General features: G+C 62.7%; 106 protein-coding genes and 1 pseudogene. 56 read left to right on the top strand and 51 right to left on the bottom strand.

Translation table 11 applies throughout. The features are described 5' to 3' along the window. Nucleotides 1-134 precede the first annotated feature (134 nt). Nucleotides 135-1,187 (bottom strand): SDR family NAD(P)-dependent oxidoreductase, encoded by a 1,053-nt coding sequence (locus FHS84_RS05965; protein ID WP_208393716.1) that lies wholly within the window; start codon nt 1,185-1,187, stop codon nt 135-137. Between the two features lie 11 nt (nt 1,188-1,198). Beyond that, the gene (locus FHS84_RS05960) at nt 1,199-2,305 is read right to left on the bottom strand and encodes an NAD-dependent epimerase/dehydratase family protein (RefSeq protein ID WP_166931758.1); all 1,107 of its coding nucleotides are present in this window, start codon (nt 2,303-2,305) and stop codon (nt 1,199-1,201) included. 169 nt (nt 2,306-2,474) lie between these two features. Between FHS84_RS05960 and FHS84_RS05955 the strand changes: the two genes are divergently transcribed. Then, entirely contained in the window at nt 2,475-3,251 is a 777-nt protein-coding gene (locus tag FHS84_RS05955; RefSeq protein ID WP_166931755.1) for a Crp/Fnr family transcriptional regulator, read from the top strand. 45 nt (nt 3,252-3,296) lie between these two features. Here the strand turns inward: FHS84_RS05955 and FHS84_RS05950 are convergent, their stop codons facing one another. Further along, nucleotides 3,297-3,806: a DUF4142 domain-containing protein gene (locus FHS84_RS05950; protein ID WP_166931751.1), complete on the bottom strand. Its 510-nt coding sequence runs from the start codon at nt 3,804-3,806 to the stop codon at nt 3,297-3,299. A gap of 144 nt (nt 3,807-3,950) precedes the next feature. Here FHS84_RS05950 and egtB point away from each other — a divergent pair, with 144 nt between their 5' ends. Next, entirely contained in the window at nt 3,951-5,183 is a 1,233-nt protein-coding gene (gene egtB, locus FHS84_RS05945) for an ergothioneine biosynthesis protein EgtB (RefSeq protein WP_425061556.1), read from the top strand. After that, on the top strand, nt 5,180-6,115 hold the full coding sequence (gene egtD / locus FHS84_RS05940; RefSeq protein ID WP_166931879.1) for an L-histidine N(alpha)-methyltransferase: 936 nt from the start codon (nt 5,180-5,182) through the stop codon (nt 6,113-6,115). Before egtB ends, egtD begins: the two co-directional genes overlap by 4 nt. Before the next feature lie 15 nt (nt 6,116-6,130). Here the strand turns inward: egtD and FHS84_RS05935 are convergent, their stop codons facing one another. Beyond that, a complete protein-coding gene (locus FHS84_RS05935) occupies nt 6,131-6,514 on the bottom strand; it encodes a PRC-barrel domain-containing protein (protein WP_208393713.1) in 384 nt (127 codons plus the stop codon). 152 nt (nt 6,515-6,666) lie between these two features. Here FHS84_RS05935 and FHS84_RS05930 point away from each other — a divergent pair, with 152 nt between their 5' ends. Further along, the gene (locus tag FHS84_RS05930) at nt 6,667-6,819 is read left to right on the top strand and encodes a hypothetical protein (RefSeq protein WP_166931746.1); all 153 of its coding nucleotides are present in this window, start codon (nt 6,667-6,669) and stop codon (nt 6,817-6,819) included. A 12-nt stretch (nt 6,820-6,831) separates the two neighbouring features. Here the strand turns inward: FHS84_RS05930 and ku are convergent, their stop codons facing one another. Together ku and FHS84_RS22350 are read right to left on the bottom strand one after the other, a co-directional pair. Then, nucleotides 6,832-7,719, bottom strand: coding sequence for a non-homologous end joining protein Ku (gene ku / locus FHS84_RS05925; protein ID WP_166931741.1), 888 nt, complete (start codon nt 7,717-7,719; stop codon nt 6,832-6,834). Between the two features lie 122 nt (nt 7,720-7,841). Next, on the bottom strand, nt 7,842-8,018 hold the full coding sequence (locus tag FHS84_RS22350; protein WP_166931737.1) for a DUF1328 domain-containing protein: 177 nt from the start codon (nt 8,016-8,018) through the stop codon (nt 7,842-7,844). A 253-nt stretch (nt 8,019-8,271) separates the two neighbouring features. On the opposite strand from FHS84_RS22350, the gene FHS84_RS05915 reads away from it, so the two are divergent. Then, entirely contained in the window at nt 8,272-9,690 is a 1,419-nt protein-coding gene (locus tag FHS84_RS05915) for a PAS domain S-box protein (protein WP_166931734.1), read from the top strand. Here FHS84_RS05915 and FHS84_RS22185 read toward each other — a convergent pair. The 3 genes from FHS84_RS22185 to FHS84_RS05900 all read right to left on the bottom strand — a co-directional run bounded on the left by FHS84_RS22185 (nt 9,687) and on the right by FHS84_RS05900 (nt 12,271). Next, a complete protein-coding gene (locus FHS84_RS22185) occupies nt 9,687-11,408 on the bottom strand; it encodes a histidine kinase dimerization/phosphoacceptor domain -containing protein (RefSeq protein WP_166931732.1) in 1,722 nt (573 codons plus the stop codon). The genes FHS84_RS05915 and FHS84_RS22185 overlap by 4 nt on opposite strands. Before the next feature lie 15 nt (nt 11,409-11,423). After that, nucleotides 11,424-11,978: a sigma-70 family RNA polymerase sigma factor gene (locus FHS84_RS05905; RefSeq protein WP_425061555.1), complete on the bottom strand. Its 555-nt coding sequence runs from the start codon at nt 11,976-11,978 to the stop codon at nt 11,424-11,426. Nucleotides 11,979-12,049: 71 nt separating this feature from the next. Beyond that, nucleotides 12,050-12,271 carry a NepR family anti-sigma factor gene (locus FHS84_RS05900; RefSeq protein ID WP_166931729.1) on the bottom strand — a complete coding sequence of 74 codons (222 nt, stop codon included), beginning with the start codon at nt 12,269-12,271 and terminating at the stop codon, nt 12,050-12,052. 169 nt (nt 12,272-12,440) lie between these two features. Between FHS84_RS05900 and FHS84_RS05895 the strand changes: the two genes are divergently transcribed. The 6 genes from FHS84_RS05895 (at nt 12,441) to FHS84_RS05870 (ending at nt 20,700) form a co-directional block, all read left to right on the top strand. Further along, the gene (locus FHS84_RS05895; RefSeq protein WP_166931725.1) at nt 12,441-13,226 is read left to right on the top strand and encodes a response regulator; all 786 of its coding nucleotides are present in this window, start codon (nt 12,441-12,443) and stop codon (nt 13,224-13,226) included. A gap of 89 nt (nt 13,227-13,315) precedes the next feature. Continuing rightward, entirely contained in the window at nt 13,316-15,145 is a 1,830-nt protein-coding gene (locus FHS84_RS05890; RefSeq protein WP_166931721.1) for an autotransporter assembly complex protein TamA, read from the top strand. Further along, nucleotides 15,145-18,846, top strand: coding sequence for a translocation/assembly module TamB domain-containing protein (locus FHS84_RS05885; RefSeq protein ID WP_166931716.1), 3,702 nt, complete (start codon nt 15,145-15,147; stop codon nt 18,844-18,846). Before FHS84_RS05890 ends, FHS84_RS05885 begins: the two co-directional genes overlap by 1 nt. An 83-nt stretch (nt 18,847-18,929) precedes the next feature. Next, the gene (locus FHS84_RS05880) at nt 18,930-19,316 is read left to right on the top strand and encodes a nuclear transport factor 2 family protein (protein ID WP_166931711.1); all 387 of its coding nucleotides are present in this window, start codon (nt 18,930-18,932) and stop codon (nt 19,314-19,316) included. A 110-nt stretch (nt 19,317-19,426) separates the two neighbouring features. Then, entirely contained in the window at nt 19,427-19,897 is a 471-nt protein-coding gene (locus FHS84_RS05875; protein ID WP_166931708.1) for a low molecular weight protein-tyrosine-phosphatase, read from the top strand. After that, the gene (locus tag FHS84_RS05870; RefSeq protein ID WP_166931705.1) at nt 19,894-20,700 is read left to right on the top strand and encodes a fructosamine kinase family protein; all 807 of its coding nucleotides are present in this window, start codon (nt 19,894-19,896) and stop codon (nt 20,698-20,700) included. The genes FHS84_RS05875 and FHS84_RS05870 overlap by 4 nt, the downstream gene beginning before the upstream one ends. Before the next feature lie 50 nt (nt 20,701-20,750). Here the strand turns inward: FHS84_RS05870 and FHS84_RS05865 are convergent, their stop codons facing one another. Beyond that, nucleotides 20,751-22,424, bottom strand: coding sequence for a porin (locus FHS84_RS05865; protein WP_166931702.1), 1,674 nt, complete (start codon nt 22,422-22,424; stop codon nt 20,751-20,753). Nucleotides 22,425-23,208: 784 nt separating this feature from the next. On the opposite strand from FHS84_RS05865, the gene FHS84_RS05860 reads away from it, so the two are divergent. Genes FHS84_RS05860 through FHS84_RS05810 form a run of 11 tightly spaced genes read left to right on the top strand, consistent with a single transcriptional unit; the run spans nt 23,209 to nt 30,888 of the window. Further along, on the top strand, nt 23,209-23,487 hold the full coding sequence (locus FHS84_RS05860) for an STAS domain-containing protein (protein WP_166931696.1): 279 nt from the start codon (nt 23,209-23,211) through the stop codon (nt 23,485-23,487). Nucleotide 23,488: 1 nt separating this feature from the next. Then, nucleotides 23,489-23,857 carry a response regulator gene (locus FHS84_RS05855; protein WP_166931690.1) on the top strand — a complete coding sequence of 123 codons (369 nt, stop codon included), beginning with the start codon at nt 23,489-23,491 and terminating at the stop codon, nt 23,855-23,857. Nucleotides 23,858-23,868: 11 nt separating this feature from the next. Further along, nucleotides 23,869-25,986, top strand: coding sequence for a chemotaxis protein CheA (locus FHS84_RS05850; protein ID WP_166931685.1), 2,118 nt, complete (start codon nt 23,869-23,871; stop codon nt 25,984-25,986). Between the two features lie 2 nt (nt 25,987-25,988). Then, nucleotides 25,989-26,477, top strand: a complete 489-nt coding sequence (locus FHS84_RS05845; RefSeq protein ID WP_166931680.1) for a chemotaxis protein CheW — start codon at nt 25,989-25,991, stop codon at nt 26,475-26,477. A gap of 13 nt (nt 26,478-26,490) precedes the next feature. Next, nucleotides 26,491-27,363: a CheR family methyltransferase gene (locus tag FHS84_RS05840; protein WP_166931674.1), complete on the top strand. Its 873-nt coding sequence runs from the start codon at nt 26,491-26,493 to the stop codon at nt 27,361-27,363. Between the two features lie 2 nt (nt 27,364-27,365). After that, a complete protein-coding gene (locus FHS84_RS05835; protein ID WP_166931669.1) occupies nt 27,366-28,433 on the top strand; it encodes a protein-glutamate methylesterase/protein-glutamine glutaminase in 1,068 nt (355 codons plus the stop codon). Next, nucleotides 28,417-28,806 carry a response regulator gene (locus FHS84_RS05830; protein WP_166931666.1) on the top strand — a complete coding sequence of 130 codons (390 nt, stop codon included), beginning with the start codon at nt 28,417-28,419 and terminating at the stop codon, nt 28,804-28,806. Before FHS84_RS05835 ends, FHS84_RS05830 begins: the two co-directional genes overlap by 17 nt. 41 nt (nt 28,807-28,847) lie before the next feature. After that, entirely contained in the window at nt 28,848-29,411 is a 564-nt protein-coding gene (locus tag FHS84_RS05825) for a chemotaxis protein CheD (protein ID WP_166931663.1), read from the top strand. Continuing rightward, the gene (locus FHS84_RS05820; protein WP_166931660.1) at nt 29,411-29,785 is read left to right on the top strand and encodes a hypothetical protein; all 375 of its coding nucleotides are present in this window, start codon (nt 29,411-29,413) and stop codon (nt 29,783-29,785) included. The genes FHS84_RS05825 and FHS84_RS05820 overlap by 1 nt, the downstream gene beginning before the upstream one ends. Before the next feature lie 15 nt (nt 29,786-29,800). Beyond that, a complete protein-coding gene (locus FHS84_RS05815) occupies nt 29,801-30,382 on the top strand; it encodes a response regulator transcription factor (RefSeq protein ID WP_166931657.1) in 582 nt (193 codons plus the stop codon). Then, nucleotides 30,382-30,888: a hypothetical protein gene (locus FHS84_RS05810; RefSeq protein WP_166931654.1), complete on the top strand. Its 507-nt coding sequence runs from the start codon at nt 30,382-30,384 to the stop codon at nt 30,886-30,888. Before FHS84_RS05815 ends, FHS84_RS05810 begins: the two co-directional genes overlap by 1 nt. Here FHS84_RS05810 and FHS84_RS05805 read toward each other — a convergent pair. The 4 genes from FHS84_RS05805 to FHS84_RS05790 all read right to left on the bottom strand — a co-directional run bounded on the left by FHS84_RS05805 (nt 30,885) and on the right by FHS84_RS05790 (nt 36,890). Next, nucleotides 30,885-32,084: a dihydrolipoamide acetyltransferase family protein gene (locus FHS84_RS05805; RefSeq protein ID WP_166931651.1), complete on the bottom strand. Its 1,200-nt coding sequence runs from the start codon at nt 32,082-32,084 to the stop codon at nt 30,885-30,887. The two genes, FHS84_RS05810 and FHS84_RS05805, sit on opposite strands and share 4 nt — an antisense overlap. A gap of 1 nt (nt 32,085) precedes the next feature. Further along, nucleotides 32,086-33,099 (bottom strand): alpha-ketoacid dehydrogenase subunit beta, encoded by a 1,014-nt coding sequence (locus FHS84_RS05800; protein WP_166931646.1) that lies wholly within the window; start codon nt 33,097-33,099, stop codon nt 32,086-32,088. Nucleotide 33,100: 1 nt separating this feature from the next. After that, nucleotides 33,101-34,339: a thiamine pyrophosphate-dependent enzyme gene (locus FHS84_RS05795; protein WP_166931639.1), complete on the bottom strand. Its 1,239-nt coding sequence runs from the start codon at nt 34,337-34,339 to the stop codon at nt 33,101-33,103. A 181-nt stretch (nt 34,340-34,520) separates the two neighbouring features. Further along, nucleotides 34,521-36,890 carry a PAS domain-containing sensor histidine kinase gene (locus FHS84_RS05790; protein ID WP_166931632.1) on the bottom strand — a complete coding sequence of 790 codons (2,370 nt, stop codon included), beginning with the start codon at nt 36,888-36,890 and terminating at the stop codon, nt 34,521-34,523. A 202-nt stretch (nt 36,891-37,092) separates the two neighbouring features. On the opposite strand from FHS84_RS05790, the gene FHS84_RS05785 reads away from it, so the two are divergent. Together FHS84_RS05785 and FHS84_RS05780 are read left to right on the top strand one after the other, a co-directional pair. Next, nucleotides 37,093-37,629 (top strand): response regulator, encoded by a 537-nt coding sequence (locus FHS84_RS05785; protein ID WP_166931629.1) that lies wholly within the window; start codon nt 37,093-37,095, stop codon nt 37,627-37,629. After that, on the top strand, nt 37,629-38,126 hold the full coding sequence (locus FHS84_RS05780) for a hypothetical protein (RefSeq protein ID WP_166931626.1): 498 nt from the start codon (nt 37,629-37,631) through the stop codon (nt 38,124-38,126). The genes FHS84_RS05785 and FHS84_RS05780 overlap by 1 nt, the downstream gene beginning before the upstream one ends. Here FHS84_RS05780 and FHS84_RS05775 read toward each other — a convergent pair. The 6 genes from FHS84_RS05775 to FHS84_RS05750 form a co-directional block, all read right to left on the bottom strand. Next, on the bottom strand, nt 38,123-38,854 hold the full coding sequence (locus FHS84_RS05775; RefSeq protein WP_166931623.1) for a sulfate/molybdate ABC transporter ATP-binding protein: 732 nt from the start codon (nt 38,852-38,854) through the stop codon (nt 38,123-38,125). The two genes, FHS84_RS05780 and FHS84_RS05775, sit on opposite strands and share 4 nt — an antisense overlap. A 10-nt stretch (nt 38,855-38,864) precedes the next feature. After that, nucleotides 38,865-39,713 carry a sulfate ABC transporter permease subunit CysW gene (gene cysW / locus FHS84_RS05770; RefSeq protein WP_166931620.1) on the bottom strand — a complete coding sequence of 283 codons (849 nt, stop codon included), beginning with the start codon at nt 39,711-39,713 and terminating at the stop codon, nt 38,865-38,867. Continuing rightward, a complete protein-coding gene (cysT, locus tag FHS84_RS05765; RefSeq protein WP_166931617.1) occupies nt 39,710-40,546 on the bottom strand; it encodes a sulfate ABC transporter permease subunit CysT in 837 nt (278 codons plus the stop codon). The genes cysW and cysT overlap by 4 nt, the downstream gene beginning before the upstream one ends. After that, entirely contained in the window at nt 40,543-41,541 is a 999-nt protein-coding gene (locus FHS84_RS05760; RefSeq protein WP_166931614.1) for a sulfate ABC transporter substrate-binding protein, read from the bottom strand. The genes cysT and FHS84_RS05760 overlap by 4 nt, the downstream gene beginning before the upstream one ends. A 16-nt stretch (nt 41,542-41,557) precedes the next feature. Beyond that, a complete protein-coding gene (locus tag FHS84_RS05755) occupies nt 41,558-43,201 on the bottom strand; it encodes a porin (protein WP_166931611.1) in 1,644 nt (547 codons plus the stop codon). 214 nt (nt 43,202-43,415) lie between these two features. Next, nucleotides 43,416-43,862 (bottom strand): RrF2 family transcriptional regulator, encoded by a 447-nt coding sequence (locus tag FHS84_RS05750; RefSeq protein ID WP_166931608.1) that lies wholly within the window; start codon nt 43,860-43,862, stop codon nt 43,416-43,418. 73 nt (nt 43,863-43,935) lie between these two features. Between FHS84_RS05750 and FHS84_RS05745 the strand changes: the two genes are divergently transcribed. Further along, on the top strand, nt 43,936-45,939 hold the full coding sequence (locus FHS84_RS05745; protein WP_166931605.1) for a TonB-dependent receptor: 2,004 nt from the start codon (nt 43,936-43,938) through the stop codon (nt 45,937-45,939). On the opposite strand, the gene FHS84_RS05740 is transcribed toward FHS84_RS05745, so the two are convergent. Together FHS84_RS05740 and FHS84_RS05735 are read right to left on the bottom strand one after the other, a co-directional pair. Next, nucleotides 45,936-46,559 (bottom strand): choice-of-anchor R domain-containing protein, encoded by a 624-nt coding sequence (locus tag FHS84_RS05740; protein ID WP_166931602.1) that lies wholly within the window; start codon nt 46,557-46,559, stop codon nt 45,936-45,938. The two genes, FHS84_RS05745 and FHS84_RS05740, sit on opposite strands and share 4 nt — an antisense overlap. 174 nt (nt 46,560-46,733) lie before the next feature. Next, nucleotides 46,734-47,699, bottom strand: a complete 966-nt coding sequence (locus FHS84_RS05735; protein WP_166931599.1) for an alpha/beta fold hydrolase — start codon at nt 47,697-47,699, stop codon at nt 46,734-46,736. 1,060 nt (nt 47,700-48,759) lie between these two features. Between FHS84_RS05735 and FHS84_RS22345 the strand changes: the two genes are divergently transcribed. Then, nucleotides 48,760-49,029 (top strand): TetR-like C-terminal domain-containing protein, encoded by a 270-nt coding sequence (locus tag FHS84_RS22345; protein WP_166931596.1) that lies wholly within the window; start codon nt 48,760-48,762, stop codon nt 49,027-49,029. Between the two features lie 360 nt (nt 49,030-49,389). Here FHS84_RS22345 and FHS84_RS05725 read toward each other — a convergent pair whose 3' ends face one another. The 5 genes from FHS84_RS05725 to FHS84_RS05705 all read right to left on the bottom strand — a co-directional run bounded on the left by FHS84_RS05725 (nt 49,390) and on the right by FHS84_RS05705 (nt 55,646). Next, nucleotides 49,390-50,241 carry a hypothetical protein gene (locus FHS84_RS05725; RefSeq protein ID WP_166931593.1) on the bottom strand — a complete coding sequence of 284 codons (852 nt, stop codon included), beginning with the start codon at nt 50,239-50,241 and terminating at the stop codon, nt 49,390-49,392. A gap of 160 nt (nt 50,242-50,401) precedes the next feature. Next, nucleotides 50,402-51,109: an ROK family protein gene (locus FHS84_RS05720; RefSeq protein WP_166931590.1), complete on the bottom strand. Its 708-nt coding sequence runs from the start codon at nt 51,107-51,109 to the stop codon at nt 50,402-50,404. A gap of 33 nt (nt 51,110-51,142) precedes the next feature. Continuing rightward, nucleotides 51,143-51,850: a 6-phosphogluconolactonase gene (gene pgl, locus FHS84_RS05715; protein WP_208393710.1), complete on the bottom strand. Its 708-nt coding sequence runs from the start codon at nt 51,848-51,850 to the stop codon at nt 51,143-51,145. Then, nucleotides 51,847-52,830, bottom strand: a complete 984-nt coding sequence (gnd, locus tag FHS84_RS05710) for a phosphogluconate dehydrogenase (NAD(+)-dependent, decarboxylating) (protein ID WP_166931587.1) — start codon at nt 52,828-52,830, stop codon at nt 51,847-51,849. Before gnd ends, pgl begins: the two co-directional genes overlap by 4 nt. A gap of 8 nt (nt 52,831-52,838) precedes the next feature. Further along, complete coding sequence (locus FHS84_RS05705; protein WP_166931868.1) at nt 52,839-55,646, bottom strand: bifunctional transaldolase/phosoglucose isomerase; 2,808 nt, start codon at nt 55,644-55,646, stop codon at nt 52,839-52,841. Nucleotides 55,647-55,770: 124 nt separating this feature from the next. Between FHS84_RS05705 and FHS84_RS05700 the strand changes: the two genes are divergently transcribed. The 4 genes from FHS84_RS05700 to FHS84_RS05685 all read left to right on the top strand — a co-directional run bounded on the left by FHS84_RS05700 (nt 55,771) and on the right by FHS84_RS05685 (nt 58,868). Beyond that, nucleotides 55,771-56,604 carry a fumarylacetoacetate hydrolase family protein gene (locus tag FHS84_RS05700; RefSeq protein WP_166931584.1) on the top strand — a complete coding sequence of 278 codons (834 nt, stop codon included), beginning with the start codon at nt 55,771-55,773 and terminating at the stop codon, nt 56,602-56,604. Nucleotides 56,605-57,114: 510 nt separating this feature from the next. Continuing rightward, on the top strand, nt 57,115-57,609 hold the full coding sequence (locus FHS84_RS05695; RefSeq protein ID WP_166931581.1) for a hypothetical protein: 495 nt from the start codon (nt 57,115-57,117) through the stop codon (nt 57,607-57,609). Next, a complete protein-coding gene (locus FHS84_RS05690; protein ID WP_166931578.1) occupies nt 57,606-58,385 on the top strand; it encodes a DUF1828 domain-containing protein in 780 nt (259 codons plus the stop codon). The genes FHS84_RS05695 and FHS84_RS05690 overlap by 4 nt, the downstream gene beginning before the upstream one ends. Nucleotides 58,386-58,544: 159 nt before the next feature. Then, nucleotides 58,545-58,868, top strand: coding sequence for a hypothetical protein (locus FHS84_RS05685; protein ID WP_166931575.1), 324 nt, complete (start codon nt 58,545-58,547; stop codon nt 58,866-58,868). A 52-nt stretch (nt 58,869-58,920) separates the two neighbouring features. Here FHS84_RS05685 and FHS84_RS05680 read toward each other — a convergent pair. Together FHS84_RS05680 and FHS84_RS05675 are read right to left on the bottom strand one after the other, a co-directional pair. Then, a pseudogene (locus tag FHS84_RS05680) lies at nt 58,921-59,260 on the bottom strand (transposase); the annotation flags it as partial. Nucleotides 59,261-59,617: 357 nt separating this feature from the next. Further along, complete coding sequence (locus tag FHS84_RS05675; RefSeq protein ID WP_166931571.1) at nt 59,618-59,902, bottom strand: hypothetical protein; 285 nt, start codon at nt 59,900-59,902, stop codon at nt 59,618-59,620. Between the two features lie 367 nt (nt 59,903-60,269). Here FHS84_RS05675 and sppA point away from each other — a divergent pair, with 367 nt between their 5' ends. Next, nucleotides 60,270-62,039, top strand: a complete 1,770-nt coding sequence (sppA, locus tag FHS84_RS05670) for a signal peptide peptidase SppA (RefSeq protein WP_166931569.1) — start codon at nt 60,270-60,272, stop codon at nt 62,037-62,039. Between the two features lie 70 nt (nt 62,040-62,109). Here sppA and FHS84_RS05665 read toward each other — a convergent pair whose 3' ends face one another. Next, nucleotides 62,110-65,166: a TonB-dependent receptor plug domain-containing protein gene (locus tag FHS84_RS05665; protein WP_243850761.1), complete on the bottom strand. Its 3,057-nt coding sequence runs from the start codon at nt 65,164-65,166 to the stop codon at nt 62,110-62,112. 515 nt (nt 65,167-65,681) lie between these two features. On the opposite strand from FHS84_RS05665, the gene FHS84_RS05660 reads away from it, so the two are divergent. From FHS84_RS05660 to FHS84_RS05625, 8 genes are all read left to right on the top strand, one after another. After that, nucleotides 65,682-65,930: an exodeoxyribonuclease VII small subunit gene (locus tag FHS84_RS05660; protein ID WP_166931565.1), complete on the top strand. Its 249-nt coding sequence runs from the start codon at nt 65,682-65,684 to the stop codon at nt 65,928-65,930. A 240-nt stretch (nt 65,931-66,170) separates the two neighbouring features. Next, nucleotides 66,171-68,096, top strand: a complete 1,926-nt coding sequence (dxs, locus tag FHS84_RS05655) for a 1-deoxy-D-xylulose-5-phosphate synthase (RefSeq protein ID WP_166931563.1) — start codon at nt 66,171-66,173, stop codon at nt 68,094-68,096. Between the two features lie 74 nt (nt 68,097-68,170). Then, nucleotides 68,171-68,896, top strand: a complete 726-nt coding sequence (locus tag FHS84_RS05650) for a TlyA family RNA methyltransferase (protein ID WP_166931561.1) — start codon at nt 68,171-68,173, stop codon at nt 68,894-68,896. Further along, entirely contained in the window at nt 68,893-69,951 is a 1,059-nt protein-coding gene (locus FHS84_RS05645; protein WP_166931560.1) for a class I SAM-dependent RNA methyltransferase, read from the top strand. Before FHS84_RS05650 ends, FHS84_RS05645 begins: the two co-directional genes overlap by 4 nt. Beyond that, on the top strand, nt 69,948-70,673 hold the full coding sequence (locus FHS84_RS05640) for a C13 family peptidase (protein ID WP_166931558.1): 726 nt from the start codon (nt 69,948-69,950) through the stop codon (nt 70,671-70,673). Before FHS84_RS05645 ends, FHS84_RS05640 begins: the two co-directional genes overlap by 4 nt. 496 nt (nt 70,674-71,169) lie before the next feature. Beyond that, nucleotides 71,170-72,417, top strand: coding sequence for an MFS transporter (locus tag FHS84_RS05635; RefSeq protein ID WP_166931556.1), 1,248 nt, complete (start codon nt 71,170-71,172; stop codon nt 72,415-72,417). Between the two features lie 141 nt (nt 72,418-72,558). Further along, nucleotides 72,559-73,758: a sensor histidine kinase gene (locus tag FHS84_RS05630; protein ID WP_208393707.1), complete on the top strand. Its 1,200-nt coding sequence runs from the start codon at nt 72,559-72,561 to the stop codon at nt 73,756-73,758. 150 nt (nt 73,759-73,908) lie between these two features. Further along, on the top strand, nt 73,909-75,144 hold the full coding sequence (locus FHS84_RS05625) for a lipase family protein (RefSeq protein WP_166931554.1): 1,236 nt from the start codon (nt 73,909-73,911) through the stop codon (nt 75,142-75,144). A gap of 42 nt (nt 75,145-75,186) precedes the next feature. On the opposite strand, the gene FHS84_RS05620 is transcribed toward FHS84_RS05625, so the two are convergent. From FHS84_RS05620 to fabI, 3 genes are all read right to left on the bottom strand, one after another. Next, entirely contained in the window at nt 75,187-76,098 is a 912-nt protein-coding gene (locus tag FHS84_RS05620) for an SPFH domain-containing protein (RefSeq protein ID WP_166931552.1), read from the bottom strand. Between the two features lie 101 nt (nt 76,099-76,199). Further along, complete coding sequence (gene aroC / locus FHS84_RS05615; protein ID WP_166931550.1) at nt 76,200-77,288, bottom strand: chorismate synthase; 1,089 nt, start codon at nt 77,286-77,288, stop codon at nt 76,200-76,202. Nucleotides 77,289-77,312: 24 nt separating this feature from the next. Next, complete coding sequence (gene fabI / locus FHS84_RS05610) at nt 77,313-78,134, bottom strand: enoyl-ACP reductase FabI (protein ID WP_166931547.1); 822 nt, start codon at nt 78,132-78,134, stop codon at nt 77,313-77,315. A 183-nt stretch (nt 78,135-78,317) separates the two neighbouring features. Between fabI and FHS84_RS05605 the strand changes: the two genes are divergently transcribed. The 3 genes from FHS84_RS05605 to FHS84_RS05595 all read left to right on the top strand — a co-directional run bounded on the left by FHS84_RS05605 (nt 78,318) and on the right by FHS84_RS05595 (nt 80,495). Then, a complete protein-coding gene (locus FHS84_RS05605) occupies nt 78,318-78,992 on the top strand; it encodes a CHASE3 domain-containing protein (RefSeq protein ID WP_166931544.1) in 675 nt (224 codons plus the stop codon). A 100-nt stretch (nt 78,993-79,092) separates the two neighbouring features. Further along, on the top strand, nt 79,093-79,779 hold the full coding sequence (locus FHS84_RS05600; protein WP_166931542.1) for a CHASE3 domain-containing protein: 687 nt from the start codon (nt 79,093-79,095) through the stop codon (nt 79,777-79,779). A 296-nt stretch (nt 79,780-80,075) separates the two neighbouring features. Further along, nucleotides 80,076-80,495 (top strand): hypothetical protein, encoded by a 420-nt coding sequence (locus FHS84_RS05595; RefSeq protein WP_166931539.1) that lies wholly within the window; start codon nt 80,076-80,078, stop codon nt 80,493-80,495. Nucleotides 80,496-80,734: 239 nt separating this feature from the next. On the opposite strand, the gene FHS84_RS05590 is transcribed toward FHS84_RS05595, so the two are convergent. Then, complete coding sequence (locus FHS84_RS05590; protein WP_166931536.1) at nt 80,735-81,694, bottom strand: DnaJ C-terminal domain-containing protein; 960 nt, start codon at nt 81,692-81,694, stop codon at nt 80,735-80,737. A 94-nt stretch (nt 81,695-81,788) separates the two neighbouring features. Next, on the bottom strand, nt 81,789-82,376 hold the full coding sequence (locus FHS84_RS05585) for an SEL1-like repeat protein (protein WP_166931533.1): 588 nt from the start codon (nt 82,374-82,376) through the stop codon (nt 81,789-81,791). A gap of 111 nt (nt 82,377-82,487) precedes the next feature. Here FHS84_RS05585 and pdxH point away from each other — a divergent pair, with 111 nt between their 5' ends. From pdxH to uxuA, 5 genes are all read left to right on the top strand, one after another. Beyond that, nucleotides 82,488-83,126 (top strand): pyridoxamine 5'-phosphate oxidase, encoded by a 639-nt coding sequence (gene pdxH / locus FHS84_RS05580; RefSeq protein WP_425061553.1) that lies wholly within the window; start codon nt 82,488-82,490, stop codon nt 83,124-83,126. Nucleotides 83,127-83,371: 245 nt separating this feature from the next. Further along, nucleotides 83,372-85,249 carry a methyl-accepting chemotaxis protein gene (locus tag FHS84_RS05575; RefSeq protein WP_166931526.1) on the top strand — a complete coding sequence of 626 codons (1,878 nt, stop codon included), beginning with the start codon at nt 83,372-83,374 and terminating at the stop codon, nt 85,247-85,249. Nucleotides 85,250-85,373: 124 nt separating this feature from the next. Beyond that, nucleotides 85,374-87,233: a methyl-accepting chemotaxis protein gene (locus tag FHS84_RS05570; RefSeq protein WP_166931521.1), complete on the top strand. Its 1,860-nt coding sequence runs from the start codon at nt 85,374-85,376 to the stop codon at nt 87,231-87,233. Between the two features lie 209 nt (nt 87,234-87,442). Continuing rightward, a complete protein-coding gene (locus FHS84_RS05565) occupies nt 87,443-89,290 on the top strand; it encodes a methyl-accepting chemotaxis protein (protein WP_166931517.1) in 1,848 nt (615 codons plus the stop codon). Between the two features lie 108 nt (nt 89,291-89,398). Next, nucleotides 89,399-90,451, top strand: a complete 1,053-nt coding sequence (uxuA, locus tag FHS84_RS05560) for a mannonate dehydratase (protein WP_166931512.1) — start codon at nt 89,399-89,401, stop codon at nt 90,449-90,451. Between the two features lie 49 nt (nt 90,452-90,500). On the opposite strand, the gene FHS84_RS05555 is transcribed toward uxuA, so the two are convergent. Both FHS84_RS05555 and FHS84_RS05550 read right to left on the bottom strand, forming a co-directional pair. After that, on the bottom strand, nt 90,501-91,181 hold the full coding sequence (locus FHS84_RS05555; protein WP_166931509.1) for an HAD family hydrolase: 681 nt from the start codon (nt 91,179-91,181) through the stop codon (nt 90,501-90,503). A 127-nt stretch (nt 91,182-91,308) separates the two neighbouring features. Further along, nucleotides 91,309-92,430, bottom strand: a complete 1,122-nt coding sequence (locus FHS84_RS05550) for a right-handed parallel beta-helix repeat-containing protein (protein WP_166931504.1) — start codon at nt 92,428-92,430, stop codon at nt 91,309-91,311. Nucleotides 92,431-92,662: 232 nt separating this feature from the next. Here FHS84_RS05550 and FHS84_RS05545 point away from each other — a divergent pair, with 232 nt between their 5' ends. After that, nucleotides 92,663-93,133 carry a GFA family protein gene (locus tag FHS84_RS05545; RefSeq protein WP_166931500.1) on the top strand — a complete coding sequence of 157 codons (471 nt, stop codon included), beginning with the start codon at nt 92,663-92,665 and terminating at the stop codon, nt 93,131-93,133. On the opposite strand, the gene FHS84_RS05540 is transcribed toward FHS84_RS05545, so the two are convergent. From FHS84_RS05540 to FHS84_RS05525, 4 genes are all read right to left on the bottom strand, one after another. Next, nucleotides 93,122-94,708, bottom strand: a complete 1,587-nt coding sequence (locus FHS84_RS05540) for a hypothetical protein (RefSeq protein ID WP_166931496.1) — start codon at nt 94,706-94,708, stop codon at nt 93,122-93,124. The two genes, FHS84_RS05545 and FHS84_RS05540, sit on opposite strands and share 12 nt — an antisense overlap. A 9-nt stretch (nt 94,709-94,717) precedes the next feature. Then, complete coding sequence (locus FHS84_RS05535) at nt 94,718-95,152, bottom strand: hypothetical protein (protein WP_166931492.1); 435 nt, start codon at nt 95,150-95,152, stop codon at nt 94,718-94,720. 75 nt (nt 95,153-95,227) lie between these two features. Continuing rightward, entirely contained in the window at nt 95,228-95,440 is a 213-nt protein-coding gene (locus FHS84_RS05530; RefSeq protein WP_166931487.1) for a hypothetical protein, read from the bottom strand. Nucleotides 95,441-95,554: 114 nt separating this feature from the next. Then, on the bottom strand, nt 95,555-96,448 hold the full coding sequence (locus FHS84_RS05525) for a pseudouridine synthase (protein WP_208393706.1): 894 nt from the start codon (nt 96,446-96,448) through the stop codon (nt 95,555-95,557). Nucleotides 96,449-96,462: 14 nt separating this feature from the next. Here FHS84_RS05525 and FHS84_RS05520 point away from each other — a divergent pair, with 14 nt between their 5' ends. Together FHS84_RS05520 and FHS84_RS05515 are read left to right on the top strand one after the other, a co-directional pair. Further along, a complete protein-coding gene (locus FHS84_RS05520; RefSeq protein WP_166931482.1) occupies nt 96,463-96,915 on the top strand; it encodes a nucleoside deaminase in 453 nt (150 codons plus the stop codon). A gap of 53 nt (nt 96,916-96,968) precedes the next feature. Next, nucleotides 96,969-97,631 (top strand): glutathione S-transferase family protein, encoded by a 663-nt coding sequence (locus FHS84_RS05515; RefSeq protein ID WP_166931475.1) that lies wholly within the window; start codon nt 96,969-96,971, stop codon nt 97,629-97,631. Here the strand turns inward: FHS84_RS05515 and FHS84_RS05510 are convergent, their stop codons facing one another. Beyond that, the gene (locus FHS84_RS05510; protein ID WP_166931472.1) at nt 97,632-98,255 is read right to left on the bottom strand and encodes a phosphatase PAP2 family protein; all 624 of its coding nucleotides are present in this window, start codon (nt 98,253-98,255) and stop codon (nt 97,632-97,634) included. It abuts the gene before it with no gap. Nucleotides 98,256-98,392: 137 nt separating this feature from the next. Beyond that, nucleotides 98,393-99,541 (bottom strand): sensor histidine kinase, encoded by a 1,149-nt coding sequence (locus FHS84_RS05505; protein WP_166931469.1) that lies wholly within the window; start codon nt 99,539-99,541, stop codon nt 98,393-98,395. A gap of 178 nt (nt 99,542-99,719) precedes the next feature. On the opposite strand from FHS84_RS05505, the gene FHS84_RS05500 reads away from it, so the two are divergent. Then, on the top strand, nt 99,720-100,217 hold the full coding sequence (locus FHS84_RS05500) for an FKBP-type peptidyl-prolyl cis-trans isomerase (protein ID WP_166931465.1): 498 nt from the start codon (nt 99,720-99,722) through the stop codon (nt 100,215-100,217). A 64-nt stretch (nt 100,218-100,281) separates the two neighbouring features. Here the strand turns inward: FHS84_RS05500 and purD are convergent, their stop codons facing one another. Next, a complete protein-coding gene (gene purD / locus FHS84_RS05495; protein WP_166931462.1) occupies nt 100,282-101,556 on the bottom strand; it encodes a phosphoribosylamine--glycine ligase in 1,275 nt (424 codons plus the stop codon). 80 nt (nt 101,557-101,636) lie between these two features. Between purD and xseA the strand changes: the two genes are divergently transcribed. From xseA to FHS84_RS05480, 3 genes are read left to right on the top strand one after another with little or no spacing between them, the layout of a single operon-like run. After that, on the top strand, nt 101,637-103,052 hold the full coding sequence (gene xseA, locus FHS84_RS05490) for an exodeoxyribonuclease VII large subunit (RefSeq protein WP_166931459.1): 1,416 nt from the start codon (nt 101,637-101,639) through the stop codon (nt 103,050-103,052). A 51-nt stretch (nt 103,053-103,103) separates the two neighbouring features. Next, nucleotides 103,104-103,331 (top strand): DUF2093 domain-containing protein, encoded by a 228-nt coding sequence (locus FHS84_RS05485; RefSeq protein ID WP_166931456.1) that lies wholly within the window; start codon nt 103,104-103,106, stop codon nt 103,329-103,331. Continuing rightward, nucleotides 103,328-104,179 carry a M23 family metallopeptidase gene (locus tag FHS84_RS05480; protein WP_166931453.1) on the top strand — a complete coding sequence of 284 codons (852 nt, stop codon included), beginning with the start codon at nt 103,328-103,330 and terminating at the stop codon, nt 104,177-104,179. Before FHS84_RS05485 ends, FHS84_RS05480 begins: the two co-directional genes overlap by 4 nt. Here FHS84_RS05480 and FHS84_RS05475 read toward each other — a convergent pair. From FHS84_RS05475 to FHS84_RS05445, 7 genes are all read right to left on the bottom strand, one after another. Further along, nucleotides 104,176-105,114, bottom strand: coding sequence for a lysophospholipid acyltransferase family protein (locus tag FHS84_RS05475; protein ID WP_166931450.1), 939 nt, complete (start codon nt 105,112-105,114; stop codon nt 104,176-104,178). The two genes, FHS84_RS05480 and FHS84_RS05475, sit on opposite strands and share 4 nt — an antisense overlap. A gap of 11 nt (nt 105,115-105,125) precedes the next feature. Continuing rightward, the gene (gene lpxK, locus FHS84_RS05470; protein ID WP_166931447.1) at nt 105,126-106,091 is read right to left on the bottom strand and encodes a tetraacyldisaccharide 4'-kinase; all 966 of its coding nucleotides are present in this window, start codon (nt 106,089-106,091) and stop codon (nt 105,126-105,128) included. Continuing rightward, nucleotides 106,078-107,346, bottom strand: a complete 1,269-nt coding sequence (locus FHS84_RS05465; RefSeq protein WP_166931444.1) for a 3-deoxy-D-manno-octulosonic acid transferase — start codon at nt 107,344-107,346, stop codon at nt 106,078-106,080. Before FHS84_RS05465 ends, lpxK begins: the two co-directional genes overlap by 14 nt. Further along, entirely contained in the window at nt 107,343-109,136 is a 1,794-nt protein-coding gene (locus tag FHS84_RS05460; RefSeq protein WP_166931441.1) for an ABC transporter transmembrane domain-containing protein, read from the bottom strand. Before FHS84_RS05460 ends, FHS84_RS05465 begins: the two co-directional genes overlap by 4 nt. Before the next feature lie 122 nt (nt 109,137-109,258). After that, nucleotides 109,259-109,486: a DUF4170 domain-containing protein gene (locus FHS84_RS05455; protein WP_166931438.1), complete on the bottom strand. Its 228-nt coding sequence runs from the start codon at nt 109,484-109,486 to the stop codon at nt 109,259-109,261. Then, the gene (locus FHS84_RS05450; protein WP_166931435.1) at nt 109,483-110,274 is read right to left on the bottom strand and encodes a 3'(2'),5'-bisphosphate nucleotidase CysQ; all 792 of its coding nucleotides are present in this window, start codon (nt 110,272-110,274) and stop codon (nt 109,483-109,485) included. The genes FHS84_RS05455 and FHS84_RS05450 overlap by 4 nt, the downstream gene beginning before the upstream one ends. After that, nucleotides 110,261-111,598: a TldD/PmbA family protein gene (locus tag FHS84_RS05445; RefSeq protein WP_166931431.1), complete on the bottom strand. Its 1,338-nt coding sequence runs from the start codon at nt 111,596-111,598 to the stop codon at nt 110,261-110,263. The genes FHS84_RS05450 and FHS84_RS05445 overlap by 14 nt, the downstream gene beginning before the upstream one ends. A 474-nt stretch (nt 111,599-112,072) precedes the next feature. Between FHS84_RS05445 and FHS84_RS05440 the strand changes: the two genes are divergently transcribed. Together FHS84_RS05440 and FHS84_RS05435 are read left to right on the top strand one after the other, a co-directional pair. Further along, nucleotides 112,073-112,273, top strand: coding sequence for a tautomerase family protein (locus FHS84_RS05440; protein WP_166931425.1), 201 nt, complete (start codon nt 112,073-112,075; stop codon nt 112,271-112,273). A gap of 1 nt (nt 112,274) precedes the next feature. Then, a complete protein-coding gene (locus tag FHS84_RS05435; RefSeq protein ID WP_166931420.1) occupies nt 112,275-112,667 on the top strand; it encodes a winged helix-turn-helix transcriptional regulator in 393 nt (130 codons plus the stop codon). Nucleotides 112,668-112,965: the final 298 nt, after the last annotated feature.

The raw sequence follows: 112,965 nt of genomic DNA, 5'->3' as shown, positions 1-112,965 counted from the left end.
ACCTGCCGCCCCATCATCGCATCGCCCCCCGATTCGATAACGTCAGTGAATCAGGGCTTTATGCGCGTCTCAATGCGGCGTTTTTCAACAAAATCGGCGCTTGTCAGACTAGGGTGGCTTGACGGGCGTGACTTTTATGCCGAACGCCTTGCGCGTTCGGGTTGGCCGATACCTTCGGCCTGAAGCCAGGCCGCTAGCCGCCGCAGGCCATCTTCCACCGCTACCGTTGGGGTCCATCCCGTCGCCGCTTCCAGAGCGCGGGTATCGGAGACATACCAAATCTGATCGCCCGGTCGCCATGCATCGAACGTGTAGTCTACCCGGCGGCCGGTCATGGTTTCGATGTGGGCAATGAGGTCGAGCAGGCTGATCGCGTTACCCGGCCCGCCCCCGAGGTTGAACGCATGTCCCGAAAAGTCGAATGGCCGGTCGAGTGCCATCAGCCACGCCCGCACGGCATCGTCGACGTAAAGGACGTCGCGCATCTGGCAACCGTCGCCGTAGATGGTGAGCGGCTTGCCGTTGAGAGCGGAAATCAGGAAGTGGGCCACCCAGCCCTGGTCCTCATGGCCAAACTGATGCGGTCCATAGAGGCCACTCATGCGGAAGACGGCTGCCTTCAAGCCGTAGACACGTGAATAGTCCAGAACGTATTGGTCCGCCGCGCCTTTGGAACAGCCGTACGGGCTGCAGAACGAGAGCGGCGTGCGTTCGTCGAATCCGAAGCGTGTCTTGCGGTCGGCAGGAACATGGCGCGCGCCGTCGAGCACCAGCTCGTGGAAATCCAGCAGCTTGCCGTAGACTTTGTTGGTCGAGGCGAACAGAACCATCGCGTCGGGAGCGAGCGTACGCACCGCTTCGAGCACATTGAGCGTGCCGCGCGCATTGACCTCGAAATCCTCGGCCGGGCGTAGGACGCTCGTGGTTACGGCGACCTGGGCCGCCAGATGAACCACCGCAGAAGTACCCGCCACGGCGTCGGCGATTGCATTCGCGTCGCGCACGTCGGCGACGATCACGCGTATGCGTTCGCCGAAGTTGTGCTTCAGCCACGCCAGATTCTGCTCGACATGCTCGCGCGCCAGATTGTCGAAGATCACCACATCGTTGCCGCGGCGCGCAAGGGCGGCGGCGATATTGGTGCCGAGAAAGCCCGCGCCGCCGGTGATGAGAACGGGGCCGTTCATCCCGGTCTCCATCACGCCACCAGGCCGCGGCGCTGAAGCTCTGCTGTCGCGCGCTCCACGCTGTCGACGGCGACTTGTCCGGACAGCCATTCGACCAACTCTGTCAGCCCTTCGTTGAATTCGACCTGGGGTGCGAAGCCGAACGTCTTGCGCGCCAGAGAGATGTCGGCAAAGCAGTGGCGGATATCGCCGGCCCGCGATTTTCCGGTGATGTGCGGCGTGATGTCGTTCCGGCCCATCGCCTCGGCCAGTGCGATGCCCACATCGGCAATGGTGCGGCTCTGTCCCGAGCCGATATTGAAGGCCTTGCCGGCGGTGTTCGGAGATTCGAGCGCCATGCGGCAAGCCCTCGCGACATCGCGCACATGGACGAAATCGCGGCGCTGCCATCCATCCTCGAATACCAGCGGCGGACGTCCGTTGAGCAGGCGCGATCCAAAAATGGCCAGCACACCGGTGTAGGGATTGGAAAGCGCCTGGTTGGGTCCGTAGACGTTGAAGAAGCGCAGAGCCGTGGCGTGCCGCCCGTAGGCCGCGCCGAAGATCAGGCCCATCCGCTCCTGGACGTACTTATTGAGTGCATAAACGGAATTGAGACATGGCGTCTTGGTTTCCGGCGTCGGGACCGGCTCCAGTTCATCGCCGTCGAGTTCGAGCTCCCAGCGACCGGTCTTGAGTTGTGCGGCGGAGCGGATCGGCGGCTCGACCAGCGTCTCGCCGTGGCGCGCCAGACCTTCCCCGTAGATGCTCATGGACGAGGCGATCAATAGCCGGCCGATATCGCGAGTGATCATCGCTTCCAGCAGTGCGGCCGTACCGAGTTCATTGACGGCCGTATAATGCGTGATCTCGTACATGCTTTGACCGACCCCGACCGCCGCTGCGAGGTGGCAGACCGCATCGATGCCGTTGAGTGACCGCGCGACGGTATCGGCGTCGCATACGTCGCCCCGCACGAATTCGACGTCGCGGTTCAGATAGAGCGGCCTTACGCCGCCCGGATGCACCTGATCTTCCAGAGAGTCGATGACACGGACGTGGTATCCGTGGGTCAAAAGTTCGTTCGCGAGATGCGAGCCGATAAAGCCCGCGCCGCCTGTAATCAATACGTTTTTCACGCGCGGTTCTCCTCCGGGAAGACAACGCCTTCATTATGGATTCTGTTCCAAATTTGAGAGCTCGCGCGGAGCTTCCGGAGCGAATACTTCGAGAATAAAGACCAAACAGGGAGGAACAAACACGCGTGCACCGGCTTATCCGCTGGCAACACTGACGAAATGTCGGGCGATGAAAGCTGACTTGGACCGGTATGCACCTGCCGCATTTGGCGGCATTCTTACCTTCGGCGGCATCAACCTTTCGCGCGCGGAGTCTGCTCTGCTGGCGCGTCAACTCGGCGCCATCCAGACGCACCGCCCCAATGTCCGCTTGCTGTCGGAAGGCGATATGCTCGACCGCCCGCGCCTGATCCGGTCGGGGTGGGCTTGCCGTGTCCGCTTTCTCAGCGACGGCCGGCGCCAGATCCTGAACTACTATTTGCCCGGCGATATCTTGGGTCTGTCGCTCGATCCCGATCCCGTCGCTCTGGCAGGCTACGCATCCCTAACGCGCCTGATGACAATGGAGGTCGGAACCTTGCGCACGCTGGCCTTGGACCGGCCCGACGAATATCCCGAGCTTGCTGCCGCCTGCCGACGAATGAAGGTGCATGAGGAGTTCTATCTGCTGGCCCAGATCACGCGTATCGGCCGGCAGAAAGCGTATGAGCGCGTCGCCCATCTTCTGCTCGAATTCTACTCCCGTCTCAGCCGTACCGGTCTTGCGGAGGGAGCGTCCTTCCAACTGCCGTTGACCCAGGAGGCTCTAGCCGATGGGCTCGGTCTCAGTGCCGTGCACGTCAACCGCACCTTCAAACTGCTCAAGCGCAAGAACTATGTCCGTGTCGAACGGGGAACCGTGACCTTGCTGGAGCGTGAGGCTCTTGCCGAAATGTGCGGCTTCCGCGAACCGGAAGACCTGTTCCAAGTGGATACGGTGCCGCACAAAACGGCGGTATCGTTCTGAAGGGCGTCCCTCCCCGGAGCGATGGACCGCGGGGAGGGGCATTGTTCATTGCATCCGCTGCGGCATGCTCATGCTGTTCTTGCCTTGAAGCGATTGGGCGATGGCGAGGTGCTTTTTCAGCGTCGGAAGCTGTTTGGCCGCCAGGCTGCTGACCTTACCGTCCTTGGCGCCTGCTTCCTTGGTGAAGGCGGCGATATCCTTCTGATGATCTTCGATCATGTGGCTGACGAACATACGGTCGAATTCGGCACCGCTGGTCTGGGCCAGCTTGTCGTAAGCCTGTTGGGCATCCGGTTTGACATCCGACGGCATGCTGACTGACATCGAGGTCGCGAGCGTAGCGACTTCGTTTTTCGCCTTGGTATGATCGGTGACGAGCGTCTGACCGAATTTCTTGACGCCGGCGCTCTGCGCCTTCTGTTGGGCCAGCTTGCCCATCATGATTTCTGCGTTGTCGCCTTTGGCGGCGGTCATGAGGAAATCGCTGGCGCTGTCGGCGCGGGCGGCGGTAGCGAGGGCGAGAGCGGCCAAGGCGGCCATGGCGACGATTTTCATAGGAAGGCCCGGTTGATGTTTCGCGCAAACAACGAGTCGCGCGGGCCGTTCGTTCCCCGCGACGGAAGCGGGAACCATTGGTTCCATCCGGCGTTAAACCCCAACGGGCGGGACGCTGCATGTCGTCGCGTCAGGATCTACGACATGCTGGACAAACGTTACATGGATATCATCGGTCTGGAGCGCCGTTACGGCACAGTGCGCGCGCTTACGGAGGCGCTCGCTTTGCCGTTGACGGCCGAGGATCAGTCGCTTCAGTCCATGCCGGACGCCAGTCCGACCAAGTGGCATTTGGCGCACACCACTTGGTTCTTCGAGCGCATGATCCTGGCCGGCTGCTCGGGATACCGCGTGTTCGACGAACGCTATGATGCGCTCTTCAACTCCTATTACCTCGGGATAGGGACGCCCTATACGCGGGCCGAACGGGGGCTTCTGTCGCGTCCGTCATTGCGCGAGGTTCTGGATTACCGGGCTCATGTCGACGCGGCGATGGCGAAGGTGGTGGTCGATCCACGCGTGGCCGCACTGATCGAGCTCGGCCTTCATCACGAGCAGCAACATCAGGAGTTAATCCTTACGGACATCAAACATGCCTTCAGCAAGAACCCGCTGCTGCCGCCGTATTGTCCCGCCAGTCCGGCGATCGCGGTGTCGGCCCCGCCCTTGTCTTGGTGGCAGTTCGAGGGCGGGACGATCGATATCGGTCATGATAGCGAGGATTTCGCCTTCGATAACGAAAGGCCGCGCCATGCCGTGACGGTGGCACCTTTTCGTCTGGCTTCGCGGCTTGCGACCTGCGGCGAGTACCAGATGTTCATCGACGAAGGCGGTTACCGGCGTCCGGAGCTGTGGCTCTCCGACGGCTGGGCGCTGGTGCAGGCCGAACGTTGGCGCGCGCCGTTGTACTGGCGTTCCGATGGATCGATTTTCACCCTCCACGGCGTGCGGGCGCGCAATCCGTCCGAGCCGGTGGTTCACGTCAGCTTCTACGAAGCCGCTGCCTTCGCGGCATGGGCCGGCAAGCGGCTGCCGACCGAGTTTGAATGGGAAGTCGCTGCACGCGATCTGCCGGTTACGGGGCATTTTCTCGCCATTGATGCGTTGCTGCCGCGAGCGGCGCGGGCAGGGCCGCGTCAGCAGATGTTTGGTGACGCATGGGAATGGACCCGGTCGTCTTATGATCCTTATCCCGGCTTTCGCACGTTCGAAGGTACGGCTTCGGAATACAACGGCAAATTCATGGTCGGGCAACTCGTGCTGCGCGGCGGCTCTTGCATTACCCCGCCTGGGCACATACGTGCGACGTATCGCAATTTTTTCCCGCCGGCGGCGCGCTGGCAATTCAGCGGCATTCGTCTGGCGGAGGATGCATGACCTATCCCTTACGCAAGTCCGACAGCGGTTTTGCTGCCGATATCCTCGACGGCCTCATGGGGGTGCCGAAAACATTACCGGCGAAGTATTTCTACGACGCGCGTGGCTCGCTGCTGTTTGAGGAAATTTGTGATCTGCCGGAATACTATCCGACGCGAGTAGAGACCGCCTTATTGAAGCGGCATGCGCGGGAGATCGCCGCGCGGGCTGGCGAGGGTGTGACCCTGGTCGAATTCGGTGCCGGCGCTCTGAAAAAGGTCGAATTGCTGCTGGCGGCGCTTCCCGTCCCAGCCGCCTACATGCCGATCGATATTTCCGGCGAGTTTCTCGAAAGCCAGGCAGCGGCCTTGCGCGCGCGCCGTCCGGGACTGGTCGTGCGGCCGGTGGTTGCCGATTTTGCCGTTGCCGATTTGCCGCCGCTGCGCGCGGGCGAGCGCCGCATCGGCTTTTTTCCCGGCTCCACGATCGGCAATTTCGATCCGGACGAGGCCTGTGCATTCCTGCGCCGGGCACGCAATACGCTCAGCGCTATGCTGGTGGGCGTCGATCTCGTAAAGGCTCCCCACATCGTGCACGCAGCCTACAACGATGCTGCAGGCATTACGGCGGCGTTCAACAAGAACGTCCTGCTGCGGATCAATCGTGAACTCGGCGCCGATTTCGACCCTGCAAGCTTCGACCATTACGCGTTTTACGATCCGCGCCTGCGGCGGATCGAGATGCATCTCGTCAGCAAGACGGACCAGCGCGTCGAAGTTCTCAGCCGCGGCATCGACTTCATGGAGGGCGAGCCGATTCACACTGAGAGTTCTTACAAGTATACGGTTGGGGATTTTCAGGATTTGGCGCTGGCAGCCGGATATCTTCCCGCTGCGGCCTTTGTCGATGGAGACCGGCAGTTCAGCCTGCACTGGCTTGAGCCGGCAGGCTGAACGTCCGTCAACGGGTCACCAGTAGGGAGTGACGCCGTAGTAGGAATAAAGCGCCGTTTCGCGGTCGCGGTCGTAACGGTCCCAGTCCTCGCCTTGTCCGAACCGGGGTGCGCCGCGAAGCTGCGCATCGGAGATGTTGACCTCATAACCGCCGAGGTCGGTGCTGTACGTCAGTAGCGACCACGGCACCGGATAGTGATCGTCGCCGATGCCAAGGAAGCCGCCGAAGCTCATTACGGCATACGCGACTTTTCCGCTTAGCTTGTCGATCATCAGACGGTCGATGGTGCCGATGCGGTCGCCGTTCGACCTGTAGACGGCGGTCCCTTCCACTTTGTCGCTTCCGATAAGCCCGGCGGTCTCGCGAGCCGACAGGTTTTCGCTCTTCTGCAAAGCCATTGCATGCACCTCTTTCTAGGGAGTGACGTCCTGAACAACGCGCCGCGCGAGATGGCAGTTCCTTTCCGGAAGTCCCGTAGCGTCTCCCTGTTGGGAACTTTGCGCGCCCTCTGCCCGTTGCAGCGTCGTGGGAATGTGTCGCGGAGAGAGCCATGCGTGTGAACGCCCCCAATCATTATCGTGATCTCGCCGTCCGCCGAGCCGGAACCCCTCGCGCGGCTTATATCCTGGCGGTCAGCGGTGTTCTTGGTGTCGTCACCTTCACGCTGGTGTATCTCACCACGCTGTCGCTGGTAGCGGGCTAGGGCGCGCCGCCCTCAGGCTTTCTTCCGTTTGCGTGGCGCTGGCTTGGCTGGCTTGGACTTGGACGCAGGTTGTTTCAAACTGCGACGCAGGGCTTCCATGAGATCGATCACGTTGGACGGTTCGGGACGGGGCGCTTCGACGGTCGCGGCGCCATCTTCCTTGCGCCTGACCAGATCGCGAAGGGCTTCTTCGTAGCGGTCCCGGAACATTGCGGTGTCGAACGGGCCTTCGCTCTGCTCGATGATGCGTTCGGCAATGTCCACCATCCTTGCATCCGGTTTCTCCGCGGGAATGCGGTCGAATGCCGTGGCGGCATCCATTACTTCGTCGCGCATTCGCAAGGTATAGGCGATCAAGCCCTTGCCGGATGGCTCCACTGCCATCAGCCGCTCGCGGGTGTGCATGACGACCCGCCCGAGGGCGATCCGTTTGGTCTTCGCCAGCGCCTCCCGGATCACGCTATAGGCCTCCACGGCCTGATCGCCTTCGGGCAGGAGGTAATAGGGTTCGTTCCAAAACAGCCGGTCGATAGCCGCGGCCTGCACGAACAACTCGATGTCGAGATTGTCGGTCGTATCCAGCTTGACCGCGTTGAGCTCATCGTTGGTGACGATGGCGTAGCGGTCTTTCTCGAATTCGTACCCTCTGACGAGATCCGAGCGGTTCACGGGTCCCGAATCCGGATCTGTCGGGACCATCCGTATGCGGTTGTTGGTGGCCGGATTGATGAGATGGAAAGCGATGTCACGCCGCCGGCTGACGGCGCCGAACAACGCCACGGGACAGCTCACAAGCGATAAGCGCAGATTTCCCGACCAAATGGGGCGGTTGGCAAGCGTGGCACCGCCTTTTGCTGCCCGATGCGCCACCGGTTTGGATTTAGCCGCCTTGCGTGCCATGGGATTCTATCGGGGGAGGAACGAGCGGGCTCCCGAACGGTCTTGGGAAGGGGGCTGGGCGGCCGTATCGAATTCCCGCTCGCGGTTCTACAACGTCCCGCCTCGGGGGCGGTTCCGGACGATTATAACGGTGGAGTTCCCCCGCGGGTGCGGCCGGTAACCAGGCTGATAACCAGGAGAACGACGAATGCGAGGAGGAGCAACTTGGCGATTTCCGCGGCCAAGCCTGCCATCGCAAAGAAGCCGAGAAATGCCGCTACCAACGCCAGAATAAAGAACGCCAATGCCCATCTGAACATGTGCAAGGTCCTTTGCTCGAATAGTCTCGAACAAAATCCCCGAACAGTGTGTGCGGTTCCTCCTGTCGCTGCGGACACTGTCAGAATGCGTCCGAAAAAGGTCACAGCACCCGCACAATGCCACAGGAGACAGCGTTCGCTGAGCGCGGCTAGAGTTGATTAGTTCCGCTATGCGACTCCTGTCCTGTGCGGAAGCCGCCAGTCCTGCGTGATCGGTGGTAGTGCGTAGAATATTGCGGATTGAGGAACGACGTTGGACGTCAGCGAAATGGGATTGCAGCACTCGGACCCTTGCGAGGAGTGGCTGCTGACGGCGGCAGATCGCCTTGGCTTGCTGGCAGATGTGTTCGATGCGCTGCCGATGGCGATCTACACGACGGACGCCGTGGGCAAAATCGTCTGTTTCAATGCGGTCGCGGCGACGCTGTTTGGCGCGGAGCCGACCGACGGGGCTTGGACGGGTGCGCGCCAGCTCTACTGGCCCGATGGCACACCGATGCACGAAAGCCCGATGTCGATCGCGATCAAGGAGCGCCGACCCATCCGCGGAGCGGAAGGTCTCATCGATGGGCCCGACGGAACGCTGCTGCGGATCCTGATCTACACGACGCCCATGTTTCAGGGAGAAACGGTGATTGGCGGTGTGAATGTGCTTTTGGAGTTAGGGGAACAGAGCCGCGTAGCGTATCTCGAACAGCGGCTGGCCGCGATCGTGGAGTGTTCCGAGGACGCCATCATCTCGAAGGATCTGAGCGGCACCGTCATCACATGGAACCGGGCTGCGGAACGGCTGTTCGGCTACAGCGCCGCCGAGGCGATCGGTCGCCCGATTATGATCCTGATCCCGGACGATCGGCGGCAGGAAGAAGAAGCCATTCTTGCCTCGATCCGCAACGGCACGCCGGTCGCGCGCTACGAAACATGGCGCAAGCGCAAGGACGGGACGCTGGTTCCGATTGCGCTGACCGTATCGCCGTTGCGCGACCGCTCGGGGCGGATCATCGGCGCATCCAAGATCGCGCGCGATATCTCCGATCAGATCCGCATTCGCGAGCATCAGACGCTGGTGCTCAATGAGATGAGCCATCGCGTTAAGAACGTTCTGGCCGTGGCGGGCGGACTGATCGGCCTGTCGGCGCGCTCGGCCCAGAACCCGAAGGCCATGGCCCGTGCCGTGCAGGAGCGGCTCGGCGCCTATTCGCGCGCCCACGACCTTACGCGCAAGACGGCGGCCGATGTTGCCGGCGGCGGCGCCGAAAGCACCACGCTGCATACGCTCGTTCACGCCATTGTCGCGCCTTATGTGATCGAGAGCGGCGAAGACGCCAATGTCGTTGTTGCGGGCGACGACGTTTCGATCGATGCCAATACCACGGCCAGTCTGGCGCTGGTGCTCCACGAGTTCACCACCAACGCGGCAAAATACGGTGCGTTTTCGACACCGTCCGGAAAGCTCTCCGTGTCGACGCGCGAGACCGGCGATTTCGTCGAACTCGTCTGGACCGAACGCGGCGGACCTCGCATAGCCGGACGTCCGACCCGGCAAGGCTTCGGCAGCGTGCTATCCGTGCGCACGGTGGAAGGGCAGCTCAACGGTACATTGCAGATCGAGTGGCAGCCCGAAGGCGCCGTGATAGTCCTGCGTATCCCCAGGGAGCGGGCGGAGCGCTAGCTCTGCCGCTGGCGGGCCAGGGCGTAGACGTTGGTGTCCTCTTCGTCCCGTATCGGCTGACTGTTGTCGTGCGGGATGCGCAGTGTGAGGATGTCGCCCCCGGCGGGATCGACCTCGATCGCGTAGCGTCCGCGCAACTGGTCGGCAAGGCTTCTGAGAATGCGGGACGACAGCGAACCCGGCGTGGGCAGGGCGCCAGCGGTGGCGTCCTCGATGCGCAGGACATATTCGGTTGGACTGTCGAAGAACGCCAGCTGCACCTTGCGCGTGCGGGTATCCGGCCACGGCAGAAAAATGTCGAAGCTGAGAGCTTCGATTGCGAACAGCACGATCGGGGTGGCGATATCGGGCGGCAGCCATCGCGGCTCGATTTCGAGGGTCAGCCGGAATACCTGATTGTTTTCCGCGGCGAGGGTGCGGATCTGATCGGCAAGATGTTCGAATAGCAACGGCATGTTGAGGGTGGGGTCGCTCTCGTTCTTCTCGATCTGGCGCTGAATGAGGGTCAGCGCGTCTACGCGGGCGATGATCTGGCGGAAGGCACTTTTGGCCACCGGATTGGCGATGTTCTGGGCGTAGATGGCGATCAGGCTGGAGACGATCTGCAGGTTGTTCTTCACCCGGTGATGAATCTCGCGGGTCATCGCCGATTGCTGCTCCAGCGCCTGGCTCAGGTTGCGGTCGCGATCCTGGATCGCCATCGCCATGCGCTTCATCTCGCGGCCGAGCAGCCGGAATTCTTCCGGAGCGCTTCTCATATCGTCGAGCGATAGGGTGAAATGGTTGCGGCCGTAAGCCACCGCAACGCGCTTCAGGTAGATCGTCCAGCGCACCACCAGCCACTCGGTGCCGAGCCAGATTGCGGCACAGGTCGCCGCCACGATTGCCAGTGTCAGAAGGACATCCGCCAGCAGATAGAAGCGGAACGTGCCGAGCAGCCGGGGTTCGGGAATGCCGAACGCGACGTATTTGTCGGAAATCCCGATGGGCTCGGCCACCCAGCGCCAGCGCTTGCCGGCGTCGCTGTTCACGGTAAAGACGCGCTCTTGTGTCTCTTTACGCTTGGCGAGTACGGCACCCGGCAGATCCGGGGGAATGGCACGGTTGGCTGCGAGAACCTTGCCGCCGCCGTCGACGATCATCGACAGCGCGCCTTCGGGCAGCTTGGTGACTTGCGGCGCGCTTTCCAGCCAGTCGAGATCGACGGATGCGCTGATGGCGCCGGCGAAACGTCCTTCCGCGTCATGGATCGGCAGGGCGATAGGCAGCACCGTCCGCTTGAGGATCTTGCTGGAGAACTGGTTGCCCACGACAATGCGGTCGCTCTTGCGCAAGACATCCCACCACGCAAGATGTGTAAAGATCTGTGTATCCGGCGATACCGCGCCCATGCAGATAATGTGTCCGTCAGTATCGACGCGTGTGAGATTGATGATCGGCATGGCGCCGACCAGCGCATCCGACAGCTCGCGATAGCAGTCCGGGGTAGTCTTGGTCTGGTCGGGTTTGCGCGCCAGCGAATGCAGCAGCTGCTCGGCGCGGGTGAAGATATTCTGCTCGCTGTAGGCGGCATAAAGCGCGGTTTGGACCAGGATGTGGTCGGTCTCGCGCTGGTAGGCCCGGAAATTCAGGATCGCCTGAATCATGCTGGCGAGTGCGATCGGCGCCAGCGCCAAGCCGACGAACAGCAACAGCCGCGGGCGGATGGAAGTAGGCACTCGTCCCCCTGAAGGTCAGCGCGGCAATTTCTCCGCGTTCGCCTCCCGCACCTTACGGAAGAGGGCGTCAGCGAGATCGTCGGCGGTAGCGGCGGCGCTGTCGTGGCGACCGGGAAGCTGTCCCGATGTCCCTTCCACCAGGGTTTGGAGCTGCTTGCGGGCCCGCGATACCCGGCTCTTGATCGTCCCGACGGCGCAGCCGCAGATCTGTGCGGCCTCGTCATAGGAGAATTCCGAGGCGGTCAGGATCAGCGCCTCTTTCTGCTCCGACGGAAGCTGGCTGAACGCCCGCATAAGGTCGGTGAGATCGAGGCGGGCGTGTTGCTCCGCTTCGGCGCCCTCGCTGGCATGCGAGTAGGCCGCGTTATAGTCGGCGGCCGTCTTGGCGCGGCGGTGGTTGGAGTAGAATTCGTTGCGGAGAATGACGAACAGCCAAGCTTTCAGGTTGGTGCCGAGCTGGAATTTGTCGCGGGCCTGCCATGCCTTCGCCAGCGTTTCCTGCGCCAAGTCGTCGGCCTGATCGCGCTGGCCGCAGAGCGAGCGGGCAAAAGCGCGCAATATAGGTATCATCTCGACCAGGCCGTCGCGGAAGGAATGCGGGTCGGCCGGCATGGGTGTGCGGGGTTTTTCGAGGGGGCGGCTCATTCTTCCGATTTGCCCTCATCCATTTTGCGCAACAGCGTCATGAATTCGTCGGGCACGGGTTCGGCGGCCACGCTGTTGAAAAAATTGCGCAACCCCCGCGTAATGGCTTTCTGGTGCGCCTTGTATTGGCGAGCGCTGTCTTTGCCGTCGGCCTCGTTGGCTTCCAGCGGAGGACGCTCTAGCGTCGAAGAAGTACGTTGCTGCTGCTTGTTGTCCATCAAGGCCCTCTGACCGCAAATATCGAAAACAACGGCGCCGCCGGTCGGTTGCCAGCCAAGATAACAACCAAGCCGCTTTTTTGTTCCTGGTTCGGAACAGAGTTTTTCGACACGACTTTAGGAACTATCTGGGAGCCGTGGGCTCCTGCCACTGGGGAAGGGTAATTGTATGACCATGACTGAAACGCTGGGACCTCACCTTCCGTTTCTCCGCCGTTACGCCAGGGCACTGACCGGTTCGCAGCCGACGGGTGACACTTACGTGCGGGTCCTCCTGGAATCGCTGCTCGACGGCAACATGCGCCTGCCGGAAGGCGTGCCGCCGCGGCTTGGCCTGTATCGTCTGTTCCACGAACTATGGACGTCCAGTATCCATCTTCCCGGTGAGGAAGAGGCAAGTGTTGATTCCTCCGTCGAACAGCGTCTGCAGGCACTGCAGCCGGACAATCGCGAGGCATTGCTGCTCACCTCGATCGAGGACTTCACGGTGGCGGAAGCCGCCTACATCCTCGAGACCTCCGAGCACGAGGTGCAGGAGGAGATCGATGCCGCGTTGCTCTCCCTCGACCAGAACCTGCAATCGCGCGTGTTGATCATCGAGGACGAGGCGATCATCGCGCTCGATCTCGAGAATCTCGTGAACGAGTTGGGTCATCACGTCGTCGGGATCGCGGCGACGCGCGACGACGCGGTGCGCCTGGCGCGCCAGCGCCGGCCCGAACTCATCCTCACCGACATCAAGCTCGCCGACGGCTCGTCCGGCGTCGATGCGGCGATGGCCATCGTCGCGGACCTCGACGTGCCGGTGGTGTTCATCACCGCCTACCCGGAATTCCTGCTCACCGGACAGCGTCCCGAGCCGACCTATCTGGTTACCAAACCGTTTTCGCGCGACACGGTGCGGGCGACCATCGGCCAGGCATTATTCTTCCATCGTCCCCGGATGGCGGCTTGATTTCGAAAACGTAAGGTAGGGCGGTCGCAAGACGGTGAGGACGGCGTTTGGGCCTTCACAAAAGGCGGATTTTGCGCCTAAGTGGAAATATGCGCCGTTTCTCCTCCGCCCTTGCCGGTATTCTTTTGGCTGCCTCCGCCTGGGCGGCCGACCCGCAGGGCTACACGCTCGTCAATCCCGAGACCGGGGACGATGCGGTTGATGCCGCGCTGCGGGATTCCTCGCTGCTCATCAGCTTGCGCGACAAGACCCCGGCACCGCCTTTCGCTTTGATCGACCGCGCCCGTGGCGACTACGGCCGCTTCGTGACTGTGATGGAGAGCTTCGGCTACTACAAGTCCTACATTCATATCACGGTCGCCGACCACGACATTGCCGACAAGACGCTGCCCGACCTCCTGGAAAAGGTGCCGCAGGGCCAGACGGTCGAGGTCAAGACGGTCATCGACCGTGGCCCGCAATATACGCTTCGGCGCATTTCGGTCGAAGGCACGCTTCCCGACGGGCTCGACGCCGAGCGGATCCTGGGCATCAAATCGGGCGATCCGGCGATTGCTTCGCGGGTGCTGGCGGGGCAGGGCGCGCTGCTGACGACGCTGCAGGAGCACGGCTACGCTTTTGCCAAGGTCGATACGCCCTCTGCCTTCGCCGACGATGCGGCCAATACGCTCGATATCTCCTATGCCGTCGACCCCGGACGCAAGATGCGCATCGGGACGATCTCGTTCGTCGGTCTCAAAGACGTCAACGAGAGCTATGCGCGCGACAGCCTCACCATCCACCCCGGCGACCTCTACCAGCCGAGTGAGATCGAAGCGGCCCGATTGCAGTTGGTGGGTCTGGGCGTGTTTTCGGGAGTCTCGGTCGAGGCCGTGAAAGACGCGGCAACGGACGATACCGTTCCGCTCACGTTCGACGTGAAGGAGCGTCGCAAGCACGCCGTGGCGCTGTCGGGCAGCTACTCCACCGATCTGGGCGTCAGCCTGTCGGCCAAGTGGTCCCATCGCAATCTGCTCGGCAATGGCGAGCAGCTCAATCTGGCCGCCTCCGGTATCGGGCTCGGGGGCACGGCCACGGCGGGAATTGGCTACGACCTCAGCGGCCAGTTCATCAAACCGCGCTTTCTGCGTGACGATCAGGAATTGGAAGTCAACGTCGCCGCGATCAAGCAGCATCTCGATGCCTATTCCCAGACCGCGGAAACCTTCGGCATTTTCGCGCGCAAGAAATTCTCGACGTTGTGGAGCGGCTCCGCCGGTCTCAGCTACACCCACGATCAGGTCTCGCAGCAGAACCTCGACTATTCCTACGACTTGCTGGCGCTGCCGGTGACGGCTGCCTATGACAGCACCAAGCTCAAGGATCCGCTTGCCGATCCGGTCCAGGGCGGGCGTGCCGCGATTTCGGTGGCCCCGACGGTGGCGTTCGGCAACAAGACGCTTCTCTTTGCCGTGTTGCAGGCGTCCGGGTCGATGTATTTCGACATCAGCGGTGACGGCCGGTCGGTGATCGCCGCAAGGGCGCTGCTCGGCTCGATCCAAGGCGGCAAAAATCTCGACCTGCCGCCGGACCAGCGCCTGTATGCCGGCGGCTCGGGTACGGTGCGCGGCTTCCGCTATCAGTCGATCGGACCGCATTTCGCGAACGGCGATCCCATGGGAGCGGCCTCCGTCGATGCCGTGTCCTTGGAATATCGCCAGCGGTTATGGAGCGATTACGGTTTCGCCGCGTTCGTTGATGCAGGACAAGCGAGCGCCGACAGCCTCCCGTTCAACGGCAGCGTTGAGGTGGGGGCAGGTGTTGGTGCGCGTTACTATACTTCGATCGGGGCGATTCGGGCCGATATCGCAGTGCCCGTGACGAAAGTCCCGAACGGAGACGCGTTCGAAATTTACATCAGCATCGGCCAGGCGTTTTGATGCTTTCGCAACTGCCGACGTGGGTGAAGCGCCTCTGGACAAGGCGCACTCTGGTAATTGCCGGATCGTCCGTCGGCGGACTGATCCTGTTCGTCCTGTTCTGCCTCTACACCCCGCCGGGCCATGCCATTCTGGCGTGGGCGATCGAGCCCTTGTCGGGCGGCGAAGTGGCGATCCGGGGCTTGTCGGGCACGCCCAACCATCTGAAGGCGCGCAAGGTCGAGGTGCGCGATTCCGGCGGCACCTGGCTCGTCGTCGAGGGCGCCGCGCTCGATTGGCATCTGCTGTCGGCACTCGGCAGTCATCTCCGGATCGAACGGATTGCGGCCGACAAGGTCGTCGTGGTCCGCCGGGAGATTCCGTCCCAGACCACCAGCACTTCCACCACCATCATCGATATCGGAGCCATCGATCTACCGCGTGTGGAGGTCGCTTCCTCCGTCCTCGGTCGCCGCGCCGCGCTGTCGGCTTCCGGCAAGCTCTATTACGCCTCGCGCCACAACGTGAAGGCCGATCTGTCCATCCGCCGTCTCGATGGACCCGGCCGGTATGAAATTCACGCCGGTATCGTCGACGACATTGCGCGCGGCACTATCGAGATCAAGGAGAGTGGCGACGGTCTGGTCGGCGGACTGTTTGGGCTTCCCGATCTCGGTCCGGTGACGATTGGCGCACGGGCCGGCGCTCGGGGAAGCGCCAACGACGTGCATTTCGATCTTGGCGCCGGATTGCTCGACGTGTCCGGCGGCGGCGTGCTCGATCTCAAAGCCTCGTCGGCCGATATCGACTTCTCGGTCGTGGCGCCCGCGATGACGCCCAGCAAAACGCTGTCCTGGGGGATGATCTCGGCGCGCGGCCATATGCATGGCCCGTTTGCCAAGCCCGATATCGACGCCAGGATGAAGATCGCCGATCTGAAGGCGAGCGGTACGCGCCTGGCCGCGCTCGAAGCCATACTCACGGGTACCGGCGGGAAGGCAAATCTGCAGGGCACCGTGGTCGGACTGATACTTCCGGGAGAGAAGAGCGGCGCCTTCGCCTCGGAGCCGGTTGTCGTCAACGCGGAGGCCGATCTGGCCGCTCCGGATCGCCCCGTGCGGCTCACGCTTGCGCATCCGCTGTTGAAGGCGTCGGCGCGCGCTACCACGCGGACGCCGATGACCGGCTGGCTCCGGCTCGAAGCGCCGTCGCTGAAGGGGCTCGCCGGGCTCACCGGTCTTGCAATCGAAGGCCGAGCGACGCTCGCCGCCGATTTCCGCCGTACCGCAACCGACACCGAGATCAAGGCCGACGGCACCGTTGCGGCGCGCGGCGACAGCGTTCCGGCCCGCCTTCTCGGCAACGCGAAGTTCTCGGCCGATGCGACGATGAACGCGAACGTTTTGGCGCTGAAGGCGACCCTCGCGGCCGCCGCCATCAAGGCCGATGTGCATGGTACGTCGGGCACGCAGCAGTCGTTTGTCGCCGACATCGCTTTCTCCGATCTGTCGCGTTTGGCGCCGACGCTGATCGGAACGCTGAACCTGCGCGCCAGCCTTTCCGGACCGGCGGGTAACGGGACGCTATCGATGGAAGGCAGCGCGCGCGCCGCCACCAAGGGTATGGCAAAGCAGGCCGTCACCTTTAGCGCGCACGCCGAGGGTCTGCCCGATCTGAAATCCGCCCGGATCCGCGCATCCGGCCGTTTTGATGGTTCGCCGGTGTCGGTGCGGACCGATATCGCGCAAACCAAAGCCAAGCAGTGGAAGGTCGACATCGCCGATGCCAGCTGGCGCAGTGCCCATGCGCGCGGCTCTCTGGTGATCGCCGGCACGACTCCGCAAGGCGCCGTCGCGTTGCGCGTGCAGCGGCTTGCCGATTTCGCGCCGCTGGTCGGCACGGCCCTGACCGGCAGCCTCGATGCGCGCACCGAATTCCGCGGCAATACGGCGGCAGTCCGTGCCAGCGTCGCCGGGCTCTCCGCGGGTGGCGCGACGTTCGAGCGCGTCGATCTCGGCGGCAACGTCGCCAATCCATTTGGATCGCCGGTTTTATCGCTCACTTTGACCGCGCCGCGCTTTTCGACGGACGCCGCAAGCGGCTCGGCCTCGGTCCGCGTCAGCGGTCCCATGGACGCACTGGCGATTGCCGCCAATACCGACGTGACCACCACCGACGGCCAGTCCTTTACCGTTGCTGTCAATGCGTCCGCCAATACCAAGGCGCAGCATGTCACCGTGAGCCGTTTCGAAGGCGTTTGGCGGGATCAGACCGTTACGCTCGCTGCGCCCGCCACGATCGATTACGCCGATGGGCTCAAATTCGCCGCCACCTTCGTCGAAGGCAAGGCGATGCAGCTCACCGTGGGCGGAACCATTCCGTCCAAGGGCTCGATGAACGTGCGGGCCAACGGCACGGCCGATCTTGGGGTCATTCTGTCCGGTCTTGCATCGGTCGGGCAGAATGTGCGCGGCAAGATCGTTCTCAATGTTGCGGTCACGGGAACGTCGTCAAAGCCCAATGTGGTCGGTCAGGCGACGCTCACCGGCGGCAAAATCCAGGATTACACCCGCGGCCTCAATCTGACCGATATCGAAGCTGTCGCCGATGCCCAAGGCTCCGCCATCCGGCTGACCAAATTCACCGCCAAAGCCGGCCCCGGAACCGTCAACGGCAGCGGAACGGTCGATCTTGCGGCCAAGGGTATGCCGGTCGACATCGCGTTCAAGGCGTCGAATGCGCGTCCGATTACCAGCGATCTTTTCACCGCCAATCTCGACTCCGACCTCAAGCTGCAGGGGCATTTGAGCGACGGCATGACGCTGTCGGGCACGCTGCGCATTCTGAACGGCAACATCAACATCCCGGAGAAATTCCCGCAGGAAGTCGCCACGCTCAACGTGCGCCGCAGCCGCTCCAGTGGACCGCCGGCGCCGCCGCCCAAGACCACCCGCATTACACTCGACCTGACCCTCCGCTCGCCGGGGCAGATTTTCGTGCGCGGCCGCGGCCTTGAAGCCGAATTTCAGGGCGCCCTCAAGATCGGCGGGACGACCGGTGCGCCGCAAGTGCTGGGCGCGTTGGAAATGCGCCGCGGCACATTTTCTCTGGCGGGTGCCAATCTGACCTTCACGTCCGGCACCATCAGTTTCAACGGTCAGGCGCTGCGCAGCCGGATCGATCCCGGCCTCGATCTCGTGGCGCAGCAGGAATCGGGCGGCATCACCGCCACGCTGAAAATCACCGGCACCGCCAGCCAGCCCAAGATCGCGCTGTCGAGCACCCCCTCGATGCCGCAGGACGAGATTCTCGCCCAGCTCTTGTTCCAGCAGAGTTCCAAGTCGCTGTCGGCGATGCAGCTTGCCAGCGTGGCGCAGGCGGCGGCGACGCTGTCGGGCGGAGGCGGCGGCATCGATCCGGTCGGCACCATCCGCAAGAGCCTCGGTCTCGACCGTCTGGCTGTGGGTTCCAATAGTCAGAGCGGAGCGAGCGGCCTCGGCGCGACCAGCATTGAGGCCGGCAAGTACGTGCTGCGCAACGTTTATATCGGCGCCCAGCAGGATCTGTCGGGCGGCACCAAGGCGACAGTGCAGGTCGATCTCACCCGGCATCTGAAGGTCCAGGCCCAGGTCAACACCGGCCCGCGTGCCGCCAACACGACCTCGACACCCTTACGTGACCAGGGCGACAGCATCGGGCTGAGCTACCAGTTCGAGTATTGAGCGGATTTTCCCTTCCGGCGGTTCTCGCCTTGAAGAATTTCTCTTCGCTCCCTATTTCCAAGTCGTGACATAGCGAGGATGCGATGCCCGATCGGATCGTACTGGAACAATTCATCGCTCTGGTTGAAAGCAACAAGCATGACGAAGCGATCGAGCGCTTCTACGCCGATGAAGCGACGATGCAGGAGAATTTGTTGCCGCTGCGGCGCGGAAAATCCGCTCTTGTAGAACGGGAGCGCGCCGTCATGGCACGGTTGGCTCGGATGCATTCGCGTTGCGTCCGTCCGGTATTCGTGTCGGACGATCGCGTCGTGATCCGCTGGATATTCGAGTTCGTCGGCAAGGACGGCACGTCTTTCTATCGGGACGAACTGGCCTATCAGCGCTGGGACGGCGACAAGATTGTCGAAGAGCGTTTCTATTACGATCCGGGGCAGGCCAAACCAGCCGGAGACGAGCCGCTGTCATAGATGGATGTACGCGTACTCGTAATGTTCGCGCATCTCGATCCGGGAAATGCAGTTTTGCGTATCCGCGGGTGATCGATTATGGACGGTGAGGTAACTAGCTGCAGAAATCCATGCCGAAACCATCCGTCCTGTTCGTGTGTCTGGGGAATATCTGCCGTTCGCCGCTGGCCGAGGCGGCGTTTCGCGCGGAGGCCAAGCGCATCGGTCTCGATATCGAGATCGACTCCGCCGGTACCGGCGGCTGGCATGCCGGCGAGCCGCCCGACCGCCGCGCCATCGCCACGGCCAAGCGCCATGGTGTCGATATTTCCGGCTATAAGGCGCGCAAGGTCACGGCAGCCGATTTCCGCCGTTTCACGCACATCATTGCGCTCGATTTCGAGAATCTTGCCGATCTTCAGCGCCTCGCGCCGCGTGATGGCACTGCCGAACTGAGCTTGTTGCTCGATCATGTGCCGGGCCGCGAAGGCGAGGCCGTGTCCGATCCCTGGTATGGCGCCTTGCCGGACTTCGAAGTCACCTGGGCCGATGTCACGGCCGCGGCAAAGGCGCTCGCGGCCAAGCTAAAGGCGGAGGCATGAACGATCTCGGCCGGCGCGGTGCGGCGTTGCTCGGCGGCACGATCGCCGATGTGACCGGCATGGGCGGTGGTTCGCTGTCGCAGATTGTCCGCTTGCGCCTCACCGACGGTCGCGAGGCGATCGTCAAGACCGGTCCGGCCCCGCGCACGGAGGCCGCCATGGTACGCGCGATCAAGGCTGCCGGAGCGCCGGCCCCCGATGTTCTCGCTGCGGACGACACGGTGCTGGTGCTCTCCGTGGTCGACGATGGCGGTGCGCTTTCCTCCGCTTGGTCCGATCTCGGCCGTGTGCTTGCGACGCTTCACGCCGCCGTTGGCCCGCGCTACGGCTGGGATTGCGATTACGCGTTCGGCCCGGTCGCCATCGTCAATACCTGGGCCGAGGATTGGCCGTCGTTCTGGGGCGAGCATCGCCTCGTCAACAACGCCCGTTTTGTCGGCAATGGTGTGGCGAAACGTCTGGAAGCGTTGGCGGCCGATCTTCCCAATCGACTGCCGAAGCATCCGCCGCCGTCGCTGTTGCACGGCGATTTGTGGGGCGGCAACGTTCTGGCGGCGCACGGCAGGGTCAGCGGCCTGATCGATCCCGCCTGCTATTATGGCGACGGGTTGGTCGATGTCGCCATGCTGCAGATGTTCGATGCTCCGCCGCCGGCGTTTTTCTCGGCGTACGGAAAAACGGAAGCCGGCCACAGGGAGCGGCTGTTGATCTACCGCCTGTGGCCGGCTTTGGTTCACTTGCGCCTGTTCGGCAGCAGCTACCGCCCGTTGGTCGAGCGGTTGCTGTCGGAATTGGGCGCCTAGAGCGCTTTCAGGAAAAGTGGCATCCGGTTTTCCGTCCGAAAGCGCGACAACTAAATCGACAACTGGAAGCGCATTCCCAGCGTGTTCAACTTCTGACCGCCCTTCAGTGCGGGCAGCGTCGGCGTTCCCGTAGTCGTCACCGCCGCAGGCGTCTGGAGCCGCGACACGTCGATATATTGGTACTGCAGCGCCATCCTGATCGCCGGATTGAGATACCAGTTGAGGGCGACCGTAACGATCTTCTGTTCGCCGCCGCGTACCGTGTTGTAGTAGGTGTAGGTCTTGCTGGTGCCGGTCCAGGCGCTCACGACGTTGTCGGTATTGCCGGTGTGGCTGTTGAGGTCCAAGTCGCTGAAGCGTGCCGCCAGTTCGAAGGCGCCCCAGGTGCCGTCCTTGAGCGAGAAGTTCTTGGCCGGCTTGGGCGCGCCGAAGGATGCGCTTGCGGCGTTATAGACGTGGCTTTCGCCGGTAAGGACCCAGCTTCCCTGCACGTACCAGCCGCTGAACGTATTGTCGGAGGGCTGTACCGTCTGGGCGGCAAAGGTGCTGGCCGCGCTATAGACGTTGTAGGCTATCGGCGAGCGCTTGACGGCATAGCTGTAGTAGCCGGCCTGGCCGTAGAAGTTCTGGTAGTTGCCCGCCGTCTCCAGGCCCCAGCTCGTGACATGGCCGGCCGCCATCGCGCCGGTGCTGACGAGTTGGGTGCCGTTGGAATCGACAGAAAACTCCGGCAGATCAGCTAGACTATAGGTGCTGCGCGCGGTTAAGCCCGGCGTGTTCGAGAGATTGTTTGCGCCGGTCGGAACCAGATCGGGCAACTTGAAGACATGCAGCCCGTTGACGCCGATGATCCAGTGCGCATCGGCCGTCGATATCGGCATATAGGCGATGCGTCCGGCCACGGCCGCCTGTTCGTCATAGTTCGGCGTCGCCGTCGCGCCGGCCGCCGCCAGCGCCTTGGAGCCGTCCTGGACCTTGTTGCCGGTCAGCGACACGGCGCCGAACAGGCGCTCGCCCGCATAGATCACAGAGATGGCGTCGCGCCCTTCCGCGCCTGCGATATTCCGTTGCAGGTTGGAGGGCGAATTGCGTTCGAAGAACAAGAGATCGGCGGACGCCGTCGAGTCTTCGATGTTGATCGGCGGCGCATAGGCGCCGACCTTGATCGCCCACGGCGCGAAACCGTCGAATTGCAGATAGGCGTACAGGATGTGGCCTTGCTGCTCGACGGAGGGACCGCCGAAGTCGTAGAGGAAGTAGTACGACCAGTCGCCGAACACCTTGCCTTGCAGGCCGAGGAAAACGCGGCGCAGGTTGACGCCGCTGGAAAGATCGGGGCCGTAGGCCGTCGGCAGCGACTTGGCGCCGCCGCCCTGCATGTAATAGCCGAAATCGGTCTGCAACAGCGACCGGATGGAAGCGCTGAAGTCGCCGTCGGACGAGGCGATGCTGAGGCGGCCGTTGGCGATGCCTGGCTTGGCAACGCTCTTTGCCGTTGCAGCGGCCTTCTTGGCATCCGCTTCGCGCGCCTTGGCTTCGTCCTGCTGCGCCTTGAGCGCTGCATCCTGTTTCTGCGCGTCCGCCTTGATGTCGTCGATCTGCTTGCTGAGCGCCGTGATTTGATCCTGAAGCGCTTGCAGTCGCGCATCGGGAGACGCCGCCAATGCCGAAGCCGATGTACCGGCCAAGAACGCCGCGACCAAAGTTTTGGTGATGGTCTTCATTGATGGTCCTCGCTGCGATTGCCGCCGATGCGGCGCTGCAACGAGGCTACGGGCCCATGGTTAATTGGGTGCTATCGCCGCGGAACTTGTCGCCTTTCGCCACATCAGTACTTTCCCCGGTAAGCAATACTACGTGGACGGACGAATTGGCGGCGTTTCGAATGCCCGTTAACGCTCCCGCGGCTCGAGAGTAGCAATGACCGTGATACTGGCACCGTCGCACGCGCGTTATGGTTGCCGGGGTGGGACAAAATTGTTTCAAAAAATCTCAGTCATCGTCTCTTCTTTACACGGATTGTAAATCCCACGGGCGCAATTTCCTCAACGAAGGGCAGTTAGTGCCCGAGGATTTTCAGCATCGGCTCCGGGCGTTCGTATCCGGTCCGCGGCATAGGGATAGTGGGGCTATGTATTCGTCGTCCGTATCGCCGGCGTTCGATCTTGGGAGCCGGTTGCTCGACCTACATGTCGCTGGCGCCGCGCGCGATGGCGATCTTGCCGAATGGATGATGCTTTGAGGACCGAAACCGCAAGCGATATCCACAATCCCATGGGCACCACAGACATCGCCATTAAGAACTTGGCAATAATTGCGGCCGGTCGAGTTAACAGCTTGGTATCTCCCGATGGTGCACGCTGCGGAATGGCGGGGGCTCCGGGGTCAATCGGAATGTTTACCGTCACCGGATTAAACCTATGCAGGGCGCCGGGTCCGGCGACCGGCGTTGGACGAATTCTTGACGATTGGTGGGGACACTGAGCGATGCAAGAGACAGGGGAAAACGTGAGCGAGAGCGTGATTTTACCCGCGGTCGCCGATCTGACAGAAGCGGGACCATTGAAACAACGTCTTGAACAGGCACTGGGGTCCGGGATCGGACTGACCGTCGATGCGTCGGCGGTGCAGCGAATTTCGTCGCCGTGCCTGCAGGTGCTTGTCGCCGGCATGACGGCCTTCGCCAAAGCGGGGGGCGCGGCGCTCTCGATAAGCAATCCCTCGGAAGCCTTCCGGGAAACCGCAACGGTTCTCGGTTTGATGAACGCACTAGAGCTGAGCAAGTAACATGGGCAAAACGATCCTAACGGTCGACGATTCGCGTACAATGCGCGACATGCTGCGACTGGCGCTGAGTGGCGCCGGACACACCGTGATTCAAGCGGACGACGGCGTTCATGGGGTGGAAGTCCTCGAAAAAGCCGGCGTGGTGGACGTGATCATCACGGACATCAACATGCCGCGTATGGACGGCTACGGCTTTATCGAGCACGTACGCCGCGGTTCGGCAAACAAGATGACGCCGATCCTTGTTCTCACCACGGAGAGCGAACCGGCCAAGAAGATGCGCGCTCGCGATGCAGGCGCCACCGGCTGGATCGTGAAACCGTTCGATCCCGAAAAACTTCTCGCTGCCATTCGCAGGGTCTCTCCATAGGACGTTTCGCCATGGATCCCATGGAAGCCATCAAACAAACCTACTTTCAGGAGTGCGACGAGCTGCTCCTGGCGATGGAGGAAGGCCTCATCGCCATGGAGACCGGCGAAGCCGACTCCGAAACGATCAATGCCGTGTTCCGCGCGGTGCATTCGATCAAGGGCGGCGGGGGCGCCTTCGGGTTTGAAATTTTGGTGGGTTTCTCCCACGTTTTCGAAACCGCGATGGACCTCGTCCGTTCGGGCAAATTGGACCCGACACCGGATGTCGTGAAGGTCCTGCTGCGCGCCGGCGATAAGCTCTCCGACCACGTGGCGGCCGCTCGTAACGGAACCGGCGCTGCGGTCGATGATGCCGAGGTCAAGGCCGAGCTTGCCAAGCTCACGGGCGAGGAGCCCGAGGATGCCGGCGCACCGGCTCCCGCCGAGTTCGAAGGTCTCGCCTTCGCGCCCGTCATGATCGATATCGGTGACGAAGAGCCTGTTGCGCCGCCGTGCCCGGTTTGGCACGTCCGGTTTGGGCCGCACGCCGCGCTCTATGCCAAGGCCAACGAGCCATACCTTTTGATCCGCGAGCTCGGCATGCTGGGCCCGATCGAGGTCACGGCCGATCTGTCGAAGCTGCCGGAATTGTCGGCGCTGGAGCCCGAACAGGCCTATTTCTCCTGGGACGTGGTGGTGCGGGATTGCCCCGATCGCACCAAGGTCGAGGAAGTCTTCGAATTCGTCTCGGGCGATTGCGATCTCGAGATCACCGAAGAGACGCCGGAGCCTGCAGCGGCGCCTGCCATGATTTCCGCGCCCGGCCTGCCGTCGCTCGACGACGACGAGCCGGCTGCGATGCCTGCTGCGGAAGCACAGCCCGAAGAAAAGAAAGTCGCGACGCCGACCGAGACCAAGGCGACGACGGTCGATGTCATCAAGCAGACCATTCGCGTCGATCTCGACAAGGTGGATCGTCTCGTCAATCTGGTCGGCGAATTGGTGATTACCCAGGCGATGCTGAGCCAGCGCATTCTTGACTCGGTTCAGCAGGGTCAGACCGTCAGTGCCGGTCTCGGAGAACTCGAGCATCTGCTGCGCGAATTGCAGGAAGCCGTGATGGCGATCCGCACGCAGCCGGTGAAGAGCGTCTTCCAGCGGATGCCGCGCCTGGTACGCGAAACCGCCGCCCAGACCGGCAAGGAAGTGCGCCTCGAAATCGAAGGCGAGGCGACCGAAGTCGACAAGACGGTCATCGAGCGCCTCGGCGAGCCGCTGACGCATATGATCCGCAACGCCGTCGACCACGGTCTCGAAACGCCGGAGGAACGTGTTGCCGCGGGCAAGCCTGCGGAAGGCACGGTCAAGCTGTCGGCCGAGCATCGCGGCGGCCGCATCGTGATCGAAGTGGCCGACGACGGCCGCGGCATCAACCGCACCAAGGTGCGTCAGAAAGCGATCGAGCGCGGCTTGATTACGCCGAATTCCAACCTGTCGGACGAGGAGATCGACAATCTGATCTTCCTGCCCGGCTTCTCGACTGCGACCACGGTTTCGAACATTTCCGGACGCGGCGTCGGCCTGGACGTGGTCCGCCGCAATATCATGGACCTCGGTGGCCGCATTACCATCGGCTCCAATACCGGCAAGGGCTCGAAATTCTCGCTGACTCTGCCGCTCACGCTGGCCGTCCTCGACGGCATGATCGTGGCGGTCGGCGAACAGACCTTTGTGCTTCCGCTGTCGCACATCATCGAAAGCCTGCTGCCGAAGTCCTCGGACGTGAAGGCGTTCGGTTCCAACGGCATGTTGCTCAACGTTCGCGGCGTCTACGTGCCGCTGGTCAGCGTCGGGCGTCTCCTGCGCGTTCCGGGTGCTTCGTACGACCTTCAGAACAGTGTCGTGATCCTGGTCGAGAGCGAAGGCGTCGGTCGCATGGCGCTGGCGGTGGATGCCATCGTCGGTCAGCGTCAGGTGGTGATCAAGAGCTTCGAATCGAACATCGGTCATATCGACGGCATCGCCGCGGCCACCATTCTCGGCGACGGCCGGGTCGCGCTGATCCTCGATATCGACGGGTTGGTGGCCGGCTGCCGCGAAGGCACGGGTGGACGGCCGACGGAATATCAGCAGGCACTGGGAGCGTAAGAATGAGCAGCAACGACAACGATACGGCACAGGAACGCCGCCAGTACATCACGTTCCTTGCCACCGGCCAGGAGTTTGCGGCCGACATCATGACCATCCGCGAGATCCGCGGCTGGACCGACACCACGGCGCTTCCGCACGTGCCGGATTACGTGCGCGGCGTCATCAACCTGCGCGGCATGGTGCTGCCGGTGATCGACCTCAAGGCCCGTCTCGGCCTCGGTCTCACCGAAGCGACCGCCAAGCACGTGATCATCGTCGTCAATTCGGGTGAACGGACCATCGGCCTTCTGGTCGATGCGGTGTCGGACATCCTGACGGTGTCGCGCAACGAGATCCAGTCGGTGCCGGACGTGATGCGCGAGTCGCAGAACGACTACGTTGAAGGCATCGCGGTTCTCGACGGCCGCATGGTGACGTTGCTTGGCATGACCAAGCTGACGTCGTCGTTCAGCGGCGCCGGTGACATGTTCGTGGAAAACGCTGCCTGATACGGAGCTGATCTTGGCAACGGGTACCAACTCGCGCGACTTGGCCGTCCCGGACGGCGAGTTTCCGTTCACCTGGGCGGATTTCCGCCAGATAGCGGAACTCGTGCACTCGGAAGCCGGCATCGTGCTGACCGAAACCAAGGTCAATCTGGTCTATTCGCGCCTGGCAAAAAGGCTGCGCGCGATCGGTCTCAGGACGTTCCGCGAATACTGCGCCCTGATCCAGGGCGAAAGCGGCATCGACGAACGTCAGGCGATGATCGCGGCGATGACGACCAACGTCACGCGCTTCTTCCGCGAGTCGCACCACTTCGATTATCTGCGGTCCCGAGTGCTGCCGGGATTGCTCGAAGGGGCGCGCAAGGGCGGCAAGGTGCGCATTTGGTCGGCGGGCTGTTCGTCGGGCGAGGAGGCGTACTCCATAGCGCTGACGATCCTGGAGCTCGAGCCCGGTGCCGCGGACCTGGATGTGCGCATCCTGGCGTCGGACATCGATCCCGAGATGCTGCGTCGCGGTTCGACCGGCATCTACGCCGTACGCCAGATGGGCGACATTCCGCAGGAACTGCGGCGCAAGTGGTTCACGATCGTGCCGGGTTCCGGCGGTGCCGAGCTTGAGGTCAGCGAGGACATGCACGAACTGGTGCGTTTCCGCGAGCTGAACCTGCTGCGCGAGTGGCCGATGCGAGGCAAATTCGACATCATCTTCTGTCGCAATGTGATGATCTATTTCGACGACGAAACCCAGAACACCGTGTGGGGCCGCTTTGCCGGTATCCTGCATCCCGGTGGAACACTGTGCATCGGTCATTCCGAGCGTATCTCGGTTGGCGGACATCCGTACGACCTGGTCGGGCAGACGATCTATCGCCGGCAAGGGGCATAACAATGAAGCGCATTCGTGTACTCATAGTCGATGACTCAGCGACGATCCGGCGCCTTCTGGCGACCGTGCTGTCGCGCGATGAGGACATCGAAGTTGTCGGCGGTGCTCCCGATGCGGCGACCGCGCGGCAGATGATCAAGGATCTCACGCCCGACGTCATTACGCTCGACGTCGAGATGCCGAACATGAACGGCATCGATTTCCTTGAGAAAATCATGCGGCTGAGGCCGATGCCGGTCGTGATGGTGTCGACGCTGACCCAGCGGGGCGCCGAGGTCACGCTGTCGGCGCTCGAAATCGGCGCGGTGGACTATTTCGCCAAGCCGACCGAGAACGTCGCCGCCCATCTCGAGGATTGCGCCCGCGATCTGTGCGAGAAGGTCCGCACGGCCGCCGGCGCCCGCGTTCGCGCCTATGTGCGCCGCGAGCCGCCCGTGATTTCGACCAAGCCGGATTTCGATCCCGGCAACACGGTGGTTGCCATCGGCTCGTCGACCGGCGGCGTCGAGGCGCTGATCGAGGTGCTGTCGCACTTCCCGAAGAATTGTCCGGCGACGGTCATCACGCAGCATATGCCGCCGCACTTCACCACCAGTTTTGCCGACCGGTTGAATCGTTTGTGCCAGCCGACGGTGACCGAGGCGCGCGACGGAGCGGTGCTGGCGCCGGGCCAGATCTATCTCGCTCCGGGCGGAGACGCCCATCTCGAAGTTCATGGCGTCGGCGCGTTGCGCTGCCGCCTGGTTCAGGAACCGGCCGTCAACGGGCACCGCCCGTCGGTGGACGTGTTGTTCAATTCGGTCGCCGCCACGGTTCGTCATAATGCCGTCGGCGTCATCCTCACCGGAATGGGCCGTGACGGGGCATCGGGTCTTCTTGCCATGCGCAAGAACGGCGCCTCGACCATCGGCCAGGACGAAGCGTCGTCCGTCGTCTACGGAATGCCGCGAGTCGCCTACGAAATCGGAGCAGTCGAACGTCAATTCGCGTTGCAGCAGATTGGGCAAGAGGTGCTCAACGTGTGCGAATTGAGGAGTAAGAAAGCAGGTCGCCATGCCGCAAGCATCTAAGATCAAGGCCGTTGTGGTCGATGACCAGCTCACCATGAGGACGCTGGTGCGATCCTGCCTGCAGCAGATAGGGCTCACGGATATCCGCGAGTTTCCGAAAGCTCCGGAGGCGCTATCGGCTCTCAAGGCGCAGCCGGCGCACATCGTATTTTCGGATTTCAACATGCCGGAAATGGATGGGCTCGAGTTTTTGCGCTCGATCCGATCCGATCCGCAGTTGAAGGGAATCGGCTTCATTCTGCTGACGGGGCGCGCCGATGCCGATCTGGTCAAGCGCGCAGCGCAGTTCGGTGCCAACAACTACCTGGTCAAGCCGTTCACCGTCGCAGTGATGAAACAGAAACTCGAACAGATCTTCGGTGCCCTCTCGTGAATGTAACGTCCAGAAAGCCGAGGGATGACGAACAGCGCACGTTGCGGAAATTCCGCAATCCGCGCGACGGCTTTCTGCACGTTCAATTGACGCTGGGCGACACCTATGTGACGCAGAACCCCGAGGAGGTGCTGACCACCATTCTCGGTTCCTGCATTGCCGCCTGCATTCGCGACCCGGTTTCGGGCGTGGGCGGAATGAATCATTTTCTCCTGCCGGACGGAACGGCGGGCGATCGCGAGGCGCGCTGCTACGGCGTCAACGCGATGGAACTTCTGATCAACGACATCCTCAAGCACGGCGGCGACCGCCGCAGGCTCGAGGCCAAGTTGTTCGGCGGCGGCAACGTGGTCTCGGCGTTGACCGACGTCGGCTCGCGCAATTACGCGTTCGCCCGCCAGTTTCTCAACGACGAAGGAATTCCGATCGTCGGTGGTGACGTCGGCGGCGACTCGGCGCGGCGCATTCAATACATGCCGTTTTCCGGCCGTGCCCGCCAGGCTCTGGTCAAGGGTGCCGAGCCGAAGCTGGTGGAAGAAGAACTCACCGCACTGCACAAGAAGACAAAACCCGCAGCCGCGGCGGACGACGTGGAGTTCTTCTGATGCCGGATACGCCGGACACCATTTCCGCCGCGACGCGTCTGCTCAAGGCGGTTGCCGGCGAGCTGCGCGATCTGGCGACCGATACGGCGAAGTTCGGCGAAAGCCTGTCGGGTCACGAAGAGGTTTCGGCGACGCATGGCTCCATCATGCTGCTGCAGCAGTTCGACCTGTTCGCGCAGAGTCTTGATGCCCATGCCGGGCTGATCGACAAACTGTCCGAGCGTTTGGACAAGGGCCACATAGACGATAGCGAGTTGGACGAACTTCTGGGTCACGTCCCGTTCTTCGGCGTTCGCAAGCGGCTGACGGCGGTTGTCAACGGCAGCGATGGAGAACCGCATCTCGATGAGTCGGCTGATGACTATCTGTTCTAGCGGGGGCGAACAGAGATGCCTGAGAGGTTAAATTTTTCGCAGATCGAATGTCTGGTCGTCGATGCCGACCAGTATTCGACGTCGATCCTTGGCCAGATTTTGCGCGGCTTCGGACTTTCCAAACATACCGTGATCGACACCGGCGAGGAGGCTAGGCGCCGCCTTACCAACGGTCATTTCGATCTTCTGATTTGCGACGCGGTATTGCCGGACGTTCACGCCGCCGATCTCATCAAGTGGGTCCGCCGCCAGCCGGGCCTCAATCTCAAGTACATGCCCATCGTGGTGCTGACCGGCTACACTCAGTATTCGAACGTAGTGGTCATGCGCGATGCCGGCGCTAATATTGTGGTGCGCAAGCCGGTGTCGCCGAACGTCCTGTTCGACCACGTTGCGTGGTCGGCCCGAACGGATCGGCCGTTCATCGAGACGGACAACTACATCGGTCCGGATCGGCGCTTCAAGAATACTGGTCCGCCCGATGGTAATGGCCGCCGCAAGACCGATCTCACGATGGAGATCGGCCTCGCTACGGAACCGAACATGTCACAGGACGAGATCGACTCCCTGCTCAAACCGACGAAGGTAGAAATCTGATGGCCGGGTGTAAGATTATCCGCGTCAAGAACATTCTGGGCGAACTGCTTCATACGCCGGGCGGAGTCACGCGCGATGAGGCGGTGCACGAGGCGCAGCAGCTTATCGAGGAGTTGCGCGAGGAGTGCGAACGGGCTGTTCCGGTCGAGATCACGCGGCTTGAGGATATGGTCGGAAAGGCTGGTCCCAAGATCACCCGCTTCCAGCTGCTCGACATACTGTCTCAGGTGGATCCGTTGCTGACGCTGGCGGGCACCTTCGGTTCGGAAACGTTGGATGCGGTGGTGAAGAGGTTTTGCGATCTGGTCGCCGGCATGATCGAGAAGGACCTCACCGACACCGCGCCGCTGATCGTTCACCTGCGGGCGATGCGGCTGGTCTACAAGACCGAATTCGACGAGGCCGATAACGCCGCCATCCTGGAAGAGCTGTCGCGCATCCATACGCATTATGGCATCGTCAGCCATGTCGACGATGCGCCGCCGCCGGACGCCGTTCCCGGCTAATCCATGAACAGCAGGGCCGGATGTTCGAGCAGCGTTTTCAAGCGCTGCACGAACGCGGCGGCGTCGGCTCCGTCGATCACGCGGTGATCGTAACAGGACGACAAATTCATCATCTTGCGCACGACCACGGTGCCGTCGCGCACCACCGGACGCGGCATGATCGCGTTCGGCGCGATGATCGCGACTTCCGGCATGTTGATGATCGGCGTCGTGGCAAGTCCGCCCATCGGCCCCAGGCTGGTGATGGTGATGGTCGAGCCCGTCAGTTCGTCCTTGGCGGCCCGGCCGCTGCGTGCCCGTTCGGCGAGGCGGGCGATTTCCGCGGCCGCGTCCCACAGGTCGCGACGCTCGGCGTTCCGTACCACCGGCACCATCAAACCGGCGTCGGTCTGGGTGGCGACGCCGGCATGGATCGCCGTGTAGCGCCGGACGACGCCCGCTTCGTCGTCGAAATGCGCGTTGATCTGCGGAAACTGCGGCAGTACCCGCACCAGCGCCCGCAACAGGAGCGGCAGCACGGTCAGTTTGGGCCGCTCGGCGCTTCGCGTCGCATTGAGATGCGCGCGCAGATCTTCCAGCTCGGTCATGTCGATTTCCTCGACATAGGCGAAATGCGGAATGCGCCGCTTGGCTTCCTGCATGCGTTCGGCGATGCGCCGCCGCAAGCCCACGAGCTTGATTTCTTCGACCGCCTCGCGTGTCGCCGCTGCAGGCTGCTGCACGGGCGGCGGCGTTTGGGGGCGCGAACCGGTGGCGGAAAGATAGTCGTCGATATCGCCATGGGTGACGCGGCCGCCGGGGCCGGTGCCGTGCACTTTGTCGAGCATGATTCCGAGATCGGCCGCCCGCAACCGCACGGCAGGCGAGGCCAGCGTTTTCTTGGGCTGCTCGGCATCGAGGCGGTCCGCATCGGCGTCGGAGGGCAGCGGCGTTTCGGGCGGCAGCGCCTGCGCTGTGGCTTCGGTTTCGAATTCCACCAGCGGCGCGCCGACCGTCGCCATGTCGCCGGGCTTGCCCTTCAGCGCGATTACGGTGCCCGCCACCGGCGAGGTCATCTCCACCGTGGCCTTGTCGGTCATCACGTCGACCAGATGCTGGTCTTCGGCAACGCGGTCGCCGATGGCGACATGCCAGGCGACGATTTCGGCTTCGGCGGTGCCTTCGCCCACATCCGGCAGCTTGAAGGTGTAGCGCATGTCAGTTCTCCAGGGCGCGCTTGAGGCCGTCGGCGAGCCGCTTCGGGCCGGGGAAGTAGTCCCATTCGAAGGCGTGCGGGTAGGGCGTGTCCCAGCCGGCGACGCGCTGTATCGGCGCTTCGAGATGCCAAAAACAGTGTTCCTGCACGAGGGCGCAGAGTTCGGCGCCGAAGCCGCTGGTCAGCGTCGCCTCGTGGGCAACGACGCAGCGTCCCGTTTTCTGCACCGAGCGCACGATGGCATCGATATCGACCGGCATCAGGGTTCTGAGATCGACCACTTCCGCGTCGATGCCGGTTTCCTCCGCCGCCGCGATGGCGACATGCACCATGGTGCCGTAGGTGAGGACCGTCACCGCCGAGCCCGCCCGCGCTGTCGCCGCCTTGCCGAGCGGCACCGCGTAATGGCCTTCCGGCACCTCGCTCGCTTTGTGCTTGGCCCACGGCGTCACGGCTTTGTCGTGATGACCGTCGAAGGGGCCGTTATAGAGGCGCTTCGGCTCCAGAAAGATGACCGGATCGTCGTCCTCGATGGCGCTGATCAGCAGGCCTTTGGCGTCGTAGGGATTGGACGGGATCACCGTTTTCAGGCCGGTCACGTGCGTGAACAACGCTTCCGGACTCTGGCTGTGGGTCTGGCCGCCATAGATGCCGCCGCCGTAGGGCGTACGGATGGTGAGCGGAACGTGGAATTCGCCCGCCGAGCGATAGCGGATGCGCGCCGCTTCCGACACGATCTGGTCGTAGGCGGGATAGATGTAATCGGCGAACTGGATCTCCACCACGGGCCTGAGACCGTAGGCGCCCATGCCGATCGCGGCGGCGACGAGACCGGCTTCGCCGATGGGGGAGTCGAAGCAGCGCGTCTGGCCGTGCTTCTTCTGCAATCCTTCGGTGACGCGAAAGACGCCGCCGAAATAGCCGATGTCCTCGCCGAACACCAATACGTCGGGGTCCTTCGCCAGCATTACGTCGAGCGCGGAATTGAGCGCCTGGATCATGGTCATTGCCGGCATGTCAGGCTCCCGCCATTTTCTTCTGCTGGGCGATGTGCCACGGCATTTCGGCAAGCACGTCTTCGAACATCGTCGGCATCGGCGCCCGCGAGCCATCGGCCAGCGTGCCGATGCTTTCGGTTTCGCGCTGCGTTTCGCGCACCAGCGTCACCGCTTCCTCGATCAGGGCTTGATGCTGCTTTTCGCTCCAGGCGCCGATGGCGATGAGATGGTTCTTCAGCCGCTCGATAGGGTCGCCCAGCGGCCAGGCGCGCCATTCGTCGGAGGGGCGGTAGCGGCTGGGATCGTCGCTGGTGGAGTGGCCTTCGGCGCGATAGGTGAACAGCTCGATCACGGTGGCGCCATGATTGGAGCGCGCCCGTTCCGCCGCCCATTGCGCCGCCGCATACACCGCCAGGAAATCGTTGCCGTCGACGCGCAACCCCGGCAGGCCGTAGCCGATGGCGCGCGAGGCGAAGGTGGTTTCGTCGCCGCCGGCCATGCCGCTGAACGACGAGATGGCCCATTGGTTGTTGACGACGTTGAGGATTACGGGTGCGCGGTAGACCGCGGCGAAATTGAGGGCGTGATGGAAATCGCCTTCGGCCGTGGTGCCTTCGCCGATGAACGAGACGGCGATGCGGTCGTCGCTTTTGTAGGCCGATGCCATCGCCCAGCCGACTGCCTGCGGAGCTTGGGTGCCGAGATTGCCGGAGATGGTGAAGTAGCCGAACTCGCGGAACGAATACAGCACCGGAAGCTGACGGCCTTTCATCGGGTCGCGGGCGTTGGAGAAGCACTGGCACATCATCTGGATCAGCGGACAGCCGCGCGCGATCAAAAAGCCTTGCTGGCGGTAGGAGGGGAAGCACATGTCGTCTTTTTCGAGCGCATGCGCGAAGGCGACGGCCGTGGCTTCTTCGCCGGTCGATTTGACGTAGAACGAGATCTTGCCCTGGCGCTGGACCCGCACCATGCGGTCGTCGAAGGCGCGGGTGAGGACCATGTCGCGCAATCCCTTGATGAGGGCCGCCGGATCGAGCCGCGGGTTCCAGGCGCCGACCGCCTTGTGGTCATCATTCAGTACGCGGATCATGCTGTAGGCGTAGGGGATGAGGTCGCGATGGCTGGCGTCGGTCGCTGGGCGCTCGAGGGCGCCGGCAGGCGGGATCGCGATGGCGCTGAAATCGGGCTTGTCGCCCGGACGCTGTTTGGGCTGGGGGATGCGCAGGCTGAGCGTCGACCGGTTCCGCAAGGACATCTCCTGGAAAAATGATGCGCGACGAATACCACATCGCGGCGCGGGTGCGACGGGGGCTCGTGATTTTGAGCGGCTCTGTCCGCGCGCAACCGGGGCCGGGAAATTTTCTTCTCGTCCGTACGCGCGCCCGACAACAAGTTCCGGCCTTGCGGAACGTGTCCTTGAGGCAGTTTGTGCAGACCTACAGCGGCAGCGTGAATCGAAAGACCGTCCGGCCGTCGTGCGAGGTCGCGGAGATTTCGCCTCGGTGGGCTTCGACGATGGAGCGGCTGATGGCGAGGCCGATGCCCATGCCCGTCTTCTTGGTGGTGACGAAGGGCTGGAAAAGCGTCGCCATGAGTTCGTCGGGAATGCCGCTGCCGGTATCGGTGACGCTGACCTCAATGGCCTGCGCGGTGCGGCGGGTTGCCAGCGTCAAGCGCCGGGTGGCGCATCCGGCCATGGCGTCCATCGCGTTGTGCATCAGGTTGACCAGCACCTGCGTGATCTGGACCCGATCGGCGGTCACCGGCGGCAAATCCGGCTCCAGATCGAGCTCGGTTTCGATGCCGTCCGCCTTGGAACCGATGAGGCCGAGTTCGACAGCCTCCCTGACGATCACATTGATGTCGTCGGGCTCGCGCTTGGTTTCGCGTTTTTCGACGAAATCGCGCATGCGCCGGATGATTTCGGCCGCCCGCGTCGCCTGCGCTCCGGCCTGCGTGATGGCCCTTGCCGCCGCCTCGAATGCGGCGCTGTCGTTCCTGGCGATCAGCCGCTTGGCCGTGGCCGAGTAGTTGAGCATCGCGGCGAGCGGTTGATTGAGTTCGTGAGCGATGCTTGCCGACACCTGCGACAGCTCGCTGACGCGGCCGACGTGGATGAGCTGGTCCTTCAGCGCCTGCATCCGCGCCTCGGATTTCCGCAGCTTGCTTTCCGCCGTCTTCTGTTCGGTGATGTCGTAGTTGACGCCGTACATCGTGCGGGGCGATCCGTCCGGATCGCGCACCAGCCGTCCGACGCCGACGACCCAGCGCACCGAACCGTCGGGCCGGTAGACGCGAAACTCGTCGCGCCAGTCCCGGCCGTTGTTTTTGAGCGCGTCCAGGCCCGCCAAAACGCGCTTGAGATCGTCGGGATCCACCATGCGCCAGAAGGTGTCGGCGTCGTCGGCGCCGGTCAGCGGGTCGATGCCCAGGAGTTGGTAGATTTTCGCGCTGCGGATCACCTTGTCGGTCTTGAGATCCCACTCCCAGGTGCCCATCTCGGCGCTTTCGGTGGCGAGGGCGAGCCGGGTTTCCGAGCGGCGCAGGGCTTCCGCGGCCTCGCGTGCGTCGGTGATGTCGCGCGCGATCACCACTGCTCCGGTGACGACGCCGTTCTGGTCGCGGATCGGACCGAAACTATAGCTGCCGATCCAGCTCTCTCCGGTATCCTTGCGCACCAGGCGGTATTCGGCACCGACGGCGGTTTCCCCACGCAGCGCGCACGGCACCGGGCGGTCCTGCGGCAGGGCGGGGCGGCCGTCCGGGAAGAAGGCATCGAATTGCTTTGCGAAGTCGTCGAAGCTCGCGGCGCATTCGTCCGGGCTGTTATAGCGGTGGAAGCTGGAGAACGTCGTATTCGCCTGCAGGAACCGGCCATTCGCGTCGGTGATGTAGACCGCGTCGGTCATGCTTTCGAGCGCTGCCGCCAGCGTCGCCCGGCTCGCCGCCACTTCGAGTTCGGCGCATTTGCGCTCGGTGATGTCGCGGTTGATGCTGACGAGAGCGACCGGCTGTCCGCCGCCGTCGCGCACCAGCTTGCGGCTGACGGAGAACCAGCGGTATTCGCCGCTTTTGACCTTCCAGCGGTATTCGACGGTGTTCTCGAAGTCGCTGCTTTCGCTCGCTGCAGGGTGGCGCACGCGGGCGGCGTCTTCGGGATGGAGCCGGGCGAGGAAATCGGCCGGTGTGAAGTCCTTTAACTCGTCGGCGGTAAATCCGGTCAGCTGCACATGCGAGGGACTGATGAAAACGTACCGGCCGCACGTCAGGTCGAGCATGCTGACGGCGTCGCGCGCATTCTCCAGCACGGTGCGGAGTTGTTCGTCGCCGATCTGCAATGAGGTCTCGGTGGCCACGCAATAGAGACCCGCGACCTTGCCTTTGTCGTCGCGCAGCGGCGTCCAGGTGTAGCTGTTCCAGCTCGGTGGATCGCTGCGGCCGACGCGCTGGCCGACGATATGCTGCGCTTCGCCTTCGAACGCCGCCTCGAGCACCGGCTTGAGATCGTCCCAGGCCTCGGGAAACACCTCCGGATAGGGGCGCCCGAGGGTATTGGGATGGCGGTTCCCCAGAGTGGCGACGGCAGCGTCGTTGTAGAGGGTGGTAAGCGCCCGTCCCCAGCAGACATAAGCCGGCTGGCGGCTTTGCAGCATGATTTCGACGGTGGTCTTCAAAGCCTGCGGCCAGCTTTCGATGGCCCCGAGCGGGCTGTGGCGCCATTGTCCGGCTCGGATCAGGGCGGCCATGGCGCCCCGGCAATCGGGCCATTGCGCCCGGTGCGCTTCGCGCTTTGTTCGCGTAACCATGCCCCCGCCACTTTGAAATTGGTCTGAGTGTAGCGCACAGTTACAGGCGCTCCACTACTGCTTGATGTGAAATTCCCCTTGAAAATTTGTGCAACGAAGTCGCAGTCTCAGACTTACCACCTCCGGTCGCGTTTGACGCGAAAGACCGCAACCAAGGCTTAAGCAATCCAGCCGATCATCCGTAGTGGGGAGGACCGGCGGCTTGGAAGAGAGACTCAACTTTTCCCAGATATCGGCGCTTGTCGTCGATGGCGATCGTTTTTCGACCGGCATCATCGGCCAGATTCTGCGCGGCTTCGGGATGGAGCGGCATACTGCTGTTGGAACGGTCGAAGAGGCCAAGAAATTGCTGGCGTCGGGCAGCTATCACCTGCTGATTACCGAGACCAATCTGGCCGACGGTACGCTGGGCGATTTCATCGCGTGGGTCCGGCGCAGCCCGAAGGAGCAGCTTCGTTTCATCCCGATTGTAGTCCTGACGGGATATGCCTGCTTCTCGCGGGTGACGACGGCGCGCGATTCCGGCGTCAACAGTGTGGTGCGCAAGCCGGTTTCGCCGGCGACCCTGTTCGATCACATCGTGTGGTCGGCGCAGACCGACCGGCCGTTCATCGATGCGGACGCCTATACCGGGCCATGCCGGCGGTTCCGTTTCGGCGATCCGGCGCCGGGGCATAGCCGCCGGGTATCCGATCACGCGCCGGATTTCTCCAGCACGACCGACCGGGCGGGGCGCTGATGGAGCCCAATGTCCGGATCGTCCCCGTGAAGAACCGTCTGCGGGCGTTGCTCTACGCGCCGGGAGGGGTGTCGCGCGACGAAGCGCTCGGCGCTGCCCGCCAGAATGTCGAGATGTTGCGCAGAGACTTCGTGAAAGCCATTCCGGCCGAGGTCGCCGCGCTCGAAAGCATGATCGATCCCGCCAAGAACACCATCACCAGCGGCGAGCTCGACGCGATGCTGCTTCGGGCCGGTCAAATTCTGACCCTCTCCGGCACCTTCGGCTTTCCCCTGCTGGATCAGGTGGTGAAGCGGTTCTGCGATCTCGCCCTCGGCATGTTGGAAAAGAATCTCGACATGGTCGCTCCGGTGGCCGTGCACTTGCGCGCCATGCGGCTGGTATGTCCCGGCGGCGTTGCGCTCAACGCCATGGAAGCGGATCGTATGCTGAAGAGCCTCGAAGACGTCCAGGCGCACCTCGGCATCGGGAAGAAGGGCCCGCAGCAGGCGTCCTAAATCCCCGCTTGCACTTCGATGAAATCCGCCACGAACGGCGTCTTGGGGGCGCGGCGGACGTCTTGCGGCGTGCCGTATTGCTCGATCTTGCCGGCATTCATCACCGCCACCAGATCGGCGAGGGCGAAGGCTTCTTCCTGATCGTGCGTGACGAACACCGTGGTAATGCCCATGCGTTCGTGGATGGCGCGCAGCCAGCCGCGCAGTTCCTTGCGCACCTTGGCGTCGAGCGCACCGAACGGCTCGTCGAGCAACAGCATGCGCGGTTCGATGGCGAGGGCGCGGGCGAGCGCCACACGCTGCTTCTGGCCGCCGGAAAGCTGGCTGGGATAGCGCTTGTTGTAACCTTCGAGTTGCACCAGGGCGAGAAGCTCCTCCACGCGGCGGGCGATCTCTTCCTTCGGCGGGCGCAGTTTCTTCGCACGCACCGTCAGGCCGAAGGCGATGTTCTTCTCGACCGTCATGTGTTTGAACAGCGCATACTGCTGGAACACGAAGCCGGCGCGGCGGTCGCGTGCCGGCACGTCGAGCCAGTTGAGATCGGCGAAGTGCACGCTGCCGGAATCGGGAAATTCGAGCCCGCCCAGGATGCGAAGCAGCGTGGTCTTGCCCGAACCCGACGGACCGACCAGCGCCAGGAACGCCCCTTGCGGAGCCGTCAGGCTGACGCCGTTCAGCGCCGGGAAGCGCTCGAACTTCTTGACGATGGAGTCGACGACCAGAGACATGGGTTTGCTTTCAGTGCCGGTGCGTCGCGGCGATGTCGTCCGCGAAGCGCCATTCGAGAAGGGATTTGAGGACCAGCGTCACGAGCGCCAGCAAGGCGAGCAGGGATGCCACCGCGAAGGCGCCGACGAACTGGTAATCGTTGTAGAGCACTTCGACATGCAGCGGCATGGTGTTGGTGAGGCCGCGGATATGTCCGGACACCACCGACACGGCGCCGAACTCGCCCATCGCCCGCGCATTGCACAACAGCACGCCGTAGAGCAGGCCCCAGCGGATGTTGGGCAGCGTCACGCGCATAAAGGTATCCCAGCCCGAGGCGCCGAGCGAGGTGGCGGCTTCTTCCTCGTCGCGGCCCTGATCTTCCATCAGCGGGATCAGTTCGCGCGCCACGAACGGGAAGGTGATGAAGATCGTCGCCAGCACGATGCCGGGAACGGCGAAGATGATCTTGACGTTGGCCTCGCGCAGGGATTCGCCGAACCAGCCCTGCAAGCCGAAAATCAGCACATAGATGAGGCCGGAAACCACCGGCGAGATCGAGAACGGCAGATCGATCAGCGTGGTCAGGAACTGCTTGCCCTTGAAGTCGAACTTGGCGATGGCCCACGACGCGGCAACGCCGAAAACAGCATTGAGCGGCACCGCGATGGCGGCGGTGATGAGCGTCAGGCGCACGGCGGCGCGGGCGTCGGGATCGTCGAGCGCTTCCCAGGCCACACCGAGACCTTTGCGCAAGGCTTCGGTGAACACGGTGGCAAGCGGCAAGACCAGGAACAGCGTCACGACCCCGATCGCGATCAGCGACAGCGCAATGCGCGACAGCGGATGGTCCTGGGTGGGATAGCGGCGAAATTTCATCGTCTCTTCCCGATCCAGTTTTGCAAGAGGTTGAGCGCCAGGATCACCGCGAACGAGGCGGCCAGCATCACCACGCCGATCGCGGCCGCGCCGGCATAGTCGTATTGCTCCAGCTTGATGACGATCAAGAGCGGCGCGATCTCCGAAACCGTCGGCAGGTTGCCGGCGATGAAGATCACTGATCCGTATTCGCCAACGGCGCGGGCGAAGGCGAGGGTGGCGCCGGTGAGAAGGGCCGGCATCAGGCTCGGCAGCACGACGCGTGTGATGGTCTGCCAGCGATTGGCGCCGAGCGTGGCGGCGGCTTCTTCGGGATCGCGCGAAAGATCGTTCAGCACCGGCTGCAAGGTGCGCACCACGAACGGCAGGCCGATGAAGGTCAGCGCGATGATGACCCCGATGGGCGTGTAGGCGATGCGGATACCGAGATGACTCAAGGGTTCGCCGACCCAGCCGTTGGCGGAATAGAGCTGCGACAGGGCGATGCCCGCGACGGCGGTCGGCAGCGCGAACGGCAGGTCGATCAGCGCGTCGAGCAGGCGCTTGCCGGGAAAGTTGTAGCGCACCAGCACCCAGGCGACGATCGGGCCGGTCACCGCGTTGATGACGGCCGCGATGGCCGCGCCGCCGAACGATAGCCGCAGCGCCGCCAGCACGCGCGGATCGCTGATGACGTTCCAGAACCCGGAAAAGCCGATTTCCCACGGCCGCACGATCAGGGCCGCGATCGGAATCAGCACGATGACGCTGAGATAGAAGACCGTGAACCCGAGGCTCAGTCCGAAGCCGGGCAGCGCACTCGGGTTGCGGAAGCGGAAACCTGCTGCGCTCATCGGCCCGGCTTGTAAATCTGGTCGAACACGCCGCCGTCGGCGAAGTGCGTCGCTTGCGCCTTCTGCCAGCCGCCGAACACTTCGTCGACCGTGACCATCGGAAGGGACGGGAACTGCTTGGCGAACGCCTTCAACACGGCGGGATCGCGCGGACGGTAGAAGTTCTTCGCTTCAATCTCCTGTCCCTCTTTGGTGTAGAGGAAACGCAGATAGGCATCGGCCGCTTTGCGCATACCGTGGCGGTCGACGTTCTTGTCGAGCAGCGCCACCGGCGGCTCCGCCAGAATCGACAGTTTGGGATAGACGATCTCGAACTTGTCGGCGCCGTATTCCTTGAGCGCCAGATAGGCTTCGTTCTCCCACGTCAGTTGCACGTCGCCGATGCCGCGCTGAACGAAGGTGGTGGTCGCACCGCGCGCGCCGGTATCGAGCACCGGCACGTGCTTATAGAGTGCCTGAACGAACGCCTTCGCCTTGTCGGGATTGCCGCCCGGCTGCTTCAAGGCATACGCCCACGCCGCCAGATAGGCCCAGCGGGCGCCGCCGCTGGTCTTGGGGTTCGGCGTGATGACCTGGATGCCCGGCTTCACGAGGTCGGACCAGTCGTGGATCTTCCAGGGATTGCCTTTGCGCACCAGGAACACATAGGTCGAGGTATACGGCGTCGAATTCTCCGGTAGCCGCTTCTGCCAGTCCGCCGGCAACAGTTTCGCCTTCTGCGAAATCGCATCGATGTCGTAGGCGAGCGCCAGCGTCACCACGTCGGCATCGAGGCCGTCGATCACCGCGCGCGCCTGGGCGCCGGACCCGGCGTGGCTCTGCTTGATGGTGACGGTGTCGCCGGTCTTGGCTTTCCAGTCCTTGGCGAAGGCGGCGTTGATGTCCTTGTAGAGTTCGCGCGTCGGATCGTAGCTCACGTTGAGCAGCGTCACGCTGCCGGCGTTGGCGGCGGTGAGCGTCGCAAGGGCGGCCAGCGCGAGGGCGAATTTGTTCATGGCGTGATGCTCCCGGTCAGAGCGCGAATTGTGCGCGGAAGGCGAGGGTTTGCAGATTCTGTCCGCCCCAGACGGCGGGCAGTGCCGGCGTTCCGGAGGTGACGGTCACGGCGGATGGCGCCTGCAGGCGTTTCACATCGATCCATTGGTAATCCAGCGCGAAACGGATGGCTGTCGAAACGTACCAATTAAGCCCGACTGTCGCGATCCTCTGATCGCCGCCGCGAACCGTGTTGGGGAAAGTATATGTCTGCGTGCCGGGTGCGGTCCAGGCGGTGACCAGCGATGTTGTATCAAGTGTATGACTGTTGAGATTCAAGTCGCTGTAGCGCGCCGCCAGTTCCAAGGCGCCCCAGCCGCCGTGTCCGACCGAGACTTTCGGCTTGGGCTGGGAAAAGGCGCCGTTGGCGGCATTATAGCTGCGCGGCTCGCCCGTGATCGTCCAGGCCGCCTGCACGTACCAGCCGCTGAAGGTGTTGTTGGAAGGTTGGAAAATCGTCGTGGCACTGGTTGTTGCACTGGTAAAGGTTTTGTAAGCGACGGCGGCGCGATCGATCCCGAAGCTGTAATAGCCGGTCTGGGCATAGAACGGGCCGTAGTTTCCCGCCGCTTCCAGGCCCCATTGGGTGAGGTGGTTGGCGGGCAGCGCGCCGGTATTGGCGAGTTTGATGCCGTTCGAATCGACCGTCAGTTCCGGCGGATCGGCAAGCGTGAGGCTGTTCAGTGCGGTGGCGCCCGGCGTATTGCCGAGCGTCGGCGAACCGTTCGCAACAGCGTCGGGCAGCTTGAAGATGTGCGTGCCGTTGACGCCGACCAGGAAATGATACTCGGGAGCAGAAACCACCAGATAGCTCAACCGCCCCAGCGCCGCCTGCTGCTCGTCGAACACGGCCGAATCCTGGACCTTGGCGCCGGTATAGGAGAGGGCGCCGAACACCCGTTCGCCGGTGTAGAGAAGCGAGATCGCGTCGCGTCCGTCGCCGCCGGCAAGGCCGCGTTGCAGATTGGAGGGCGAGTTGCGTTCGAGGAAGATCGTTTCGCCCGAGCCGGTGCCGTCTTCGAGATTGGCGGGTGGCGGAAAGGCGCCGACCCGGATCGCCCACGGCGCCAGCCCGTCGTATTCGAGATAGACCGACTGGATGCGGCCGGGGTTCTCGGTGCCGCCCGAACCGCCGAAATCGAAATTGAGGTTGTACGACCAGTCGCCGAACAGCTTGCCTTGCAGGCCGAGATAGACACGGCGGAAATTGGCGCCGCTGGAAAGATCGGGGCCGTAGGCGGCCGGCAGCGTCTTGGCGCCTGCGCCTTGCGAATAATAAGCCCAGTCGAATTGCACCAGGGTGCGGATGGCGGCGCTGAACGCGCCGTCGGCGGAGGTGATGGTCGGCCGCCCGTTGGCGATCGTGACCTTCACCTGTTCGTCTTGCTGGGCGCGAATGTCCGTGTACTGATCGCCGGTCGAACGCTTCAGATCGACGACCTGATCGCTCAAGGTCTGAATCTGCTCTTCGAGCGCCTTGATGCGTTCGTCGGTGGCGGTGTTGGCTGGTGCTGCCGAGGTGGCATCGCTCGCTTTTTTGGCGGCGGAAGCGCTGCCGGAGAGGGCGATGATGGCGGCGCCGGCCATAAGGGCGGCGGTGATGGTCTTCGTCGTCTGCATGGTGAACCCCTAGGAAACCCCTGCCGGCGGGCCGGAACACATCTACAATATCTGTAATGTCTACCTAGTCAATATAGTTTAAGATTGTGGGAGATGGCAGCATTCCCCGACGCACCGCTGTGGTTTGCGTGCGATTTCGTTGAATCTGTTCGATTTTGCGCTGACGCTTGGTCCGCTATCGTTTGTGTTGCTGCCGACACAACGCGCAAAAAGATCAGTCGGCCCGCTTGCGCCGCCGTCCCGATTTGCGGTCGGCGAGGGCATGGGCGAGCGTGTGATGCTCGAGAATTTCGGCGCTGGCGTCACGCACGTTCAAGAGCACGCGGCGGATGGCGCAGGTCGTTTCGTCGTCGCAGTCGTCGCATTTGCGATAGGCGGTGCGGCTGGCGCAGGGGCTGAGCGCCAGCGGTCCGTCGATCACGCGCAAGACTTCCGCAAAGGAAATTTCTTCGGGCTTGCGGCCGAGCACGTAGCCGCCGAACTTTCCGCGCACGCTGTGGACGATGCCGCGCCGCTTCATCTCCAGGAGGATTTGTTCGAGGAACTTGCGCGGCACGTTTGCCTTCTCGGCGATTTCCGCGATCATGACGGGAACGGTCCCCTGATGTTCGCCGAGGACGAAAAGAGCCTTGAGAGCGTACTTGGCTTTTTGCGAGAGCATGCGCGTGAACCCGGATCAATTCTACAAAGTATATCATGATAATGGCAGAACATATCAACCGCCGGTTCGCGTCATGGTCGCCGCGGTATGGCTGCTGACGACCCCGGCGGCGGCGGTGGAGACGGTGGTGGTAAGCGCCGCGCCGCCCGATCCGGTCGGGACCGCGGCGTTTTCGACCGTTCGTCTCGGTACGGACGAGCTTCGCGTCTCGCCGCAACTCGACGAGGCGCTGAGCCAGGTGCCGGGCCTGTCGCTTTACCGGCGCAATTCCTCGCTGTCGGCCAATCCGACCACGCAGGGCGTGTCGCTGAGGTCGATTGCGCCCTCGGCCGCCGGCCGTGCGCTGGTCACCCTCGATGGCGTGCCGCAGAACGATCCCTTCGGCGGTTGGGTGATCTGGAGCGCGCTGCCGCCCGAGGATATCGCCGAAGCCGAAATCGTGCGCGGGGCCGGAGCGGGGCCGTACGGTGCCGGCGCCTTGACCGGCACGATCGCGCTCAAGGAGAACACCGGCGGCATCCGGGCGAGCCTCTCCGGCGGCGAACTGGGGCTGCGCCGGGCGGCGGCCGCGGGCGGTGCCGATCTCGGCGGCGTGTCTCTTTATGCCAGTGCCGCCCGCAGTGCGTCCGACGGCTGGATTCCCGTCAACACCACCCAGCGCGGCGCCGCCGACGACAATCTCACGCTCGATGGCGCCAGTGCCGCCGTACGCCTGCAAGCCGAGCCGGTCGCCGGTACGCTGATATCGGCGCGCGTCAGCGGCTATCGCGAGAACCGCCACTCCGGCATCGTCGGCACGGGCTCCGAGACCAGCGGCATGATTGCGAGCTTCACCGCTGCGCATCCCGTGCACGACGATCTCGGCTGGCGTTTGCAGGCGTGGATTCACACCAGCGACTTCGCGCAGACCTCCGCCGCGATTTCCACCGACCGCGCCACCGCGACGCCGTCGAACCATCAAACCGCGACACCTGCGACGGGGTGGGGCGCCAATGCGGCGGTGCGCGGCGAGGGGCTTGTCGCGTGGGAAGTCGGCGCCGATGTCCGCACTGCCCACGGCAACGCGCACGAATTGGCCTCGTATCAAAGCGGCGCCTTCACGCTCGGTCGCGTTTCCGGCGGCGACAGCGTTGTGGGCGGCCTGTATGCCGAAGGTGCCTATCGCGAGGGCCCATGGCTCGCCACGCTGGGCGTGCGCGCCGATGCCTGGTCGAGTTCGAACGGACACACGGCGCAGACGACGCTCGCCACCGGCGCCATCACCACGCAAGATTGGCCGTCACGGTCCGGCGTGCTGCCGACCGCGCGCGCGGGTTTGCGCTATGGCGATGACGCGCTCTACGTCCGCACGGCGGCCTACAAAGGCTTTCGCGCGCCGTCGCTCAATGAACTCTACCGGCCGTTTCGTCTCGGCAACAACGTGACGATGGCCAATCCGGCGTTAAAACCGGAAACGCTGGCGGGTGTGGAGATCGGCGCCGGCGGCGCGTTCGGAAAATTCGCTTGGGATCTGACCGCGTTCGCCAACCGCCTTCACGCCGCAGTGACGAACGTCACGGTCGGTGCCGGTCCCGGTACGTTTCCCGGTGCCGGTTTCGTACCCGCAGGCGGCCTGCTGATCCAGCGCCGGAACGCCGGTGCCATCAACGCGCCCGGCATCGAAGGCAATGTAACGTACACGGACGGTCCCTGGCGCCTCTCCGCTGCCTTCGATGTTCTCGATCAACGCGTCCACGGCGGCACGGAGGCGCCGCAACTCACCGGCAAGCGCCCCGCTCAGGCCCCGCGCACCACGCTGACCGCCGCCGCAGATTGGAAGCTCACGCCCGCGCTCACCGCCTCCGCTACTGTGCGCTACGAGAGCAATCGCTTCAGCGATGACGCCAACACGCTGCGTCTCGGTGCGTCGGCTGTCGTGGGCGCGCGCCTGGAATACGCATTCGGCGACGGCCCTGCCGCCTACGTCGCCGCCGACAACCTGTTCGACGCCCGCGTCGCCACCTCATCCTCCGCCGACGGCATCCTCAGCCTCGATGCGCCGCGCATCGTGTCGGTGGGACTGACGTTCGCGCGCTAGGTCCCGCTCTTGCGGCGCCGGCGCAATCTCCAGCCCGCCAGACCCGCTGCGAACAGGGTGAGGGTCATCGGCTCGGGCACTTCCGATCCGGAGACCTCCAGCATGTATGGACCTCCGAGATTGGGATAGGCGTGGTCGAAGCCATTGGGGGCGTAATATTCGCCGGCAACACCCAGGGCGGTCTGATCGTCCGACCAAGCCCATTCCATGGAGACGGGGGTGTCGGACGTATTGACGGCCCCGATCCAGTAGCGCGTGTGCGGCGCGAGAACATAGGGCGCGAAAGGCAAGTCGTATTCGTCAAGCGACGTTTTCAGCGCCGAATCGGGAATCGTAAAAATGGTGGTGAGAACCTTGCCGGGCAATTTCCCTTTGTCGCTGAGCAGTTCGAGTTTGAACACGCCGCCGTCGCCGGGGTTGGTCGCCCTCAGCCTTAGGGCGACATACGATACTTCGAAGTGCGAGTTCCCGGTCGAAAAGGAATCCGCCAACCCGGCCTGGAGCTGGTCGGCGCCGTTGACGACCGAAAATAGATTGTCATAGAGCTCTGAGGCGTTCGCCGCACCGCTGGTCAACGCCAGCATTGCCGCGACAACAACAAATGATCGCGAATAGCTCATGGAACTCCTCCGCTATGTTGTACGAATGGCAGCAAGCGCCGTGCCAAGCCGCTAACGTGTTGGCGGGGATACATGTAGACGCAGGATATGTTTTTCCGCGATGCCGATTTGTAAAATGCAACGACAATCGCTGGTAATTGGAACCGGAATCATCGCCGTAGAAATTGTGATCGGCTATTCAATTTCTCGAACGAACCGCAGTACCGACTGGGCAAATCCGTCGGCTTCCTCGACATGGACGAAGTGGCTGCTCCGGTCGAAGACTTCGAGCGTCCGGTGCGGTCTCTTCAGGAATACCTCGACTTGATCCGGCGTGGTGACGTGATCGTAACGGCCGCGGATCATCAACGACGGGGCGGTGATCGCCGCCAGCTTGGGGCGCAGGTCTTCGTACAAGGCATCGTCCTTGACCAGGGCCTCGTACTGCGAATTGCCTTGCCCCCATTTGGCGCCGAGATTGGAGGCTGCCACCAGCTTGCTGAAAAAGTCGAGCAGCGGCGCCTGATGGACATAGAGGCGTTCGCGGTCGGCGCCGAGCTTCTGGCTGTATCGAACGTAGCCCAGGAGGCGCTCGCGCGAGGAAACGTTGGCGTCGGCCAGCGCAAGGAGAGCATCGGCGTCGGGCTTGTTGCCTTTTTCGGCTATCAGGTCCGCGCACGCCCGCATCATGCTTTTCAGCGAACCGTCGGGGTCGAGCGTCGCGTTCTCGAACACCAGCCCGGATACCGCATGGGGATACCGCAGCGCGTAGTCGGCCGCGTACAAGCCGCCGAAAGAATGGCCCCACAGCACCCAGCGGCGGAGGCCCAGCGTTTGGCGCAGCGCCTCCAGGTCTTCGACGATGTCGTTGACCGTAACGCTCGCCGCCGGATCGGAGCGCAGCACGCCGCGCTGGTCGAGGCAGATCAGTTGCGCCGCCGCACCGAGGCGCGGCCCTTGATAGACGCCCGCGTCATAGCTTCCCGACCCCGGCCCGCCGTGGACGTAGAGGATCGGCATCGCCGCCGGATCGCCGTAACGCTCGACGAACAGCCGCGTTCCGCGCACGCTGACCAGTGTGCCTTTGCTCTCTTCCGCCCGTGCCGAGGGCAGGGCAACAAATGCAGCGGCAGTTCCCAACACAGTGCGACGGTTCAGCATGATGCAGTCTCTTTTGGTCGCAACGGGGTATAGGCACGCCGAACCGCAACGGCAATTGTGTGCGGCCATGCTCCGCCTGCACCCGCGCCCGATCTTTTGCACAAGGCTTGATACTAGTGCCGGGGCGAGGCAGGCTTCACATGGAAGACTGTCCGGTGATGCTCATGTCGATCGACGACCCGTTTGTATCGACGCGATTCCTTGGAATTGACGCGGAAGGCGTCAGGCGCTTCGTCTTGTGCATTGGGAGTTGGATCACTTCCGGCAGGAAGGCGGCAAGCTGGAACTCGCCGCAGGGGATCCTGTTCCGCTTGAAAGCTATTTCTCGTACCGACCGCTGGAGTAGAGCTTCTCGCGCCTTGCTTCACCTGCCCCTAATCTTTCCTCCCTCGCGGAGCCGCAGCCATCAAGCCGCTCGATGCGCGAATAGCGGGGATCGCGCCGCGAGACATTGCGGGCGCTGCGATTATCCCGCAATCGATAGAGCCCGAGATGCGCCAGAACCGGGCGTCGCCTGCCTTGATCCGGTCTCCCCGACGGAACCGGGAAGTCGGAATAGCCGGACCTATTTGTGGGTTGGCTTCTCCGGCATACCCAGTTCTTTGGCGCGCAGAGGCCTACGGTTTAGCGCCCTGGTAGCCGGCCAGGAGTCGCATCCCTTTTTGCTCCCTCCGCATACAATCCCGCTACCATCCGGGTACAGGCATCCGTACGAATGACCTCCCTTTGGCGGAAAATATACCCCATTCTTGTCGTTGCACTTACCTTCCACAGCATCGGGTTTCTGGGCTTTATCAGCATGTGCCGCCGGCGAGACCTCGAGCACAGCCAATACTACTGCCGAAAAAATTATTAGAACCTTCCAAGCCATTTGCTTCATCCTAATATTTTTCGCTTAGCCCCTGAGCGAAATATAACGAGTGAATAACCGCTCGTCCATGAATGCATCTTCGGCACCAACTGATGATCGTGGCCCCGAGCGTGGTGTAGGAGCGCGTGGCGTTCGTGCTCTCCGGCGGGATTGGCCGGATGTCAGGCAGTCACGGCTGGCAGCCTGACGATGGTGTCATCGCTCAATGCGGGCGAAGTATATGTCTATTTTGCGCTCGGCAATCCCGCTCTTTACCGTCTGATGTTTGGCGAGGGTCTTTCAAGATCATCCAAAAAGGCCTGCGCCGTACGCAGTCTTCAGCGCACTGCACTCGAGAAAACCAAGAGCCATTTGGGCTCACGCATGAACGAGCCCGCACCAACACATACATCGTTCTTCTTGTGGTCGCAGGCGCACGGGCTATCGTTGTTACTAATTGGTAGGCATGCGAACGAGTGATTGCCTCAAGAAACCGTTCACAACGTGCTGATGATCGCGGCGACGTGGTTCAAGCCAACCCGGAATAGTGGGCGGTAGCTCTACTGACTAACTGTGCACAAAGACGTGGGCGTTCGCCGGCGGCGCGAATGTCCGCTTTTGGGGCGTGGTCTAGGACATTCCTAGGTCGCAAGTTGGTGCAACCCGGCCTCTGAATACCGGCCACATCCCTCTGAGACTGCTCCTAACCGCCAAGCGATTGCCGCGTCCGGTTTGAGGTTACTTCCACGTCTCCAGCCCAACTTTCCTCCCTCGCGGAGCCGCAGCCATCGAGCCGCACGACGTGCGAATAGCGGGGGAGGCGCGGCGAGACGGAGGGGGTCAATCTTCCTCTCCAGTCAGTTCCTTCCAGCGTCCGATGTCGACATCAACGTAATCTGGGGGATAGTTAACACCCATTTCGGTGAAAGACGGATCGCCTTCCGTATGCACCTGAAGGACTGCCGCTGGCTCCAATGGTTGCTTAGTATATAAATCGAACGCCTGTTTCGAAGGAATGGAGCCGCGTGATCGCGCGAAGGTCGCGGTGATTGCCTTTCCGGCCTGATAGCTTTGATTTGTGACACGCAGTGGTGCGGCTACTTCAATGATGCGAGGTTTACCGAGCGTCTCAAGTTTGGCACAAACCGCCTTATCACGGATCCACATTGATGCGACCTCACCGCCCCAGCGCTTCAATAAAGGTTCGACGCCGCTGTCCGTGACGACCACCGGGTGGGAGGTCATCCAGAATTTTCCGAGTCGCGCCTCAAGCTGATCGCTCTGGAATGGGCTTCTTGCATAGAGAAGTTCTGCCGTTGCCCCAGATAAGCCGCCAGCCGCAACGACCTCGCTGATACGACGCAGAAGGCTCAAGGGCGTCGAGAGGTGAATACCTTCCTGCCTGAGAACCATGGCTTCGTTCTCGGTAAGACGAGTATAATGGAACGCGCGTATCGTGCGTTGGCTCATCATTCGCCCGACTGCTTCTTCTAAATCATAAAAATCTGAAGCGAAGCGATTTTCGGGCCGGAGAATTGAACGGGTGCCATCTTCGTTAATGTCGTGACGAAGAAAAATCCGATGGTCTGTATCAAGATAATTACGGATTAAGCCAGTCTGAGCTGCCAGAAAGTCTAGCAGTTCTGAATCAAATGTGCGGACGTCCCATACATCAATTATGTTTTTCGCCAACGAGAGCCTCTTCTGTAACCTGCAGTGCAGCGTTTACATGAGGTAGACTAACTTATGACTGCCTGCTGGCGTCAGGCAAATCGGAGATCGATGTCTCCCCCCTGTCATTTGCGACTGCTTCTTGCACTCCGAGCCAACCGATTGCCGCCCCGGCTTGAGGCTACTTCCACGTCTCCTGCCGCCACAGTCCGGCGCCGCCTTTGATGCCGGAGATGTTGGGCACGATCTTGGTGTTCTTCGGCAGCTTGAACGTCAGGTGTTTGGCATTGCCGCCGCTGATGTAGAGCCGGTCGTAATGCACCAGGGTGTAGAGGAACGGCAGCACCTTCTCGACGCGCTTGTTCCAGCCCTTGTTGCCCTGCTTCTTGCGTTCCTTCTCGCCGATGAACTGGTCGAAGGTCTTGTCCTTGTTCGCCAGCATGTGCGCGATTTCGAGATGCGGCATCAGTTCGCCGTCGCGGAACAGCGAGGTGCCGAAGCCGGTGCCGAGCGTCGCCACCATTTCGAGGCCTTCGCCTTTGACCACGGCAAAACCCTGCACGTCGGCGTCGTTGGCGATGCGCACCGGCTTGCCCAGCGCTTTCGCCATTTTCGCCGCCAGCGCGAAGCCGGCATAGAGATCGGTGCCGAGATTGGGCGCGGTGATGATGCGCCCGTCGCGCACCACGCCGGGAAAGCCCATCGCCACGCAGTCGTAGGTCTTGAACGGCGCCACCAAGAGCTTGACGGTTTTCACCAAGAGGTCGGGCGGGCAGGGCTTCGGCGTCAGGACGCGCAGATGGTCGCTGACGAGTTCGCCGTCGCGGTTGAGAACGGCCGCCTTGAGGCCGGTCCCGCCGACATCGATGGAAAGGATACGCGCCGGCATGACAGCCCCCTGGTTCTGATTCTGATCGTTGCCCTAGAGTAGCGATGCCGCCGCGCGGTCCAAGAGCCAGACCGTCTCGCCCTGTGGACGGAGCCGTCCGCCGGGCAGGTTTTGATCGCCTTGCCGCACCCGTTTGACCGCTTCGGCTTTGTCCCGGCCGGTAACCAGGAACACGGTGAGGCGGCTCGATTCCACTGCGGGGTAGGTGAGGGTCAGCCGGACTTCCGGCCGTCCTTGTGTCACCGGCGCCACCCAACGCGTGCGCTCCTCCAGCACCGGCGATCCCGGCAGCAGCGAGCAGATGTGTCCGTCGCTGCCGAGCCCGATCAGCGTGAGATCGAACAGCGGCCGTGCGGCATCCAGGTCCGTCGCGCCGTAGGCGCTTTTGAGGTCGTCCTCGTAGGCGCGCGCGGCGGTCTCGGGATCGCTCAGCGTCGGCATGGCGTGGACCTGGTCCGGCTGTATCGGGATATGCGCCAGCAGCGTTTCGCGCGCCATGCGCAGATTGCTGTCGGGATGATCGGGCGGCACGAAGCGCTCGTCGATCCAATAGAAGCGCACCTTCGACCAGTCGATCCGGCGCAGCGAAAGTTCGCCGTACAGAAGGCGCGGGGAGTTGCCGCCCGACAGCGCCATGCGGAACGGAGCGTCCGCGGCGGCGATGACGCCCGCCATCCAGTCGGCGGCACGCAAGGCGAGGTCCTGCGGATCGGCGAATTTTTCGGTGCGCGGCGCCGTCACGGCTTCAGCTTGCCTTCGACGTGGCCGCCGAACTTGGCGCGCATCGCGGACAAGAGCCGGTCGGCGAAACGCTGCGGCAGGCGCGAAGCGAAGCGGTCGTAGAGCGCGGCGGAGAGCACGTTGGCCGGCACCGCTTCTTCGATCGCCGCTTCGATGGTCCAGCGGCCTTCGCCGGAGTCGTCGACGAAGCCGGCGAAGTTGTCGAGCTTGCCGTTTTCGGCCAGCGCCAATGCCGTCAGATCGAGCAGCCACGACGATACCACGCTGCCCCGCCGCCACACTTCGGCGACGTCGGCGAGATCGAGATCGAAGCGCTCGGCTTCGGGCAGCTTGTCGTCTTTCTTGCGTTCGAGGATTTCGAAGCCTTCGGCATAGGCCTGCATCAGGCCGTATTCGATGCCGTTATGGACCATTTTGACGAAATGGCCCGAGCCTGCCGGCCCGCAATGCATGTAGCCGTTTTCGACGCGCGGATCGCGGCCGTCGCGGCCGGTGGTTTTCTCGATGCTGCCGACGCCCGGCGCCAGCGTGGCGAAGATCGGATCGAGGCGTTCGACGACATCCTTGTCGCCGCCGATCATCATGCAGTAGCCGCGTTCGAGGCCCCAGATGCCGCCCGAGGTGCCGACATCGACATAGCCGAGCGACTTCGGCCGCAGCGCCGCCGCCCGCCGGATATCGTCCTTGTAGTAGGTGTTGCCGCCATCGATCACGGTATCGCCTGCGGCCATCAGGACGGCGAGGCTGTCGATCGTGTCTTCGGTGATCTTGCCGGCGGGAAGCATCACCCATACCGCGCGCGGCGGGGTGAGAAGATCGACCAGTTCCTTGAGAGAGCGGGCCGGCTTGGCGCCTTCTTTGGCCAAGCCGGCGACCGCTTCGGAGTTGACGTCGAAGGCAACTACGGAATGTCCGCCGCGCATAAGCCGCCGGGCTATGTTGGCACCCATGCGGCCGAGGCCGACGATTCCGAGTTGCATCACATCTCCTATTTCACTGCGGCTTCGATTGCTCCCCGCAGCGTAGCCAGTCCCTGGTCCACATTGTCAAGGTGGACGCGCACGGCGCGGCGTCCGCGTTCCACCAGCACGCCGAGATCGCCGGCGGCTTGCGCCGCAACGACCGCGCCGAAGCTGTAACCGCGGCCCGGTACCGCTACGTCATGCACCGGAGCGGCCGTCACCTGCAGGAACACGCCGGTGGCGGGTCCGCCCTTGTAGGCCTGACCGGTCGAATGCAGGAAGCGCGGGCCGAAGCCGAGGCACACCGCAGCGCCCGTCGCATCGCGCAGCGCCGCGCGCATGGCGTCGAGTTCGGCGGCGTGTTCCGCATTGCGTTCGATGAAGGCGACGAGGGCGACGTAGTCGTTGCGGCCGACGCGCTTGAAGTGGGCCTTCAAGACGTCTTCCAGCGACTTGGCACCCGCCAGCGTCTTGGCATTGGCCGCATCGGCATAGACCGACACGCCGCCGCCCTGGAACACCGGCTTGTCGGTGTCCTTGGCGCCGCCCGCTTCCATCAGCGCCCGCGCCTTGACCTTGGCGGCTTCGACGTCGGGCTGATCGAACGGATTGATCTGCAGCGCCGCGCCCGCGACCGCGGTGGCGATCTCGAACACGTAGTAGAGACGCGCGAGCTGCATCGGCTCGTCGACTTCGATCTCGATCACCGGATGGCCGAGCGGCTTCAGCGCCGTGACCAGCGCATCGCGCGCTTCTTCGCCCTTGAGCTTGAGGACGACGAAGGTGCGATCCTGGCCGTAGCTGGCGGCCGAACCGGCCGGCTCGCCGTCGACCGGGATGATGCCCTTGCCGTGCTTGCCGGTGGACTCGGCGATCAGCTGCTCCGCCCAGGCGCCGAAGCTTTCGAGGCTCTTCGAGGCGAAGATGGTCAGCTTGTTCTTGCCGGCGCGCGCCAGCGTGCCGAGCGCGATGCCGAGCTGGGCGCCGGGATTGGTCGGAGGCGGCGACAGCGGTCCGCAAGCCGCTTCCGCGGCCAGCGCGTTATGGACGAACGCCTTGAGGTCGATGCCCATCGCGGCGGCCGGAACCAGGCCGAAGTTCGACAGCACCGAATAGCGCCCGCCGATGTTCTTCTTGCCTTCGAAGATTGCGGCGAAGCCTTCCGCCTTGGCGTCCTTCTCGAGCGAGGAGCCCGGATCGGTGATCGCCACGAAATGGCTGCCGGCCTTGTCCTTGCCGACCGTCGACACGACGCGATCGTAGAAGAAATCCTTGAACAGGTTCGGTTCCAGCGTCGAGCCCGACTTCGAGGCGACGATGAACAGCGTCTTGGCCGGATCGAGCTTCGCATTCAGCGTGCCGACTTCGTCGGGGCTGGTGGAGTCGAGGATGTGGAACTTCGGCGTGCCGTTCTTGGCCAGGACTTCGCGCAGCACTTCGGCGCCGAGGCTCGAACCGCCCATGCCGAGCAGCACGACATCGGTCCAGCCTTCGGCCTTCACCTTGGCGCTGAACGCTTCGAGCTGAGCGAGATTGGCCTTCGCGGTGGTCGGGGCATCGAGCCAGCCGAGCCACTTGTCTTCGTCGCTGTTGGTCCAGATCGTCTTGTCCTGGGCCCACAGGCTGCGGATGTAACCTTTCTTGGTCCAGGTCTTGACCCAGCCGTCGACGGCTTCCTTGTCGACGCCGAGCGACCACGTCATGCGCAGCTTCTTGCCGGTCAGTTCATCGCACTTGCCGGCGATGGCGCCGTAGAGCTGGTCCGCGGCGACCGCGAACAGATCGACGCCTTCCACCAAGAGCGTATCGGTGATTTCGTCGAGGTTGATGCCGGCCGCTGCGAGATCGCGCAGGATCTTTTCGGCGCCCTTGAGGTCTTCCTTGATCGCATTGGCGGTCGGCTTGCCGTGATCGCGTTCGGCCGCGACGGTGGCCGGCGGCATCGTGTTGACGGTGTTGTCGCCGACCAGGGTGTCGACATACAGCGTATCCGGATAGGCCTTGTTCTTGGTGCCGGTCGAGGCCCAGAGCAGGCGCTGCGGACGGGCGCCGCGCTTGGCCAGCTTTTCCCAGCGCGGGCCGGAGAAGATCTTCTCGTAATCGCGATAGGCGAGCTTGGCGTTGGCGATGGCGACTTTGCCCTTGAGGGCTTCGAGCTTGGCCTTGTCGCCGCCATTGGCGATCAGCTTGTCGAGGGCGCCGTCGATCTTGGAGTCGATGCGGCTGATGAAGAAGCTGGCGACGCTCGAAACCGTCGACAGGTCGTAATCCTTCGGCAGGCCTTCGAGGCCGGCGATATAGGCTTCGGCGACCTTGCGGTAATACTCGGTGGCGAACAGCAGCGTCACGTTGACGTTGATGCCTTCCGACAGCAGCGTGCGGATCGCCGGGATGCCGGCATCGGTCGCCGGCACTTTGATCATCACGTTCTTGCGGTCGATCGTCTTCCACAGATGGCGGGCTTCGGTCAGCGTCGCCTCGGTGTCGTTCGCCAGATACGGATTGCATTCCATGCTGACGAAGCCGTCACCGCCCTTGGTCTCGTCGTAGACCGTCTTCAGGACGTCGCAGGCGGAACGGATGTCGGTGAAGGCGAGATTGTTGAACACTTCGCCGATCTCGACCACGCCGGCATCGAGCAGCGAGCGGATTTCCTCGTTGTACTCGTCGCTATGGCCCATCGACTTTTCGAAAATCGCGGGATTTGATGTGACCCCCTTGATGCCTTCTTCGTTCACCAGCTTGGCGAGTTCGCCGCTGCGCACCAGCCCGCGGCCGAGATTGTCCAGCCAGGGTGCCTGTCCGTATTTTCCGAGTTCCTTGAGGGGGTTCATCATCTGCTCCGAAAGGGCAAGGAACGGAACGGGAATGAGGCCCGCCGTTTGTCCTGCCATGCGTTTAGTCGTCTAGCCCTGTCTTATATGGACAGCAAGACATTGGATTGAAAGGTCGCGGGCGATGAAATTGATCACTTTTGCCGCTGCCGGGCAGGCCCGTCTGGGGAGGGTCGAAGGCAATGAAATTATCCCGTTGCCGCCGTCACTTGGCAGCATGATTGATGTGATAATTGGCGGCCCCAAGCTGCGGGCCCAGGCGGCCGCAACCGTTGGGCGGCCGCTCCTCCTTAGCAACGTGCACTTGCTGCCGCCGTTGCCGCGTCCGGGCAAAATTCTGGCGATCGGGATGAATTACGCGGATCACGTGCGCGAGACCGGCGCGCCCATGCCCACCCGGCAGATCTGGTTCTGCAAGCAGCCGACCGCCGCCAACGGCCCGTTCGACCCGATTCTGCTGCCCAAGGCCTCGACTCAGGTCGATTACGAAGCCGAGCTGGTGGTGGTGATCGGCAGGGGCGGGCGGCATATCTCCCGCGCCGAGGCGCCCGGCGCCGTGTTCGGCTATTGCGTCGGCAACGATGTCAGCGCCCGCGACTGGCAGATGGCGACCTCGCAGTGGATGCTGGGCAAGAGCTTCGACACCCACGCGCCGTTCGGCCCCTGGATCACCACCGCCGACGAGGTCCCCAATCCGCACACCCTCGCCATCCGCGCGTTCGTCAACGGCGACAAGCGTCAGGAGTCGAACACCGCCAATCTCGTCTTCGACATCTGGGACCAGATCGCCCACGTCTCCGAAGTGATGACGCTGGAACCCGGCGACCTCATCTTCACCGGCACGCCGGGCGGCGTCGGCCTCGGCATGAACCCGCAGGTCTATCTGAAGGACGGCGATGTGGTGCGCGTGGAAATCGACAAACTCGGCGCGATCGAGGCGGTGTGTAGAGGAGAGTGAGACCGCTTTGTAATGCTGCTGGCGGCGTACCTTCATCATCTCCTTGTAGCAGGGCAAGCGCAGATGCCGTCACACACTCGGTGTCATCGCCCGCGAATGCGGGCGACCCAGTTCGTGTTGCCTCGTCACTGATGATCCCCGGTCATTGCTTGAGGCGACGCGACAGGCGTCACCTGGGTGGCCCGCAGCGGCGGGCCATGACAAGTTTTCATGCGCGATAGTTCTTGCGGAGAGGAATCGGCAATCGACCCGAAATTTTTTCACCCGCGCACGCCATCGCTTTTCTGCCGCCCCCTCCGCATTTTGCTTCGTAAATGGCCGGCATATGTAGGATTTATATCTCAATTATCACCTTGACATAGCAGACTAGTTTTGCTATCCCTTTGAAATATGAGGATTTTCTCAACGGAAGGTTGAGGACTAAAGTCTTGTTTCTTATAACAAATCGTCTCTTGACTACTTGCGAATTGCCGCAGCGCGTCCGCACACGCATTACGCTAGTGTGCGCCTGTGACACGCGCGCAAACGATCATTACTGCGAACAAGGTCGTTTCGAACTGGGGGAATTGGCAGACCGGCAATATGCCCCCGGCTGCATTTCCACTTTCGAAGAGGCGCGGTCGCTGTCTCAAGTTCGGCACTGCTATCCGCTGGCGGCTCGTCCAGTTCGAAGCGTGCGGACTGAAATGCCGACTAGTTATCGGCTTCAATCTTCCCAAGGAAACTTACGTCGCCACACTGGCGGTGGAGCAGGACCGCGATATGAGCGTCCTGTTGTCATACGAGTTCCATGGCACGCATCCCGGTTGGCACATTCACGGGGCTTGTGGGGACGTCAACGGAATTCCGGAAGGCTCGTTGCGGGGACAATGGCAACGGCGCTTTCCAAAGCCGCGTGGTCGGCACCGCCGCGGAGTGTTCGGTGTTTCCGATGATGGAACGGCGTTTCAGGTTGCAGACGAGTTTTTCCAGCTTCACAACGAAGACGGGACGCTTCCGCTATGAAGCGTGAACTCTGCAAGGCATTTTGCGAGCAGCTAAACGTCCGCGCCGTTAAGGCGGGGCTGGCGATCAGCACTGGCTTTACGCTGTCTGACCTGGAGCCCCTCGGATTTTACGTTACCGGCCCTGACAACATGGGACGTTTCCGCATTGAGGACGATGGAACAACCATGCCGATGATTGAGGCGGCAGGCATCGACCTTGAGAGCAAGACGCGGAAGGAAGCCCTAGATCAACTGCTTGGTGAATATGGGGCTTCCTACGATGCGGACAGCGGAGAATTGAAAAGCCTTTCCATGCCGGAAGATGAAATTCCAGCGGCGGCGCTAAAATTCGTCTCATTGCTGTTGCGATTGCAGGACCTAATTCTGCTAACGCCAGAGCGCGCCTCCAGTTCATTCCGCGAGGATGCTATCAAAGCGATACGGACGGTCCTTGGTGATAGAGCGGTAATATTGGAAGACACGGCAATTTCGCCGGAGGTTGAGTTTCCTGCGGACCTAATTATTCAGGCCGCTGGGCGCGAAAAAGTTGCCGTGTTTTTGGCAATGTCGGAACAGCGCGTGTTAGAGGCCGTGGTGGCACAAATGGCTGTGACGTATGAGACTGAAACGCCGTGTTCCGTTGTCGCGTTACTAGATCGGGACTCAACTGTCTCACGCAAATTGCGCCAGAAGGCATCTAACCGACTAACTGCAATGCCCATATTCGAAGGCGATGAAAAGGCTGCTGTGCAACGCATAGAGCGTGAGGTTCTTGGACGTCAGAGGGCTGCATAAGGGGGCGCGTTGAAAAGAAACAGCCTACTCCGTCACCGGAAATTGAAGATCCCGCCAAGTGCTGGAATCGCTTTGAGGATGCAGTGGACATTGCCATGCATACACCGGCAAAGTGCAAGCTGGGTGAGCAAAAGCGCTTAAAGGCCAAGGGGGAACGCCATGAGCACGAGGGAGATTGTTGAATTAATCGCGGCACTCACAATGCCATGCGGCATAATTGGGCTAGTGATCAATCGTTGGGTAAATGCGGCAAAACTAAAAAGCCGCGGCGGCATAGGCGCTAGGTCTATCCAATTCGCATCCGTATGTATGCTGTTTCCCACCATCGTTATTTTGGCATTAGAACGAGCAATTGAAGGGCAAACTTCTGCAGCCCTTCTAGGTGGCGCCGTTGGCTACCTGCTATCCGGGATTTCAAATTACGATCTTAGCCGCCTTGTGGAAAAGATGAAGCCAACCGATACAAATGACGACGGTGATTAGCTACTCATCCTTCCTGCGATCACGCCACCGGGAAAATCGCGCCGCATTCCCCTTAAACGATGGCATTAAGAGTGGCCCGGTAGGTTAGGCCGCTTGCCGACGATGCCGCGGAATGACGCTTCGGCGCGTTCCCAATCGGTGAAGCCCAAGCCTTCGCGGTGATTATAGCGAAAATCAAATTCGGCAAGGTAGCGATGCAGATGCTTTTCATCGCAATGCTGATACACGCCGATCATGCCGCGCTTGAAGATTGAGAAGAAATCTTCGACCGTGTTCGTGTTCACTTCACCGCGCGCAGACTCTTTCTTCGAATGGCAGACAGTTTCGTGTTCTGCGAAGCTTGCGCCGCCCTTTGTGTCGAGCTTGCTTTCGTCGGTAAATAAACGGGCTTCAAGCCATTGGCGGGCTTTGTCTGCGTCGAGGAAAATCGGGTTTGAAAGATTGTTATTCATGACTTTATTCCTTATTAAGTCTATGTAATCCTATTTTGTACTATGTCAAGGCGATAATTGAGATTTATGTCTCACTTTTCCCCTTGAAACCGGCGCGGGAAATCCCACTTCAATTTCTATGTCAGGTGAGGTCACCCTTGCCGCAAACACGCGCGGCACTGCGCCTGCGCAGCACTCGCAGGAAGAGGCGCATCGCTTATGCGATGCGTCGCTGTCCGCGCGCGCACGCCGTCCGGCTGCCGGCTTTGGCGACGTGCTGAAGACCCTAAATCGCCGGCCGAGACGCAAGGCGAATTTTCATCGCCTGCAATGGCTTGAGGCCAAAATCGCCGAATTGAATTCACGTTCTTCCGTTTTCGAAAAGGAGGGCCGATGAGAAAGCGTGTCCTCATCCCGCCCGCTTTGCGCCGACGTCGCCCAGCCGCTCGCCGCGGCGCACCGCTCGGCAATCGCAACGCCTACAAGCACGGCAAATTCACCCGCGAGCGCCGCGCTCTGTATGCCGATATCCGGGCTTACATCGCGAAATCCCGCGCGCTGACCGTGGGACTGAAATTGCTTTCGCTGGAGGCGCAGCGGCAAGAAGCACTGTCTGCCATGGCTGCCGTGCCCCGCCGGCCAAGCGCGCAGCACGGTACGAAGGGCGGGGGTACCCCCAGAAATCCGCGGAACAATTATGTTGCTGAAGGTGTGTCGGTAGCAGCCCCCTCATGGTTCCCGCCAAGGAGAATATCTCGTCCACCCAACGGCTTAGAGCCATCTGACGGACGCTTTTCCAGGTTCGGCGGCAAATCCCGGTCCTCCGCTCCGGAAAGGACGAAATTCTTAACCGGGAGCACGCAATATTCCGTGAGGTGTAGCGTCCCGGTACATCCGCAAATCGCAGTTCGCCCCTATATTGGGAACCAGAGCGGCCGGATGGGTCGTTTCGTTCGAAGGATACACTTCCATGGTCGCATTTCTGCGTTGGGCCGGCTCGATCGTCACCGGAGCGGTGAACGGCATTCTCAAATTCATCCTGGCGGTCATTCTGATTGTGATCGTCGTGGTACTGATCGCGATGGCCCGCAGCGACGGACTGCCTCGCGCCATGGTGCTGACCCTCGACCTCCGCAAGGAGATCGTTGATTCCGATCCCGCCAAGTTCAGCCTCGGCAACAAGCCGCTCAGCATGATGGACATCGTGCTGGGCCTCGATACCGCCGAGCGCGACAGCCGCGTGAAGGGCATCTATGTGCGGGTGGGGTCCGGCAATCTGCCGATCGCACGCGCGGAAGAGATCAAGTCGGCGCTCAAGAAGTTCCGCGCGTCCGGCAAGTTCGTGATCGTGCATGCGCAGGATTTCGAGGGTTCGGGGCTTGGCGATTATCTCGCGGCCACGGCAGGCGACCAGATTTGGATGCAGCCGAAATCGGCCTTCTATCCGGCCGGCGCGGGCGGCGGCGAGATTTTCCTCAAGGGCGTGTTCGACAAGATCAAGGCCCAGCCGCAGATCGCCAAGCGCAAGGAGTACAAAAGCGCCGCCGACATGTACATGGAAGCGGGCATGACCAAGGAAGATCGCGAGCAGCTCGTGGCGCTCTTGACCTCCTGGTACGACGTGGCGGTCGCCGACAGCGCCAAGGATCGCAAGATCGCGGTCGATGCGATGAAGGCGGCGTTCGAGGCCAGCCCGCAGTTCACCGAAGACGCCAAGGAGCGCAAGCTGATCGACAAGATCGGTTACGACGACGACGCGCTCGGCGCTGCGCTGGCCAAGGCGGGCGACGGCGCCGATCAGGTGACGCTGGCGCAGTTCCTCTCCACCAAGCCGGACAACTCGTTTGGTAGCGGCCCGCAGATCGCTTTGATCGAAGCGGCGGGCGAGATCGTCAACGGCAGCGCCAAGCAGGGCCCGTTCGGCGGCGATGCCGTGATCGCGGGCGACGACATGGCGAAGGCCATTCGCGAGGCCACCAAAGACAACGACATTAAAGCCATCATTCTGCGCGTCGACTCGCCTGGCGGATCGGTGTCCGCTTCGGACCAGATTCTCGATGCGGTGAAGAAGGCACAGGCGTCCGGCAAGCCGGTGGTGGTGAGCATGGGCTATCTGGCGGCGTCGGGCGGCTATTACATCTCGCTCAGCGCCAACAAGATCGTGGCCGAGCCGGGTACCATCACGGGCTCGATCGGCGTGCTGACCGGCAAGGTGGCGTTCGGCAACACGCTCGGACTGATCGGAGCCAAGGGCGAGAATGTCGGCGTCGGCAAGAACGCGCTGATCAATTCGAGCCTCGACCCCTACACGCCGGAACAGTGGGAGTCCGTGAACCACCAGGCCGACGTGATCTACGACGACTTCACCCGCAAGGTGGCGGCGGGCCGCAAGCTGCCGCTCGAAAAGGTGCAAGACGTCGCGCGCGGCCGGATCTGGTCCGGTACCGATGCCAAGGAGCGGGGTCTGGTCGACAAGCTCGGCGGCTTCTGGGATGCGGCCGATATCGCCAAGCAGCTTTCGGGCATTCCGAAGGGCGATCGGGTGACCTTCAAGGTTTATCCGCGCCAGAAGAGCTTCTTCCAGTCGATCGAAGATTTCTTCGGTCTCGGCGAAGAGGCGGAGGCGGTTTCGAACTTTAACGCTCTGATGCACGCACCGATCGCGAAAGAGGCTGTGCGCGCTGTCCGGGCGGCGCCGCGCGGTGCCATCGAGCTTCGGGCCACCAACATTCCCGAGTAGGTGGCCGTCCGGGCAAAGAAAAACCCGCCAGTGCGAAGGCACTGGCGGGCTCCTTTTTTGAAGGTAGTGCTTACAATTTTGCGGTGACCGCCACGAACACCTGACGGCCGAGGAGGTCGTAGTTGTTGTAGACGTTCGGTGTGCCGGTGCCGGTGATTTTGTTCGATATGATGAACGGATCGGAGTCGAACACGTTGTTCATGCCGGCGCGCAGCTGCAGCTGGTCGGTGACGTTCCAGGTCGCAGCGATGTCGATGTAGTTCATGCCGGGAATGCGGTTGTTGAACGCATCGAAGCTGCCGGAGTACAGCGCCGGTTGCGAGGCCTGATTGGCATCGTATTCCGACGGGCCCATGTAACGCCAAGTGACGGCGAGGTTCACGTTCCAGGGTGTGTCCCAGTTGACGCGGAAGTGATGACGCCAGTTCGGCAGCGGCGAGCCGCAAGTGTTGCCGAACAGTCCGGCGCAGTCGAAGGTTGGTTCCGTCGACAGCGTCTGCGTCTTGGCCGTCATCGTGTAGGTGCCGGTCAGGTGGAAGCCGAGATCGCCGAGGCCTTCCAGCCCGAACGTGTCGAGGCCCAGCTGGTAATCGGCCTGGAAGTCGAGACCCGAGTTGTTGAAGTAGCCCGAGTTGACGAACGTACCTTCGATGTAGCCGCCGCCGGCCACCGTCGTGCCGTACAGCGTGCCGCCCGACGTGCGATGGATCAGGCCGCAGAACTTCGGATCGCCGGTGTTAAGGCAGTTATTGAGCGAGATGTTGATCGGAATGCCCTGGATGATGCCGTTGTAGACGTCGATCTTGTAGTAGTCGATGCTCGCGGTGAGGCCGGGAACCATCGTCGGTGTAACCGTCATGCCGACCGAGAACGTCTTGGACTTTTCCGGCGACAGTTCGGGATTGCCGCCGAGCAGGATCGCGCACTGACCCGACGGGCACTGGCCGATGGAGTTGGTGGTGGTGCCGTTGCCGTATTGTGCTGCTGTTACGCCCGTCCGCATGCACTGCTCTAGGGTGGCGGTTGCCGGCGAGGCGCAGGGGTCGACCGAAACGATGGAGGTGTTGGTGACCGATTGGGGCGTGTACGTTTCCAGGATCGACGGTGCCCGGATCGCGACATCGTAAGAGGTGCGGAAGCGGATGTCGTCGATCGGCGCCCACTGCAAACCGACCTTCCACGTCGTCGGGCTGTGACCGCTGGTATAGCGCGCGAAGCGGATGCCGGCATCGATCGACAGGTCGCGTGCCATGATCTGGTTCTGCGCCAGCGGTACGCGGATTTCGCCGTAGCCTTCGGTCACGTTGATGTAGTTGTCGATCGGCACCACGGCGCCGCCGAAACCGATGAGGTCGTTGGAGTTCTCGGCTACGTCGCCGGCGTACGTCATCTTGTCTTTGCGGTTCGAGGCACCGAGCGCGATCTGTACGCCGTCGCTGGCAAACGGAGACTTGATGCCATAAGTACCGAGGTCGCCGGTGATGTCGAGTTCGATGATTTCCTCCGACAGCGTCCCGCGCGACGTGCCGTAGGTCTTGAGATAATTGATCTGGTCGGGCGTAACCCCGCCTTCGGTGAAGATGTTATAGGGCACGCACGCAGGATCCTGTCCGGTGAGCACCGATTTACAAGTCGGCACACCGCCAACCGATACGACCTGCAGGGCGTTATTGACCTTCTGATTGGAGATGTAGTTGCCGTTGTTCTGGTCGACGGTCACGTAGTAGTACGAGCCGAAGGCGTCGTAATGCCAAGCCTCGTTGATGTCGCCTTTGAGGCCGACCACGCCACGGAAATTGAGGTGCTCGTAGTCGCTGGTCCGGCCGCCGCCTTCAACGTTGCGTCGTCCGATTTCGAGGGGAGCAGTGTCGGTGGCACCGAGGCCTTGGCTGGTGCAGAACGCAGTGACTTCGCTCGCACTGAGCAACGGGTTGTCGCAGTTGACGAACCAGTTGCCGGAGCCGTCCGGCGAGAAGGCATTGGCGCCGCGGAACAGAGCGGTAGGTGCCACCTGCTGGAACGAACGGTCGTCCATGAACTCGAATTCGGCGTAGGGCTTGGCCCAATCGGTAACGTCGTAATGCGCAAATACGGCGCCATTGAAGCGAGTATCCTGACGCGACAAGGTTTCGTAGGCGTTCGAGTTGAAGAACGCGGGAGGATTTGAACCCGCGACAGGACTCGGCACAGCCTGGCTTCCGACGATCGAATAGACCGTCTGGGCTGGCAGCGTTTTGGGCTGGAAATAGTTTGAGTTGGGCGAACCTGCGCAATAGGCGGCGTCAGACCGGTTCGCCAGCGCGGAACTGTAATCGATATTGATCTGGCACGCGGAATAGTCGCGGTTCTTCATCCACGCCGGATCGGCATTGCGATAGCCGACGAAGGCCGTGACGTTGCCTTTGCCGTCGGCGGTGTTGGCGCCGATCGTGAGAGACGCCTGGATGGTGCGCCCGTCCCACACATCTTCAGGTGCTTCCGATTGGGGGCCTTGGGTCTTCTTCGCGATCGTGTCGGCAATGGTCGAACGGGCCAACTTGTTGGAGTTGTGGTGCCAGTTGGCGCCGTACTGGGCGTCGACCTGCACACCCTGGAAATCCTGTTTCATGATGAAGTTCACAACGCCGGCCACGGCGTCGGAACCGTAGGTCGACGAAGCGCCGCCGGTCAGGACTTCCACCCGTTCGATCAGCGGCACGGGAATCTGGTCGAGGTCGGGCGCTGCGCTGGGATTACCGCTGTTGGGGTCGCCCAAACCGAGGCGGCGGCCGTTGACCAGCACCAGTGTGCGAGTCGGTCCAAGGCCGCGCAGGTTCACGGTCGTGACGCCGCCGGGACCCGAAAGCGGGTTGTTGGTGTTGGAGAAGTCGCTCGTATTGCTGACGAACGTCTGCGGCAGATCGTTGATCATATCCGCGACGTCGGTCGCGCCTTTGACCTGGAATTGCTCGTTCGTGACGGTTTGTATCGGACTGACCGACGTCAAATTGGACGTCATCGGAATGCGCGATCCCGTCACGACGACGGTTTCGGGCGTAGATTGCGCTTCAGCCGGCGAGAGCGCCGTCGTCAAGGTTGCCGTGATTGCGGCTCCTAGAAAGAGCGAGGAGCGAAGGCTGAACGTCATTTTCGTCAAGGGAACCCCCATTTTGCGGTTTTTGGCGATGGCGGGCCGCCACAAGGCTTTCCGCGCCTTTGGGTGCTTCCGGCACCCGCACGCTGTAGGAGGCTAAGTTCAGAACAGTTCTATAGTCATCAGAAGATGCAATTTTGCAAAGATTTAGCTATCGCACTGTGGCGAGAGTGCTTCACAAAAGGGTAATTTGGTTTCGAAATATCTCGAATGAATTCTTCGGGGTAATAATATTGTTGGTACGGTGCGGGATGCTTGAGAAATGCTGTTCTGCTGCCGGGGCGTGATATTTTATTATTTAATTTCAGTCACTTACAAGTTTCTTCCTCAACGGAATCTCCGCGGGGTTTGGCTTCCGTTGGGGCGCGAAGTGGAGTCGCTCGCATTCGAACCCAGTTGCAATTTTGCTGTTCGCTAAGGTCGCCTAACCCCTTATGCCGCGTCTGTGTTGTTTGGGTGCGCGAGGGCGACTAGTAGTGTGTTCGAGACACACCATCACGAGGGCAAGCATGTCGGGCAAAGCGGATGCAACAAATGTGAGCACGCTTACATTTGAGGCGGCCCTGAAAGAGCTCGAGGGAATCGTTGCGCGGCTGGAGCAGGGACAAGTCGATCTCGAAGATTCCATCGCCCTCTACGAACGCGGCCAAGCGCTCAAGGCGCATTGTGAAAGCAAGTTGAAGTCGGCCGAAAGCAGGCTCGAGAAACTCGTTCAGAGCGGCAGTGCGCTCACCAGTGAGCCGGCGGAGCTTGGGTGAGGGGGACCCTCTGTAGGCGGATTGTGACGGAGGCGTGCGGTGCTCCCGGAAGCGGTTTGCCCCGGAGAACCGGAAGTATGTTCCCGCCCTAATTTTGTTGCGGGCAAAAATAACCCTTCTGGTCGCAGGCCATTGAAAGCAAGCGCGAATTGCTTTCTTTGTGTATAAGCGTGGTATCGAACGGGCGGCCGCGAGGGTGGGGACAACTGCGCCGGCGCGCAGTGAGCGGAGCGAATAAAAATGACGGAATCGAGCAAGACGCCGCTCTTGGATGGCATCGCGTCGCCACGGGATTTGCGGGCTCTGCCGAAAGAGGTTCTGCCACAGCTTTGCGGCGAGTTGCGGCGCGAGCTGATCGACATCGTATCCGTCACCGGCGGCCATCTCGGTTCGAGTCTCGGTGTAGTCGAACTTTCGGTCGCTCTTCATTACGTCTTCAATACGCCGGATGACCGTTTGATCTGGGATGTCGGGCACCAAGCTTACATCCATAAGCTGCTTACCGGACGGCGCGACCGCATGCGCACGCTGCGCCAGGGCGGTGGACTGTCTGGCTTCACCAAGCGCTCCGAGAGCGAATACGACCCGTTCGGCGCGGCCCATTCCTCGACCTCCATTTCCGCCGGCTGCGGCTTTGCGGTCGCGCGCGATCTGAAGGGCGACAAGAACAAAGTCGTTGCGGTGATCGGCGACGGCTCGATGAGCGCCGGCATGGCCTACGAGGCGATGAACAATGCCGGGGCCGCCGATACGCCGCTGATCGTGATCCTCAACGACAACGATATGTCGATCGCTCCGCCGGTCGGCGCGTTGAGCGCGCATCTTTCGCGGCTGGTGTCATCGCGATCCTATCGCGATGTACGACGTCTGGCCAAGCGCTTGGCGCTCAAGTTGCCGAGGCCGCTCGCCGTCGCAGCGCGCCGCTTCGAGGAATATGCCCGCGGGTTGTTCACCGGCGGTACGTTGTTCGAGGAATTGGGTTTCTACTACGTCGGACCGATCGACGGACATAACCTCGAGCACCTCATCCCGGTGCTGGAAAACGTCCGCGACATGCAGACCGGCCCGATCCTGGTCCATGTGGTGACCCAGAAGGGCAAGGGCTACGCTCCCGCCGAGGCCAGCGCCGACAAGTACCACGGCGTCACCAAATTCAACGTCCTCACCGGCGAGATGAAGAAGCCGAAGACCAATCTTCCGTCCTATACCAGCGTGTTTGCGGATGCGTTGATTGCGGAAGCCAAGGCTGATCCTCGCATCGTGGCAGTGACGGCGGCAATGCCGGCCGGTACGGGGCTTGATCGTTTTGCCAATGAATTCCCCGCCCGCTGTTTCGACGTGGGTATTGCCGAGCAGCACGCAGTGACATTCGCGGCCGGCATGGCGGCCGAAGGGCTCAAGCCGTTCTGTGCGATCTATTCGAGCTTCCTGCAACGCGCCTACGACCAGGTTATGCACGACGTAGCGCTGCAGAACCTTCCCGTCCGCTTCGCAATCGACCGTGCCGGGCTGGTAGGTGCCGATGGCGCGACGCACGCCGGTTCGTTCGACGTCACCTATCTTTCGACCCTGCCCAACATGGTGGTGATGGCGGCGGCCGACGAAGTCGAACTGATGCATATGGTGTCGACCCAGGCCCATTACGACGAGAACCCGACCGCTGTGCGGTATCCGCGCGGCGAGGGCGTCGGTCTGGACCGGCCGTTCATCGGCACTCCGCTTGAGATCGGAAAAGGGCGGATCGTGTGCGAAGGCACCTCGATCGCGATCCTCAGTCTCGGTACGCGTCTGGCTCCGGCTCTCGATGCTGCGGAGAAGCTGTCCGCTTACGGATTGTCTACCACGGTTGCCGATGCTCGCTTCGCCAAGCCGCTCGACCACGATCTGATCCGTCGCCTCGCCAAGGAACACGAGCTTCTCATCACGGTGGAGGAGAACGCAGTCGGCGGCTTCGCCGCGCACGTGCTGCAGTTCCTGGCACAGGAGGGTCTGCTGGACGGCGGGCTCAAGGTGCGGCCGATGACATTGCCCGACAAGTTCCAGAACCACGACACGCCGGAGCGGCAGTATATCGAAGCCGGTCTCGACTCCAGCGGTATCGTGCATACGGCCCTGGCTGCGCTGGGACGTTCCAAAGATGCGGCGGCAGTCACGCGGTTTGGGTAAATCGTCATTGCGGGCTTGACCCGGCCATCCGGCAGACGGGAGAGTAGGTCTCGGCAGAGGCCTTGTGAGAGTTCATGTCCACGCGCGCGGATCTTTATCTGGTTGAACACGGCTTTGCCGCCTCCCGGTCCGAGGCGCAGGCCGCTATTCGGGCGGGAACCGTTACCGCCAACGGCAAGCGCGTCCTGAAACCCGCAGAAGCGATCGAAGAGGATGCCGAGATCGCATATGTGAAGGCCCATCCCTACGTCTCGCGTGGCGCGCTGAAGCTGCTTGCGGCGCTCGATCATTTTGAGCTCTCCCCAGAGGGATTGAACTGCCTCGATATCGGCGCATCGACCGGCGGCTTCACCGAGGTGTTGCTGGAGCGTGGTGCCCATCGCGTCTACGCGGTCGATGTCGGGCATGGCCAGCTGCGCCAGAAGCTGGCGGAGGACACCCGCGTCGTCTCTCTGGAGGGCACCGATGCCCGCAATCTCACCACGGCTCACATTGCGGAGCCGCCCGGCGCTATTGTGGCCGACGTCAGCTTCATCAGCTTGAAGCTGGCGCTGCCCGCGGCGCTCGCGCTGGCGAAGAATGCGTGGCTGGTCGCCCTGGTCAAACCGCAGTTCGAGGCGGGCCGGGCCGCGATCGGCAAAGGCGGCATCGTCAAGGATGCGGCGGCGCAGAGTGAATCCGTTGCGGCGGTGATTGCGCTGCTCAAGAAGCACAAATGGACCGTGCTCGGGACCATCGATAGTCCAATCGAGGGCGGCGACGGCAATCGCGAATTCCTGGTCGCGGCGAGGCAGTCGTGACGGCGCCGTGCCGGCATTTCGGACGCTGCGGCGGCTGCGTTCATCAAGACGTGTCCGACGATATGTATCGCGCGCTGAAGCGCGAGATCGTGCGCAAGGCGCTCGACCACCACGGTATTGCGGCCGATGTCGAGGATATCGTCGAAGTGCCGCCGGGCACGCGGCGGCGCGCCACCATGAAGGCCAAGCTCGAGGGCGGGCGCGTGCATCTCGGTTTTCATGCGGCGCGTACCCACGACATCGTCGATCTGGAAGAGTGTCCGGTATTGACGCCGTCGCTGACCGCGCTGCTGCCGGGATTGCGCGACATGCTTGCCGATATGCTGGCGCCGGCGGGCGATGCCGAATTGCGGCTTACGGCAACGGATGCGGGTCTCGATCTCGGTCTGCGCTGGCGCCGTCCCAACGACACCGCAACGCTGGGTGCCTTGGCGAAGTGGGCGGCCAAGTTCAAGATCGCGCGCATCTCGGCGCATGGCGAGACGGTGGTGTCGCTGGCAACGCCTTCGGTGCGCCTGGGCAAGGCACGGGTCGATCTGCCGCCGGAAACGTTCCTTCAGCCGACGCGCGAAGGCGAGGCGGTGCTGCAGGGCTTCGTTATCGAAACGCTGGCCAAGGCCAAGAAAGTCGCCGACCTCTTCTGCGGCTGCGGCACGTTCAGTTTTCCCTTGGCCGAGAAGGCGAGGGTGCATGCGGTGGAATTGGAAAAGCCGATGCTGGAGGCCCTGGCTGCCGCTGCGAAGGCGACGCCGGGCCTGAAGCCCGTCACCACCGAGAAGCGCAATCTGTTCAAGCGGCCGCTGACCGAGTTCGAACTCAATGCCTATGACGGGGTCTGTCTCGATCCGCCGCGCGCCGGTGCGTTCGAACAGGCGAAGGTACTGGCGCGATCGAAGCTGAAGCGCATCGCGTACGTTTCCTGCGATGCGGACAGCTTCGCGCGCGATGCCCGTGTCCTGATCGAGGGCGGCTACACGCTGACGCGGCTGATGCCGGTCGATCAGTTCCTGTGGTCGTCGCATATCGAACTGGCGGCGGGGTTCGTGCGCCCATGAGGAGGCTCGCTCTCCTCACGCTTCTGTTTCTGACTCCGCCGGCGATGGCGAACGGATTTTCCGATTGGGCGGCCGTCGTGGTGGCGGGCGACTCCTATTCGGGCGATCAGAAGGATACGGCGGTGTTCGACAACGGCCGCCAGACCATCGTCAAAGAGCTGAAGGGCATCGGCTTTCAGCCGCACAACATCCGCACCTTCACCGACTGGCCGCAGCGGTTTCACGATGCCGACCGTTCGACGCCAAAGCGCATCGGCAAAGGACTGAATGAGGTTGCGCGGACCGCGAAGGCGGGGTGCCTGATCTATCTCACCTCACACGGCAGCGAAGACGGGATCGGCATCGGCGACTATGTCGTGAGCCCGAAGCGCCTCGGCCGCATGATCGATACCGCCTGCAGCAAACGCCCTTCTGTGGTGATCGTTTCCGCCTGCTATTCCGGCGTATTTGTGGATCGATTGAAGGCGCCGGATCGGATCGTGCTTACGGCGGCGGCCAAGGACCGCTCCTCGTTCGGCTGCGGTGCCACCGACCAATACACCTACTTCGACACGTGTGCGGTCGAGAACCTGCCCAAGGCCGGCGACTTCGTCACGTTCGGCAAGCGGACCATCGCTTGTGTCGCTGCGCGCGAGAAGAAAGAGAAAGTGGACCTTCCATCCAACCCGCAACTGGCCGTGGGTGAAAAAGCGGCCGCGGCCATTCCGCGATGGGGACATTGAGTTTTTGGGGCCCTTTAAATGTGCCGAAGGCGGGCCGCTATTCGCTGGTCCGCCTATTTTCGGGGAGTGCCCTCCGGATGCAGGGCGCCAGCAAGGACCGCACTCAAGCGGCCGGTGACAGGCACATTCTGCAAACCCTGATACCCGCACGGATGAGGCGTTCATGCTGGTCGCCGGCCACCATCCGTCTGGCGCCCACGCGAGCTGGGCACCCTGGGTCAGTTCTATCTCGCGTTGCTCTACGGGTCCGGACGTCGCGAGGGTCCTTTGCCGCTGAATTTTGCCAGGCCTTCTCCAAGTTACTGTTCGTACGGGAAATAAGAACGAAAGGCGAACTTTCAAGAGGGTGCGACAACCTGTGCGTAGTTCGGAGGCTCTCGCAACTGACGATTGGGGGGCGGCGCCACCGCTGGTTTCACGGATGGTTAACGACGATGCCGGATAGTTCGTTTTAGCGGAATGACAGCGCTATCCATTCCCGGAGGATCGTCTCGCCATGCCTCAGACGGCCAATCGACAGTCCCGCACGACGATCGTTCCCTACATCTCCATTGCGATCCTGTTCGTGATTGCCGGGGTCGGGTTCTGGAACGACATCCTGCTGTTCCCCAAGTTCGCACAGTTCTTCAACATCGACCTTTCCCACGTCCTCTGGATCCAGGCGCTGTATTCGCTGGGCTACATCCTCGCCGCATTGCCGTCGGCGATGTTCCACCGCAAGTTCGGCTACAAGATCGGGATGATCTTCGCACTCGGCCTGGTGTCGATCGGGCCGTTCCTGATCTATCCCGCCATCGCGCAACACGGGGTCACATTTTTCCTGCTGGCGGTGGTTCTGCTCGGCATCGGCTGGTCGACGTTGGAAACCAGCCTCAATCCCTTGACCGTCGAGATGGGGCGTCCGGAAACTGCCGTACGGCGGCTCAACTTGCTGCAAGCCTTCTTTCCGGTCGGACTGGTGATCGGATACATCGGAGGGCGCTGGTTCTATCCCTCAGACATGCATCTTTCCTTCAGCGTTCTGGCCGAGACCGCGGCGCGTCCCTATGTGATGGTCGGCTTGGCCGTCCTGTTTATCGCGTTCCTGGTCGAGCGCGTCGAGTTTCCCGCCCGCTCGGGCATTCGTTCCGGCGGCATCGCAGATGTCGGCAACGAACTGCGCAGCTTGTGGGCCAAACCGATCATCAAGTTGGGTATGGCGGCGACGTTCGGCTGCATCGCGCTCCAGTCGACACTTCAAGGCGCGACCTACCAATACGTTCAGACGCAGTATGCGGGCTACACCGACCAGATCGCGCAGAATATCGTGTTCGCCGGACTGGCCGTGTTCGGCATCGGCCGGTTCGCCGGCGCGGCCCTGATGGGACGTATCGAGCCCAACCGGCTGTTTCAATGGGCGATCGGTATTTGCGTGGTGCTCACGCTGGGCGCGCTGGCGTTCGGCGGTGTTGCCGGCCTTGCCTGCCTCGTTGCGACAAACCTGTGTCTCGGCATCGGCTATCCCACCGTGCTGGGAACGACACTCAAGGATCTGCGGTCCACTTCCAACGTCGCCGCGGGTCTTCTGGTGACCGCATCGGGATTGGCCGGTCTCGCGATCCCGTTGGCAATGAATTTCGTGATTGCCGCGGCGAGCGTCAAGATCGCGATCCTGATGGGTGTGCCGTTCTTCGCGCTGCTGTACCTTTATACGCGATACATCCAGCGGACGGATGCGCAAGATAAAGCAGCGAAGACTCGCTGACGCGGGATAAGCAATCGCTTGTCGGTGACGGCAGCGATCCAATTTTTCCCGCACATGCCTCAGCGTAAGATATGCAAACAATAACCTGGTTGCAGACCGGTGACGCTCGCTATGTGGGCGATGGCTTGCTAGGTTGTCGCCATGAACTTGGCGCCGTTGAGGGCAGTGCCCTCCGATATCTACATCACCGAACAACTCGACCGGCGCGGCGAAACGCGAACGGATTATCTGCGTGAGAAAGATGCCTTGCACGATCTCGCCGGGCGTATGCTCGGCACGCCGGAAGAGGTACTGCCCCGGTTCGTCGAACTCGCCATGCAGATTACCGGCGGTATCTCGGCGGGCTTGAGCCTTTACGAGGAGACACCGTCGCCCGGCGTATTCCGCTGGTGCTATCTCAGAGGCCTGTTGTCGTCGTTCGAGGGCGCGCTGGCGCCGCGCAACGACAGCCCTTGCGGCGTGACGTTGGACGAGGGGCGTCCGGTGCTGGCGTCCCATCCGGAGCGCTACTACGGCTGGATCGCCGATGCCGGAATCGCTGTGCCCGAAGCTCTGCTGGTGCCACTGCATTTTTCCGGTTCCGAACCGATCGGAACGCTTTGGATCATCGCGGCGGAGGAGGGGCACTTCAACGCCGGACACGCGCGCGCGGCGGCGGAACTTGCGCATTTTGCGGGCATCGCCGTCCGTATGCTCGAGAGCCAACGCCAATTGAAATCCGCTCTGGAGCAGCAGGAAATGCTGGCCAGGGAAATGGGGCATCGGGTCAACAACCTGTTCACCGTAGCCCAAAGTCTCGTGCAACTGACGGCGCGAACCAGCGCGAACAAAGACGAAATGGCCGAGACGCTGATCGGCCGGTTTTCCGCGCTGGCGCGCGCGCATGCGCTGGTACGGCGGACTTTCGGCATTCAGGCCGAGCATTGTCATGAACTTCGCGATTTGTTGCGGACCATCGTGGAGCCGCACGAGAACCACGTGTTCCCGACCGGCCGCTTCGCACTGAACGGTCCGTCTCTGGTGCTCGGTGAGCGCTCGTTGAACGGCATGGCGCTCGTCTTCCACGAACTGACGACCAATGCCGTCAAATACGGCGGGCTGGCGTCGGACGCCGGCCGCGTCGAAATCGAATGGCGCGAAAGTGAAGAAGGCTTGCTCGAAATCGTCTGGACCGAAATCGGCGGACGGGAAATCGCCGAGACGCCGGAGTTGAACGGGTTCGGCAGCAAACTCCTGCGCGATACGATCACGCGCCAGTTCGGCGGTACGCTCGAAAAATCCTGGGCGCGCAGCGGGCTGACCGCGCGCATCACGCTGCCGAGGAAGAATTTGATCCACTAGATGTAGAGCGCCCTTTTGCCCGAGCTTCTCTAAATTGTTGCGGTTTCGAGCGCTAAACCGGATACCACTTTTCCGAAAAGCGCTTGGACACGTCTGCTACTGAGGGTGGAATCGTTGTAACCTCCTTGTCTCAGAGACGAGGAGGTCAGCATGACGAATGTCGTAAGACCTTACGATTTGCACCAACAGGTGTTCCTGCTTTCGATCCTCTCCAATGCGGTCAATTCGATCAACGACGTCGGCACTGAAGCGGAGTTGTCGGCGAAGCTGTGGACGACCATGTCGCTGTTGATCGGCCTCAACAAGGACACCATCGGCGACTGGAAGATCGTCTGGGGGCCGTCGGTGCGCGAGGTGCTGAAGTTCGGCATCGTCAATAACGTGATGGCGGTGCTGCGCAAACAGGACGAGCGCGACGGCATCGTCTATGTGGTCGTGGTCGGGGCTACCAATCCCGATTCGCCCTACGACTGGTTCGTCGAGGATTTCGCGGTGTTCAAGCAGGTGGATTTTCCCGGCAGCCGCAACGGCGAGAAGATCTCCCAGGCGACCAGCATCGGGCTTGAAATGCTGCTCAGCCTTTCCAGTCCGCCGGACGGCGCGGTTTGCGAACCGCCGCAGCCGCAGGTGTCGCTGCATGCTTTTCTCGGCTCGGTGCGCGATGCGCGCAATGCCAAGCTGATCTTCACCGGACACAGCCTCGGCGGTGCACTGTCGCCGGCTCTGGCGCTGTATTTCATGCAGGAGAATTCACCGGCCGGACCGTTCGGGGCGTGGGGACAGGTGCTGACTTATCCGACCGCGGGCGCCACGCCGGGTAATGCGGCGTTTGCCGATCTCTACGCCGAGTATTTTCCCGCGGAGCCGGCGGGGCAGGCGCCGTACCGGCACTGGAATACGCTGCTGTGGAACGATCTCGATGTCGTGCCGCATGCCTGGATCCCGGCGGATATCCTGGCGACTCCGACGCTCTACAATCCCAATCCGCCGCCGAACCTCGAAGTCGCGGCGCTGGTGCTGGCGGGTGTGCTGAAGCTCAGGGGCTATGAGTACACGCGGCTCGAAAACGAGCGGCTCAAAGGCACCACCGAACCGATCAAGGGCGGCGACTGGGCGTCCTATCTGACCGAAATGGGCGAGCAGCACGTCGCGGCGTATTTCAAGCTGTTCGGCGTGCCGGAATGGGCGCCGCCGCCGCCGCCGTTCCATGCCAAGCCGCTGATCTCGTGGCAGGCCAAGCAGCAGCACGTCAATGCCGCGCGCGAGAAGCGATGCCTGCCGATCATCACGCCGGCCGACGTCGATCCGCTGGCGCACCTCGCCCAACGTTATCCCGCCGAACTGTCGGCCGGCCGCGAAGTGCAGGCGGAGGTGAGGGGCGGCTAAGCGAAAGACTGGAGCGGAACTCTTCCGCTCCAGCCGTGCGCACTATTTTTTCTCAACCGCTTCGGCGCCGGTCATGATGGCGGTGCGCAGTTGCTCGGAGATATCGCTCATGCCGTTCGGCGCGTGCGGCAGCAGGATCACTTTCGAGCCCGACGACACGCCGATTTCCTTCAGGGTATCGAAATACTGCGTCATCAGCACCAGATTCAGAACCTCGTGCTCGTTGACGCCGCCGACCTGCTCCTTGAAGGCGGCGATGCTTTCGCGCAAGCCCGCGACGATGGCCTGACGCTGCTTGGCGATGCCTTCGCCCTGCAGGCGCTTGGATTCCGCTTCGGCCTCGGCGTTCTTGACCACCAGAATCTTGTTGGCTTCGCCCTTGGCGGCGGCGGCGACCTGCAGCCGCTGCTGGGTGTTGATCTCGTTCATCGCCGCTTTGACGTTGTCGGCCGGGTTGACGTCGGTGACGAGGGCGTTCGGAATCTCGAAGCCGTAGATCTTCATCGACACGTCGAGTTCGCTCTTCACCGCGGAGCCGATGTCGTCCTTCTTCTCGAACACCTCGTCGAGATTCATGCGCGGAACCTTGGCGCGCACCACGTCGAGCACGTAGGACTGAATCTGCTCCTCGTGATTGTTGAGCTTGTAGTTGGCGTCGGCTTCCGAGCCTTCCAGCACGCGGTACTGCACCGCGACCATGATCTTGACGAAGACGTTGTCGGCCGTCTTGGTCTCGACGTCGACGGGAAGCTGCTGCACCCGCAAGGACACGCGTTGGACGACCTGCTCGATCAGCGGGATTTTGAAGCGCAGGCCGGGACGGGCGGTGCGCACGTAACGGCCGAAACGTTCGACGATGGCGCAGCTTTGCTGGCGCACCGTGAACCAGGAATTGAGCAGCAGGAACAGCGCGATAACGGCGACGATTATCAGCAGGATAGTGGAAAATTCCATGATTCAAGCCCCTCTTGCGGCCCGCGGGAGGCGGGACACGACAATCCTACTCCGAAATATGGGTACGAGGTTTCCCCTCGCCAAGAGGGAAACGACGTGCGTCAGCCGTTCTGGCCGCGGTGCCGCAGGGCGTGGTCGGCGAGGGTGAGCGCCATCATCGCTTCGCCGATCGGGACGGCGCGGATGCCGACGCAGGGATCGTGGCGGCCTTTGGTGAAGACTTCGGTTTCGGCGCCGGTGACGTCGATGGTTTGCTTCGGCGTCAGGATGGAGGAGGTCGGCTTCACGGCAAAACGCGCCACCACCGGCTGGCCGGAGGAAATGCCGCCGAGAATGCCGCCGGCGTGATTGGCGAGGAACGCGGGACCGGCCCGCATCTCATCGGCGTTTTCTTCGCCGGTCATGGCGGCGGTGAGAAATCCGTCGCCGATCTCGACGCCTTTGACGGCGTTGATGCTCATCAGGGCGGAGGCGAGGTCGGCATCGAGCTTGCCGTAGATCGGCGCGCCGAGGCCGGCGGGAACGCCTTCGGCCACCACTTCGACAATGGCGCCGACCGACGAGCCGGCTTTGCGGATGCTTTCGAGATATTCCGTCCACGGAGCGACCGCGGAAGCATCGGGGCAGAAGAAGGGATTGTTGGCGGTCTCGGCCCAGTCCCAGCGGGCGCGGTCGATTTTCTGCGTGCCGACCTGGATCAGCGCGGCGCGAATTTTCACCTCGCCATAAAGCGAATTCAGAACCTTGCGCGCCACCGCACCGGCAGCCACACGGGCCGCGGTTTCGCGCGCACTGGCGCGGCCGGAGCCCTTGTAATCGCGCACGCCGTATTTGGCCCAATAGGTGTAGTCGGCATGGCCGGGACGGAACTTGTCGCGGATGTCGGCATAGTCCTTCGAGCGTTGGTCGACGTTCTCGATCAGGAGCGCGATCGGCGTGCCGGTCGTGACCTGCTCGGGCATGCGTTCGTCTTGGAACACGCCCGAGAGAATGCGAACGGCGTCCGGTTCTTTTCTCTGGGTGACGAACTTCGAACTGCCGGGTTTGCGACGGTCGAGATCGGCCTGGATGTCGGCTTCGGTCAGCGCGATGCCGGGCGGGCAGCCGTCCACCACACAACCCAGTGCCGGGCCGTGGCTTTCGCCGAACGTCGTGACCCGGAACAAATGGCCGAAGGTGTTGTGGGACATTGTCCGCTCGGAAAAGCTAGAGTCCTATTCGCCGTTTTTGCCGGGGCTCATATCCGGTGCTTCCGGGTTCTTCATGCCGATGGCGTGATAGCCGGCATCGACGTGAATGTTCTCGCCGGTGATCGCCTTGCCGAGATCGGAGCAGAGGAAGAGGGCGGTGTCGCCGACTTCCTTGGGCGTAACCGTCCGGCGCAGCGGGGAATTGTATTCGTTCCACTTGAGAATGTAGCGGAAATCGCCGACGCCCGAGGCCGCCAGTGTCTTGATCGGACCGGCCGACACCGCATTGACGCGGATGCCGTTCTTGCCGAGATCTTCGGCGAGATAGCGCACCGACGCTTCCAGCGCGGCCTTGGCGACGCCCATCACATTGTAGTGCGGCATCACCTTTTCGGCGCCGTAATAGGTGAGGGTGACCAGGCTGCCGCCGTTCTTCATCATCTTCTCGGCGCGCTGGGCGACCGCGGTGAACGAGTAGCAGGAGATGTTCATGGTCAGCGCGAAGTTGTCGGCGGTCGTGTCGACGTAGCGCCCCTTGAGCTGGTCCTTGTCGGAAAAGGCGATGGCGTGGACCACGAAATCGAGGCTGTCCCACACCTTGCCGAGTTCGGCGAAGGCGGCGTCGAGCGATTCCGGATTGGTCACGTCGCAATCGATCACGGCGGCGGGATTCAGCGGCTCGACCAGCGGCACCACGCGCTTCTTGAACACGTCGCCCTGATAGGTGAAGGCGAGTTCGGCGCCGGCCTCGTGCAAGGCCTGGGTGATGCCCCAAGCGATCGAATGCTGGTTCGCGACGCCCATAATCAGGCCCCGCTTGCCCTTCATCAGACCGCCTTCCGCCATTCTGTCCCTCCGACTCTAAACCGTTGATCTCACTTGCCCCGAAACGGCAGCGGAAAGCAAGATGAACTGCAGGTGCGCCGCACTCCAGCCTGGGAGTGGTCAAGAAAGCGCATTGTTTTCAACGGCTAAGGGAAGATTAAGGCTTCCGGCGCAATATTATGCCGTCTTAGCGGGGATGCCATCGTGGTTAGCGTGACGGCAGCACAGGCGCATGCGGCGGCAAAGCGCGGGCATTTGCGCGACCTCGGATTGCCCACGATGTTCGGCGCCGTCGTGCTCCTGGTCTCGGCGACGCTTCTGCTGGGTGCCAACATTTCGGCGTTGCGCGGCAACCTCGCTCAGGTGGCACACGCGCAGCAGGTCGTGAACAAGATCGCCGAACTCGAGACCGGGCTGCTCGGCGAGGAAATGATCGTCCGCGGCTATGCCCTGACCGGCGATGCCAGCTTTCTCAGGATGCAGCGGAGCGGCGCGCAAAAGCGCGAAGCCGCGCAAAACGAACTGGCCCGGCTGATGGCGGCGGAGCCGCAGCGTGCGGATCAGGTCCGCCGCGTGATGGACGACATCGCCCGCCATGTGGAGATTTTCGGCAATCTCGCCGGCAACGGCCCCGACAAGGCCGGTATCGTCGCCCGCGCGATCGTCGATCCTTCGGTTCGCGACAACATGCGCCGGGTTCGGACCGGCCTGAGGCAGTTGCGGGCGAACGAACTCGACGACCTTGGCGTCCGCCAGCGCGAGATCACGGAACAACTCGGTCGCGCCTTTTTCCTGGCGATCGGCATCATCATTACGGCATTCGTGCTCGGCGGGATCGGGATATGGGCGGCCCAGCTTCACCATCCGCAGAAACACTGATGCGACGCACCGTACCGGCTAATCATGCCTTAATCGGCGCCGTTCCAGGATACACTTCGCCCGCTGCACGGGTGACGACGGCTTGGATGGGAATGCGGCGATGACCTACGCCGGGAAATCACGGATTTGGGAAGTCCTCGATCAGGGATTGTTCCGCGATCTCGGCCTGCCGGCGCTGGTGGCCTCGCTGGTGCTGTTCGTGTCGGCGATGGCGCTTCTCGGCGCCAATGTCTCCGAACTGCGCAACGGCTACGGCCGCGTGCAACAGACCAACGAGGCGCTGCTCCAGATCGCGATGATCAATGCCGACATCCTGCGGATCGAGATGACGGTGCGCGGGTACGCCCTCAGCGGCGATCCGCATTACCTCGCCTGGCAGAAGATGTCGGAAGACGGACTGGACAAGCGGGCGGCCACGCTCGCCAAGATGGTTGCCGACGATCCCGAGGAGCGCCGCGATGTGGCGGCGCTGAAAGCGCTGTTGATCGAACACCGCGCCTATTTTCAAGCCATGGCAAAGCTGGCGACGACCGATCGCAACCGGGTGATTGCCGAGATGGTCGACTACTCGAAGAAAGTGAAGCGCCGCCCCATCGAAACGCTGCTCGCCGACATGCGCGACGACGAAACTCGCCGCCTTGCCCGGCAGGAGCAAGAGGCCGAACGGCGCGTGGTTGTCGGCTATCACTACGCCGTGGGCATTTCGGCGATTGCGCTGATGCTCGGCGCCCTCGGATTTGCGCTGATCCTCCACGACCGCAACACGCGGCGGCGGCAGGTTGGGTGAAGCGAGTAAGAAGTATTCGCAGAAGCCTGATGAAATGCCTGTTTCTGGAGAAACTGAAATCGCCATTCGACGCTCAACGCGGCTCCAGCAGAGTATTTGTCATGCGCCCTGCTGCGCACGTGCTGGCAATGCTATAAAATCATAGACGAAGACAAGTGCTGCGGGGGCAAGTGCCAAGTTACACTGTCCGATGCGATATCTGTCGAGGCGAGCGCATTGTGTTTCGACGTGTAAGAAACCCAGGGCGATGGCCGAAGTGCTGCGGGAAAGTCATGTCTCCGAGGTATGCGGAGGAAATGAAACCAAAGATGCAGCACACAGAAGTTGGTTGCCAAACCGGAGTTGCACACTCCAAAAGAAAGAAGTCGATTGAGCTAGCGACTGTCTGCCAGTTTTTTAAACACGGCAGAACCAAGGCCGTTGTCGTTGAGCGCCGCAGCATTCCGGAAAAAGCAAAACAAAAGAAGGAGCCAAAGGCAAAAACGAAAAAGCAGCTCGTAACCCGCAAAATGCAGGGGCGGATCGGAAAGAGAGAGAAAAGGAGACGCAACGCCAATCCCAGTTCCACGCCCAAGAGGCGCTATATAGCGCCAGAGGGTCGACCACTTGAAAAAATGGGGTCAATTTCGATTTCAAATTATGAGAGGCTTGGTCCCGCTTCTAGCCGTTATCTGCAATCTGCCGGAATGCCGGGCAACGAAGAAGCCGACATTTAGCCAGCAATACCCAGATACCTAAGCGCACAGGAACGATAACTGCGGTGCGTCCTTAAACTCTATGGATTGAAAGATAGTCGCGGTTGTGGCCGCGTACGGTTGCAAGGCGTGTGATCGCATTAGGCGTTCGTGACGTTTTCTGCCCGCGAAGGCCCCCCTTCGGCGCTTCGCACCACTTCCCCCCATGAACTATGGGGGGCAGAAAAGAGGGGCAGAAAACGGCGGCGTGTTTTGCGATCTTACTTCCTTGGATCGTAGTCGGCGTGCCAGTGCTCGGCGAAGCGCTTGAGGTCGGCGTCGTCGTGGTCGGGCAGGGTTACGATCAGGCGGACATAGAGGTCGCCGGTGCGCTCGTGGCCGGCGCCGGGAATGCCTTTGCCTTTGAGGCGCAGCACCTTGCCGGAATTGGCGTTGGGCGGCACCGACAGCGACACCGTTCCGGTCAGCGTGCGGACCGGCACTTTGCCGCCGAGCACCGCTTCCTTCAGCGTCACCGGCAGGTCGATTTTGAGGTCGCGGCCGTCGCGGGTGAAATAGGGGTGCGGCGCCACCGAAACATGGATCAGCACGTCGCCGGGCGGACCGCCGGCCCGTCCCGCGCCGCCGCGGCCGCGCAGCCGGATCATCTGGCCGTCTTTGAGACCGGTCGGGATATGGACGTCGATCTGCTCGCCGTTGGGCAGCACCACCCGCCGCGTGCCGCCGTTGGCGGCCTCTTCGAAGCTGACCGTGGTCTCGACCTCGAAATCCTGGCCGCGCTGGGGCTGGGCCCGGCGGCTGCGTCCGCCGCCCATGCTGCCGAACAGATCGGAAAACAGGTCTTCCGGCCGGAAGCCTTCGGCACCGGCACCCGGCTTGTCGCCGCGCCCGGTCCAGGTGAAGTGGAAATCGCTGCCAGGGCCGCCTTGCTGACCGCCTTGTCCGAACGGAAAACCCTGCTCGAAACCGTGGAACCCGCCGCCTGCGCGCGGGTCGAAGCCGCGCGGATTGCCCTGGGCATCGATCTGGCCGGCGTCGTACTTGGCGCGCTTGTCCTTGTCGCCGACGACATCGTAGGCGGCGCTGACCTCCTGGAACTTCTTCTTGTCGCCGCTCTTGGTATCGGGGTGATACTTCTTGGCGAGCGACCGGAAGGCCTTCTTGATTTCAGCTTCGCTGGCCGTCTTGGCAACGCCCAGCACCTCATAAGGATCGCGCATTCTTTCTCCAGAACCCCTTTCGGCGGACGTACCGTTTCCGTAACGCCCGACTCGGGAACCAACCCACTATATATGGGTTCGATTTCAAGTCCTGTTAATGGCTTGTCGGGCCGGTCGCCGCCTGCGCCGCAGCCGGCGGCGCTTCGCATTTCTCGCCCAGGTCTTTCAGCCGCCGTTCCGCATCGGCTATGCCCGCACCGGCGCCGATCCGGTAGAGCCGGCAGGCCTCTTTCAGGTCTCGCGGCACGGCTTCGCCCTCTTCGTAGATCTGGGCCAGCTCGAACGCGGCGATCGGGTGACCGGCGGCTGCGGCACGGCCCAGCCAGGGTACGGCGGCGGCTTTGTCGGGCGGTCCGGCTTCGCCGTTGGCGATCATCTCGCCGGCGTCCGCCTGTGCCGTGATCAGACCCAGATCGGCCGCCTGCAGCATCTTCCGCAACGCGGTCTTGGGATCCTTCTCGACGCCCTGTCCTTTGCGCAGCATCAGCGCGACGTTGCGCATGGCTGCGAGATCGTATTCGTCGATTTCGCCCCACGTCTTGTAGGCAGTTTTGTAGTCGCCCGCGTCGTAAGCCTTCAGCCCGGCATCGAAGCCGGCCTGGATCTCCTCGTGCGTGGGGGCCGCACAGGCTCCCAGCAGAAGGGCATACACGCACAGACCGATGATGGTGGAAGATGACACCCGCATACCGCGAGGGTAGTGCGCGGCGGGCGATCTGTGAAGCAGTTTTCCGTCAGATTCCGTGATCCCGGCGGGGTCCCGCCGCGCTTTGCCTTGGGGGACGAAGGTGCTATGCGGGACCCCATGAGCGAAATCGGTGGACCTTTGGATGACGGCGGGATTGCGGTTGCACGCGATCCCTTCGAGATGTTCGTTGCCTGGATGAAGGACGCGGAAAAGACCGAGCCCAACGAGGCCAATGCCATGGCCGTGGCGTCGGTGGACCCCGAGGGGCATCCCGACGTCCGCATGGTGCTCCTGAAGGCGGTCGATACCCGCGGCTTCGTGTTCTACACCAACTTCGAAAGCGCCAAGGGCAAGCAGATCCTCGCCAACCCGCATGTCGCGCTGAACTTCCACTGGAAGACGGTGCGCAAGCAGGTGCGCGTGCGCGGGCCGGTCAGCGTGGTGAGCAACGACGAGGCCGACGCCTATTTCGCCTCCCGCGCCAAGGACAGCCAGATCGGCGCCTGGGCCTCGGCGCAAAGCCGTCCGATGGAAGGGCGCTGGGTGTTCGAGAAAGAGATCGCGAAGTACGCGCTGAAGTACGGTCTCACCAAGGTGCCGCGTCCGCCGTACTGGTCGGGCTTCCGGGTATCGCCGGTGCAGATCGAGTTCTGGCGCGACCGTCCGTTCCGGCTGCACGACCGGCTGGTCTACCGGCGCGACACGCCGGATGCGCCGTGGCGCACGGAACGGCTCTATCCCTAAATTCCCGCCGTATTTTTCAAACGCGCATTCAGGATAACGCAGCGATCCCGCGGTCTGCGGATGCACGCAGCGCGACATCCGTACGAACACTTATGCGCGGAATGTCCGTCGCCGCGAAATTCGCGATTCTTCAGGATGTTACGTATACGGACGAGTGTCGTGCGCAGAATGGCGCGGTTCCCGGTATACGCTTAGTCAATGTTATTGGCGTCAATTGACCACGCAGATTTTGCGGGGATTTGGCGGTGTTCGACTACTGCGGTAATTTTTCGGTACGAACCAAAGTTGCTCTGGTGATGGCAGGCGTTCTCGCCGCCGCTGCTTTGCTGGGGCTGTTCGCCGTGCGCGAACTCTGGCTCGTCAATGCGAACGCCGCCGAAATCCGGGACGACTGGCTGCCGTCGACGCGAGTCCTCGGAGATCTCAACTATGCCGTGACTCGGGTGCGCTCCGCCCAAAGCACGTCGCTGATGCAGGATCCCAGCCCCAAGCAGGAGAAGCAGGTCGCCCGCGCCCAAAAGCTCGAGCAGAACGTGCAGGCCGCGCTCGACAAATACGTCCCGATGATTTCGTCGGCAGAAGAGCGGGCCATGGCGAATCGTATTCAGGCAGCTTGGAACGCCTATCAGCCGATGTACGCGACCGCGCAGGAGAAGTTGAAAACGGAAGGCCGTCAGGCCGCCGCCGACTTTTTCACCGGTCCGTCGCGCGACGCCTTCGATGAGCTGAACAAGGCGATCACCGAAGACATCGCGATGAACAACGCCGGCGGTATCGCCGCCGCCGACAGCAGCGCGAAGACGTTCAGACAGGCGCAAACCTGGATTTTCATTGCCATCGGCGTGACGCTGCTCCTGTGCGCCGCCGCGACCTGGGCACTGACGCGCTGCGTCTCCCGGCCGCTGGTCGAAATCACCGGCGCAATGGGCGAACTGGCCGCCGGTCACCTCACGGCTGAGGTTCCGCACGCCGACCGCCGCGACGAAATCGGTCAACTCGCCGAGGCGATGACCACCTTCAAGAACCAGCTCGCCAGTGCCGAACGCGCCAAGGCCGTGCAGACCGAACTCATCGTGTCGAGCGTCGGCACCGGCCTCGACCGGCTCTCCAAGGGCGATCTCGGCCATCGCATCAGCGCCGACCTGACCGGTCCGTTCCGCAAGCTGAAGGACGATTTCAACGCCACCGTCTCGCACCTCTCCGAGATGGTGCAGAAGATCCTGTCGACTTCGAGCCAGATCACCACCGGCGCCGGCGAAATTTCGCAGGCTGCCGACGACCTGTCGCGCCGCACCGAACAGCAGGCCGCCAGTCTCGAGGAAACCGCGGCGGCGCTCGAAGAAATCGCCGCGACGATGAAGAAGACCGCCAGCAACACGCGCGAAGTCGACGGCGCCATCACGACGGCGACGGCCGCGGCCAAGGAAGGCGGGCATGTGGTGGAGAGCGCCACCAAAGCGATGGACGCCATCGCACAGTCCTCGCGCGAAATCACCGACATCATCGGCGTGATCGACGAGATCGCGTTCCAGACCAATCTGCTTGCCCTCAACGCGGGTGTCGAAGCGGCGCGCGCCGGCGAGGCCGGCAAGGGCTTCGCCGTGGTCGCCTCGGAAGTGCGCGCCCTGGCCGGCCGTTCGGGCGAGGCCGCGAAGAAGATCAAGGCGCTGATCCATACGGCGGGCGAGAACGTCGCCGGCGGCGTCAAGCTGGTCGGCGAGTCCGGGCAGGCGTTGAAGCGGATCGTCGATCAGGTGCAGCAGATCAGCGCCCTGGTCAGCGAGATGGCGGGCGCGGCCGAGCAGCAGTCCAGCGGCATCCAGCAGGTCAATGCGGCCGTGGGCCAGATGGACCAAGTGACGCAACAGAATGCCGCCATGGTCGAGCAGTCGACGGCGGCCTCCCGCAACCTCGCGCACGAAACGCAGGTGTTGCAGGAATTGGTTTCCTTCTTCCAGGTCGAAACGAGTTCGGCGGCGGCGGTCCACTTGGGTCCCGCACAGCCCCAGGCCAAGGCGCTTAGCACCCAGCTGCACCCCCCCGCAGCCATGCGCCGGTCCGCCGCCGCCGTCCCTGCCAGGAAGATGGAAGCCGCACCGGCCGACGATTGGACGGAGTTCTGAAGTCCGTAGCTGGTACGTACAATTCCGGAGCGGCAGACTAGGCTCTGCGGCCGGCCAATCCACGCGTTGTCAACCAATGCACCTCTAGCTTGCACCCGTGCGGTTTCATTCCACGGGTGCTGCTGTGTCGGGATTTCTGAAAAACTGGTCGGTCCGGGCCAAGGTGATCGGCGCATTCGCCTGCGTCCTGGTGGCGACGCTCGGTCTGGGGCTGTTTGCGATGCAACGGCTGGCGGTGGTGCAAGCCAACGCCGTCGAATTCCGCGACGACTGGACGCCGGGCATTCGCACGGTCGGCGAAATGAAGTTCATCTCGATGCGGTATCGGCAGCGCCAAGCGGTCTATCTGATGTGGTCGACCGAGGCGCAGTGGCAGAAGGAAGCGGCGAACCTTGCCAAGCTGCGCGGTCAGTTCGAAGCGGTGTACGGGAAATTTGCTCCCACTGCCGAGAACGACAGCGAACGCGAGCGCATCCGCACGCTGCGCGCTGACTGGGATGCCTATCTCGCCGCCGAACCGGCAATGTTCAAGCTGCTGCACGACCAGGGGCAGGCCGCGGCCAACACTTATTACGCAGCCGGACCGGCGAAGCACGCCTACGACAAATTGCAGACCCTGTTGGAGGACTATACTGTCTATCACGACGCGGGCGCGGCAACATCGGGAAAGCGGGGGCAGCAGGCCTACGAGTCCGCCCATCTCTGGATCATTGTCGCAATGGTGTTGGCGGCGCTGCTTGCGGTGGCGGCAGGCTTCGTCCTGATCCGTTCGGTCTCCTCGCCGCTGGGTGCCATGACCGACGCTATGGACGAGCTGGCGCGCGGCAATCTCGACGTCCACGTGCCGCATGCGGACCAGGGCGACGAAATCGGCCGGCTTGCCGGGTCCATGACGACCTTCAAAGGACAACTCGCGGCGGCCGAGCGCTCCAAGGCCGAGCAGACAAAGGTCATTGTCGACAGCATCGGCGCCGGGCTGGCGCGCCTGGCCGAAGGCGACCTTACCCATCGCGTCACCTCGGAACTCAGCGGCGCATTTGCCAAGCTGAAGCATGACTTCAATGCCGCCGCCGAACGTCTCCAGGACACCCTGAAAGGCGTGCTCGGCGCGACGCACCAGATTGCCAGCGGCGCCGGGGAAGTCTCGACCGCCGCCGACGATCTGTCCCGCCGTACCGAACAGCAGGCCGCCAGCCTGGAACAGACGTCGGCCGCGCTCGAGGAAATCACCATCACCGTCAAGCAAACGGCCGCCAATACCAAGGAGGTCAATGCCTTCATGGCCTCGGCCAAGGATGCGGCGGAAGAGGGCGGTCGCGTGGTCGAGACGGCCACCCAGGCGATGGACGCCATCGCCCAGTCGTCGCGGAAGATCACCGACATCATCGGCGTCATCGACGAGATCGCGTTCCAGACCAATCTGCTTGCCTTAAATGCGGGTGTCGAAGCGGCGCGCGCCGGCGACGCGGGCAGGGGGTTCGCTGTGGTCGCCTCGGAAGTGCGCGCTCTGGCGCAACGCTCCAGCGGGGCGGCGAAGGAGATCAAGGCACTGATCGGCGCGTCCGGCGATCAGGTGGCGGACGGCGTCAAGCACGTCGCGGCGACCGGTCAGGCGCTGACCCATATCGTGCAGCAGGTCAGGCAGATCAATACCGTCGTCCAGGAAATGGCTCTGGCGGCGCAGCAGGAAGCTTCCGGCATCGAGGAAGTCAACACCGCCGTCGGTGCCATGGATCAGATGACCCAGCAGAATGCCGCGATGGTCGAGCAGTCGACCGCCGCCTCGCGCAGTCTGGCCGGCGAGACACAGCATTTGCAGCAGCTCGTCAGCTTCTTCGATGTTGGCGGCGATGCGCGCGAGATGCGGGCTGAACCGCAGACGAGAGCCGCGTCGAAGCCGGCACGCTCCGCGCTCCGGCCGCCGCCTCGCAAGGTCGTGAGATCGGCGAAGGCGACCGGTACCGACGACTGGACCGAGTTCTGATTTCAGTAGTTCAAAGATAAACGGGCGGAGGGAAACTTCCGCCCGTTTTCATTTCGGGCGTGTGATGCGCCGGCATTTGTGCGCGAAATCGTATGTGTAATTGCGGTCAACTACGATCTTCATAAATATCTCATAAACCTGCATTCAAGACTCTTCTTTTCTAAATAAGAAGGATTTGCAACTCCTGTTTCCGCCCCAGGAGAACCAAGATGCGGATTGCGGATGTTTCGGTGCGCGGCAAGATCGCCGGCGCCCTTGTTTGCGTCATGATCGCCACCATCGCCCTCGGCGCCTTCTCGGTGGTGCGCCTGTCCCAGTTGAATGCGCGCGCCGCGGATATTCGCGACAACTGGTTGCTGGGGATCGGTTATCTCGGCAAGTACCAATACGCTCAGACGCGCCTGCGCACCTTTCATATCAGCGGCATTTTCGCGGCCACCGAAACGGAACGCGCGATGATTTCGGCCAGCGTCCCCAAGCTCCAGGCAATGTCGGCCGAAAGCTGGAACAAGTACCTGCCGACGATCACCTCGCCCCGCGAGCGCGAACTTGCGGACCAGATAAAGACCGCTCAAACCCGCTACGAGGACACCGTGGAGATCCTCAACCGGACGCTGAAGGAAAAGGGACCGGCGGCAGCCGGGGAATATTCGCTCGGCCCCATGCGTCTTGCCTTCAACGATCTGGCGAAGGCGATCGAGACCAACGTCGACTACAACATTGCCGCCGGCAATGCCTCGGCCAAGGAAGGCGAAGTAACCTTCGTCAGCGCGCGCCTATGGATCTTCATCGCCCTCGGTATGAGCGTACTGTTGTGCTTCGCCGTGGGCTACGTGCTCATCACCGGCGTGTCGACGCCGCTCGGCCGCATGACCGACGCCATGGGCGAACTCGCCAGAGGCCATCTGGACGCCCATGTTCCCCATGCCGACCAGAAGGATGAAATCGGCAAGCTCGCCGAAGCGATGACCGCGTTCAAGAACGAACTGGCGGCGGCGGAGCGTTCCAAAGCCGAGCAGACCGAGGCGATCGTTTCGAGCATCGGCACCGGGCTCGATCATCTCGCCAAGGGCAATCTCACCCATCGGGTGACGGCCGAACTCACCGGCCCGTTCGTCAAGCTGAAGAGCGACTTCAACGGCGCCATGGAGCGGATGCAGGACACGCTGGCGAGTGTTTTGTCGGCCACCGATGGCATCGCTAACGGTGCCGGCGAAATCTCGACGGCCGCCGACGACCTGTCGCACCGCACCGAACAGCAGGCCGCGTCGCTGGAAGAAACGGCGGCGGCGCTCGAGGAAATCACGACGACGGTGAAGAAGACGGCCAGCAACGCCAAGGACGCGCGTACCTCCGTGCAATCGGCGCAGACCGTGGCGGAACAGGGCGGGCGCGTCGTGGGCTCCGCGATCCAGGCGATGGATGCCATTGCCCAATCGTCGCGCCAGATCACCGACATCATCAGCGTGATCGACGAGATCGCGTTCCAGACCAATCTTCTGGCGCTGAATGCCGGTGTCGAAGCGGCGCGTGCCGGCGAAGCGGGCAAAGGCTTTGCCGTGGTGGCCTCGGAAGTGCGGGCGCTGGCGCAGCGCTCCAGCGGAGCGGCCAAGGAGATCAAGACGCTGATCTCCACGTCCGGCGAGCATGTCGGCGCCGGGGTCAAGCTGGTGGGCGAGTCCGGCGCGGCACTGCGCCAGATCGTCGAGCAGGTGCAGCAGATCAATCAGCTGGTGAACGAAATGGCTCTGGCGGCGGAGCAGCAATCGACCGGCATCGAGGAGGTCAATGCCGCCGTCACCCAGATGGACCAGATGACCCAGCAGAACGCGGCCATGGTCGAACAGTCGACCGCCGCCTCGCGCAGCCTGGCCGGCGAGACGCATACGCTGCAGGAGATGGTGAGCTTCTTCAATGTCGGCAAGGTCGCTGCCGCGGCGAAGCCGGTGCCGCAACCGCATGTGGGCGCCAAACCGGGGCGTCCGGCCCTCAAGGCCGTGGCCGGTTCCCGCCGTGCCGCCGCCGCAGCGCCCGCCGGCGACTGGGAGGAGTTCTGAATCGAGGGGAAAACCGGGCCCGCCGCCGCGTCACGGCGGGCCCATGACAAAGGCGGGCCGGAATGGCTATGATGGGACCGGTATCATAAGCCCTGAGGAAACCCGCCCATGAAAATGTCCTTCCGCTGGTATGGCGACAGCGACCCCGTCAGCCTCGACTACATCCGCCAGATTCCGGGGATGCACGGCATCGTCTCGGCCGTTTACGACATTCCGGTCGGCGAGGTGTGGCCGGTCGAGAACATCCTGGCGCTCAAGAAGAAGATCGAGGCGCATGGGCTGGCGTTCGACGTAATCGAAAGCGTGCCGGTGCATGAGGACATCAAGCTCGGCCGCCCGACGGCGAAACGCCTGATCGAGAATTACGCCCAGAGCCTGCGCAATCTCGGCAAATGCGGGCTCAAGGTGGTCTGCTACAACTTCATGCCGGTGTTCGACTGGACCCGCACCACGCTCGACATGAAGATGCCGGACGGCTCGTCGGCGCTGGCGTTCGATGTCGAGGTCGTCAACAAGATCGACGTGTCGAAGGGCATCAACCTGCCGGGCTGGGACGCGTCCTACAAGCCGGAGGAGCTGAAGGCGCTGCTCGACGAATACAAGTCGGTCGACGAAGAGACGCTGTGGGCCAACCTGACGGCGTTCCTCAAAGGCGTGATCCCGGCGGCGGAAGAGGCCGGCATCAAGATGGCGATCCATCCCGACGATCCGCCGCGCCCGATCTTCGGTCTGCCGCGCATCGTCAAGGACGTGCACGACCTGCGCCGGCTCTTGAAGATCGTCGATGTGCCCGCCAACGGCCTGACGCTGTGCTCGGGTTCGCTTGGCGCCGATCTCAAGAACAACATCGTCGAACTGGTGAAGGAATTCTCCGGGGCCGGGCGTATCCACTTCGCCCACATCCGCAATGTGAAAGTCGACGAGAAGGGCAATTTCAACGAAACCGCCCACAAGTCCGATTGCGGTTCGCTCGACATCGGCGCCATCGTCAAGGCGTATTACGACACCGGCTTCACCGGTTACGTCCGCCCCGACCACGGCCGCATGATCTGGGGCGAAACCGGCAAGCCCGGCTACGGCCTGTATGATCGCGCGCTGGGCGCGGTCTATCTTAACGGCCTGTGGGAAGGCATCGCCAAAGGCGAGGGCAAACCGGTCTGACGGCTTTACGCGATAGCAATGCAAAGGGGCGCTTCCGGGCGCCCCTTTTTTATTCGTACGTCTTGAGAAAATCGCTTTTGTCGAACCGCAACAGATCGGCAATGTGGTCGATGCTGAGGTCGGCGGCGGGATATTCGGTCAGGATGTGCATGTCGGTGGCGTAGTGGCCCTGGCGCGGGAATACCGTGGTGACGCGGTCGCCCCAGTACTGCTTGATGGCGGCGAGCAGGCGGAGCTTGTCGTCGATCATCACATAATGGCGCGCCGGGAAGATGCGCTCGACATACGCCAACTCCTCTTCCTTGTGGATGTAGATCAGCACCCGCCGCTCGAATAATTCCGACAGGCCGGCGCAAAGCACCTTGCGCGGCTGGAACACGGCGTCGCCGTCGGAAACGATGGCCGTCACGCCCCATTGCGCAACATGGCGGACCGCTTCGATCGCACCGGGAAACAGCCGGTCGCGGAACGGATAGTCGATCAGCCAGTTCGCCATCCGCAGGATGCGCGGATCGTGCATGTATTTCACGCGATAGCGCTCCAGGGCGCCGAGATAGTCGGCATAGCCGAGTTCGCGCCGGAGTTCCTCGAACAGGAGCCAATAACAGTCGTGCGCATAGGCGCCGTGCTCGCGCGTCAGGTACTCGGAAAGGTCGCGGGTGATGCTGTCGTTGTCGACCAGCGTGTTGTCGACGTCGAACAGGAACGCGATATCGGCGGTTTCGGCCATGACGCCCTCGAAAGATCCGGCGGCATGCTAACAAAGCCGTGCGTCGCGCCAAGTGTCTCGTGAGGGAAGGAAACCCCCGCACCGGAACGTGGACCGGCGCGGGGGGAGGCGGAGCTTGCGGGGGAAGCTACTCCGCTTTTCGAACCTTGCCGAAGAAGCCGAGACCGACGAGGAAGGTGGCGAACAGCGCCAGCGACATCGGCTCGGGCACGTCGGTCGGGGTGCCGAAGCTTGCCGGCATGGCGGCGAAGGCGGCTGCGGCGGTGCCGGCGCTCAGCACGGCCACCTTGGTCGATTGCGTCGACACCGTGCCGGGGCCGTTCAGCGTCTTGGTGGCATAACCCGTCAGCACATTGCCCGCGACCTGCAGCGACGAGCTTCCGGTCTTGTTCCACACGAACGACTGCGTCTTCGACAGATCGTTCTGGAAGGTGTTGTTGGCGATCAGCATCGCGCCGGCGGGATTGGTCGCGCCTTCTTCGCCCAGCGCGATCGCGGTCGTCGAATTGGTCGACTTCGGACCCTTTTCCAGGTTGTTGCCGGTGATCGTCACGGCGCCGCCGTTGGGCACGTCGATCAGATAGGACGCCGTGCCGGTGGACGTGTCCCGGATGGTGTTGTTCATCACCGTGGTGGCATTGGCGCGCGACTTGATGGAATGACCGGCCTGGGTGTTGTTGAAAGTGGAGTTCTCGACGTCCAGCGCGGCGATGTGACCGGCGTAGATGGCATGGGCGCAGCCGCTCGACGACACGCAGGTGCCGTTCTTGTCGAAGGTCGAATTCTTCACCGTGAGCGTGCTCTTGGTATTGGCGTCGGTGAGAATGCCGTCCTGGTTGCCGGTGAATTTCGAGTTCAGCACCGTGAGGTTGGTGCCCTGCATGCGGATGCCGGCACCGTTGCCGGAGGTCGAAGTCGCATTCTGGAAGGTGATGTTCTTGATCGTGGTGTTGGTGCCGGAAATGACGAACAGGCCCTTGTCGCCGTAGGACTTGCCGGTGATGACCGGCGCCGTCGTGCCGATGCCCTGGATCAGAAGGTTCGACTTGGTGATGTTCGCCGCGCCGTAGGTGCCCGGCTGGATGTTGATCGTGTCGCCGGAGTTGGCCTTGTCCACCGCGGCCTGGATGGTTTTGTAGTACTGGGTCGGGCCGACGGTGAACGTGGTCGCGGCGTGCGATGCGGCCGGCAATACCGCGAAAGCGAAGGTGACGGTGGCGGCGATGCGGAAGAATCCGTATTTGTGCATGGCGTTTCCCAATCCTGTTGTACGGGCCCGCCCCCAGGCCGATGGATTGGGATATTGGTAAGGAACGTTAACTATCGCTATTCCGGGAAACCCCGATGCGGCAAGTTGCCTGATGATCCGTATGCGGACTGTTAATGCGTCGCGCCGCCGCACTGTTGATCGAAATCAGAAACGTTTGTCTCGCACGGCGGCGATGCGCTAAAAAAGGCGAGCGTGAATCGAGGAAATGCCCATGGCCGATTATCCGCTCGAAGGCGGCTGTTTCTGCGGCTTTATCCGCTACCGGCTCGAAACGCCGCCGATGTTCGTGCATTGCTGCCACTGCACCGACTGCCAGAAGCAGGCCGGATCGGCCTTCGCCATCAATGCGCTGATCGAACGCGACCGCGTCACGCTGCTGTCGGGCGAGTCCGAAGCGATCGAGATGAAGACCGACAGCGGCCGTCCGCACGACATCTATCGCTGCCCGAAGTGCAAGAGCGCGGTGTGGAGCGACTACGGCCGCCGCCGCATTCTTGCGTTCGTGCGCGTGGCGACGCTGGACATGCCATCGGTGCTGCCGCCCGACGTCCACATCTACACCCGCTCGAAACTCGGTTGGGTGGTGCTGCCCGAAGGCGCCCGCGCGTTCGAGGAATACTACGACATGGAAAAGGAATGGCCGGCGGAGAGCTTGGCGCGCCGGGATGCGCTATTGGGGTAGGTAGCTGTCCTGATGTTCGTCTGCTGTGACGTCTCCCTTGGTTTCACCAAGATATGGGCCAAATCTGAGTACAGGATAATCCGTAGCAGCTTTTGCGCACGCGTCAATTTCAGCTTCAATGGATGAAGAGTGCATCTGGTGCGAGCCTGGGAGGATTCTTACACGACAATATTGTGTTTCTCGCAGTTCGAAAGATGCGGATCCGTCATCTGCGCTCGACAATTCCGCTCGCCGCCGCACTATCAAGTAGATAACGAAATTTGGTATTTCGACGAACATGTAGAAGAGCACGTTCGCTCGCCCAGAATACGCCTCTTGCGCCCATGCAATTTGGCATTTGCCTGTAACTGATGTGCCGGTTGCCAACTCTGTGCAATAGGCCAGAAGTTTTACCTGACCTAATAGTGAAGCGAGAGAACACCGAAATTCTGAGGGAATTTCGGCCGCGCGCAAGGGTCGAAGATAGTTGATGAAATTGTCGAGGACTGTAAGCGAGGGGATATTTTGCGGTGCGCCAATCTTTACGTTTGCTGATGTTGCTGGTTTATCATCAATGTCTATCTCTAGTCTGAATTCTCCAGCGCAAACTATCTGTAGAAGATCTGATGCTGCGATGAGATTGTCGAACGTGTGAAGTTCGTTCTGATCTGTCCGAAGACGATAATACGCTTTGCCGTCGTGCAAACCGAGAACGATGTCAGAGAAGCTGTTTTTAACACGGATTTTTTGCAGATCTTCCGGCAAGTTTGGGATGTTTGGTACATAGAGTTCGCTCGGTATGTAGACCTGTTTTTGAGCTAGTTCTGACGAGATGCGTACCGTACAGGCCTTTGGGTGGCTGCGCATGGAAATCGATCCGGTACCGTCGGGCGTAATCGATGTGCCGGATGGGATTCCGAAACGCGTGGAGTATGCAGTTATTCGCGCGCCTTCGATCCTATCGATGACGCCAATCTGGTTATCAACGAGCATCTCTAATGTCGTTCCGGGCGGATATTCTATGATGCCGGAAAGTGCCGAGTCTTCAAAGCCGAGGCACTTGTAAAGATGATGTTTTTTGCTCGAATAGTCAGGCCCAACGGAACGAATGTCGGCGGAAGTTTGTGGTATTAGGTCGACATTCTTGATCGCTTTCATCGCGTGAATTGCGAACGCGATGCGATGTCTCTGTAGTTCGGTAACACCCTTGGCATCGAGCTCGCGGACAGCTAGCAAAATGCGAGAAATTTCAGTCTGCCAAAGATGCAGATATCTCGTTTCGACGAGCGTGCCAGAGGTATTGTAGCAGAAAACTACTATAAATGCCGGAATCTCTGAACCAGCAAGTTCAAGGGCGGTAGAGAGTTTAAGGGTAATGTTTCTGGATTTCCCCTTGTGCGACTTTACCTGTGCAAAGCATTTAGTTCCCGGGGGTTGGAGGTCGAGAGGTATTCCGGGAGTGCGGCTTGGGGGAGACTGAATAAAGAAGTCCCAGCCTCGCTCGTCTTCATGCGATTGGTTGCATGTGACCGCGCTGTCCGCGCAAAGGGTTGCGAATGTCAGTTCTGCGTGTCGTGTTACCTTACGTTTGGTCATCGGTGTCGCTTATTCAGTCTGTCTAGTTTTCAGTGCCGCCACGATCTCTTCCGGCGTCTTCTCCCAATAGCGTCCGAACGAGACGAATTTCCGCGGGCCGGTTTTCTTTTCGCAGGCGGGCGAGCGCAAGGCGGCTGTCGGCGGGATCACCATGAAGCCGGCGATGTCGGCGAGCGCGATATCTTCCGTGCGGCGCCATGTCTTGAAGACGAGGCGGCCGTCGTCGAGCGTCAGGGTGGCGGGCGTGGCAAAGCTCATCGCGGTCATGAATGCCGCAATGGCGAATGCCGCAGCCAGCGGGACGAGGGCGCTGAGGCCGACATAGGGCCACAAGCCCGTGAGATAGGCGCTGACGAACGCCATGAAGGCGAATGCGACGGCCCAGGCGGCGAACAGCACCGTGGCGGCGATCAGTTTCAGGCGGCTCTGGCGAAAGCAAATCATGTCGCGAGTATTACAGATATTTCGCGATGTGCCGCCGCGGCGTTTGTTCTCGGGACGTTCCCTTGTGGTGTCCGTTTACCGCTTCGCGTTCTCGAACAACTGGGCGATGGCGTCCTGGCCTTCGTCGGAGTGGATCCAGCCTTCGGCGGCCTGCTTGGTAGGGAACTGGCCCGCCAGTTTGTGCGGCTTGATGCGGTCCGGCACCGGCACCAGCACTTCGAACGTACCGGCAAAGCGCTGATCTTTGGTTTCCGCGGCATAGGCCTGGGGCTTCTGGTACTTCTTCATGTCAGGCCTCGTTTCTTGTTCTTTGCGGCCTGCTCATACCACTTCGCCGCCGGGGCGCAAGGCTGTAGCCATGCGTCCGCAAATCGCCGCGGTCGTGTCACAAAGTTGTCGTTTTCAGTCTTCTCTCGGGCGCTTCTTGCGGCCGATGCCAAGTTGCTCGCGCCACTGTTTGGCGGGGATTTCCTCGACGGCGCCTTCTTCGAGTTGGCCGAGATGGAACGGCCCGAACTGCACGCGGATGAGGCGCGCGACCTTGAGCCCGAGGCTTTCCATCAACCGCTTCACTTCGCGGTTCTTGCCTTCCTTCAGCGTCACGGTCGCCCAGGAATAAACGCCTTTGGTGCGTTCGAGATCGGCGACCACGGGCCCGTATTTCACGGTTCCGATGGTTACGCCTTCGGCGAGTTTGTCGAGATCGGCTTGCGTCACCTTGCCGAACAAGCGGGCGCGATAGACACGCGTCCAGCCGCCCGAAGGCATTTCGAGACGCCGCGCGATTTCACCGTCGTTGGTGAGCAAAAGCAGGCCTTCGGAATTGCAGTCCAGTCGCCCGATCGACACCACTCGCGGCAGCGTCTTCGGCAGATTGGCGAACACCGTAGGACGGCCTTCGGGATCGCGATGGGTGGTCACGAGGCCCGCAGGCTTGTGATAGCGCCACAGCCGCGCCGGGGCGGGATCGCCGACCTGTGTGCCGTCGACGGTCACGACCTGTCCGGGATTGACCTTGGTGGCCGGCGTGGTGACGATCTTGCCGTCCAGAGTCACGCGGTTTTCCGCGATCTTCTTCTCCGCATCGCGACGCGAACAGACGCCGGCGCGCGCGATTACCTTGGCAATGCGCTCGCCCTCGGATTTGTCGGCCGTGTCGTCGTCGGCCTTATCGGCTTTGCGGACGCGCGGCTTTTCCCAGCCGTCGTCGATGTCGATCGAGCCGGTATGCGGGCTCCAGCCCGTTTTGGGTGGGGATTTGCGTTTGCCGCTGGTCTTGGGTTTAGGATCGGCCACGAAGGGAATCTGCCATGGATGACGAACAAGCCATAGCACTGGCGCTAGCGGAAGCCCAGGAGGCAGCCGCGCGCGGGGAAGTGCCGGTCGGGGCGGTGCTGGTGTCGGCGGACGGCGAGGTGCTCGCGCGGAGCGGGAACCGGATCGTCGAAAAGAAGGATCCCACGGCCCACGCCGAGATGGAGGTCATCCGCGCCGCCGCGGCGAAACTCGGCAACGAGCGGCTGACCGGCACGACGCTCTATGTCTCGCTCGAGCCGTGCGCCATGTGCGTCGGCGCCATCGCCATGGCCCGCGTCGCCCGCGTGGTGTTCGCAGCGGAAGACCCGAAAGGCGGCGCGGTCATTCACGGTCCGCGCTTCTTCGAACTGCCGACCTGCCACCACCACCCCGAAATCGCCCGCGCCGGCGATGCCGAGGCCGCCGGGCAGGTGCTCAAGGATTTTTTCCGCGCCCGCCGCACTTGATCGGCCGCCTGCGCGTTCCCATGTATCCAGCCGACATCACCGCAAGGACGATCATGATCGATCTCTATACCGCAGCGACACCCAACGGCTTCAAAGCTTCCGTGATGCTCGAAGAGGTGGGCTTGCCGTACGAGGTTCGCCGCCTCGATCTCGCCGCCAAGGAACAAAAGCAGGACTGGTTCCTGGCCATCAATCCCAACGGCCGCATCCCGGCCATCGTCGACCGCGACAACGATAATTTCGCGGTGTTCGAATCCGGCGCCATCCTGATCTATCTTGCCGAGAAGACCGGCAAGCTGATGCCCTCCGACCCCAAGGGCCGCTCCGAGGTCATCCAGTGGCTGATGTTCCAGATGGGCGGGCTGGGGCCGATGATGGGGCAGGCGAATGCCTTCTTCCGCTATTGGCATGAGGTCTATCAGCCCGGCATCGACCGCTATCAGAACGAATCCCGCCGCCTGCTGACGGTGCTCGACACAAGGCTCAATGATCACGAATACCTGGCGGGCGATTATTCGATCGCCGATATCGCCAACTGGTGCTGGGCGCGCTCGCACGCCTGGGGCGGCATCAACGTTGACGGTCTCGACAATCTGAAGCGCTGGATCGACCAGATCGCGGCCCGTCCGGCGGCGCAGCGCGGCATCAACGTTCCGCCCCGCGTCCACGACGACAAGCAAAGCGTCGAAGCGGCCAAGGCGATTTTGCAGAAGTGACTAGAACCATCCGCGCGCGAGGCTGGGGAACCAGTTGACCAGCACCTCGCGCGACGCGATCAAGCCGATGCCGGCGCCGACGAAAACGTCGCTCAGGAAATGGGCGGTGAGGAGCGCACGGGTCAGGCTCAGCCACAGCGCAATCGCAAACCACACCGGCGCGCCGAGCGGCCAGACGCAGGCTGCGATCACCGCGACGCAGAAGATGGTCAGCGAGTGGCCGGACGGAAACGAATTGCGCTTCAAGTCGAAGCCGAACGGAATGAAGCCATAGAGATTCATCTCCAGCTCGTCGCGCGGCCGCCGCCGGCTGAGCAGTAGCTTGATGGTGTGGATCACCGCGCTGCCGGCGCCGAGGGCCAGGATGAAAGCCAGCGCGCACTGGAAGATTAGCTTCACCATTGGCCCGGTCGAACCGGTCGCGAGCAAGCCCCAGCTCACCAGATAAGCGACGACCGCGAGCGCCAGCCAGTGCGCGGCCTTGGCCAGATGCGTGGTGGCATTGAGGAATTTGTGAAGGCCGAGCGGCACGCGATCATAGAAAACATGCACCGCGCGGCGGTCGATCGCCACGCATGCCACGCCCAGAACGAGGAAGAACAGCCCAGACCACAACAGAACCATGGGCTCCTGCTTGCCGCGCCGGAGCGCCGCTGTCAAATGGGCCTGGGGGCGCAGCCAGAAATGCGTGCAGCGGTTTTCCGTCCGGGTGCGCGACTAAGCCAAAGAATCAGGAGCGCAGTCGCGCGATCGAGCGAAAATCAGGCCGCAGCCCGCGAGCCGGCATGCGCCGGGAATGCGACCCGGACTTCGGTGCCGACGCCTTCTTCGCTCTGGATCGTCAGGACGCCGCCGTGCTTTTCGGTCAGCGCCCGCACCAGCGCGAGCCCGAGGCCGGCGCCGTTCTTGGCGATCATCGGGTCGCTGTCGACGTGTTCGAACGGCATGCCGAGGCGGTCGAGGTATTCGGCGGGAATGCCGATGCCGGTGTCGCTGACGGTGATGGTGGCAGAGCCGTCGCGCTGTGTCAGGCTGACGCCGACGCTGCCGCCCGCCGGCGTGAACTTGATGGCGTTCGACAGCAGGTTGAGCATGATCTGCTTGATGGCGCGCCGGTCGGCGGTGACGAACAGCGGTTCCTGCGGGATCGACACGCTGAGCTCGAGCCCGGCCTGTTCGGCGCGGTCGCGCAGCATGCGCACGCTGTCTTCGACGGTGCCAGTGAAATCGACGGTCTCGAGATTCAATTCCAGCTTTCCGGCTTCGATCTTGGCCATGTCGAGCATGTCCGAGATGAGGTCGAGCAGAAGCTGACCGGAATCGTAGATCAGCGTCGCGTATTCCTCGTATTTCTCATTGCCGAGGGGACCGAAAGTGCGCTGGCGCATCATGTCGGTGAATCCGATCACGGCGTTGAGCGGCGTCCGCAACTCGTGGCTCATATTGGCGAGAAACCGCGATTTGGCTTTGCTGGCGGCTTCGGCGCGTTCACGCGCGGCCTTGATTTCGAGTTCGTGTTCGATGCGTTCGGTGACGTCGCGCGAAATGCTGAGAATCTTGAGCAGCTGTCCGGTCCTGGACTCGTAGACGCCGCGGATCGTCGACTCCAGCCAGACGTAGTGGCCGTCGATGTGGCGGACGCGGAACGTCTGCGTCAAGGTCTTGCCCGGCAGAGGTACGGCATAGATCGCGTATGCTCTGTCGATATCTTCGGGATGGACGAGATCGAGGAAGTGGGTGAAGGCGACATCGTTGGTCGTCCGCCCCAGGATTTTTTCCAGTGCAGCGGAGGCGAAGTAGACGGGGCCGCCCGGCTCGCGCACGACAACGATGTCCGACGACTCTTCCGCCAACAAGCGATAAGCGTAGAGCGCGTTATCGCGGCTTTCGTCTCCGGCTGCGGACGTCATCGTAATCCTCGCAAGAGCAATTGTTTCTGCCCCTCGATAACGTTACAGAACGCATGTTAATCAAGGATTTCTGTCCGGCATTACGGCGTGCTTAATATGGCCTTAACCGGTCATAACGAGAGGTGGATACGCCGCTGCCGGTGTGTATAAACGCGACGGTTAAGGGAAAGGGTTTTCGATGCGCCTGACGACACTCGTGATGGCTGCTGCAATGGTTTTGGTGGTTGGAGCATGCGGTAACAAGTCCAAGGCGGCGACGGCCGATCCGTTGTCCGAAGCAGCCAATGCGGCCTATCTCAAGGATAACGCCAAGAAATCCGGTGTGGTTTCGGTGCCGGGCATCCAGTACGAGGTGCTGAAGAAGGGCGACGGCCCGCAGCCCGAGCGGCGCGATTGTGTGGTCGTTAACTACAAAGGCAGCCTGATCAGCGGCAAAGTCTTCGATCAGACCGAGCCCGGCCAGCCCGCGACATTTCCGGCAGGGCGTCTGATCCCCGGATGGGTGGAAGCGCTGCAGATGATGCACGCCGGCGACAAGTGGCGTCTCGTCATTCCGTCGGGTCTCGCCTACGGCAAGGACGGCGCCGGCGACGGCGTGATCCCAGCGAACCAGACGCTGGTGTTCGAACTCGAACTCCTGAAGGTCATCCCGAAGTGCGAAGGGCTGGGAGGGTGAGCTTTTTGATTGGTCGCGCTTTCGGACGGAAAACCGGTTTCCACTTTTCCTGAAAGCGCTCCAGTCAGCCCTCCCGCGCCAGCGCCCGCCAGGCGATATCGCGACGGCAGAAGCCTTCGGGCCAATCGATCAGATCGACGGCGGCGTAAGCGCGCTCGCGCGCTTCCCGCACCGTCTTGCCGGTCGCGGTGATGTTGAGCACGCGGCCACCGCTGGCGACGAGCTTGCCGTCTTTCAGGGCCGTGCCGGCATGGAAGACGGTGATGCCCGGCAGTTTCGCCGCTGCGTCGAGGCCGCGGATTTCGGAGCCCTTGGGGTAATCGCCGGGATAGCCCTTGGTCGCCATCACCACGGTCAGCGCCACATCGTCGTGCCAATCGAGGCCGATCCGATCGAGCGTACCGTCGCACGCCGCCAGAAGGACGGTCAGCAGGTCCGACTTCAGTCGCGGCAGGATCACCTGGGTTTCGGGATCGCCGAAGCGGCAGTTGAATTCGATCAGCTTGGGTTCGCCGTTCTTGACCATCAGCCCGGCAAAGAGAACGCCGACATAGCTCCGGCCGCGTTGCTTCATGGCGCGCACGGTCGGCTTCAGGATGCGTTCGATGGTCTTCTCGACCACGTCCGTCGTCAGCACCGGCGCAGGCGAGTAGGCGCCCATGCCGCCGGTGTTCAGGCCCTTGTCGCCGTCGAAGGCGCGTTTGTGGTCCTGCGCGCCGATCAGCGGCAGCACATGTTCGCCATCGGTGAGGGCGAAGAAACTGGCCTCCTCGCCGTCGAGATATTCTTCGACCACGAGTTCGCTGCCCGCGGCACCGAAAGCACCGCCGAGGATCTCGTCGATGGCGGTGTCGGCAGCTTCGCGCGTCTCGGCGATGATGACGCCTTTACCGGCGGCCACGCCGTCCGCCTTGATGACGACCGGCAAACCCAACGTGCCTGCAAAGGCCTTGGCGGCGGAGGCGTCCGTGAAGCGCTGATAGGCGGCGGTCGGGATATCGAAATCGCGGCAGAGATCCTTCACAAACCCCTTGGAGCCTTCGAGGATCGCGCCCTTGGCGCTGGGGCCGAGTGCCTTGATGCCGGCGGCCTGGAAGCGGTCGGCGAGGCCGTCGATCAGCGGCACCTCCGGCCCGATCATCACGAATCCGATGCCCTTTTCCTTGGCGAAGGCCACCAGTTCATCCTGCTTGCTTGGCGTCAGCGGCACGCACTCGGCGAGCGTCCCGATGCCCGGATTGCCGGGGGCGCAGTAGAGCTTGTCGCACAAGGGGCTCTTCGCCAGAGACCAGCAAAGCGCGTGTTCGCGCCCGCCCGAACCGATGACCAGGACGTTCATGGGAAGCTCCCTCAATCTCGGGGGACCGTTCCCCAAGAAACCCCTGGATTCAAGCGCGCATCCTGTATCATCTGTGGATCATGTCCGACCGAACGAATCTGCCCGAATTCAGCGTTTCCGAGATTTCCGCCGCCCTTAAACGAACCGTCGAGGACGCGTTCCCCTTCGTGCGGGTGCGGGGCGAAATCAGCGGCTTGAAATTTCATTCCTCGGGCCACGTCTATTTCGACCTCAAGGACGAGAAATGCGTCATCAACGCCGTGATCTGGAAGGGCGCGGTCCGGGCTCTGAAGGTCAAACCGCAGGCCGGGCTGGAGGTCGTCTGCACCGGTCGGGTGTCCACCTACGGCGGGTCGTCGCGCTACCAGTTGATCGTCGAGCAGGTGGAACTGGCCGGTCTCGGCGCCCTCATGGCCATGCTGGAGGAGCGCAAGAAGCGCCTCGCGGCCGAGGGTCTGTTTGACCCCACCCGCAAGAAGAAGCTGCCGTTCCTGCCCGAGGTGATCGGCGTGGTGACGTCGCCGACCGGGGCGGTGATCCGGGACATCATGCACCGCCTTTCCGACCGCTTCCCGCGGCGGGTTCTGTTGTGGCCGGTGGCGGTGCAGGGCGACCGGGCGGCGGGCGAGATTGCGGCTGCCATCCGTGGTTTTTCGGCCTTTCCGCGGGACGGTCTGCCGCGCCCCGATGTGCTGATCGTGGCGCGCGGCGGCGGCTCGATCGAAGACCTGATGGCCTTCAACGAAGAGGATGTGGTCCGCGCTGTGGCCGAATGCCCGATCCCGCTGATTTCGGCGGTGGGGCACGAGACCGACACGACCCTGATCGACTTTGTCTCCGATGTCCGCGCCCCGACCCCGACGGCGGCGGCCGAGATGGCGGTGCCGGTGCGGTCCGAGCTTCTGTCCCAGACCATGGACCTGGAGCGGCGGCTGGTGCGCTGTTCCTCGGTGCAGATGGACCGGCGGCGGGAGACCTTGCGGCACCTCGCCAGGGTGCTGCCGCGGGCCGACCAGCTTTTCGCGGCCCCCCGCCAGCGCTTCGATTCGGCTGCCGAGCGGCTGACCAATGCGCTTCGCCGCAACCTGGAGGTGCATACCCGCGCCTTTGTCGAGGCCTCGGCGCTGCTGCGTCCGGCGGGCTTGCGCAACCGGATCGCCCAGGGGGCGGAGCGGGCGAAGGCTTTGGAAATGCGTCTCGATCGCTGCCATCGGACCCGCCTCAGTGAGGCCGGACGCCGCCTGCAAGGTCTTGTCCGGGTGCTCGACAGCGTCAGCTACCGGGCGGTGCTGGCCCGCGGATTCGCTCTGGTGCGCGGCGACGACGGCCGGGTGAAGCGGGCGGCGGCGGCAATCGCGACCGGCGAAAGCATGACCCTGACCTTCGCCGACGGCGCCGTGCCGGTGGTGGCCGGGGAGAATGCCGCTCCGCCCAAGCCTGCCAAGCCGCGGCCCGCGCCCAAAAAGGCCCAAGGCAACCAAGGTGATTTGTTTTGATGGCGTATGGCCAAAGCCTCGCCTAAATAGATTCCCGAAAGGGTGACGTGCATGAACAAGATGGAACGGGACCTCAATCCCGAAGGCCAAGCCGAACTCGAATACCTTGATGGCGAATACCGGGTGATCCGGCCGGGAACGTTCGTCGTCTGTGCGGTGAGCGGCGTGCACATCCCGCTCGAGGCGCTGCGCTATTGGAACGTCGATCTGCAGGAAGCCTATGCCACGGCCGATATCGCGCTGAAGCGGTTCCAGGAGACCGGAAAGACGCCGAAATGATAGCGCGCCGCGCTCTGCTGGCGACCGGGGCGGCGTTCGTGCTGCTGCCGAAAGCGTCGGCGGATGTTTTGCGCAAGGATGAGGACCCGCGGATTTCGCTGCGCGGTTCGTACGAGCAAGGCGGCCTTCTCATCGGCAAGGTCGCGCCGGGCATCCCGGTCGAAATCGACGGCCAGCCGGTGCACGTCACCTCGCAAGGCTTGTTCGTATTCGGACTTCCATGGGATGGCGAAAAGCCGATCCGCGTGCATGCCGCATTCGCCGATGCGCCGGACTACGAAGACGTCGTTCAGCCGTTGAAGCGGCAGTACGACATTCAGTCGATCACCGGCCTGCCGCAGGAATACGTCGAGCCGCCGCCGGAAGTTCTCGAACGCATGAAGCGCGAGCGCGAGGCGATCTGGACGGCGCGTCAGGCCGACACCGAAGGCGTCGGATTTTTCGAACCGCTGGAATGGCCCTGTGCCGGACGGCTGAGCGGGGTCTACGGCAGCCAGCGTATCCTGAACGGCAAGCCGATGGCGCCGCATCTGGCCGTCGACGTCGCCGCGCCCGAAGGCACGCCGATCCATGCCGCCGCGGACGGGATCGTTATGATCGCCGACGATTATCATCTCGAAGGCGGCTTTACCCTGATCGATCACGGCCACGGCGTGAACACCTGCTACCTGCATCAAAGTGCGCGGTTTGTGAAAGCGGGCGATGCGGTCCAGCAGGGTGACGTGATCGGCCATATCGGCATGACCGGCCGCGCGACGGGGCCGCACTGTCATTGGGGCCTCAACTGGTTCCAGATGAAACTCGATCCCTCGCGCGCGACGAAGATGCCGGAGCCGCCGACCGCTTAGGCCAGCCCCATTTTCTTCATCTTTTCGATATCGCGCGGCGTGGTCCAGCGGCGATGGGTCCACAGCCATTGCGTGGGATCTTCGCGCACCATCGCTTCGACGCGTGCGGTGATCTCGGCCGTGAGTGCTTCGACATCGGCATCGCCGTCGCTCTGCTGGGCGATTTCGAGGGCGGGGTAGATCGTCACTTTGAAATGCGCGCCTTCGGTGCGGCGGCACGCGACCGGCACGAGCGCCGATCCCAATTTCAATGCCAGCGAAGCCGGTGCCGGCGTAGTCAGCGCCTCGCGTCCGAAATAGGGCACACCCACGCCTTCGTAGGTCTTCTGGTCGACCAGCATGTAGATGCATTTGCCGCGCCGGAGCAGCGTGAAGATGCGCCGCGTGCCTTTTGCGCCTTTGGTGATCTGTTCGGTGGGGCCGAGCTTGCCGCGCTGACGGCTGATCCAGTTCGCGACGTACGGATTGTTCGGCGGGCGATAGACGAAGCCGCCTTCGTAACCCAGCTTGTTGCCGGTCAGCACCAGCACTTCCCAGTTGGCGAAATGGCCGGAGATGAGCATCACGCCTTTGTTGCGCGCAACGGCATCGTAGCCGTGCTCGGCGCCCTCGACTTCGATGCGCCCGCCGGGGCCGACGCTCAATTTGTCGAGGTGCGGATACTCGCCGACCACGCGGCCGAGATTCTCGCAGACCTTGAGCACGATCGCGTCGATCTCTTCCGGCGATTTATCGGGATAGGCCTGTTTCAGATTCTGCCGCGCGACATGGCCGGCGGGCAGACGCGAATAGATATGCCGCCCGAGAAACCCGCCCACCGCGGAGGCGACATCGATGCCGAGCGCCCGAAACAGCGCCATGAAGACGAAAAACGGCGCGGCCTCGCCGAGAAACCGGATCTTCTTGCCGAGGGAAAGGGCTTCGGGTGCCTTCATGACCGTCGCGGCTACCGCGGTCCGTTGAGGCTGTCAAGCAACCGATCTAACCCGTCATGCGGATCGATGGAGGCGGTCACGGGCAGGAAGGCGATGCCGTCGCGGTCCGCCGGCGCGATGCGGACATAGTCTTTCTCGGTCGTTACGAGGCGGACATCCTTGGCGCGTGCCTTTAACTCCGACAATTCCCGCGACGTATAGGGATGGTGATCGGCGAAGGTGACGGTCTCGACCAGCTCGACGCCAAGCTCGCGGAGGCTGCGGAACAGCTTTTCGGGACGGCCGATACCGGCAAACGCCACCACTTTCATACCCTTCCATTCCGCCGTTGCGGCCGGCGCCACATGCGCACGCAGCACCGGTTTGTCGAACGCGGGCAGGGCCGGATTTCCGTCGCCGGTGACGATTACCGCATCGGCGCGAGCGAGGCCTTGCAAAGCGGGCTCGCGCAACGGCCCGGCCGGCAGCACATGGCCGTTGCCGAAGCCGTGTTCGCCATCAACCACGACCAACGACAGATCCTTGTGCAGCGCGAAGTTCTGATGCCCGTCGTCCATCACGATGACGTCGGCGCCGCGCTCGATTGCCAGAATTGCGCCTTCGCGGCGATCACGCGCGACCACCGTCGGCGCCTTGCGCGCGAGCAGCAGTGGTTCGTCGCCGACGTCTTCGGCCGTATGCGTTTTGCTCACGACGACCGGACCGGCGAGTCTGCCGCCATAGCCGCGGGTGAGGAAAAACGGATTCTTGCCGTGTACGATGATCGCATCCGCGATGGCGATCGCGATCGGTGTTTTGCCGGTGCCGCCGGCGGAAATGTTGCCGACGCACACGACCGGCACGCGAGCACGATAGGGTTTGGCGTGCGCCGCCTTCCAGCGCACCGTCGCGCCGTAGAGGGTTCCGAGCGGCGCCAGCACGGCCGTCGCAAGACGCGCGGCGAAGTCGTCGCGGTGCCAGAAGTCAGGAGCGCGCATCGAGCATCTTCACAACGACATCGACGGTCTTGGCGACCGCCCCGCCGAGATTGACCGCGCCTCTCTTTGCCGCATCGCCGAGCCGCTCCGCCTCGTTGGGATCGCCGAGCAATTTGCTCGCAAGACTGACGATGTCGCTGCAGGAATTGACGGACCCGGCCCCTTGCGCAGCCAGCAGCGTCTCGAAGGCTTTGGTGAAATTGTAGGTGTAGGGCCCGGTTAGCACCGCGCAGCCGAGTTTGGCCGGTTCGAGCGGATTCTGGCCGCCGTGACGGATCAAGCTGCCGCCGACGAAGCAGAACCGCGTCAGGCGATAGAACAGACCCAGTTCGCCCATGGTATCGGCGATATAGACCGCGGTGTCCGCATCGGGCAGTTCGCCATCCGAGCGTTTCTTGGTGACGCGTGTGCCGCATAACATCACGATATCGCCGGCGCGCTGGGTGTGGCGCGGCACAATGATGGTCAACAGATCGGGAAACTTGCGGCGCAACGCATCGTGCGCGGGCAGGATGGTTTCTTCCTCGCCCTGATGGGTTTGCGCCGCCAGCAGCACCGGGCGTCCGCCGATCGCGGCGCGCAGGGCTTCGAGTTTGTCCGGATCGGCCGGCAGCATCGGCGCATCGGCCTTGAGGCTGCCGATCACCTCGACATTGGGCGTTCCGAGAGCGCGGAAGCGGGCGGCGATCTCCTCATCCTGCGCCAGGCACGCCCGATACGAGGACATGATTTCCGCCGCGGTCTTTTTCGCCCAGCGCCAGTTCCGGAACGAACGCTCGGTCATGCGGGCATTGATGAGGGCGAGTTTCACGCCGCGGTCGCGCGCATTGACGATCAGGTTCGGCCAGATATCGGAATCGACGAACAAGCCGACCTGCGGCTTCCAGTGATGGAGGAAGCGCATGGTCGCTGCCGGCGTGTCGACCGGCACGAACTGATGGATGGCCCCTTCGGGCAGACGCTCGGCCATCAGCTTCGCCGAGGTCACCGTGCCGCTCGTCACCAGCACCTTGCAGGGCACGGCTTTGAGCAGCGCATCGATCAGCGGCAACGCCGCGATGCATTCGCCGACGCTGGCGCCGTGCACCCAGATCAGCGTGCCTTCGGGGCGCGGCAGCGAGGCATGCCCGAGGCGTTCGGCATTGCGCTCTTCGTGTTCCTTGCCGCGCAGAATGCGGCGCCTGAGCAGCGCCGGCACCACCGGAGAGAGCACCGTAGAAACTGCGCGATAGGCTGTAAGGCCGAGCGGTTTCATGCCTTCACCTCGGCAGCCGCGGCTTCGTTATGATGGTAGAGCCGCATGTAGAGCCCGCCCAGCGCCATCAACTCGGCATGGCTGCCGGATTCGACCACGCGGCCGCGGTCGAGCACATAGAGCGTGTCGGCGTCGGCAACGGTGGAGAGGCGATGGGCGATCACGATGGTGGTGCGGTTTTTCATTAGCCGCGTCAGCGCTTCCTGCACCTGGCGTTCGCTTTCGGTGTCGAGGGCGGAAGTGGCCTCGTCGAGCAGCAGGATCGGCGCGTTGCGCAGCATGGCGCGGGCGATGGCGATGCGCTGGCGCTGACCGCCGGAGAGTTTCAAGCCGCCTTCCCCGACGCGGGTCTCATAGCCTTGGGGCAGGGCGGCGATGAAATCGTGCGCGGCGGCATCGTGCGCGGCCTGTTCGATCTCGGCGCGGGAGGCGCCGGGGCGCCCGAGCGCGATATTGGCGGCGACGCTTTCGTCGAACAGGATCGGCTCCTGCGTGACAAGCGCCATGGCGCGGCGAAGCGAGGCCAGCGTTATGGTGCGGATGTCGTGGCCGTCGATGGCAATGGCGCCGCCGTCGACGTCATAGAAGCGCAGAAGCAGATTGAACAGCGTCGTCTTGCCGGAACCTGACGGGCCGACCAGCGCGACCTTGCTGCCCGGCTTGACCACGATATCGACGCCGCGCACGGCCGGAACGGCGGCATCCGCGGCGTAGGCAAACGAGACGTTCTTGAAGGTGACGCCGCCGCCCGCAGGCGCATGCGGCACCACCAGTTCCGCGGCGTTGCCGGCGTCGACGATGTCCGGCTTGGCATCGATCACTGCGAACACGCGATCCGCTGCGGTCATGCCGCTCGATGCGATGGTATAGACTTGGCTCAGATTGCGCACCGGCTGTTGGGCGAGCAGCATCGCGCCCATGAACGTGATGAACTGATCGGCGGCGATCATGCCGTGCGCGGTCTGGTAGAGCGCATAGAACACGACTGCGGCGCTGACGACCCCGGAAAAGACGTCGGTCACCGGCACGGCGGACGCGCGGCGCTTGGCGAGCTTCACGAGCTGCTTCAGCCGCTCGGTGAGGCGCGCTTCGGCGAGCCGGGTGACGTGATCTTCGAGGCCGTAGGCTTTGATGACGCGACGGCCGTCGAGCGCTTCGGTGATGGTGGTCGAGAGGCCGCCGGTCTGCTCCATGTTGCGCTGGGTGGTGCGCTTGATCGAGCCGCCGATCTTGCCCATCGCCCAGGCGACGCCCGGAATGGCGACGATGCCGATCAGCATCAACTGCCAGTCGGCGTAGAGCATCACCGCGACGAGCGCGACGAGCTGCACCAGTTCGAGGGCTACCGCCGCAACGCCGCGCGAAATCGCGTCGCGCATCAGCGTCGCGTCGTAGAGGAAGTTGGAGACGAACGTCCCGGAATGCACCGCATTGAGCGACGCCAGATCGCGCCGCACCAGGGCGTGGAACATGTCGCGCTGCGCCGCCGTCACCACACGTTCGCCGACGCTGTCCATCCGCGACTGCTGAACGTAGTAGGCGAGGGCGCGCGTCCACAGGATCACGACGACCGCCACCGGCAAGGTCCAGATCGCCTTGCCGCCGCCGAACAGCGCCGTCGCCAGCCCGGAATCGGGCGTCGCGGCGGAAATGGCGCCGGCGCCGAACAGCACCTTGGTGGCGGGGCCGAGCAGCCAGGCGAGGGCGGCGGTGCACAGCGCGTAAACCGCCATGAAGAAGATCGCGAGCGCGAGCGTGCCGCGCTGATTGCGCAGGTAATGACCCGCCACGCGGGACACTATCGCCCAGGTCGGGACCCGCGTCGGGGACGGTGTTTCGTTCATGCGTCGGGGTTTAGCACGCAGCTTGCCGCCGGGCGAGGGTTGGACGCGAAACCGGTTATCGGGCCGGCTTATTCGGGCGTCATCAGCTTGTGGATATGGACGACAAAATACCGCATCGCGGCGTTGTCGACGCTGGCTTGGGCCTTCGACTTCCAGGCGTCGTAGGCTTGTTTATAACTGGGATAGATTCCGACGATGTCGAGTCTGGACAGGTCCTTGAAATCGACGCTTTCGGGCGAGGTCAGTTCGCCGCCGAACACCAGATGCAACAACTGACCGGGAATGACGTCACTCATGGCCGGCTCCTGGGAGCGTTATCAAGGCGCGACAGCAGCACCGCGTGCAACTTGGGCCCCGCCGCCATCGCCGACGGCTGGATCGCATTCTCGCGGTTGTAGAGCGGCAGCTCGCCTTCGATGGAGGTGAGGATGCCGCCCGCCTCGCGCACCACCAGATCGGCCGCGGCCAGATCCCAGTCGTGGAGCGCGGCGAGGGTGAGACCGGCGTCGAACTTGCCCGCCGCCACCAGCGCCACGCGATAGGCGATCGAGTTGGGATTGTCGACGTGCATCTCGGGCCACGGCGCATTCCAGCGCGGATCGCTCAGCGTCTTCCTGCTGGCGAGGATGTTGCAGCCGTCGAGCGTATCCTTGGCGGTGACGTGGATGCGGTCGCCGTTGAGGAACGCGCCTTCGCCCGCCGCGGCGGTGAAGCATTCGTCCGTGATCGGATTATAGACGCAGGCCGTCACCGGCTGGCCGTCTTCGACGATGGCGACCGACACGGTGAAATGCGGGCGGCGCTTGACGAAGGCGAGCGTGCCGTCGATCGGGTCGACCACGAAGATGCGCTTGGCCGAAAAGCGCGAACGGTCGTCTTCGCTTTCCTCCGACAGCCAGGCGTAATCGGGACGGGCGCCGCGCAGATGCTCGGTCAGGTATTTGTTGACCGCGAGATCGGCTTCGGTGACCGGGCTGCCGTCGGATTTCGCCCAGGTCTTGCAGTGTCCGGCATAGATTTCGCGCGCAATGGCGCCGGCTTCGCGGACGGCCTTGGCGACGAGTTCGAGATCACGCTCCGGCAACGGTCATTCCTTCGATACGGACGGTGGGGGCGTTGGTGCCAAAACGGAAAACGAGATCGCTCGCCGGCGTCAGCCTGAGGAACATGTCCTTCAGGTTTCCGGCGATGGTCACTTCCGAAACCGGATAGGCGATCTTGCCGTTCTCGATCCAGAACCCGGCGGCGCCGCGGCTGTAATCGCCGGTAACCGAATTGATCCCCATGCCCATCAGCTCGGTGACGTAGAAGCCTTCCTTGATGTCAGCGATCAGTTCTTCCGGGCTGACGCTGCCCGCTTCCATATAGAAATTGGTCGAAGACGGGCTCGGCGGGCCGCCGGTGCCGCGCGCGGCGTGGCCGGTGGTCTGAAGACTGAGCTGCTTGGCGCTGGCGCAATCCAAGAGCCACGTCTTCAACACGCCGTTCTCGACCACCGCCATCTTGCGATTGGCGACGCCTTCGCCGTCGAACGGCTTCGACCTGAGGCCGCGCAGACGGTGCGGATCGTCGACGATGGTGACGTTCGGCGCGAAAATCGCTTCGCCCAAGCGGTCTTTCAGGAACGACACGCCGCGGGCAATCGAAGCGCCCGAAATCGCACCGGCGAGATGGCCGATCAGTCCGGCGGATTCGCGCGGATCGAACACCACCGGCACCGCCTGGCTTTTCGCTTTCTTCGGATTGAGGCGGGCGACGGTGCGCTCGCCGGCGCGGCGGCCGACCAGTTCGGCGCTTTCGAGATCGGCGGCGCGGCGGGCGCTCGAGTAATCGTAATCGCGCTCCATCTCGGTGCCTTCGCCCGCCAGCACCGCGACGCTGATCGAGTGGCTGGTGCCGGCATAGCGGCCGAAGAAGCCCTCCGAGGTGGCGAGCGCGATGGCGGTGCGGCCGAACCCGGCGCCGCCGCCTTCGGAATTGGTGATGCCCTTCACCGCCATGGCGGCGGCTTCGACGGCTCGGGCCTGTTCGACCAGGGTGTCGGCCGAGGGCTCCTCGGCGTCGGCGAGATCGAGATCGAGGATGGACGTGGCCAGCCGGTCCTTGGGGGCGAGGCAGGCGAACCGATCCTCCGGCGCCAGCTTGGCCATCGCGACGGCGCGGCCGGGCAGGGCGGCGAGGGCCTCCCGCGCCAGATCGGTCGAGGACACGAACGCCACCTTCTGGCCGATGAAGACCCGAAGGCCCACGTCCGAGGCCTCGGAGCGTTCGACGTCCTCCAGCTTTCCCAAACGGTAGGAAACGCTGGCCGAGACGTTCTCGACATACAGCGCATCGGCGGCATCGGCGCCGGCCTTCTTGGCGGCGGCGATCAGGTCCTGCAGCAGGGCCTCGGGCTTTTCGGTCATGCCTCCGTTTTGGCCCGGCGGAGGCGGGAAGGCAAGGTAAAGCGGGCGGCAAAGGGCGATTTCCGGCCCCGCCATGAGCGAAACTGGAAAACCTGAATTCAAATCGGCTTTTTCGGCGCTAAGGCCCGGCGGCGAAACGACAAATGCCTTCGGACTTGGTGGTCGCGAAACACCCTGGACGGACACGGGAGGGAAGCCGGGCGCGCGGCCGACCAGAATCGAATTCGAATCCCTCTAAACTGCGTACGCGTTGCAGGGGGCGTCCCGCGGACGCCTCTCAGTTGCGGTATCCGGCGCGGTCAAAGAGCAGGGAAGATGTGGGGAGCGGGGAGAGGGATTTCAAGGGGGCAACGGCGACGTCCGCACCGCTCTTGCGAACCCTTCGCGATTGCCCCGCGGCGGATGGCTGTTGCTACTGATTTTGTAGTATACTACATTTTCTGTAGTAACTCATCGCGTGAAAGGATTTTCGCCGTGCCCGTCATTACCGTTGCCATTCACCCCATCAGCCAGGACGAGAAGACGGAGCTTATCCGCCAACTGACCGATGTCGCCGTCGCGATCACCAAGGTTCCGGCGGACAAGTATGTCGTTTTCATCGACGAATACGACAGCGGCTCGATCGGGCTTGCGGGCAAGACGCGGGCCGAGATCGTTGCCAAGGCGTCGATCTGAGATGGCACCTGCGAAGCCCGGCGCCAAGGTCAGAGGCTCGATCTCCGGGTCGCCGATCAACGCGTTGTTCGACATTCTCGGACGGCGCTGGGCGCTGGGCATTCTCTGGTATCTGGGCGACGGCCCCAGCGCCTTCTGCCGGTTGCAGGAACAGTGCGGAGGGATGTCGCCGACCATCCTGAATACCCGTCTCAAAGAGTTGCAGGATGCCGATATCGTCGAACGCACCGTCGATGGCTACGCGCTGACCGCAAGAGGGAACGAGTTGCGCTCCTATATCGTCCCGGTCGCCAACTGGTCGGCGACATGGGCAAAGGACGTCTATGGCTACGAGCGCCCCGGCATGAAGGAGCGGCTTGCGCGCGAAGCGTCGGGCAAGCAGAAAAGGAAATAGGGGCAGGGGGCTTTGAAACCCTCTCCCCCAGTGGGAGAGTACGCAAAATCTTGCGCTTAGCGGCGCGCAGAATTGCTCGCGTCGCACCCTTCGCCGCTAAGTGCATAGATTTTGCTGGTGAGGGGGCGAGGCAGAATGCGGTCGTGCCACCGTTCCCCCTCACCTGAAAAATCATCGGCGTTAGCAGCGCGCGTTTGCGATGCTTGACCATGATGCCCCGGACGCGCCGCTAACGCCGTGATTTTTCTTCGTCGAAAACGCTGGCGTTATTGGCCCTGCAGAGGGGAGTCGAGCGTGC

The sequence above is a fragment of the Rhizomicrobium electricum genome (genome assembly GCF_011762045.1).
Lineage (GTDB): Bacteria > Pseudomonadota > Alphaproteobacteria > Micropepsales > Micropepsaceae > Rhizomicrobium > Rhizomicrobium electricum.
Note: the sequence above shows the minus strand (reverse complement) of the source record. Positions and strands in the feature narration are given on the sequence as shown.

Excerpts from the sequence above, each read along its gene's own strand:
- FHS84_RS05965 (WP_208393716.1), bottom strand. The coding sequence starts at position 1,187 with ATGAACGGCCCCGTTCTCATCACCGGCGGCGCGGGCTTTCTCGGCACC.
- FHS84_RS05955 (WP_166931755.1), top strand. The coding sequence starts at position 2,475 with ATGAAAGCTGACTTGGACCGGTATGCACCTGCCGCATTTGGCGGCATT.
- FHS84_RS05950 (WP_166931751.1), bottom strand. The coding sequence starts at position 3,806 with ATGAAAATCGTCGCCATGGCCGCCTTGGCCGCTCTCGCCCTCGCTACC.
- egtB (WP_425061556.1), top strand. The coding sequence starts at position 3,951 with ATGCTGGACAAACGTTACATGGATATCATCGGTCTGGAGCGCCGTTAC.
- egtD (WP_166931879.1), top strand. The coding sequence starts at position 5,180 with ATGACCTATCCCTTACGCAAGTCCGACAGCGGTTTTGCTGCCGATATC.
- FHS84_RS05935 (WP_208393713.1), bottom strand. The coding sequence starts at position 6,514 with ATGGCTTTGCAGAAGAGCGAAAACCTGTCGGCTCGCGAGACCGCCGGG.
- FHS84_RS05930 (WP_166931746.1), top strand. The coding sequence starts at position 6,667 with ATGCGTGTGAACGCCCCCAATCATTATCGTGATCTCGCCGTCCGCCGA.
- ku (WP_166931741.1), bottom strand. The coding sequence starts at position 7,719 with ATGGCACGCAAGGCGGCTAAATCCAAACCGGTGGCGCATCGGGCAGCA.
- FHS84_RS22350 (WP_166931737.1), bottom strand. The coding sequence starts at position 8,018 with ATGTTCAGATGGGCATTGGCGTTCTTTATTCTGGCGTTGGTAGCGGCA.
- FHS84_RS05905 (WP_425061555.1), bottom strand. The coding sequence starts at position 11,978 with ATGATACCTATATTGCGCGCTTTTGCCCGCTCGCTCTGCGGCCAGCGC.
- FHS84_RS05900 (WP_166931729.1), bottom strand. The coding sequence starts at position 12,271 with ATGGACAACAAGCAGCAGCAACGTACTTCTTCGACGCTAGAGCGTCCT.
- FHS84_RS05895 (WP_166931725.1), top strand. The coding sequence starts at position 12,441 with ATGACCATGACTGAAACGCTGGGACCTCACCTTCCGTTTCTCCGCCGT.
- FHS84_RS05890 (WP_166931721.1), top strand. The coding sequence starts at position 13,316 with ATGCGCCGTTTCTCCTCCGCCCTTGCCGGTATTCTTTTGGCTGCCTCC.
- FHS84_RS05885 (WP_166931716.1), top strand. The coding sequence starts at position 15,145 with ATGCTTTCGCAACTGCCGACGTGGGTGAAGCGCCTCTGGACAAGGCGC.
- FHS84_RS05880 (WP_166931711.1), top strand. The coding sequence starts at position 18,930 with ATGCCCGATCGGATCGTACTGGAACAATTCATCGCTCTGGTTGAAAGC.
- FHS84_RS05875 (WP_166931708.1), top strand. The coding sequence starts at position 19,427 with ATGCCGAAACCATCCGTCCTGTTCGTGTGTCTGGGGAATATCTGCCGT.
- FHS84_RS05870 (WP_166931705.1), top strand. The coding sequence starts at position 19,894 with ATGAACGATCTCGGCCGGCGCGGTGCGGCGTTGCTCGGCGGCACGATC.
- FHS84_RS05865 (WP_166931702.1), bottom strand. The coding sequence starts at position 22,424 with ATGAAGACCATCACCAAAACTTTGGTCGCGGCGTTCTTGGCCGGTACA.
- FHS84_RS05855 (WP_166931690.1), top strand. The coding sequence starts at position 23,489 with ATGGGCAAAACGATCCTAACGGTCGACGATTCGCGTACAATGCGCGAC.
- FHS84_RS05850 (WP_166931685.1), top strand. The coding sequence starts at position 23,869 with ATGGATCCCATGGAAGCCATCAAACAAACCTACTTTCAGGAGTGCGAC.
- FHS84_RS05845 (WP_166931680.1), top strand. The coding sequence starts at position 25,989 with ATGAGCAGCAACGACAACGATACGGCACAGGAACGCCGCCAGTACATC.
- FHS84_RS05835 (WP_166931669.1), top strand. The coding sequence starts at position 27,366 with ATGAAGCGCATTCGTGTACTCATAGTCGATGACTCAGCGACGATCCGG.
- FHS84_RS05830 (WP_166931666.1), top strand. The coding sequence starts at position 28,417 with ATGCCGCAAGCATCTAAGATCAAGGCCGTTGTGGTCGATGACCAGCTC.
- FHS84_RS05820 (WP_166931660.1), top strand. The coding sequence starts at position 29,411 with ATGCCGGATACGCCGGACACCATTTCCGCCGCGACGCGTCTGCTCAAG.
- FHS84_RS05815 (WP_166931657.1), top strand. The coding sequence starts at position 29,801 with ATGCCTGAGAGGTTAAATTTTTCGCAGATCGAATGTCTGGTCGTCGAT.
- FHS84_RS05810 (WP_166931654.1), top strand. The coding sequence starts at position 30,382 with ATGGCCGGGTGTAAGATTATCCGCGTCAAGAACATTCTGGGCGAACTG.
- FHS84_RS05805 (WP_166931651.1), bottom strand. The coding sequence starts at position 32,084 with ATGCGCTACACCTTCAAGCTGCCGGATGTGGGCGAAGGCACCGCCGAA.
- FHS84_RS05800 (WP_166931646.1), bottom strand. The coding sequence starts at position 33,099 with ATGCCGGCAATGACCATGATCCAGGCGCTCAATTCCGCGCTCGACGTA.
- FHS84_RS05795 (WP_166931639.1), bottom strand. The coding sequence starts at position 34,339 with ATGTCCTTGCGGAACCGGTCGACGCTCAGCCTGCGCATCCCCCAGCCC.
- FHS84_RS05790 (WP_166931632.1), bottom strand. The coding sequence starts at position 36,890 with ATGGTTACGCGAACAAAGCGCGAAGCGCACCGGGCGCAATGGCCCGAT.
- FHS84_RS05780 (WP_166931626.1), top strand. The coding sequence starts at position 37,629 with ATGGAGCCCAATGTCCGGATCGTCCCCGTGAAGAACCGTCTGCGGGCG.
- FHS84_RS05775 (WP_166931623.1), bottom strand. The coding sequence starts at position 38,854 with ATGTCTCTGGTCGTCGACTCCATCGTCAAGAAGTTCGAGCGCTTCCCG.
- cysW (WP_166931620.1), bottom strand. The coding sequence starts at position 39,713 with ATGAAATTTCGCCGCTATCCCACCCAGGACCATCCGCTGTCGCGCATT.
- cysT (WP_166931617.1), bottom strand. The coding sequence starts at position 40,546 with ATGAGCGCAGCAGGTTTCCGCTTCCGCAACCCGAGTGCGCTGCCCGGC.
- FHS84_RS05760 (WP_166931614.1), bottom strand. The coding sequence starts at position 41,541 with ATGAACAAATTCGCCCTCGCGCTGGCCGCCCTTGCGACGCTCACCGCC.
- FHS84_RS05755 (WP_166931611.1), bottom strand. The coding sequence starts at position 43,201 with ATGCAGACGACGAAGACCATCACCGCCGCCCTTATGGCCGGCGCCGCC.
- FHS84_RS05750 (WP_166931608.1), bottom strand. The coding sequence starts at position 43,862 with ATGCTCTCGCAAAAAGCCAAGTACGCTCTCAAGGCTCTTTTCGTCCTC.
- FHS84_RS05745 (WP_166931605.1), top strand. The coding sequence starts at position 43,936 with ATGGTCGCCGCGGTATGGCTGCTGACGACCCCGGCGGCGGCGGTGGAG.
- FHS84_RS05740 (WP_166931602.1), bottom strand. The coding sequence starts at position 46,559 with ATGAGCTATTCGCGATCATTTGTTGTTGTCGCGGCAATGCTGGCGTTG.
- FHS84_RS05735 (WP_166931599.1), bottom strand. The coding sequence starts at position 47,699 with ATGCTGAACCGTCGCACTGTGTTGGGAACTGCCGCTGCATTTGTTGCC.
- FHS84_RS22345 (WP_166931596.1), top strand. The coding sequence starts at position 48,760 with ATGGTGTCATCGCTCAATGCGGGCGAAGTATATGTCTATTTTGCGCTC.
- FHS84_RS05720 (WP_166931590.1), bottom strand. The coding sequence starts at position 51,109 with ATGCCGGCGCGTATCCTTTCCATCGATGTCGGCGGGACCGGCCTCAAG.
- gnd (WP_166931587.1), bottom strand. The coding sequence starts at position 52,830 with ATGCAACTCGGAATCGTCGGCCTCGGCCGCATGGGTGCCAACATAGCC.
- FHS84_RS05705 (WP_166931868.1), bottom strand. The coding sequence starts at position 55,646 with ATGAACCCCCTCAAGGAACTCGGAAAATACGGACAGGCACCCTGGCTG.
- FHS84_RS05700 (WP_166931584.1), top strand. The coding sequence starts at position 55,771 with ATGAAATTGATCACTTTTGCCGCTGCCGGGCAGGCCCGTCTGGGGAGG.
- FHS84_RS05690 (WP_166931578.1), top strand. The coding sequence starts at position 57,606 with ATGAAGCGTGAACTCTGCAAGGCATTTTGCGAGCAGCTAAACGTCCGC.
- FHS84_RS05685 (WP_166931575.1), top strand. The coding sequence starts at position 58,545 with ATGAGCACGAGGGAGATTGTTGAATTAATCGCGGCACTCACAATGCCA.
- sppA (WP_166931569.1), top strand. The coding sequence starts at position 60,270 with ATGGTCGCATTTCTGCGTTGGGCCGGCTCGATCGTCACCGGAGCGGTG.
- FHS84_RS05665 (WP_243850761.1), bottom strand. The coding sequence starts at position 65,166 with ATGACGTTCAGCCTTCGCTCCTCGCTCTTTCTAGGAGCCGCAATCACG.
- FHS84_RS05660 (WP_166931565.1), top strand. The coding sequence starts at position 65,682 with ATGTCGGGCAAAGCGGATGCAACAAATGTGAGCACGCTTACATTTGAG.
- dxs (WP_166931563.1), top strand. The coding sequence starts at position 66,171 with ATGACGGAATCGAGCAAGACGCCGCTCTTGGATGGCATCGCGTCGCCA.
- FHS84_RS05650 (WP_166931561.1), top strand. The coding sequence starts at position 68,171 with ATGTCCACGCGCGCGGATCTTTATCTGGTTGAACACGGCTTTGCCGCC.
- FHS84_RS05640 (WP_166931558.1), top strand. The coding sequence starts at position 69,948 with ATGAGGAGGCTCGCTCTCCTCACGCTTCTGTTTCTGACTCCGCCGGCG.
- FHS84_RS05635 (WP_166931556.1), top strand. The coding sequence starts at position 71,170 with ATGCCTCAGACGGCCAATCGACAGTCCCGCACGACGATCGTTCCCTAC.
- FHS84_RS05630 (WP_208393707.1), top strand. The coding sequence starts at position 72,559 with ATGAACTTGGCGCCGTTGAGGGCAGTGCCCTCCGATATCTACATCACC.
- FHS84_RS05625 (WP_166931554.1), top strand. The coding sequence starts at position 73,909 with ATGACGAATGTCGTAAGACCTTACGATTTGCACCAACAGGTGTTCCTG.
- FHS84_RS05620 (WP_166931552.1), bottom strand. The coding sequence starts at position 76,098 with ATGGAATTTTCCACTATCCTGCTGATAATCGTCGCCGTTATCGCGCTG.
- aroC (WP_166931550.1), bottom strand. The coding sequence starts at position 77,288 with ATGTCCCACAACACCTTCGGCCATTTGTTCCGGGTCACGACGTTCGGC.
- fabI (WP_166931547.1), bottom strand. The coding sequence starts at position 78,134 with ATGGCGGAAGGCGGTCTGATGAAGGGCAAGCGGGGCCTGATTATGGGC.
- FHS84_RS05600 (WP_166931542.1), top strand. The coding sequence starts at position 79,093 with ATGACCTACGCCGGGAAATCACGGATTTGGGAAGTCCTCGATCAGGGA.
- FHS84_RS05595 (WP_166931539.1), top strand. The coding sequence starts at position 80,076 with ATGAAACCAAAGATGCAGCACACAGAAGTTGGTTGCCAAACCGGAGTT.
- FHS84_RS05590 (WP_166931536.1), bottom strand. The coding sequence starts at position 81,694 with ATGCGCGATCCTTATGAGGTGCTGGGCGTTGCCAAGACGGCCAGCGAA.
- pdxH (WP_425061553.1), top strand. The coding sequence starts at position 82,488 with ATGCGGGACCCCATGAGCGAAATCGGTGGACCTTTGGATGACGGCGGG.
- FHS84_RS05565 (WP_166931517.1), top strand. The coding sequence starts at position 87,443 with ATGCGGATTGCGGATGTTTCGGTGCGCGGCAAGATCGCCGGCGCCCTT.
- uxuA (WP_166931512.1), top strand. The coding sequence starts at position 89,399 with ATGAAAATGTCCTTCCGCTGGTATGGCGACAGCGACCCCGTCAGCCTC.
- FHS84_RS05555 (WP_166931509.1), bottom strand. The coding sequence starts at position 91,181 with ATGGCCGAAACCGCCGATATCGCGTTCCTGTTCGACGTCGACAACACG.
- FHS84_RS05550 (WP_166931504.1), bottom strand. The coding sequence starts at position 92,430 with ATGCACAAATACGGATTCTTCCGCATCGCCGCCACCGTCACCTTCGCT.
- FHS84_RS05545 (WP_166931500.1), top strand. The coding sequence starts at position 92,663 with ATGGCCGATTATCCGCTCGAAGGCGGCTGTTTCTGCGGCTTTATCCGC.
- FHS84_RS05540 (WP_166931496.1), bottom strand. The coding sequence starts at position 94,708 with ATGACCAAACGTAAGGTAACACGACACGCAGAACTGACATTCGCAACC.
- FHS84_RS05535 (WP_166931492.1), bottom strand. The coding sequence starts at position 95,152 with ATGATTTGCTTTCGCCAGAGCCGCCTGAAACTGATCGCCGCCACGGTG.
- FHS84_RS05530 (WP_166931487.1), bottom strand. The coding sequence starts at position 95,440 with ATGAAGAAGTACCAGAAGCCCCAGGCCTATGCCGCGGAAACCAAAGAT.
- FHS84_RS05520 (WP_166931482.1), top strand. The coding sequence starts at position 96,463 with ATGGATGACGAACAAGCCATAGCACTGGCGCTAGCGGAAGCCCAGGAG.
- FHS84_RS05515 (WP_166931475.1), top strand. The coding sequence starts at position 96,969 with ATGATCGATCTCTATACCGCAGCGACACCCAACGGCTTCAAAGCTTCC.
- FHS84_RS05510 (WP_166931472.1), bottom strand. The coding sequence starts at position 98,255 with ATGGTTCTGTTGTGGTCTGGGCTGTTCTTCCTCGTTCTGGGCGTGGCA.
- FHS84_RS05505 (WP_166931469.1), bottom strand. The coding sequence starts at position 99,541 with ATGACGTCCGCAGCCGGAGACGAAAGCCGCGATAACGCGCTCTACGCT.
- FHS84_RS05500 (WP_166931465.1), top strand. The coding sequence starts at position 99,720 with ATGCGCCTGACGACACTCGTGATGGCTGCTGCAATGGTTTTGGTGGTT.
- purD (WP_166931462.1), bottom strand. The coding sequence starts at position 101,556 with ATGAACGTCCTGGTCATCGGTTCGGGCGGGCGCGAACACGCGCTTTGC.
- xseA (WP_166931459.1), top strand. The coding sequence starts at position 101,637 with ATGTCCGACCGAACGAATCTGCCCGAATTCAGCGTTTCCGAGATTTCC.
- FHS84_RS05485 (WP_166931456.1), top strand. The coding sequence starts at position 103,104 with ATGAACAAGATGGAACGGGACCTCAATCCCGAAGGCCAAGCCGAACTC.
- FHS84_RS05480 (WP_166931453.1), top strand. The coding sequence starts at position 103,328 with ATGATAGCGCGCCGCGCTCTGCTGGCGACCGGGGCGGCGTTCGTGCTG.
- FHS84_RS05475 (WP_166931450.1), bottom strand. The coding sequence starts at position 105,114 with ATGAAGGCACCCGAAGCCCTTTCCCTCGGCAAGAAGATCCGGTTTCTC.
- lpxK (WP_166931447.1), bottom strand. The coding sequence starts at position 106,091 with ATGCGCGCTCCTGACTTCTGGCACCGCGACGACTTCGCCGCGCGTCTT.
- FHS84_RS05465 (WP_166931444.1), bottom strand. The coding sequence starts at position 107,346 with ATGAAACCGCTCGGCCTTACAGCCTATCGCGCAGTTTCTACGGTGCTC.
- FHS84_RS05455 (WP_166931438.1), bottom strand. The coding sequence starts at position 109,486 with ATGAGTGACGTCATTCCCGGTCAGTTGTTGCATCTGGTGTTCGGCGGC.
- FHS84_RS05445 (WP_166931431.1), bottom strand. The coding sequence starts at position 111,598 with ATGACCGAAAAGCCCGAGGCCCTGCTGCAGGACCTGATCGCCGCCGCC.
- FHS84_RS05435 (WP_166931420.1), top strand. The coding sequence starts at position 112,275 with ATGGCACCTGCGAAGCCCGGCGCCAAGGTCAGAGGCTCGATCTCCGGG.